This window comes from Thermaerobacter litoralis, from assembly GCF_054654595.1.
This window is the reverse complement of record NZ_BAAIES010000009.1, coordinates 1-115,343: the sequence shown is the minus strand read 5'-3', so window position 1 is coordinate 115,343 and position 115,343 is coordinate 1. Positions and strand designations below refer to the sequence as shown.

Below are 115,343 nucleotides of genomic sequence, written 5' to 3'. Positions count from 1 at the left end.
TCCAGGGCATTAAGGACGACATCCCATATGTGCGGGTTGTGTTGGCAAGCGAACCGCAACATTTTGGGCTTACAAAACTGAGTGATGCGGATAACGTAACTTTCGGCGAGGGCTTTCGCGTCCACTATGTCTCTGAGCAAGGTGTTATCGACGCATCAACGGACGTGGATGACATCATTAAGCCCTATCCAAGCCTCCATATTTTCCCAATTTACGTGAATGCAAATCCGGTTGGCATCGCATGGGCACAAAGGGTCGGTGATGAGTGGAAGATTATTGAGGTATCAAGTGACTCGCGGTTTGCGAATGACGTACGAGAGGCTCAACGGATGCTTGTGGCCAATGGTATTACTGGGCAAATGCGATTGGTCTATGACGAGGGACATAGAATAGTTGGTCTTGTGGGGGTCGACAGCCGTGGCAACAGCCGGTTTGCGCCCATGCGTGACATAAGCATGTATAATCTTCCCTCGTCGCAAGTCGTGGATATGGAGCGCTTGGTGAGTGAGGTTCGACAGAGAATACAGTCGTCTTCTGATAAGGGTGCTGTTGGTGGGCCTACCGGTGTTAGTTCAGAACCCGAGCATGCTATGCCGAATCCGGTATGGGCCGGATTTGGAGCGGGTGCGCTGGCAGTTATTGTCGGATCACTCTGGTGGGTACGACGGCGGGTGAGATGAGGAGAAACCGCCACCTGCGGGATGCTTGTCGTTCCCTAGCCACCGCTTGTCAAGGATGAGAGCCCCGGACGGGGACTGGACCCAAGGGCGTCTGCCGCGTGTCTTGCGAAAGGACGCAGGTCCCCCCGGCCTCCACGGGGACGTTCTGTCCGGGAGGGGTCCAAGAGGGCCCGAGCCGGTTCACCGGGCCATCCTGGCGAACACCCGGGACAGGATCAGGCTCCCCACCCCGGCGGCGATCAGCAAGAGGCCCACAGCCAGTTGGAACGGTCCGCTGCCCAGATGGCTAAAGGGGTAGGGTCCGCGGATGATCCACAGGTACCGCTCCGGATCGCCGTGGACGAACCAGTAGACGAGCAGCGGGCTAATGAAGAAGATGAGCGCCATCCCCAAAAACAGTGATGACAGCCCCTGAACCAGCGATTTCATCGCACGCCCCTTGACGCTCTGGCCCATGACCACGCAGACCCTCCGGAGTTGATCGCTTCTGGCATGGTACCGGAACCATCTTACGGCAGAATGTCGGTTCCATGACCCCGTGGTGACGGACCCATCCTGGTGACGGATACATCGGCCAGGCCCCACCACACGGTTGGGAAGGCGCCCCGGTGGCCAGGGCCGGCAACGGCCGCGGCGTGGTGACGCCATGCCCGACCCTTGCCCGATCCTGGCCCGGCCCTGGACCCCGGACCGGTCGGGCCTCAACGGTCGAGGACTTGCAGGTGTCAATGCCCGGCGTCAGCATCATGGACCTGCCACACGCGGTAGCTACCCATGATGCGGACGTAGGTCGCCTGCCGCCGCAGCTCCTCGATCGCCTCCCGCACCCGCGGTTCCTCCAGGCTTCCCTCCAGGTCGGCGAAGAACATGTACTGCCAAGACCCGCCAGGTTCCGGCCGGGCCGTCAGCTTCGTCAGGTTGATCTCCCGCCGGGCGAAGGCGCCCAGGCAGCGGTAGAGCGCGCCCGGACGATCCTCACCGACGAACAGCAGGGACGTCTTGATCTGGCCCGGGACCAGCCGGCTGCCCGCCGGCAGGCCAGGGGTCCCGGGCCCTGCGGGGCGGCGCTGTCCGGTACCAGGACCCTCCCCTTCCTTCGGATCCGCCGTCCCGGCCTGCATGCCGGCAGCATCCAGGCCCTGGGGGCCCTGCCAGCGGCGCAGGCCGGGCGGGTTCGCCGGTTCCGCTGGCGCCGCGACGGCCGGTTCGTCCCGTTCCAGGTGGAAGAACCGGGTCACGTTACCGGCCGAGTCCTGGATGTCTTCGGCCAGCACCTCAAGGCCGTAGTAGGCGGCGGCCTGGTGGGAGGCGATGGCCGCCAGGTCCCGGCGGCCGGCTTCCGCCACCTGCCGGGCCGCGGCGGCGGTATCGTAGACCGGTTCGGCGATGAGGCCGTGGCGGTGGAGGAACTCGCGGCACTGGGCCAGTGCCTGGGGATGGGACCGGACGGCCCGCAGGTCGCCGAGCCGGGTGCCGGGTAGCGCCAGCAGGCAGTGGCGGACGGGCAGCTGCAGCTCACCTCGGACCCGCACGGGGTACCGGCGCAGCAGGTCGTACACCTCGCCCACGTCGCCGGCGTAGGAGTTTTCCACCGGCAGCATGGCAGCCGCCACGGCCCCCGCCACCAGGCGGTCGAAGGCGTCGGCGAAGGCCGGGCAGGGCACGGGCTCGGCATCCGGCCCGAAGTAAGCACGAACCGCCACTTCGCTGAAGGCGCCCCGCTCGCCCTGAAAGGCGACGGGCAGCAACAAGGCGGAAGGATCCACAGTGCAGCCTCCCCTGGGGCGGGTAGCAGGCCCCCCCTCTCCTTCCCGCAGGCGCTGTCGCAGCCGGCACCCGGTGCTGTCCTCCGGGGTGTCCGGTGGCGGGGGTATTACCTGCAAAGGTATCACGACCGGATCCGCCGAACCATCCCTCTATCGACGCCGCAGGGCCCCAGGGACAGGGTGGCAGGGCCGGTTCTTCCAGGTCCACGGTGCCGTGCGGCAAGGAGGGGATTCCATGTCGTCTGTTCGGCCGTCCCTGGCGCTGCTGCGCGTCCAGGACCTGGACCGGTCGGTCCGTTTTTACCGGCAACTGGGCTTCCGCATCTGCACCTACGATCCCGAAGCGGGCGTGGCTGTGGTCGACCCTGTCGATGGGCATCCCTTCACCCTGGCGCTGCCCGGCGTCGACGCCACACCCTGGCTCCATGAGGTCTTTGAAGAACTGGCCGAAGGCCGGCAGCTCTATCTGGGGGCTCCTGGAGGCAACCTGGAGGCCTTTGTTCACCGGCTGCGCGATCAGGGCCTGCCGGTTCCACCGCCGGAGCAGGCGCCGGACGGGAGCCTTGTCCTCGGGCTGCAAGATCCCGACGGTCACCGGCTGTCCTTCTGGCAGGGGCCGGAATGGACCGATGAGGAGTTGCTGGTCATCTACACCAGCGCGCCCGATCGCCTCAGCCAAGCCCTTGCCGGCCTGACCGGCGACCAGCTGGACCTGGCCCGGGCCCCCGGCAAGTGGACGATCCGGCAGATCGTCCACCACATCGCCGATTCCGATGCATCAAGTCTGATCCGCATCTTGATGTGCCTGGCCGAGCCGGGCCGCCCGTACAACAACAACCCCTATGACCAGGACATCTGGGTCGAGCGCCTGGACCACGCCCACCGGCCCATCGAGCCGTCCCTCGCCCTGATCGCTTCCATCCGCCACCACGTGGCGGCCCTGGTGCGTCACCGGCCGGAAGCGCTGGACGGCGCCGTGGAGCCGACCCTGGGTGCTCCGATGACGGCTCGCGAACTGATCGCCATGCTGGCCAGCCATGCCTTGCACCACATTGCCCAGATTGCCGAAACACGGCGAGTCCACGGCCTGGGCTAAGCTTGGGCTGACTTGGCCCCGGCGGCGGACCAGCGCCCCGCCTGCCGGTTCCTCCCGCTCGAAGGGCAATGGGGCGGTAGGCCACCAGGTTGAGCCCGGCACCACCTCTTGCCCTGGCAGCCCGCTCCCGGATTAAGGTAAAGATAGCGGTAAGCGGAGGGATCGGCATGGATGGCGAGGGTTCCCGTGGGACGGAACCGGTTGCCTTACCCGAAGCGCTGCGTCGAGAGCTTTGCGACCTGGTGGGAGCCCACCACGTGAGCGTCGACCCCCACGACCTGGAATGGGCCGCCATGGACTTCGCCGGCGGCTACCGGCTCGGACGAACGGGCCGGCAGGCCCGCCGCCCGCTGGCGGTGGTGCGCCCCGGTGACACCGGGGAGGTCCGGCAACTGGTCCTCTGGGCGGAGCGCCACCGCATCCCCCTGGTGCCCCGGGGCGGCGGCACCGGGGTGATGGGGTCGGCGGTTCCGCAGCAGCCGGCGGTGGTGGTCGACCTGACGCGGCTCGACGACGTGGTGGTGCATCCCGACGACCTGCTGGCCGAGGCCGGCGCCGGTGCGACCCTGGCCGCCGTCGATGCGGCCCTGCGGCGCCACGGCCTGGCCCTGGCCCACGACCCCTGGAGCGTGGGCATCGCCACCGTGGGCGGCGCCATCGGCACCGACGGGGTCGGCTACCTGGCCGGTCGCTGGGGCAGCATGGGCCAGCAGGTGGTGGCCCTGGAGGTGGTGCTGCCCGGCGGGCAGGTGGTGCGGACCCGGCCTGTCCCCAAGCCTCCGGCGGGTCCCGACCTGCGGGCGCTCTTCGCCGGCAGCCAGGGGACCCTGGGCATCGTCACCCGGGCCTGGATCCGGGCCGTGGGCGTGCCCGAGGTCATGCTCTTCCGGAGTTACCGCTTCCGGGGCTTCGACCCCGGCTTTGAGGCCGTGCGGGCCATGTGGCGGGCCGGGGTCATCCCGGACCTGCTCGACTTCACCGACGACGTGCCTGCAGCGGTAGAACTGGAGCCGGGTTACGAGGACGACCTGGGCCGCACGGGCCTTCTGCATCTGGGGTTCTTCGGGCTGGCGGAGGAGGCCCGCGGCCGGGCCGCGGCGGCCGCCCGCATCGCCCGCCAGTTCGGCGCCCGGGACCTGGGGGACGAACCGGCCCGCCGCTTCTGGGAGCGGCGCCACGAAATCGCCGAAGAATTCGCCCTGCCCGTGGTGCAGGCCCGTGATGCGCGGCGGCGCTGGCAGCAGGGCGCCTTCGACTACATCAATCTGGCTTTGCCGGCCAGCCAGGTCATCCCCTTCCGGCGCGAGGCCCTGGCCCGCATCGCCCAGGACCCCCGCTTCCGCGCCGGAGAGACGGGCTTGTGGGGCCGCCCTGAAGTGTTCTCCTTGCTGGTCAGCGCCGCGGCCGAAGAGGCCGGCGGGGACGCCTGGGAAGCCCCCTGGACGGCCGAGGATGCGGCGGCCATGGAGTCGCTGATGCACGATCTGCTGCGCATGGCCCAGGCCCGGGGCGGCAACATGGAGTGCCTCCACGGCACGGGGCTGAAGCTGCTGCCGCTTTTGGCCGACGAGTACGGCCCGGCGCTGGACGTGATCCGCAAGATCAAGGGGGCCCTGGATCCCCTCGACCTGATGAACCCGGGCAAGTGGGGCGAGCCCATGGTGACCCGTCCGGCCGCCGGCGAGCCCCTCAGCCCGGCGGTGCACCCCGGCTGGACCAGCCGGGCGTGAGGCCCGGGCCCCCTGGGTTGCGGCCCGGGCCGACACTGCGGCCGAGGTGTTCGGGGGGCCGGGTGGCAAGCCAGGGCGCAGGGCACCACGCCCGAGCCTTTCGCGGGAGGGAACGGACTTGGACGAGATCGTGCCCCTGGTCGACCCTGACCTGCCGGGCGTCCCCGCCATCGTGGTGCTGGAGGGCGGCCACCGCCTCCACGCCCGCCTGCAGGCGGGAGCCTGGCACAACGGGGGGATCCTGCTGCCCGTCAAGGCCGTCGACAAGGTGGAAGGGGCCCAGGGAGCGAACTCCCTGGCCGAGGTCCTGGGCCTGGAATCGGGCCAGCTGCACGGTGAGGCCACCGTGTGGCTCCCCGCCTTCCGGATCCGCTGCGTGGTGGTGAGCGGCGAGGGGCGCAGGCCGCGTCCCATCGGCTTCGGCGGGCTCGAGTGACGGGACCGCGGGACAGCCTGGGAGAAGATGGCGACGGGGGCACGGCCCGGTGCGCCCGGGATAGGGCAAGGGACCGCACCCGGGCCGGGCCGGCGGTGCGTCACGGGGAGGGTTGTCGACATGGAACGGCGCCGGACCGAACCGCCGGGCCTCAAGCCCGGGGACCCGGTCGCCGAGCTGGCTCGCCTGCTGGAACAGCACCGCGGGCGGGCCGTCGCCCTGACGGGGGCGGGGGTGTCGGTGGCCAGCGGCATCCCCGCCTTCCGCGGCCGCGACGGCCTGTGGAGCCGGTTCGACCCGGAAGAGTTTGCCCACATCGATGCCTTCCGCCGGGACCCGGAGCGCGTCTGGTCCATGCTGGACGAGCTTTACGACGCCCTGGCGGAAGCCCGCCCCAACCGGGCCCATCAGGCCCTGGCGCGGCTTGAGGAAATGGGCTGCCTCCGGGCCGTGATCACCCAGAACATCGACGGCCTGCACCAGGCGGCCGGCAGCCGGAACGTCATCGAGCTGCACGGGAACTTCCGGCGCGTGGTGTGCATGGACTGTGGGAGCCGCTACGCGGCCGAGATCGTGCGGCGGCTGGCGGGACTGCCGGGCGGTGGCGGCCACCGCTGCTGGTGCGGGGGCTGGTTGAAGCCTGACATCGTCTTCTTCGGCGAGGAACTGCCCCAGTATGCCTTCCTCCAGGCGTGGGCGGAGGTTCAGACGGCCGGCCTTCTGCTGGTGGTGGGCACCTCCGCCGAGGTCGAACCGGCCGCCAGCCTGCCCCGCTGGGCGCGCAAGGCGGGGGCCGTGCTGGCCGAGGTCAACCCGCACCCGGCCCTGGATGCCGAGGTGGTGGTGGCGGCCCCGGCCGAGCAGGCGCTGCCGGCGGTGGTCCACCGGCTGGAGGCAGAGGGGGGCACCGCGGCTTGCGGGGAGCCGGTGGTGGTGCCGGGTTCGGCCGGGCGCCCGGGGGACGGGCCGCCTTCCTCCCCCCGCGAGCCTTGAGCCGCGCGGACGGTAGTCCTTAGCCCCGGACGGCAGCGCTTTGCCCCGGGTGGTCGTGCTTTGCCGTGGCCCGGGGGGCACAGCGCCTGGCAAAGCGGGCGTGCCGGTGGGGTGCCGGAAGCTTCCCTCCGGTACGGGAGCTCCGCCCCGCGCCGGGCTCATCGCCCGCCGCGGTGGTGCCCGTACCGGGGTTCCACCGGTCCGGCGCCCCCACCGGCTCCACCAGGAGTTAAAACCCGAAGCGTTAGAACTCGAAGCTTCCGCCCGGCTCCAGCACCATGACCTCGACCCCGGGCGCCTTCTGCCGGGCGAAGCGGACGAAGTCGTCGGCGCTCTGCACCAGCAGCGGGAAGGTGCCGTAGTGCTGGGGGACGGCCAGCCGGGGCTTGAGGAAGGTCAGGGCGTGGGCCGCCTGCCGCGGGTCCATGGTGAAGTGGCTGCCGATGGGCAGGATGGCCACGTCCAGGGGATACAGTTCGGCCCAGGTGGCCATGTTGCAGTGGATGCCCGTGTCACCGGCGTCGTAGACCCGCTTGCCGTCCTCCAGGGTGACGATGTACCCGGCCGGCTCACCGGTCTCGCTGGAGTGATAGGCCTCGGTCATGGTGACCACGACGCCGCCCAGCTCCACCGAGCCGCCGATGTTCATCCCGATGCACTTGTCGCCCGGCAGGCCTTCCTTCTGGTAGCGTTCGGCCGTCTCCGGCTGCAGGATCACCGTGGCGCCGGTCTGCTTCTGGACCGCCACCACGTCGCTGGCGTGGTCGAAGTGGTCGTGGGTGATCAGGATGTAGTCGGCCTTCAGGTCCTCGATGCGGGCGGCGGCCTTGGGGTTGCCGTTGATCCAGGGGTCGAACAGGATGACCTTGCCGCCGGCCGTGGTCAGCTCCCAGCCGGCATGGCCGAGCCAGCGAAGCTTGTGGGACATGACCGGCCTTCCTCCTTTCGGTTTAATCGGTTTAAGGGGTGAAGGTGCCGCCGGGGCGGGGTGAACGGGGTGAGGGCGGCGGTGCCCCGTACCGGCAAGCGAGAGTTCAACGCGGGAGATGGGGCTCCTGCCCCCGGCCGGCGGTGGGAGCGAGGGGTTCGGCGGGGGCCCGTCGACCGGCCCGTCGACCGCAGTGGCCCGCGGGGGGCCTTCCGCTTCGCATCCCGTCACCCCGGGCTCTTCCGCCCGTCGATGCTCGGCCGCGGCAGCACGAGGCGGGGAACACCTACCCACGCAAGACGTCGACGAACATCCGGGAACCCGGCAGGGGCCGCGTCAACAGAAGGCGCACCACTGCCCTGCCGCGGTGGTACGATGGGGGCAAGGCACCCGTCTTCACCGGCGGGGTCGGTGTTGACGGGTACCGCCGGTCGGTGCGGCCGCAGGGTACGGCCGGTGATCGGTGCGGCCGCCGAGAGGGGGAGGCGCCCGTGCTGCCGTCCGAGCGGGACGTCCGGTACCTGGAGTCCCTGTACCCGCCCGATCCCGACCTGGAGCGGGTACGAGCCGGCATGGAGGCCCAGGGCATGCCGGACATCGCCATCCGCCCCGCATACGGCCGCCTGCTGACTCTGCTGGTGGCGGCCAGCGGGGCCCGCCGGGTGCTGGAGATCGGCGCCCTTGCCGGTTACAGCGCCATCTGCCTCGCCCGCGGCCTGCCGCCGGGGGGCCGGCTGATTTCCCTGGAGAAGAACCCCGATTATGCCCGGGTCGCCCACGCCCACGTGGCGGCGGCCGGCCTCGCCGACCGGGTCGAGATTCGCGTCGGCGACGCCCTCACCCTCATGCCGGCCCTGGTGGCGGAGCCAGCGCATCCTTCCTTCGACCTCGTCTTCATCGATGCCGACAAACAACACTACCCCGACTACCTGGAGTGGAGCCTGCGCCTGCTTCGGCCCGGCGGCTTGCTGGTGGCCGACAACGCCCTGATGCACGGGCGGGTCGCGGACCCGGCGGACGCCGCCCCCGCCGTGGAGGCGATGCGGCGGTTCAACCGCCGGGTCGCCACGGACCCCCGGCTGGTCAGCACGATGCTGCCGGCCTACGATGGGTTGGTCTTGGCCCGCGTCCGGGAGGGCTAGGGCGCCGTCGCGGCTGGGCGGAGCGGGCCGGGCGGGCGCCCGGCTGGGAGCTGGCGCACCGTCTGAGGGCGCGAGCGGGAGGCGACGTGGCATGCGCGACGTGCTGGACCGGGTGGTGGAGTGGCTCGACGCGGGCCGGGACGTGGCCCTGGCCACGGTGGTCGAGGTGATCCGCAAGGCGCCGCGGGACGCGGGGACCACCATGGCCGTCAGCGACCGCGGCGAGATCGCCGGCTCGGTGTCGGGCGGTTGCGTCGAGCCGGCGGTCATCGAGGTGGCCCAGGAGGTGCTGGCTGCCGGCCGGCCGCGCCTGGTCACCTTCGGCATCTCCGACGACGACGCCTTCGAAGTGGGCCTGAGCTGCGGCGGCACCATCCGCGTGTGGGTGGAACCGGCCCGCGGGGCGTGGCCGGAGGTGGCGCGGCACCTGCAGCGGGCGCTGGCCGCAGGGAAGGCGGTGGCCCTGGCGCGGGTGCTCGGTGCCGCGGCGGGGGACGGCGCCGGGGCGCCGGATGCGGGTGCAGTGCCGTCCGGCGCGGTGGTGCTCTTCGAGGAGGCCGAGCCCGGCGGCCCGGCGCGGATCGTGGCCGGTTCGTCCGGCGATCCCGGCCTTGACGGGGAGCTGGCCCGGCGGGCGGGAGCGCTCCTCGCCCGGGCTGAGGCCGCCCGGGAGCAGCTGGCCGGGGCGGACGTGTTCATCCAGCCCTTCGCGCCGCCGCCGGTGCTCTACGTCATCGGTGCCGTGCACCCCGCCGCCGCCCTGGCGGAGGCGGGCCGGTTCCTGGGATACCGGGTCGTCGTCTGCGACCCGCGGTCGCCTTTTGCGACCCCCGAGCGGATCCCCGCGGCCCACGCCATCGCCCGCCAGTGGCCCGACGAGTACTTGAGCGGTGTCCGGATCACGCCGCGGGATGCGGTCTGCGTCCTCACCCACGACCTGAAGTTCGATGTTCCCGCCCTGCTGGCCGCCCTCCGCTCCCCCGCAGGCTACATCGGTGTCATGGGGAGCCGGCGAACCCACGAGCGTCGCCTGGCGGCCCTGCGGGAAGCGGGCGTCGGGGACGGCGCCCTCAAGCGGCTGCACGCGCCCATCGGCCTCGACATCGGTGCCCGCACGCCGGAGGAGATGGCGGTGGCCATCATGGCCGAGATCATCGCCTGCCGGCGGACGAACCGGCCCCAGGGCCCTGCAGCCATTCCCGCGGGGGCGGCCGGCGGCGGGGGCGCAGCCGGAGGGGCGGCCTGACGGGCGGTGGCCGGCAACGGCGTCCCAGCAGGAAAGATTCTGCCGAAAACCGAAAGCCCTTGGCACGGCAGTGACGCCAGCCGCCGGAGGGGAGCCCCATCCCCGGCGAATTCCGCCGGCGAATCTCCGCTGCAGCTCGATCAGCGCTTGGGGGTGCCAGGAATGCAGGTTGCCGGAAGCCAGAAGATCGCCGCACCCGTGGAGACCGTCTGGGCCTGCCTCAACGACCAGGACGTCCTCGCCCGGTGCACGCCCGGCTGCAAGCAGCTGACCCGGGTGGCGGAAGACCGTTACGAAGCCGAGCTGGAACTGGGCATCGCGGCCATCCGCGGCAGGTACAAGGGCCGGATCGCCATCGAGGACAAGGAACCGCCGAACCGCTACCGCCTGAACATCGAGGGGGAAGGCGGGCCCGGCTTCGTGCGGGCCTCCCTGGTGCTTGACCTGGAACCCCAGGGCGACGGGACCCTGCTGAAGTACCAGGGCGAAGCCCAGGTGGGCGGGCCGGTGGCCAGCATCGGCCAGCGGGTGCTGGGCGGCGTGGCGAAGATGATCATGGGCCAGTTCTTCGGCGGCCTGGCGCGGGAGATCGAGCAGCGCAAGGCCGGCTGACCCGGAGGCGGGGCGCGGCGCCGGGCCGGGAGGCCGGGCCGGGGGGCCGGAGGGGTCCCGGCCACCGCTAGCTCCGGTGCCGCGCCGGATGGGGGGCGAGGACCGGCCCGCCCAGGGCCGCCGGCCGCAGGGCAAGCCAGCGCCGGTACACCCAGAAGGCCGCAAGGCCGAAGGCAAACCGGGTGGTCACCATGATGAGCCCGTTGCCGCCGAAGGCGAAGATGGCCGCCGTCTCCTCGAACATGGCGTGGAAGATGCCCACGAAGACGAACAGCAACGTCACCTGGTCCCGGGGCACCGGCTGCTCCCGGGTGGTCTCCAGGACCACGCCGGATCCCAGGATCACCCCCAGCACGGCGCCCACCGTCAACGAAGGCGCCAGCTCCGGAGCCAGTCCCAGGCGGCGGCAGACGGGTTCCAGGCGATGGGTGGTCCGGTCGAGCCGGCCGGTCAGCCGTGCCCACTCCAGAAGGATCAGCACCGGGGCAACGAACAGGCCGATCCGCAGCAGGAGCAGGATCCCTTCACCGATCCCGTCGACGATGGCGTCCAGAAGCCACATCGGTCCAACCTCCCCGGATGGAGCCGGGTCCACCCCGGAACCCGTGACAGAACCCCGAACCCGTTAGAGGACCAGGTTGAGCAGGGCCCCGGCCGCCGCCGAGGCCAGCAGCCGCGCCGCCAGCACCGTCCAGGTGTTGGCCCCCGCCCGGGCGATGATGGAGGCTTCGACCGGGTGGGCGTGGCTGATGGCCAGCATGGTGCCGAGGATCGTCCACTGCTTGTAATCGAGCCCCAGCGGGATGGCGGCGGCGATGCCGCTGTAGAGCCCCACGGTGTTGCCGATGAGCAGGGCCAGGGCGGTGCCGCCCGGCAGGCCGAACCAGGCCATGGCGGGTGCTGCCAGGCCGGCGATGCGCGCCAGCCACCCGCTCCGGTCCAGGATCATCACCACGATCATGGCGGGGATCATGGTGCGGGCCAGGTCGACCAGGATCCGCAGGGTCGACCGCAGGCCCCGGCTTACGGCGGCCTGCAGGGGATGGGTGCCCTCGGGGCCGGCGCCCGGGCGCGAGGCCGCCGGAGGGGTGAGGGATCGGGCCACGGATACAGCCTTCTTTCCTGGTAGCGACTCGGCTTCAGCGGTGCCTGTTCCACCGCCCGGCTTCTACAGGCCAGCTTTTGCTGCCCTTGCGCCAAGCCGCGACGGCTGCGCAGCGGGCCTGCGGGGTGCCGCCCGGCCGCCACGGCCGGCGGCAGGGGCGGTGGCTTCTGGCGTTGAGCATAGAGCGGGTGTGGGGCGGTGTCAACGGCTGGACGGCAGGGGCTGGGTTCCTCCCCCCGGGCGGGTGCGGTAATCTACCGGTCAGAGCCGGGGCATGCCGGTAGGCCTGGATGCCGGGGCGCCTGACCTGAGCCCGGCGAACCGGGGCTGCCGGCGGCACTTTCCGGCGGGTCGGGGAGGGAGATGCCGTGGGCGAGCGGCTCGACGCCTTTCACCGTTTCCGCAGCGAGATGAACGAGAAGATCCTGGCCCACGACAACCTGGTGGTGCGCCGGTTCTTCAACCTGGACGGGCAGGCCTATAGGCCGGGGGCCCTGTCCAGCAAGGTCAAGGAGATGCTGGGGCTGGTGGCCTCACTGGTCCTGCGCTGCGACGACTGCATCACCTACCACATGATCCAGTGCCACAAGGAAGGCGTGACCCGCGACGAGTTCTTCGAGATCTTCGGCGTGGCCCTGATCGTGGGCGGGTCGATCACCATTCCCCACGTGCGGCGGGCGGTGGCGGTATTGGAGGAACTGGAAGTGGAGGCGGGCGCCGGGGCCGCCGGGGCGCAAGGCTGAAACCCGGCCGGCGGAGCGAAACCCCGGCCAGTGAAAAGAGGCGGGACCTGACCCCACGGCCAGGTCCCGGCCGGTGCCCGCCGGTCATGTACCCGCGCTCGCGTTCCATCCGGCGGTCAGGCGGTCGAGGCGGGCCCTCCCGCCCCCGGTTCCACCCGCGCCAGGATTCGATCCAGCACCTCGGGATCTTCCAGGGCCGTGGTGTCGCCGGTGACCTGCCCGGAGGTGACGGCCTCCCGCAGCAGGCGGCGCATGATCTTGCCGCTGCGCGTCTTCGGCATTGCGTCGACCACGTACACCCGTGCCGGGCGGGCGATGGGGCTGATCCGGCGGGCGATCTCCTCCCGCAGCTGTTCCTCGATGTCCGGCGGCGGCGTCACGCCGCTCCGCAGCACCGCGAAGACCACCGGCACCGTGCCCTTGACGGGGTCCGGCATGCCCACCACCGCCGCTTCGGCCACCAGCGGGTGGTTGATCAGGGCGCTCTCCATCTCCATGGTGCTCAGTCGGTGACCCGCCACGTTGATCACGTCGTCCACCCGGCCCAGCACCCAGTGGTGGCCGTCGGCGTCGTACATGGCGGCGTCGCCCGTGAAGTACCGCCCGGGGAAGCGGGCGAAGTACGTGTCCAGGTACCGCTGGTGATCGCCCCAGATGGTCCGCGCCAGGCAGGGGAAGGGGCCCGTGATCACCAGGTAGCCCGTGGTCCCGGGAGGAACCGGCCGGCCCTCGGCGTCCACCACCTGGCAGCGGTAGCCCGGCAGGGGCAGGCCGCAGGAGCCCGGCCGTGAGGCCGTGACGCCGGCGATGCCCGACATCCACGCCGTGCCCGTCTCCGTCTGGCCGTAGGTGTTGTTGATCTCCACCGCGCCGTCGCCCACGTGCCGCCGCACCCAGAGCCAGGTCTCGGGATCCAGCGGCTCGCCCACCAGCGCGATAAGCTCGAGGCTGCGCAGGTCGAACTTCTGCGGCCAGCCGGCCCCCGCCCGGCTGAGCATCCGCAGGGCCGTGGGCGCCGTGAAGACCTTGTTGACCCGGTACTGCTGGATCATCCGGTAGAACCGGCCGGGGTCGGGGTAGTCCAGGGCGCCTTCGTAGACCACGTGGGTCGCCCCGTGGGCCAGGCCGCCCACCAGGGCGAAGATGGGGAAGGTCAGCCAGCCCACGTCGGCCGTGCACCAGTAGATGTCGCCGGGTTGCAGGTTGAGGGACCACTTGACGTTGGCGTAGGTGCCGACCAGGAAGCCCACCCCGGCGTGGACCAGGCCCTTGGGCTTCGCCGTGGTGCCGCTGGTGTAGATGATGAACCCGGGTTCGTTTGCCTCCAGGGGCTCGGGCGGGAAGTCGGCCGGCATGCCGGCGATAAAGTCGTCGTAGTACACGTCGCGTCCCGGGGTCATGGGGACCTCGGCCCCCGCCCGCCGCACGACGACCACCCGCTCGACGAAGTCGAGCCCTTCCAGGGCCCGGTCCAGGGTCTCCTTCAGGGGGAGGAGCCGCCCGCGGCGGTAGCTGCCGTCGGCGGTGATCACCACCCGCGCCCGGGAATCTTCCAGGCGCGAGCGGATGGCGTCGGGCGAGAAACCCGAGAAGATCACGTTATAAACGGCGCCGATGCGGTAGCAGGCGTGGATGGAGGCGAAGGTCTCGGGCAGGTTGGGGAGGTAGATGGCCACCACGTCGCCCTTGCCGATCCCGGCCCGCCGAAGAGCATGCGCCAGCCGGCATGTCTCGTCGTGAAGCATCTGGTAGGTCCACACCCGCCGGTCGCCCGGCTCTCCCTCCCAGACGATGGCCGCCTGGTTGCGCCGGCCGTTCCTGAGGTGGCGGTCGATGCAGTTGAGGCTGACGTTGGTGAGCCCGCCCACGAAGTACCGGAAGTCAGGGAGCTCCCCGGTGCGGACCCGGGTCCAGGGTGCCAGCCACTCCAGCTCGGCGGCGATGGCCGCCCAGTAGACGTCCGGATCCGCTTCCGCCCAGGCCCGGTAGGCGGCATAGGCTGCTGCCGGGTTCGGCCCTTCGAACAGGGGCCGTCCCGACAGCTTCCGCGGCGGCACCGGCGGCTGCGCCAGCAGTGCCCCCGTGGCGGGCTCGGGCCCCGCCACCTCGACCTCGGTGTGCCCCATCGCGCATCCCCCCGTGATGGCGATCCGGCCGGCCGGTGGGGCGCGGCGGGCGCCTGCCCGGGCGTTCCCCAGGATCCACCCGCTGCGCCGGCCGCCTGGCCTGTTGCCAACCGGTTACGGCGGCCAGGGGGACGGTTCCTGCCGGTGAGGGGGTCGTTGCTGGGGAGGGGGCTTGACGAACGGGTAACCACTGGGTTACCGTTGCGCCATGGATCTCGATCGCAAGTTCGCGGCCCTGGCGGATCCGACGCGGCGCCACATCATCACGGTGCTCCGGTCGGGGCCCAAGGACGTGGTCACCCTGGCCCGGCCGCTGCCCATCAGCCGGCCGGCGGTGTCCAAGCACCTGGCCGTCCTCACGGCTGCGGGTCTGGTCGAGGTTGAAAAATCGGGGCGCCGGAGGCTGTACCGGTTGCGCCGGGAAGGGTTGGCGGAGGTCCGGGACTGGCTGGACCAGGTGGCCAGAGCATGGGACGTTGCCCTTGAGCGCTTTCGCCGCCACGTCGAGGGGGACGGTGAGGGATGATTCGACGCAGCGTCGTCGTCCGCGGGCCCGTGGAGGCCGTCTTTACCCGGTTTACGGCCGGCATCGGCCAGTGGTGGCCGCTGGACCAGTTCTCCTACGGCGGCGACCGCAGCGCCGATCTGGTCCTTGAGGGCCAGGCCGGCGGCCGCTTCTACGAGCGGTTCCGGGACGGCGAAGAGCACGAGATCGGCCGCGTTCTGGTCTACGAGCCGCCCCACCGGGTGGTGTTCACGTGGAACCAGGCCAACTGGGCGGGTCCGACCCAGGTGGAGGTCCGGTTCTTCCCCGAGGGCGACGGCACCCGGGTGGAATTGGAGCACCGGGGCTGGGACGAACTCGGCGAGACGGGTGCAGCCACCGAGCGGGCCTTTGCGGGGGGCTGGGGCGTGATCCTTGACCGGTTCGCAAGCCGGGTTGAAGCCTGAGTTCGGCGCGTCCTCGGTGGGTCTCGCCCGGTTCTACCTGATCCCGGCGCGGTGGTCCTTGCGCTGCGACCCCTTGACCCGGCCCCGGCCAGGCCCTATAATCCCGCAAAAGCGTTCCCAGAGCCGGTTCGGCTTGAGGAATGCGTCATCCCGGCGTGTGCGATGACCGGAACGAGTAGGCCCCCAAGCCGGTGTCCAGAGACGGGAGGCCCTGGCTGAAAGCCCCCGCACCGGGCCGGGCCGAAAACCCTCCGGGAGCCGCCGGCGAAACCGCCCGGCCAGGCAGGCGGGGCGGGAGTAGCTGGGCGGGGCAGCCCCCCTTACGGGCACGGAGAGGATTCGCGGTGGCGGTGGCCGGTGGGTGTCGCCCATGCCCCCGCCGGGTCAGGCAGGGCACCGGGCGAAACGCCACGGGGCGCCGCCGCGGATCAATTAGGGTGGAACCGCGCGAGCACGGCCTCGCGTCCCTAACGGGGCGCGGGGCCGTTCGATTTTCCATACAGGTTTCCACACAGGTTTTCACGCAGGCCTCCTTTCGTTTTGAGCTTCGAGGAGAGGGTGAAACGAGCGGTGTCTGGTCCCACTCGCCCTAACCGCCCCGGCCCTCCTCGTCAGGCTGGGGAGCCCGGGCCGGTCCTGCCCCGTCAGGGCATCATCGCCCGCTACCGCGACTGGCTGCCGGTACACCCGGGGGCCGAGCCGCTTACCCTGGGAGAAGGCGACACGCCGCTGATCCGGGCGGACCGGCTGCTGGAGGAACTGCCTCGCGACCGGCGGCCGCCGGCCGTGTTCCTCAAGTTCGAAGGGGCCAACCCGACGGGATCCTTCAAGGATCGGGGCATGACCATGGCCCTGACCTGCGCCCGGGCCCGGGGCGCCCAGGCGGTGATCTGCGCCTCCACGGGCAACACGGCGGCGGCTGCGGCGGCCTACGCCGCCCGGGCGGGCATGGACTGCTGGCTGGTGCTTCCGGCGGGGGGCGTGGCGGCCGGCAAGGTGGGCCAGGCCGTGGCCTGCGGGGCGCGGATCCTGCCGGTGCGGGGAAGCTTCGACGACGCCCTGGCCGCCGTGCGGCAGGTGGTGGCCGAGCGGCCCGAGCTGGTGCTGGTGAACTCCCTCAACCCCGACCGCCTGGAGGGCCAGAAGACGGCGGCCTTCGAGGTGGCCGACCAGCTGGCCGCCCTGGGCCTGGACGAACCGGCGGCCGTGTTCCTCCCCGTGGGCAACGGCGGCAACATCACCGCCTACCACATGGGCTTTCGCACCTACGCGGCGGCGGGCCGCCTGGGGCGGGTACCCCGGCTGTACGGGGTGCAGGCGGAGGGGGCGGCGCCCCTGGTCCGGGGCCGGCCGGTCGACCGGCCGCAGACGCTGGCGTCGGCCATCCGCATCGGCCGGCCCGTGTACGGGGAGAAGGCCCTGGCGGCGGTGCGGGATACCGGGGGCCGGGTGCTGGCGGTCAGCGACGAGGAGATCCTCGCCGCCCAGCGGCTCCTGGCCCGGCTGGAAGGCGTCTTCGCCGAGCCGGCCTCGGCGGCTTCGGTGGCGGGCCTTTTGAAGCTGGCCCGGGGGGACGAACCCGGCTGGGAGGTGCCCGAGGGGCCCGTGGTGTGCGTGCTGACGGGCCACGGCCTGAAGGACGTGGACACCGCCCTGCGGGCCGCCCGGGCGAGCGGGGGCGAGGGCGGCGACCTGGAAGCCTTGGAAGCCCTGGAAGCCCGGGCCCTGGATCCGGAGGCCGTCGTGCAGCACTTGCTTGCAACACCGGCGGGAGGTCGGTAGAGATGGGGAAGGGACGGCGACCGGCCCGGGAGGCGCCGGATGGGCCCATGGGCCTCTACCGCCGGAGGCCCGGTGGCAGGGGGGGTGCCAGCGAGGGCGCAAGGGGCGGTGCAAGGGGTGGCGCAAGGGGTGTCGCCCGCGCCCATAGGGAGCGGGGCACCGCCCTCACCCGGCGTCCGGATCCTGAGAAGACCCTTGGTGCGGCGACGGGCCACGAGGCCGCGGCCCACGCACCAGGCGGCGGCAGCGGGCGGGCGGTGGCCTGGAGCCGGGTGCCAGCCACCAGCGCCAACCTGGGGCCGGGGTTCGACTGCCTGGGTCTGGCCCTTCAGGGCTGGGAGCTCAGGGCGTGGCTTGAGCCCTGGCCCGCCGAGCCGCGGCACTGGATCCACCCCGCCGGGGCCGTGCACTGGCATCTGGACGGCTGGGGCCTCCCGGCGGCACCGCCCGGGGAGGCGGGGGAAAACCTGGTGGTCCGGGCCGTGGTCGCCGCCTTCCACCGGGCGAGGCAAGCCCACCCTGCCGCTTGGCGGCTGGTTGTGCGCAGCACCATTCCGCCCGCCCGGGGGCTGGGATCCAGTGCCGCCGCCATCGTCGCCGGCCTGGCCGCTGCCAACCAGTGGTTGCGGCGGGCAGGGCGACCGCTGACAGCGGCGGACCTGCTGCAACTGGCGGCCGATCTGGAAGGCCACGCGGACAACGTGGCGGCGGCTCTTTACGGCGGCCTGGTGCTGGCCTGGCGACCGGCCCCGGCGGCGGGGCAAGCCGCGGGGCGCCGGGAAGAGGCCTCCGCAGGTGCAGGCGTAGGCGGCGGCGACCCTGGTGGCGGCTGGCGGGCGGTACCGGTCCCCCTGGGCCGTCCACTGGCGGCCGTGGTGGCCATCCCGGCCGTGGCCAGCTACACCCATGAGGCAAGGCGGGCGCTACCTGCGGCGGTGGCCCACGGCGATGCGGCCTTCAACGCCGCCCGCGCGGCCCTGCTGGTCCACGCCCTGGCCGCCGGGCGCGGCGACCTCCTGGCGGAAGCCATGCAGGACCGGTTGCACCAGCCTTATCGCGCCGCCCTGTTTCCCTGGCTGGAGGATCTGATCGGCGTGGCCACCGCGGCGGGCGCCTTGGGGGCCTGCCTCAGCGGGGCGGGTCCCAGCGTGCTGGCCCTGGTGACGGACGAACAGGCCCCGGCGGTGGCCCAGGCGCTGTCGGCCCGCATGGCGGCCCTGGGGCTGGCCGGCCGGGTGGGCGTGGGCCGGGCGGGCGGGCCGGGCGCCCGTGCCGGCCTGGTGAGCCGCCCCGGGCACCGGCTCCTCCCCTCCCCCGCCGCGGCCGCCGGCGGGGGAGGCGGCCGGGGGGATTAGGGACGCCGGCCGGGATGAAGGGGGAAAGACACCGGAAGGGCTTGGAGTCCAAGGGGCGCAAGGGAATGGAACAGTGGCAAGGTACGGGACACCCGGGACGGGATAAGGGAGGAAGGGCTTGTGAGCGGCGAGGGTGACCGGCCAGCAGGGGCCGGCTCGGCTGTGGGGAAGGGGAGCCAGGACCGCCAGGACGGCCGGGACCGCCAGGACCGGGGCGGCGGGCAGGGGAGCCGCCCTGCGGCGGCCGGCTCGTCCGGCGAGGCGTTCCCTGCCCCGGCGGAACCCGTTCCCCCGCCCGGCGCCCGGACGGAGGAGGAACTGTACCCCCTTCTCAAGCGGGAGGTCGACCTCCTGGGACGGGCCCTGGGGGAGGCCATCCGCCGGCTCTCGGGGGACCGCCTGTTCGAACTGGAAGAGGACATCCGCGCCCGCACCAAGCACCTCCGCCAGCACCCGGGGGATGACGCCGCCCGGCAGGCGCTGCGGGCCGAGATCGGCGGGCTTTCGGTGGCCGCGGCCGAAGGGTTGATCCGGGCCTTTTCGACGTATTTCCATCTCGTCAACCTGGCGGAGGAGCGGCACCGGGTGCGGGTGAACCGCCGGCGCGAGCAGGCCAGCACGCCCGACCGGCCCCGGCCCGAGTCGCTGCTGGCCCTTATCACCCAGCTTCAGGCCCAAGGGATGGAATTCGACGACGTGGTGCGCCTCCTCGCCTCGGCCCGGCTGGAGCTGACCTTCACGGCCCATCCGACCGAGACGCGGCGGCGCACCCTGCGCCACCACCTGCTGCAGCTCAACCAGGCCCTGGACCGGCTGGAGCGGGGCGAGGGGGACCTGGACGAGGTGGTGGCCCGGGTCACCCTGCTCTGGACCACCCGCGAGCTGCGCCCGGCCCCGCCCCGGGTGGAGGACGAGGTCCGCGGCGGCCTCTACTACCTGCCCACCACCCTGTGGGAGGCGGTGCCCCGGCTCATGGAGGCCCTCGAGGGGGCGGTGGCCGCCCGCTACGGGCGGCGGCCGGTGCTTCCCCCGCCCCTGGCCTTCCGGAGCTGGATCGGTGGTGACCGGGACGGCAACCCCTTTGTGACCCCGGAGGTCACCGCCTGGGCCCAGGCCTACGCGCGGGCCGAGATCGCCCGAAAGTACGCCGGAGGCCTGGCCGCCCTGACGCGGGATCTGTCCGTGGCGGAAGAACGGGCTTCCCTGCCTCCCCTGCCCTCCGTGCCCGCCGAGGCCGTGGCGCCGCTGCCGCCGGCGGCCGCCGGCCGGTTCCCCGGCGAGCCCTACCGGCGGTTCGCCTACCGGCTGCAGCGGCACTGGGCGGCAAGGGCGGTGCCGGAAGAGGTGTGGAGCGAGACGCCCGCCCGGGCGGCGGCTCCAGCCGAGGCACCGGCTGTACCCCACCGGCCGGACGCTGCAGTCGAGGCAACGGCACCGCCTCCCCGGCCGGCGGCTCCGCCGGAGGGAGCGGCAATGCCTCCCCGGCCGCCCGCTTCCGCGGAGGGCATCCCTGGAGGGCCGGCCGTTCCAGCGGACCCAGCCGGCGAACGGCCTTCCCGGCCCGCCGCGGCCGCGCCACCAAAGGGGACCGCCGGGGAACCGCCGACCGGCGAGGGGCCGGAGGCCGCCGGTTCCACCGCCCTGGATCGCCTGCTCTTCCAGGTGGAAGAGGGGCTGCGGGATGCCGGGCTGGGCGAGGCGGCGGCCACCCTGGTGCGTCCCCTGCGCTGGCGGGCCCAGGTCTTTGGCGAGGCCATGGCGCCCCTCGACCTGCGGGAGCATGCCGAGGCCCACGGGCGGGCGGTGGCGGAGCTGCTGGAAGCCGGTGGGATCATGGCGGCAGGCGAGTACCTGGCCCTGGATGCCGCCGGGCGGGAGGCGGTGCTGACCCGGGAGCTGGCTTCGCCCCGGCCGCTGGCGCCGGTGGGCTACCGGCCCCGCAGCCGCGAGCTGGCCGTGGCCCTGGATGCTCTGCGGGCCTGGCAGGACCGGGGGGCTTACATCATCAGCGGCTGCCGCGGCCCCGCCGACGTGCTGGAGGTGTTCGTCCTGGCGCGGGAGGTGGGGCTGTACCGCCCCGGCCACCCCTTGCCCTTTGACGTGGTCCCCCTGTTCGAGACCCTGGCCGACCTGGAGGCGGCGCCCCGCGCCATGGAGCAGCTGCTGCAGAACCCCGTCTTCGGCGTCCACGCCCGCGGCCGCGGCGGCTGCGAGGTGATGATCGGCTACTCCGACTCCAGCAAGGACGCGGGCTACCTGGCGGCCAACTGGGCCCTCTACCGGGCCCAGGAGGGCATCGCGGCGGTGGCCCGGGCGGCGGGCGTGCCGGTGTCCTTCTTCCACGGTCGCGGCACGTCCACAGCCCGGGGCGGCGGGGGGACCGCCGGCCGCGCCATCGCCAGCCTGCCGCCGGGCACCGTGGGCCGCCGCCTGCGGCTCACCGAGCAGGGAGAGGCGCTGGCGGACCGCTACGCTCACCCCGAGCTGGCCTTGCGCAACCTGGAGCAGCTCCTCTACCACTTCCTTCTGGCGGCGGCCCGGGACACGCTGGCCCAGGCCCAAGAGGCGGTGCTTTCGCCGGAGGAACCCGGCCCGCCCGGCGGGGCCGGGACCGCGCCGAGCAGGCCGGGCGGCGGGCGCCAGGGGCTCGCCGCGGGCGGTTCCCCCGTCCCGGCGGCCTGGCGGGAGGCCATGGACCGGGCCGCCGCCCGGTCGGCGGAGGCCTACCGCCAGCTGCTGGCGGAGCCCGGGTTCTTCGAGTTCTTCGAGCACTTCACCCCGATCCGGGAGATCGCCGCCCTGAAGATCGCTTCCCGCCCGGTGGCCCGCACGGGCCGGGCCCGGCGCGTCCAGGATCTGCGGGCCATCCCCTGGGTGATGGCCTGGACCCAGGTGCGTCTTCTGCTGCCCGGCTGGTACGGGCTGGCCGAAGGTCTTGCGGCGGTGCCGCGGGACCTTCGCCAGGCGATGTTTGCCCGCTGGCCCTTCTTCCGCTCGGTGCTGGACGGCGCGGCCCTGGCCCTGGCCAAGGCCGACCTGGCGGTGGCCAGGGAGTACCTGCGGCTGGTGCCCGGGCCCCTGGCGAACCGGTTCTTCCCCCGGCTCGAGGAGGCCATGGTGCGGACCCGGGCGCTCTTGGAGGAGACCTTCGGCGGGCCGCTTCTGGCCCACCACCCCGTGCTGGCGCGGCAGACGGCCTTGCGCAACCCGTACGTCGACCCCATCAGCTACCTGCAGGTGGAGCTGCTGGCCCGGTACCGGGCCACGCTGGAAGGCGACCCCGAGCGGCCGGCCCTGGAGCGGGCGCTGCTGCTCTCCATCCTGGGCATCGCGGCCGGCCTGCGGAACGCCGGCTAGGACGGCCGCTGGCCGTCGATCTGCGCCGGTGGAGATGCCGCCGCCCCGTGCCCCGTGGTCGCCCGCCCGGGGGCCAGCCCGGGGGTCCGCCGGGGGGCCGCCCCCGCCGGGGGGTCCGCCGGGGTACGCCACCCCGTGATGCCGCCTGGGGGACGGCCTGCGGGGGCCCGCCCCAGGAGCCCACCCCGGCAGGTACCCCCTGGGGCGGCCGGCGCGTACGGCGGTGCTGGGGCCGGCACCCACCATTACCGGATGATGTCCGTGCCCGGAACCCTCCGTCCCCTCATTCCTCGCCATGCCCCGCGGGAACCCTACGCCCGAACCCATGGCGCGAAGTCCGGCAAGGGGCCTGACCGCCCGTCCGTGCCCGTCCGCACCGGACCCGGCGGGGGGCCGCCGCGGCGCCCGCAGGGGCCGGAGCAAGCAGTGCCGGGCGCGTCGCCAGGGGCCGCGACCTGCACAGGAGCCGGAACTCCCCCAGGGACCGGGTTCGTCCCCACGGGCCGCAACCGGCGCGGGAGCCGGAGCTCCCCCAGGGGCCGGAGCCCGCAGGTGCCGCTGCCCCGGGGGCCGGGTTCGTCCGATCAAGGGGGATGGCGCGCATGCTGGCCGCCTTCGCAGGGGCGCTGCTGGCGATGCTGGTGCTGCTGGGGGCCGTGGCGGGCCTGGCCGCCTGGCTCGGCCCCTCCCTGCTGCGGCGCCTGTTCAACCGCATGATGGTGGCGGCGCTGAGCGGCCCCCAGGACCGCAACCAGATGCTGCAGTGGATGGTGCTAGCCCGCAACACCGACCCCGAGCAGATGCTGGCCATCATGCGGCGCGCGGAGACGGGCAGGCCCTTCACCCGCCCCTACGGCGCCACCCGGCCGTGGATGCAGTTCGAGCAGCTGGTCTTCGTCCCGGCCCAGATCGGCCGGCTGCCCCGAGGGGAGCCCGACGTGGACACCCGGGTCACCATCGGCCCCCAGGCGGCCCGGCCCCTGCACCTGAAGATCCCCATCCTGATCACCGGTATGGCGTACGGCCTGTCCCTGACCCTGGAAGCCAAGGTGGCCCTGGCCCGGGCGTCGGCCATGGTGGGCACCGCCACCAACTCCGGGGAGAGCGGCTTCCTGGCCGACGAGCGCCGCCACGCGAAGCACTACATCGTCCAGTACAACCGCGGCGGCTGGAACATCCGCCCCGAGCAGCTGCGGCAGGCGGACGCCATCGAGATCCAGTTCGGCCAGGGCGCCGACGCCAGCGCCCAGGAGTCGACCCCCTGGGACATGCTGGACGAACCGGTCCGGCGGCACCTGGGCCTGCGCCCCGGTGAGGACGCGGTGATCCACACCCGCTTTCCCCAGGTGGCCTCGCCGGACGACCTGGCCCGGCTGGTCGAGGAGCTGCGCCGGACGACGGGCGGCGTACCCATCGGCGTCAAGCTCTGCGCTGGCGACCTGGAGGCCGACCTGCGGGCGGCGGTGGCGGCGGGAGTCGACTTCATCAGCATCGACGGGGCCAAGGGCAGCACGGGCAAGGGGTACCTCTTCACCATCAACGACTTCGGCCTGCCGATCCTCTACGCGATCCCCGAAGCGGACCGCATCCTGCGGTCGCTGGGCGCCCGGGACCGGGTGACGCTGATCGCCTCGGGGGGCCTCCGGGACGGAGCCGACTTCCTCAAGGCCCTGGCCCTGGGCGCCGATGCCTGTTACGTGGGTACGGCGATCCTGCTGGCCATGGTGCAGGCCCAGATGGTGCGGCTGATGCCCTACGCGCCGCCCTACGAGCTCTTCATCGCCAAGGGCCGCTACACCCACCTGTTCGACGGCGAGCAGGCGGCGATCCATGCCGCCAACTACCTCAAGGCCTGCGTCCAGGAGATGGTGGAAGCGGCCCGCGCCCTGGGTCATGCCCGCCTGGCCGACGTGGGCAAGGGCGACCTGCGGGCGCTTACCCGGGAGGTGGCGGAGATCACCGGCGTCCCCCTGGCATACCACCCCCGCACCGCGGGGCTCCAGCGGCTCGAGGGCGCGCCGGCGCTGGTGCAGCCGGCGGTGGACGGGGTCGCCGCGGCGCCGGTGGGAGGCGGCGTGGGCCCGGGCATGGGCCCGTCCGCAGGCGGCAGGAAACCGCTCGCAGGCGGCGCGAAACGGCCCCCAGGCGGCCTGGACGGCCCGGAACCGGCCGCAGGCGGGACGCCGTCGGACGAACCGGCGCCCACGCCGGCCCCTGTCCTCCCGCCACCATGAGGGCCGGGGCGATGAGGGGCGGGACCAGGGCCCCATCGGCAATCCACCCCCATCTTGGACCGTTGGGAGGAGGCGAGGACGGATGACGTCCCGGCGCATGACCGTGGCCGACTACGTGGCGTCCGAACTGGCCGCGTGGGATGTGGCCTGCCTGTTCGGCGTCCCCGGGGACTCCATCATCCCGCTGCTGGAGGCCGTCCGCCAGAACCGCCGGCCGCGCTTCGTCGCCGCCCGGCACGAGACGGCCGCGGCGATCATGGCCGCCGCCTACGCCAAGGTCAGTGGACAGATGGCCGCTTGCTGCAGCGACGCCGGCCCGGGGGCCGTCCAGATGCTGAGCGGCGTCTACGACGCCGCCATGGACCGGGTGCCGCTCCTGGCCCTCACCGGCGGGCTGCCGACGGGCAAGACGGCCACCCACTGGCCCCAGGACGCCAACCTGGACCTGGTCTACACCGACGCCACGGTCTTCAACCATACCCTGGCGGCAGCCGGCCAGGCGACCCGCATCCTGCCGGCGGCCTTGCGGGCGGCCTGGGAGCGGTCGGGTCCGGCGCGGGTGGGCCTGCCCGTGGATCTGCAGCGGGAGGAACTGGCCGGGGCGAAGCCCACCGGTAAGCCGGGCTACCTCCAGGCCGAACCCACCCCCGATCAGCGGGACGTGGACGCCGCCCTCCACCTGCTGCGGACGGCGATGAAACCGGTCATCCTGGCGGGCCGGGGCGCCCGTCGCGCCCGGGAGGCGGTGCTGGCCCTGGCCGAAGCGCTGGACGCGCCCATCGTCGCCACCCTGCCGGGGCTTGGCGCCGTGCCGGCGGAGCACCGCCACTACTGCGGCGTGCTGGGAGAGGCGGGGACCCAGGCGGCCGCCGACGTCATGGGGGCGGCGGACGTGGCGCTGGTGGTGGGTTCGACCTGGTGGCAGCCGGCCTTCGTGCCCCGCGGGCTCAAGGTGATCCAGGTCGACACCCGGCGCGCCCACCTGGGCATGACCTTCCCCGTGGAGGTCGCCCTGGCCGGTCCGGCCGAGACGGTCATCGCGGCCCTGCGGGACGGAATCAAGCCCCAGGCCCGGGAAGGCTGGCGCGCCTTCTGGGAGCGGGCCCGGGCCACCTGGCATGCGGAATTGCAAGAGGCCGACGCGGCGGCCCAGGGGCGGGGGCCCGGGCCGGGCGGGCGGTCCGGCGGGTGGCGACGGGGGCGCGGCACCCGGGCGGGCGACGGCGTCCACCCCGCCGCCCTGATGACCGTGCTGTCGGGGGTCCTCGACCCGGAGGCGGTGATCTGCGTCGACACCGGCCAGCACACCTACTGGTTCGGCCGCTACTTCTTCCCCGACCGGCAGACGGTGCTGGTGTCGGGGCACTGGCGGACCGTCGGTTTCGCCCTGCCGGCCGCCATCGGCGCCGCCCTGGCCGCTCCCCGGCGACCCGTCGTGGCCCTGGCCGGGGACGGCGGCCTGGGCATGTCCTTGATGGAGTTCACCACGGCGGTGCGGGAGCGCCTGCCCATCGTGGTGATCTGCTGCAACGACGGTCGCTTCGCCGAAGAGGAAGAGCTGCAGGTGCGGGCGGGGGTGGAGCCCTTCGGGACCCGGTTCGTCAATCCGGACTTCGCCGCCGTCGCCGAGGCCGCTGGGGCTGCGGGGATCCGGGTGGAACGGGCCGAGGACCTGGAAGCGGCCCTGGAGAGGGCCCTCAAGGTGAACGGTCCCGTCCTGGTGGACGTCCGCGTCGCCCAGGTCACCTACCCGCGGCCGGAGCCTGTGGCCCAGCGGGATCCCTGGGCCGCCCGCACCGAGACGGAGACGCGGGAAGCGGCCACGGGCAGCGCGTCGGACGAGATCGGCCGCTATGGCGATCCGCGCCGGGAAGGGAGCCCGACCGGCCCGGCCGCCGGCGATGGGGGCGCTGCCGGCGAAGGAGACGCCGGTGCGGCCGGCGGGCGGGAGCCGGCGCCCCGCCGCCTGTGGGGCCGCAGCCGGCCAAGGGAGCGGGCACCGGAGAAGGTGTGATTGGCCTCGACACCGTTCGTGCCACGGGCACCCTCGCCTTGTCCTAGAATCTTGACAACCTGTCCACCTGCCGGCCGGCGGGTCCGGCCCCCGGCCGGCGGGAACGGTTGGAGGGATGCCCGTGGAGAGGGGAGCAGGGCACAGGCTGGCCCAACGCCTGGTCGCCGCGGTCTTGGGGGTCACCCTGGTCGGACTGACCTGGGCGCAGGCCCTGGCCGAGGCCCGGGGGGCCGACCCGGCGGTGCAGCGGGACCCGGTGGTGGAGCGGGTCGTGACCTTCACCCTGCCGTCCACCGCGGTCCTGGAGCAGGTCCACCAGATGGGCATCGCCGTCGAGGCTCCGGTGTTCCAGGATGCAGAGGGCCGGCTGACCATCGATCTGGTGGTAACGGACGACCAGGCCCGCCAACTGGCAGCCCTTGGGCTCCGGCCCGCCGGCGCCCCGGGGACCGCGGCGCAGCCCGCCGCCGGGGCGATGGCCGCGGCGAACGGCGCCGAGGCCGGTTCGTCCCCCGTCGCAGCCGGAACTGCAACGGCCGAGGCCGAACCGGTCCGCATCCTGCGGGCCGACGGCTTCGAGAACGCCGCCGGCCCCTTTGTCTCGGTGGAAGCCCGGGCGGCGGCCGGCGCCCAGGCCGTGCTGAACGTCTATGACGCGGCGAGCGGGCAGCACCTGGGGACCATGACACCCTTCGTCGACGCAGGGGAGTACATGTACCACACGCTGCTGGTGCCGGTGGCGTCGCTGCCCGAGGCGGTTCGGGTGACCGACGCCAGTGGGGCCGAGGCCCGCGCCGCCGTCGAGCCATGGCCGTCCCAGGAGGCGCGGTTCACCTTCGACGGGGAGTACCGCACCGGCTTCGTCGACCACTACATGGACCCCACCGAGGTCTACGCCCGGCTGGAGGCGTTGGCCCGGGAGTTCCCCGACCTGACGGAGATCATCGAGCTGCCGTACAAGACCCACGGCTACCGGCGGCAGGCCATGGGGGTCACGGGGAGCACGGGCTCGCGGGCCATCGTCTGGTACTCCAAGGCGTGGGGGCACGAAGGGGGCAACGGGCTACGGGTCGTGCTGGAGGATCCCGGCGAGCCGAACCGGCCCCTGGCCGTCCGTTATGATGAGGCGACCCGTACGGTCCACGTGTCGCTGGCCACCGGGCCCGACGGGTCGGTGACGTCGACGGCAGGCGACGTGATCGCCGCCGTCAATGCCGACCCCCAGCTTCCGGTTCAGGCGTATCCGTACCGCAACGCCCAGCCCACCGGCGTGGTCGCGCCCGAGGGGCCGGTGGTGCTCAGCGACTACCTGCGGGCTCCGGCCCACGTCTCACGGGATCCCTTCACCGTCAAGGTCCTGCGCATCGGCAAGCGGCGGGATGGCTCGCGCACCGGCGTGTTCATCTATGCGCAGGAGCACGCCCGGGAGTGGGTGACGCCCCTGGTGGCGCTGGAGACGGCGGCCCGGCTGCTCTACAACTACCGGACCCACAAGCCGACGCGGGAACTGGTGGACAACCTGGACATCTTCATCCTGCCGTCAGTCAACCCCGACGGCGGCCACTACTCGTTCTACGACTACAATCTGCAGCGGAAGAACCTGGTGAACCACGGCGGACCGGCGTACGCCGACCCCGCGTTGCGCAACCAGTGGGGCGTCGACCTCAACCGCAACTTCGCCGTGGGCAGCGTGCACGACGGGTATACCGGCGGCAGCACCAACCCGCTGAGTTCCACCTACGCGGGGCCCGCGCCATTGTCCGAACCGGAGACGCGCAACGAGGTCTGGCTGGTGGAGAACTTCCCCAACATCAAGTTCGCGATGAACGTCCACAGCCACGGTGGCTATTTCATGTGGCCGCCGGGAGCGTACAAGGTGCCCGGGCGCATCCCCTTGCCCCGCCCCACCCTGGGCGAGGAGACCTTCTTCTGGCAGGCGGGCGAGCGGATCCTCGACGCCATCGAGCGGTGGCGGGACACGGTGATCCTGCCGGGCCAGACGGGGCCCGTCATCGATGTGCTGTACTCCGCGGCCGGCAACTCCGCCGACCATTTCTGGTACCGCCACCGGGTGTTCGGGTGGGATTTCGAGGTCGGAGCCTACCGCTTCGAGGACGGGCGCTGGCGGTCCCAGGGTTTCCAGCCCGCGTGGCCCGAGGCCTACGAGCAGGCGATGGAGTTCGCCCACGGCAACATGGAACTGCTGCGGGTCGCCCTGGACTACCAGAACGACCGCCAGCAGCCCCGGTCCTGGGTCGAAATCCTGCCCGAAAAGGGGACCCGCTCGGCGGCGGGCGCCCTGGGCGACGGGGAGGGCCAGGAAGTCCGTTTCGACGGCGATGGTGAGCAGACCCTCGTGTTCACCGGCCCGGTGCGGCTGCGCTTCCACACCAGCGAGCCGGCGGACGTGTACTACACCTTGGACGGGTCCCGGCCCACGTTCCAGTCCACCCGCTACGAAGCGGCGGGCGTGCGGGACCGGCCCCAGGAGATCCGCATCGACCGCACGACGGAGGTCGCCTTCTTCGCCGTCGATGTCAAGGGGCTGGTGGAGAAGAACTACAAGCCCGACGGCCACGGCCGGAACTACAACCGCCTGCGCATCGTGATCGAGGACCCGGCGGAGGGAGCGGGCACGGCGCAAGCGGGATCGCCTGCGACGGAGGCGGTGGGGGCGGGCCGCTGAGCACGGAAAGCCCGGCGGTGCCGGCCCGGGGGTGCCGAGAACCGGACAGGGCAAGCGGGGGCAGCCGGGGCGAGCCACGTCAAGGGCTCGCCCCGTGGCGTGTTTCGGTTCTCGAAGGGTACGATGGGAACAACCCAGCGGCAGCGCACCCACGCCACCCTGGGAGAGGAGGTCATACAGAATGGAGGGTTTGGACAAAACGAACCGGGAGGCCGGTGGACCCGATCAAGGCGAGCGATTGACGACGCAGTCCTCCGGCCCGGCGCCGGATCCCTCCGTTCGTGAAGGATTCTTCCGCAACCTGCCGGTGTTGGAGACGCCCCGCCTGATCCTCCGCCCGTTGACCTTGGACGATGTCGACGACGTCTACGCCTATGCGTCGGACCCGGAGGTGGCCCGGTATACCACCTGGGAGGCCCACCGGAGTCTCGAAGACAGCCGGACCTTCGTGGAAGCCGTGGTCCGGGCCTACCGGGACGACCGGAATGCCCCCTGGGCCATGGTCCTGCGGGAGACGGGGCGGGTGATCGGGACCGTGGATTTCGTCGCCTGGGCGCCCCAGCACGCCCGGGCCGAGCTCGGCTACGCCATGGGCCGAGCCTACTGGGGTCGCGGCCTGATGACGGAGGCCGTCCGCACCCTCATTGACTACGGGTTCAGCAGGATGGGGCTCAACCGCATCGAGGCGCGGTGCATCCCGGAGAACCGGGCGTCGGCCCGGGTGATGGAGAAGGCGGGCATGCGGTACGAGGGGCTGCTGCGGGAGGTGATGTTCAGCAAGGGACGGTTTGTCGATCTGTGCCTTTACGCCATCTTGCGGCGGGAGTGGGAGGCCGCGCGGGCGCGATGACCGGGTGGTTGCAGCACGGAAATGGATTCCACCTCCTTCACCCTCTCGACCACCACGCCAAGGATTTGTCATAATACCCTATCGAAATAGTAGAATTGCCATCGATGAAGAGAGCGATGGAGGAGGTACGAACATGCCCGTCTGGCGCCCCGACCCCACCTTCTACCCCTCGCCGCGGCTCGCCATGGAGGCGCCCCGGGAAGGCCTGGCCTACGTGGCCCTGCTTCGCACCGGGGGCCGGCCCGACGGCTTCGCCGTGGTCGACGTGGATCCCCGCTCCGCTACCTACGGCCGGGTCGTCCATACCCTGGACTTCCCCTACACCGGCGACGAGGTGCACCACTTCGGCTGGAACGCCTGCAGCTCCGCCCTCTGCCCCTTTGCCCCCCACCCCCACGTGGAGCGGCGCTACCTGCTGGTGCCGGGGCTGCGTTCGTCCCGGATCTACATCCTGGACACCAAGCCAGACCCCGCCGAGCCGCGGCTGGTCAAGGTGGTGGAACCAGAGGAGGTCCTGCGCCGGGCCGGGTACTCCCGCCTGCACACCGTCCACTGCGGGCCCGACGGCATCTACGTCAGCGCCCTGGGCGGGCGGGGTGACGGGGGGCAGGACGGGGACGGCCCCGGCGGCATCCTCATCCTCGACCACGACAGCTTCGAGGTGCTCGGCCGCTGGGAGGTTGAGCGCGGCCCGCAGGTCTACGCCTATGACTTCTGGTGGCACCTGGGCTACGACACCGTGGTCACCAGCGAGTGGGGCGCCCCGGCTCTGTTCGAGGGCGGCCTGAACCTGGACGACGTGGTCAACCGGCGCTACGGGCACCGGCTGCACTTCTGGGACCTGCGCCGGCGCCGCCACGTCCAGGCGATCGATCTGGGCGACCAGCACCAGATGGTCCTCGAGCTCCGGCCCGCCCACGACCCCAGCAAGGCGTACGGGTTCGTCGGCGTGGTGGTCAGCGTCGAGGACCTCTCGGGCTCCGTCTGGCTCTGGTACCGGGACGGCGACCGCTGGGCGGTGCGCAAGGTGATCGAGATCCCGGCCGAACCCGTCGAGGACAAGGATGGCCTGCCGGACATCCTCAAGCCCCTGGGCGCCGTGCCGCCCCTCATCACCGACATCAACCTCTCCCTGGACGACCGGTTCCTGTACGTCTCCTGCTGGGGGACCGGCGAGCTGCGCCAGTACGACGTATCGGACCCCTTCCACCCGAAGCTGACGGGCTCCGTTCGCCTGGGTGGCGTGGTGCGGCGGGCGGCCCACCCGGCGGCGGGGCCCCTGACCGGCGGACCCCAGATGGTCGAGGTCAGCCGCGACGGGCGGCGGGTGTACGTCACCAACTCCCTCTACAGCACCTGGGATGACCAGTTCTATCCCGGGCTGCGGGGCTGGCTGGTCAAGCTGGACGCGGATCCCGCCGGCGGGCTGGCGGTGGACCCGGCCTTCTTCGTGGACTTCGGCGAGAGCCGGCCGCACCAGGTGCGGCTGCAGGGCGGCGACAGCTCGTCGGATTCCTTCTGCTTCCCGTCGTGACCCGGCGCGCCGTATGGCGCCGGGGCGGGCGCCACGGTGATCGATTCGTCTTTCGGACGAACACGGCCCGTCGGCCGGGAGGCGCAGCCGGGGGCACCCAGCGGGCCCGGGAATGGTGTCTCGCCGCGTGGGCCAAGGCTCCCTAGGAAGATGGGGGCAAGGTCGAGGCAGCCGGAGGGCGTCGCCGATGCACGACCACCTGCACCATGTAACGAGCGCAGCCCACGGCGGGAGCCCGTGGCCCTGGCTGATCCTGGTCCTGCTGGGTGCCTACCACGGCCTCAACCCCGCCATGGGCTGGCTGTTCGCGGTGGCCCTGGGCATGCAGGCCCGGAGCGGACGGCGGGTGCTGTGGGCGCTCCTGCCCATTGGGCTCGGGCACGCCCTGTCCGTCGGGCTCGTGCTGGCGCTGCTGTGGGGTGCCCGGGCCGCGCTCCCCGCGGTGCCCCTACGCTACGGGGTGGCCGCCCTGCTGGTGGGCTACGGGCTGTTCCACCTGTTCCGGTCCCGCCATGCCGGGGGGCGGGTGGGGATGCAGGTGGGCTTTGCCGGCCTGGTGCTGTGGTCGTTCCTCATGGCCACCGCCCACGGCGCCGGGCTGATGCTGGCACCTCTGGTCTGGTGGGAGGAGCCTGGGCCGGGCGGGGTGGCCTTCTCGGGTGCGGCTCCGGGCGAGGCGGCTCCGGCCGCGGCGCCGGCGGCGGGGCCGGCCGCGACGACGGCGGCGGGGGTCGAACACGGCGCCCACCTGGCGGGTCCCCACGGGGCGGCGGTCCCGGTAGCAGCAAGCGGGGCGGGTGGGACCCGGTCCGGGTTGGAGGCCGGGCCGGGGTCTGCGGACGGGGCCGCGGTGGGTTCGGGGCTGGGGCCCTCGGCCGGGTCCGCTGTGGGGACCGGGCCCGTCTTGAAGACAGGCCTGGGGGCCGGGGCGGAGGCCGCAGTGGGTTTGGGGCTGACGGACGGGGCTGGCGTGGTCCTGGCCACGGCCGTCCATGCCGCCAGCATGCTGCTGGCGGCGGGCACTGTGGCGCTGCTGGTGTACTACCGGTTCGGCCTGTTCTTCCTGCGCAGGGCCTGGATCAATCTGGACCTGGTCTGGGCCGTGGCCATGGTGGCCGGCGGTCTGGCGGTGGCCCTGGCAGGCTGACGAACGGGTCGGGCGGGGCATGGCGGCAGGACCCAACGTCCGGCGGCGACGTGCAGCCGGGCCCCCCCGGCCGAGAGCGGCCGAACCGCGGGGCCCCCGCGTCATGCGGTGGCCATGGGAGGACCCTCAGGGCGCCCTGTGGGACAATGAGGGGAGGGCGAGGTGAGGCGGCGTGGATTTGCAAATCGGCCGCGTCTACGGGGACGAACCGGCACCGCCGCGAGCCTACCGCGTGCTGGTCGACCGGTTGTGGCCCCGCGGGGCCCGCAAGCAGGGTGCGCCCTGGGATGCCTGGTGGAAGGAACTCACCCCCAGTGACGTCCTGCGCCGCTGGTTCCACCAGGATCCGGAGGCCCGCTGGGAAGGGTTTCAGCGCCGGTACCGGGAGGAACTGGACGCCCTGGGCACCGAGGTGACGGCCCCGGCCCTCGCGGCATGCCGGGAACACGAGACGGTGGTGTTGCTGACGGCAGCCCGCAACCCGGAGCGGAGCCACGTGCGGGTGCTCCGCCAGTGGTTGCTGGAGCGGCTGGGGGGTGGGCAAGTCCCCGGCCCAGGGGCCTCCGGCCAGGGGCTCTGAGGAGAAGCTCCGCGGAGGGCCAGAACCGGTCGGGAGGGGATCGCTGAGAACCGTCGAGAAGGCAACGACTTCCCGCGACGCGGCGGGCGTACTCCGCCGGCTGGCCCCGCCGTGGGGTGATCACGGCGTCTAGCAGGTTGCGCCCCGTCCGGCCCTACTCCGTCGGCCGGCGCGGTTCGTGTGCCGGTGGTCCCGCCCTTCACGCCCCCGCCGCCTCGGTCAGCACCCGCACCCCCGCCAGCAACAGGGCCAAGGCGAGGCCCCGGAGGATCCAGCGGTCGTCCACCCGGCGGGACAGCAGGGCGCCCACCTGGGCGCCGGGGATCACACCGGCCGCCAGCAAGGTCGCCCGGTGGAGCCCGTGGTGGTAGGTTCCCGCCCAGGCGTGGACGGCCACCCCAGCCCACCCCGTCAGGGCCAGGACGAAGTGGGACGTGGCCGTCGCCACGTGGACCGGGTAGTCCAGCAGGGTGACCAGCAACGGGACGTGGATGATCCCGCCGCCGATGCCCAGCAGGCTCGACACGACGCCGACCAGGAAGCTCATGGCCATGCCGCGGCCCAGGTTGCCCCGGCGGGACTTTTCTTGTGGTAAGGCGGCCGGGTCCTCCATGGGCCCATCACCCGGGCGGGCTTTGGCCGGCGCGGCCGCCGGACTGGGTCGCCCTGACAAAGCCGTTGCACCCCGCGTCCCCGGCGCCCCCTTCGACTGCGGCGCCCCCAGCGCCCCCTTCGCCCCCGCCGCTCCCAGCGAAGGGGCCATATCCGCTGGCCCCCCGGCGGTCGTGGCCCGCGCCACCCCGGCTGCCGCTGTTCCCGGGGTGGCGGTTCCCGCCGCCCCTGCCACCGCCGCCCGGTGGGCCCGGGCCAGCAGCCAGACCGCCGCCACCACCATCAGCGTCCCCAGCAGGGCTTCGAACACCCGCCGGGACATCAGGGTCGAAAGCCACGCCCCGAGCACGGCCCCCGGGATGGCCGCCGCCGCAAACCAGGCGCCCGCCCGGAAGTCGATCCGGCCCATCCGGGCATAGGCGACGGACCCGGAGAGGGCATTGACGGCCACCACCAGCAGGGAGATGCCCGTCAGGGTACCGGGATCGTCCACCGGGTAGAGCAGGGCCAGGACGGGAACGAGGAGGAACCCGCCCCCCGCGCCAATCAGGGTGCCGATGGCACCGACGACAAAGCCAAGACCAACCAGGGCCGGAGCTGACAACGCGACCGCCTGCCTTCACCCAACGCCCCAGGTGCAGTTTGACGGACCTTCCATCATGGTGGTCCCTCACCTTGACCCTACGCCGAAGGACGGCTTCCCGTCGAGCCACCGCTCCCGGTTTGGGCGGACGCCAGCGGCCCTGCGAGCCCCGGTGCGGAAGAGAGCGAACCCAAGCTCCCGGCTGTGCTCTCCGGCCGCGCGAAGGGCCAGGGCTCGATGCCGAACAACACCGCGGGGAAGGGCGTGCCCAAGGTGGCCGTCCCGGGGACGCCGTGCTCGCGGATGCGCTCCGAGCCAAAGCGGGCCATGAGTTCCACCGAGTCCCACGATGTGGCTGCCCATGACGGGGACGGGGGCGATGGCTGCCCCCAGATGGTGTCCCGCCGGGCACATCGCACCCGTGCCATGATCTGGCATAAGGACAGATTCGTGAAGCAATGGAGCAGGCGGTTGAGAGACGCAGCCGCCACGGCCACCAGCACGCCGGTACCTGCCCCCGGTACCGCCAGCAGGATAATACGCGGATCCGAGCGAAGGGCCCCGAGGGACAACAACTCGGAGCCGGGGGGCGCGGAACCGGAAGCAGGAGCGGAATCGTCACCCCCACGGCTGCCTGCAGCAGGGACCAGGGCTGGCGGCCGGATTCAGTGGAGCAGGCGCACTGCGCAGCGCGGTGGGGGAGCGCAGGTGACGGTGCGGAGTTCCGTCCGGGAGCCGGCTCGTCAAAGGCTCGGGGCTCGGCGGGCGACGCAGACGAGATGGGTGGGCCAGGGGGGATGCATCATGGTCCAGCGGATCGACAACGTCGGCCTGGCAGTGCGCGATCTTCAGGCCGCCGAGGCCTTCTACGCGCAGCTAGCATTCCGAGTGGAGAGCCGGGACGAGACGCCGGGGGCCTTGCTGGTCGCCGGCGACGCTCGCCTCTACCTCTTTCAGACGAGCCGGCCCGCGGGCGGCGTGCGGCGCAGCCCGGACCTGGTGGGCAACCCGCCGGGCCTCGACCACATCAGCTTCTGGGTGGGCGACGTCGACGCGGCGTACCGGCGGCTTGCCGAACAGGGGCTCACCTTCGCCACCGAGCCGGCCGATCAGGACTGGGGTGCCCGGGCATGCAGCCTCCACGACCCCGATGGCAACGTGATCTTCCTGCTGGGGCCTTTGAGCGAGGGCCGGGCGGAAGGTTGAACGTCCCGCCGGCGGCCGGTGCAGGCTCGCAGTCTGGTGCCGTCGGTTCGGTGGACCGCCGCGGCCGGAACGGTCAATCCGCCTGGGACGGAAGCCGGCTTTCGAGTCTGTGGCAATGCTCCGACGCCTCGTACCGGTTCATCCACGTCCGGAGTCGCTGCCCGCCGCGGTACCAGGCCAGGGTGAAGTCGCTCTGGTAGAGCCAGGTCACGGCATCGTGGGCGAAGGTGAGCGGGTGGACGGAAACCTGCCAGCCGGGCAGTTCGTCTTGGGCGTCCGTCACGCGCCGTACCTGTTCTTCCCGCTCGCAGGCGAAGATGGCGTAGCCGCCGCGCGGGTGGATGAAGTGGTCATGGGTAAGGACCAACCCGCGGCTGGTATCGGCGATGTACCGGTTGAACGCGTCGTTGGCGGCGCGGGCGGACACCCGCGGCGGTGCGTAGGCCACCACCAGGTAGCACTTGGGCACGGGATGGGCGGAAGCGGGCATCGGGGCACCTCCTTGGTATCGCTGCTCACAAGCCTCTCCTCGGCGGTGTCGCTGCTCACAACCCTATGGGGTGCTCACCCGGCGGTTCAACACATTCGAAGAATTCGCAATCAGATGGCGTTGGGCGAGCTCGCCATGGCATGGTGGCGGACCGCGACGGCGAGACGGATGGTGTCGGACGGTGACCATCGAGATCCAGCTTCCAGCGAATCCCGAAGCGGCCGTGACCTTCCACCTGTCGCCTCTCCTCGAGGCGGTTTGTGCCCTCGAGGCGATCGTGAACCCGCGGGCTCACCCCCTGCAACTTCACTGGGTTCTAGAGACGCGCAAGCGGCTGCCCCGTTCCCTGCTCACCGAGATTCGCAAGCTGGGCTTCGCCTATCGGGACTGGCAACTGGGCTTCTTCACCCCGCGGCCGCGGGAGGGCGTTCCCGCATTTCATGAGGAACTGGCGGACATCGAACGGTTGCCCGTGAAGACCTTCGCCGAGGAATGTGCGAGGGCGTTCACGCCATGGGAGGCAGAGCGGGATCCCACCTGGGACGAGGTGATGCGGGACGGCGCGACCCAGGCGATGCTCCTTGAGCATGCCCGACGTCTCGACCCGCGGTATGTGGAGGCCTGCGAGGAGCTGATCCGGAGCCCCGACCGGTTGCGGCGGCGACTTTTGGCCATGCTCGACCAGTTCTGGGAGTGCGCCTTCAAAGGGGAGTGGGCGCGCATCCGCCCCGCCTTGCTGGCCGATGCCGAGCGGCGCGCCCGGCGCCTCCGTGAGCGCGACGTGTGGACGGTGCTGCAGGAGGTGGCACCCGACGCCCGGGTGGTTCGCGACCGCCACCTTCTCATCTTCCACCGGCTCCCGGAACACGTCGTGGTCGGCGTCACCCCAACCCGGCCCTTGCTGCTGGTCCCCAGCCTCTTCACCCGGGTCAAGACCCGCGTGGAGTGCGACCCGCCGTGGCAGCCCTGCCTGGTCTATGGGCTCGAGGGGCCCCTGCTGCGACCGCCTGCCGAGCCTCCGGTTGCCCTGCAGCGCATGTTGTTCGCTCTGGCCCACGAGGCGCGCCTGCAGATCCTGAAGCTCTGCCACGAGGGCCCCAAGAGCACGCAGGAACTGGCCCGGGCCCTCAGCCTGTCGGAAGCCGCGATCTCCCGCCACGTCAAGATCCTTCACGATGCGGGTCTGGTGAAGGCGAGGCGCGACGGCTACTATGTCCTGTACGCCAGCCGGAAGGATGCGGTGGAAAGCGTGAGCCGGCACCTTCGATCCTTCCTCGGCTAGGTCGGCCCACCCTTCGGGTCGCGTGGTTCCCCGCGGGTGGACCCGAGGCCGTGCCTCATCGGCCGGCCATCGACCCTCTACCAGCCGGCCGCGTTCGACCTACGTCCCGCCCCCGGCCAGCGCCTGAAGAAGCGCATCGAAGAGCCCCACCCCGTTCAGGTACAGGTCGACCGCCGCTGCGGCCGCCACGATGGCCACCCCTGCTACCGCCGGCCATCGAGCTCCCTCGGCGTCGAGGGCCCGTTCCACCGCCCGAGCGGTGCCGAAGAACCCCACCACCGTGGCCAGGACCACCGCCAGCCACGGGCCGGGATGCATGGCCAGCCACCGGGTTTCGACGGTCCAGACTCCGCCCGGCGCCCGGTAGAGGTCGGGGAAGGGGAAGGTGGGCACGGTGGGAAGGAAGTCCAGCACGGCCGCCCCAGCGACAGCGGCGCGTACCAACAGCCAACCAACCGCGAGGAAGGCAAGGCCCATCAGGACGTGGCGCCCCCGCCGCACGGTGCGGCCGGCACCCCATGCCGCCTGCACCAGCACGAGCCACGCCGGCAGCGCGAAGGCCAGCAGGATCGCCAGGAGGATGCCCACCGCCTCCACCAGCGTGCGCGCGAACTGGGCGGCCACGGCGGCGGACATGTCGGGCGGCAGGCCGGGGACGCCCACGCCCTGCACCATGGCCGCGATGCCGCCGAACGTCGCCCCTACGTACAGCGCCGCCTCCAGCCACACCGCCAGCAGCTTGGCCCCGGCCAGCTGCCAGCCATAGACCGGCAGGGACAGGAGCAGGTAGGCGCGGGCGGTGTCCAGGTCGTTCTTGAAGCTCTGGTACGTGTGCCACAAGGCTCCCAGGGGCAGCCACCACAGCGGCATCTGCGTCATCGCCAGGACCAGCCCCTCGTTCCAGCGGCCGACGCGGCTGGCCAGAAAGGTGTACCACGCGAGGATGGCGACCACCGAAGCCACCGTGGTGGGCAGCCCCTGGCGCACCTCCCGCCAGAGGAGCCGGAAGAACGGCGTCATGCCAGCACCTCCTCGACGATCCCGTCCAGGGACTTTCCGTGCCGGGCCCGGAGCTCGTCGGCATCGCCCGCGAGCACCAGGCGGCCGCCCGCCAGCACCATCAGCCGGTCAAACAGCGGCTCCGCGTCCTTCAAGTCGTGGGTCGAGAGCAGGATCGTCCGGCCGCCCCGGCGACAGGCCGCCAGGATGGCGTCGGCGATGCGGCGGCGGGACACCGGGTCGATGCCCGAGAAGGGTTCGTCCAGAAGAACCAGCGGCGCCGAGCGGGCCAGGCCGAGCAGCAGCCGCACGCGGGTCCGCATTCCCTTGGACAGCTCCCCCACCCGCCTGCGGCCCGACAGCTCCAGGATCTCCCGCAGCTCAGCCTCGTGCTCCGCGTCCCAGCCGGTGAAGAAGGAGCGGACGAACCGGACCGTCTGGTCCACCGTCATCCACGGGTCCAGCGGGTCGACCTCGGCGACGAAGGCGATTCGGCGGCGCAGCTCCACGCTGGGGGTCTGACCCAGGACCTGGACCTCACCCCGGGCGGGCCGCACAAACCCGGCCGCCACCTTGAGCAGGGTCGACTTGCCGCTGCCGTTGGCTCCAACCAGGCCCGTGACGGTACCGGCAGGCAGGGTGAAGGACACATCCCGCAAGGCCTCCACGGAGCCGTACCGTTTCCAGACGTGGCGGAAGCAGACGGCAGGCGGGGGTGTCCCCGTGACGGTCGACGGGTCTGGACCGCCTGCAGAGCCGGCCGCTGGCGGCGTGGCAGCCTGGACGGTGGGTTCGGCCGCCGCAGCCGATGGGGCGGCGGGTGGAGCCAGGGGATGGCGGGGCGTCACGAAGGTGTCCCTCCTTCTTGGTGTTCAACCTTGGTTTTTGACGCGCTGGTTCTCGGTGCGGGATCCGCGGTCTGGCCGAGGAGCGAGCCCGCGGGATCCTGGGAGCTGGGCTCCTTCTTGGCTTTCAACGCGGGACCCGTTGCCCGGGCTTATGGCCTGAGACCCGGTGTCGGGGCGACCTGCGGGGGACTGGCTTCCGGAGCTTCCCGCGTGGAACACCCTTCCAGGGTCGCCTGGGTGGGATCCCCCATCGAGGTCGCCCGCGCCCGGTACCGGCGTGCCGAGAGCCGCAGCCACCCGGCGGGCGATCTCGTCCCGGCTAAAGCCCAGGTCCTGCAACCGCCGGACGAACTCGGCCACCGCCTGGCGGGCCAGATCTTCCCGAAGGGCGCGGATGCGGCCGGCGTCCAGGGTGATGAAGGTTCCGGTGCCGCGGGCCGTCTCCACCAGGCCCATGATCTCCATTTCCCGGTAGGCGCGCTGCACCGTGTTGGGGTTGACGCCGATGCGCTGGGCCAGTTCCCGCTGGGCGGGAATCTGATCCCCCGGCTGGAGCACACCCCGGGCGACGGCCTCCTGGAACCGCTCGATGATCTGCAGGTAGATCGGCCGGGTTGGGTCCAGACGGAACTCGCTGCCGAAGAGTTCGGGCACCGTCGCTCCTCCCGTCGATCGAGTGCACTATTACACTAGTGCACTAGGAAGATAGGTGTCAAGGGGGGACTCGGTACGACCGGCGTTCCACCACGCGGCCGAGTACACTGCCAACCTGAAGGCGGTTTCATGGGTTGCGTCCCTGCTACGGTGAGGTTGCACACCTGCCACGACAAGCCAGTCGTGCAGAGCTGGAAGGGGAACACCAGCCGGGCCAACAAGGCCCGGGGTTGCTCGCCCATGAACGGCCTGGAGGCCGGATATCTCTGGAAGGGACATCGGTGTCTCACCGGAGTTTGACACTTGGCTCCCACACAAAGGGGCAGAAAAGCCCGTAGCAACGGGCATTTCGACCCCCTGACGTAGACATGTTCGTGTATCTACATGCTCGCCCGTGCGGGGTCGATGCGGAAGAAGCGGGGTGGTTCCTCCACGCCGATCGCCTGGAACAGCTGGGCCTGGAAGGTCGTCATCTCCGTCCGCTGGTAGACGATCCCGGCCGGGCCACGGAAATGGCCGAGGTGCATCCGGTCGAGTTCGGCCCGGATGCGATCCCAGGTATAGCGTTGCCCCAGGCGTTCCTCGACGCGCATCTCGGCCACCCGGACCAGCAGCAGGGCGAGCCAGCACAGGAGCACGTGAGCGCGGATCCGATCCTCCCGTCGGTGGTAGACGGGCCGGATCTCCAGGGTGTGCTTGAGGGTGCGAAAGGCCTCCTCGACCTCCAGGAGTTGCTTATATCCGAGGGCCACCTCCGCGGGCGCCAGGGTGTCGTCGGAGGTCCGGAGCAGGTACTTGCCGTCCAGCCGCGCCTCGGCCGCGACCTTCGACCGGTCGATGACCGGCCAGCGGCGGCTGTCGAGCTTGAGGTAGCGCCCATAGGTGGGGTGGGCGATCAGGGCGCAGACGGCCCGGGTGTGCTCCTCCTTCGGCAGGCGCTCCAAGCCCGCCAGTTCCTCCCGGAGGCGGGCCAGGATCTGCTCCCGCTGGGCCCGGTCCCGCTCGGCCTGTTCGGGGTTGCGCACCAGGATGTAGCGCTGGCGCGCCTCCCCGGTGCCCACCACGATCTCCTTGACCTCCAGGTTCGGCCGCACTTTCTGATACCGCCCGGGCCGCGATAAAGCCTGCTCCACGCCGGCCTTGCCGGATCGCATCCGCTCTCCGACGATGTAATGCCCCCCGGCTCGCTGCAGCGTACGCAGGTTCTCTTCCGAGACGAAGCCCCGGTCCACGACGGTGATGACCCGGCCGAGCTTCCACGCGATCAGGTCGCGCTTGACCTCCTCCACCCGGCTCACGTCCGTGGTCTGGCCCGGCCAAACCCAGCACCGTACGGGCAAGCCCGAGCGCGTCACCGCCAGGCCGATCACGATCTGGGGCCGATCCGGACGATGATCGGTCGAGCGCTGGCTGTAGTGGCGCAAGCCCTGCTCGTCGTCCGGTTCGTCCACCTCGAAGTACGTGGTGGTCGTGTCCAGGAACAGCAGGTCGACCTCCAGTTGCAGGATGTCCGCCACGCTCCAGTAGATGGCCTTCTGCAACGCCTCGCCGGCCGCCACCAGCAGGTCCATAGCCCGGTAGAGGTGATGGAGTTCCACCCCTTCGGTGCCCGGCAGGACCACCTCCTTCTGCAACCACTCCCCGGTCGCCAGCTTGCTCGCCGGTGCCAGCGCCCGGTTGGCCACCATGGCGAAGAGGGCTCGTTCCACCGGCAGGTGCACGCGCCGGTCGGCCACCGCCTCCTGGATGGCCTGGGCGATGCCCAACTCGTGCCACAGCCGGTCCAGCACCCAGCCGCCACCCAACGGCCGGCTCTCGACAAACCGCAGCGGGACATCGCCCTCCTGCGCCTGGCGCTGGAGGGCCTCTTCGGGGGAGAGGAAGCGTTCGATGCTGCGGATCAGCCGCTGGAGCTGTTGGCGGTCCACTTCCTCTTCGCGGCCGAAGGACCACAGCACCTTGGCTTGCGGCCGGCCCGTTTGGGGATGCCGGAAGTTGTGGGCCAGTTGGACGTAGCGGACGATGGAGCCATCTCGATTTTTGCGCTGCACGGTACGGATATACATGCCTACGTATTACGACGTCTATTCCTAGTGATCCTGCATTGGATCGCAATTCGTGTGCCTACAGGATTCCCGTGTGTGCCGCGCCTGAAGCGTCAAAAAAACCGCGCCGTGGCGCGGTTTCGGTCAAGAAATGTGTCTTCGAAGTGTCAAACTCGGGCTGCCGCGACCGTTCGGCCAACTTACGGACTTCCTCGGCGACGACCGCAAACCCCTTGCCATGTTCCCCGGCCCTGGCGGCCTCGATGGCGGCGTTCAGGGCCAACAGATTGGTCTGCTCCGCAATATCGTTGATCAATTGGATGATCTCACCAATCCTTTGCGATTCGCGCCCGAGCTGCCGCACGTTACCTGCCACTTCACTGGTGGCCCGGTGAATGTTGTTCATGGCGCGGACGGTGCGGTCAACGGCCCGCCCCCCCGTTTCCGCCAGTTCAAGGGTCCGGAGGGCCGCTTCGCCGACCTCGTCCGCGGCTCTCGCCGTCGTGTTGGCATCCACACTGGTCTTTTGCAGGGTCTCAGCGACGTGATACACATGCTCGCGTTGACGCTGGGCCCCCTCTACGATCTGATTAATCGCGGCGCGCAGTTCCTCGACAGCATTCACGGTCAACTCGGCGCTCCGCGACTGCTCACCGGCGCCCGCTGCTACTTGCTGCATGGCCACCGAGATCTGTGTCGTGGCCTCGGCGGCCTGGGTGGACGCGCCGGACAGATCCGTGCTGTTCTTGGTGAGCCGCTCACTCGCATGATGAATGCGCCCCAGCATATGCCGCAGCTGTTCGACCATTTCGTCAAAGGCTCTCCCCATTTGGGTCAACTCGTCCCGTCCCCGCAGATTCAACCGTTCGACCCGAAGATCGCCTTGGCTGATACGCTTAAGGGCTTCTCCCAAGCGGCGAAGGGGTAGAGTCAAGCACGATGAAAGGACCGCACTCCAGACAATGGCCACGACGATAGCTATGATTGCAATGACGATGGAAAGGCGTTCAATGGGCTTGAAGGCCAGTAGCAAGTCATCCTTGGTATAAGCTGAAACAAGGAGGATCCAGTTCGGATTCGACGGCAGAGGCCTGGCAACAGCGAACTTGTCCCGTTCATGCTTCTCGCCGGGGTCCTTCCATGTGTAGAAGATGGTACCGTTGAAGTTCACGGACTGCAGCTTTTCGTACTGCCTCCGGCCATACTCACCTGCTTGTTTGGTGTCGATACCGGGTTCCCACCCCGGCGCGTAGATAACGATTCCATTACGGTCAAGGATAAAGGGGTATCCTGTCATGCCCCACTTGCGGAAGTAGTTTTCCTGCATAGCCCGCATGTAAGGATCTACGTTCTGGTAGAACTCCTGCACATTCGAGCTCCGCCGGGCCACTGGATCGACGACCTGGACGAGTTGCTCTGTCATGTACGCGATATCTCGAACCGCAAGATCAATATAGGCCCGCCGAGCGAGTGTCAGGTTGGTCCACACGGTTACGACCATGACCATTAGCGCAATCCCAATGAAAGAAATCATCAAGCGACCTCGTAATGAACGAAACATGCTACGCCTCCCCCTCTTCTTTTGGTTATCGTGCATTCGCCGCCTCCGTGTAGGCATGCACCCCCATCCTCCGCTCTTGATCCGATCACCGCACCTCCTGCCTGCCGCCCCGTTTGCGCAGGGCTGCCCGCCGTGCGTTGCCCTGCTCGGCTACCTGTGCAACGCCGACTTCACAGGAGTCTGTATCGCCTTCGCGGCTTCAGTCTCAGCTTCAGTTCACTACCTCTAGCGATGGGAATGGGTGCCGTCTTGGGTTTGCCGTACTCTCTATGATCCGGGCGACTTGCGGGTAGAAGCCGGCGTTCCCGAGGAAGGTTGACGTGGTTACGACGGGGTGGGCTAGGCCGGGACGGTGCTTATTAGGCTAAAGGGCTCACGCCGGATACCCTCGCCATGAGTGGGTGGTGGGAAATACGCCCTCCGCGGTGCGGATACGATTCGGCTCGGCCCCTCCTCTACCACCCTGATGGGGGCGAGTGGTGGCTGTCCTCGCTCTTCGGCCCGCGCGTGGATCCGTTCACCGGCGAGCGGGACTTTCACCATGGCGTGGACCTGGCGGCAGAGCCGGGGACCCCCGTCCGCGCCTATCAGTCCGGGCGCGTGGTCTGGGCCGGGCCGGCCGTCGATTACGGCCTGGCCGTCGGCATCCGGCACGGCGACGGGCGCACGACGTGGTACGGACACCTGGCCTCGGTGGCTGTGCGGGCGGGAGAGCGGGTTGAGCGCGGAGAGCGGATCGGCACCGTGGGCTCGACGGGCCGGTCTACCGGGCCGCACCTGCGTTTTGAGATCCGCGAGCCGAGCGGACAGCGCGTGGACCCCTGGCCGGAGCTTGAGCGGCTGCTAGGAGAGTAACGTCACAGGCGACATGGCTCGACACATTCGGGGCATATGTTTCGACGGCTGCAAGGCGCGGGGTTCGGGGGGCAGGTCACGGGGGGCTGGAGGTCGTCCTTCGGCCCGCCGTGTATTTGACTCACCTCGCATCCCGCCGCGCCAGGGCAGGTACCATAAGGCCGGTTCTGCATTCGCAGGCCGTGCCTGCCGAGAGATTTGGGCGGCCCCGTTGACCGGCGGGCTGGAGACGACCAACTCCAGCCCGATCTTTTTCTATGCACCCGCCTGATAGACCGCCGCGTGGTGCCGGAGCGTATTCATGAGCACACTCTGCTATTTCTATGCCCGTCACGGCAATGTGGCCGTTGCCGCCGGCCTGCTTTTCCACGAAGTCACCCCCTTGACACCTCTTGCAAGAGCAATTAAGCTGGCTCCAACAAAGTTGCCATAGGGCAACTCTTTTCCGGTGACACAAAACACCGGTCTTTTTCGGCCCGAGATTTGCATCCATGCAAAATTCTTATCCGGGAACAAAATTAGGAATGAAGGAGCTGGGTCGCGGTGGCTAGCGACGGGGGAAGGGAACGAAACGACATGAAGGCCATGGCCGAAGGCCAGTGGCGCCCGCCGGCCGTAGCGGTGATGGTGGCGGGGGAAGCCGCCGGCACCAAGGTGCCCGGCGAGCGGAGCCTGCCCGAGGTCCACGGCAGTATTGCCATCCCCCGTGGGCACGCGCGATGGGCGGCGGTTCGCAAGTTCCTTGCCTACGCCGGCCCGGGCTTCCTGGTGGCGGTCGGCTACATGGACCCGGGAAACTGGGCGACGTCCCTTGCCGCCGGTTCGGCTTACGGTTACGCTCTCCTCTCCGTGGTGCTGATATCCAGCCTCATGGCCATGTTTCTCCAAGCCCTTTGCGCCCGCCTGGGCATCGCCACCGGCCTTGACCTCGCCCAGGCCTGCCGCGTGCGCTACCTGCGGCGAACCAGCTTCCTGCTCTGGGTGCTGGCCGAGCTGGCCATTGCCGCTACGGACCTGGCCGAAGTGGTCGGCACGGCCATCGCCCTCAACCTGTTGTTCGGCCTCCCCCTGCTCCTCGGCGTGATCTTGACGGCTCTCGACGTGGTCCTGATCCTCTTCCTCCAAAACCGCGGCTTCCGTTACGTGGAGGCGCTGGTCGTCTCGCTGATCGCCGTCATCATGGGCAGTTTCCTCGTCAACCTCCTCTATGCTTCCCCGGCCCTGGGGCCCATCGTGGCGGGCCTCATCCCGACGGGGCGGCTCGTGCTGGAGCCGGAGATGCTCTACCTGGCGCTGGGTATCCTCGGCGCCACGGTGATGCCGCACAACCTTTACCTGCACTCGAGCATCGTTCAGACGCGCGCTTACGGCTCCGACGAGCGGGACAAGCGGGAGGCCATTCGCTACGCTACCGCGGACTCCACCATCGCCCTCGGTATCGCCTTCTTCGTCAACGCCGCGATCCTCGTGCTGTCCGCCGCCACCTTCCACACCCGCGGCTTCACACAGGTAGCGGAGATCCAGGAAGCCTACCGGCTGCTGAGCCCTTTGCTCGGGGTCCAGGCGGCAAGCCTCCTGTTCGCCGTGGCGCTCCTGGCCGCCGGCCAGAATTCCACGCTCACCGGCACGCTGGCCGGCCAGGTCGTGATGGAGGGATTCCTCCGCCTGCGCCTGCCGGCCTGGCTGCGGCGCCTGATCACGCGGCTGGTAGCCATCGTGCCCGCGGTCCTGGTGACGGCCCTCGCCGGCCCGTCCGCAACCGCGCAGCTGCTGATCCTCTCCCAGGTGATCCTGTCCCTGCAGCTCCCCTTCGCCGTGATCCCGCTGATGCAGTTCACCGGCGACCCGCGGCTCATGGGCCCCTTCGTCAACACCGGTTGGATGAAGGTCCTGGGCTGGGCCATCGCCTTGACGATCACGGGACTGAACGCGTTCCTCCTTTACCAGACGGTGGCGGGGCTCCTGGGTGGGTCCGGGGCGCCCATGGCGGGGTGAAAGGGGCCTTCCCCGGGTACGCGCCCGGTCGCCGGTGGTCGAACCTGGAGGGCGGAACGATCGCCGGCGGTTGACATCCCCAGCGCCGGTCGCTAGTATGGAAGTCGATTAAACGATTATGGAATAATCAAATGAGGAGGGGCCGCCCGTGACAGCATCACGGCAGAGAGCCCGGAATGACGTGTGCGCGAGCTTCGACCCCAACGGCGAGCGCGTCGCCGCCCTGCGCGAGCGCCTCGTGGAAGTGGCGGGACTGTCGGAGTTGTTCCAGGCCCTGGCCGACGAGACGCGCACCAAGATCCTCTACCTTCTGGCGTCCGAGGAACTCTGCGTCTGCGACCTGGCGGCCATCCTCGACCTCTCCCTACCCGCCGTGTCCCACCACCTGCGCCTGCTCAAGACGATGCGGCTGGTCAAGTACCGGCGGGAGGGCAAGAACGTCTACTACTCCCTGGCCGACGAGCACGTCCTGCGGCTGATCCAGGTGGCCCAGGAGCACTACGAAGAAGAGCGCTAGCCCCCAAGGCGGGAAGGCGCGCCGGAGGGATTGCCGATGAGCACGGACACACGGCGGGAGCCTCTGCACAGCTATGTCTTGGAGGGCATCGACTGCGCCAGCTGCGCGCAGCGGATCGAGGATGCCCTGCGCCGCGAGCCGGGGCTGGAAGACGCCACCGTCAGCTTCGCCACGGGGTCCGTCCTGCTTCCCCCGGCCCAGGTCGAGCGCGCCCGGCAGATCATCGCCCGCGTCGAACCCGGCGTCCGGCTCGTCACGCCGCGCCAAGACACGGGGGCTGCCGCCCGGGACGGGACTCGTCAGGAGGGCGTTTTTCCCCACGGGACGAACCCGGCGCCGGATGCGGCGGTATATCCCACGGGAGAAACCGTGGGAAGGGCCGCCGGGAAGGCGGTGGCGCCGCGTTCGTCCGGCGAGGAAAGGACGGGCACGACGGGCCAGGCAGAGCGGCCGGCTGAAGAAGAGGAACATCACTCCACCTACCGCCGCCTGGCGGCCATCGGCCTGGCCACTTTGGCGTTCCTGGCAGCTACCTTCCTCCACCCACGGGTGGATGGTACGCCCCTCGCCCTGGCGGTGGACGCCGCGCTACTGGCCGTTTACTTGTGGGTCGGGCACGGCGTGATCGGGGCCGCCCTTCGCAACGCCCGGCGCGGGCAGCTTTTCGACGAGAACTTCCTGATGACCGTGGCCACCGCGGGCGCCATCGCCATCCACGAGCTGCCCGAGGCAGTGGCGGTCATGCTGTTCTACACCATCGGCGAGTTCTTCCAGGACCTGGCCGTGCAGCGCTCCCGGCGCTCCATCCGGGCACTCATGGACCTCCGGCCCGACTACGCCCACGTGCGGCGGAACGGTGAGATCCTCCGCGTATCGCCCGAGGCGGTGGCCGTGGGCGAGGAAATCGTGGTCCGGCCCGGGGAGCGCATCCCCCTGGACGGCCAAGTGGTCGAAGGATCGTCCTTCGTGGACACCTCCGCCCTCACGGGAGAATCGGTGCCCCGGCGGGTGGAACCCGGCGACGAAGTGATGGCGGGCATGGTCAACACTCGGGGCCTGCTCACCGTGCGGGTCACCCGGCCCTTCGGCGAGTCGTCGGTGGCCAAGATCCTGCGGCTGGTGGAGACGGCGGCCGCGCGCAAGGCGCCCACGGAGCGGTTCATCACCACTTTCTCTCGTTACTACACGCCGGCGGTCGTTGCGGCCGCCGCGGCGATCGCGGTCATCCCCCCGCTGGTGGTGCCCGGGGCGGAGTTCGGCGAGTGGGTCCGGCGCGCGCTGGTCCTGCTGGTGATCTCGTGTCCCTGCGCGCTGGTGGTGTCGATCCCGCTGGGCTACTTCGGCGGCCTCGGCGGCGCCTCGCGGCGGGGCGTGCTGGTCAAGGGGGCCAACTACCTGGACGCCCTGACGCGCCTGGACACCGTCGTTTGGGACAAGACGGGCACGCTGACGCGGGGCGTCTTCAAGGTGGTAGAGGTCACCCCCTACAACGGGTTCTCCCGCGGCCGGGTCCTGGAGCTGGCCGCCCACGCCGAGGCCTTCTCCAGCCACCCCATCGCCGCCTCCATCGCCGAGGCGTACGGCCAGAGCGTGGACGAAGCGCGCGTGTCGGGCTACGAAGAGGTCGCGGGCCATGGCGTGCGCGCCCGTGTGGACGGGCAACTAGTCGTTGCCGGTAACGACCGGCTCCTGCACCGCGAGGGCATCCCTCACGAGACCTGCGAGGCCGAGGGCACGGTGGTCTACGTGGGAGTGGATGGCGTGCTGGCGGGGCGCATCGTCATCGCGGACGAGATCAAGCCCGAGGCGGCGGCGGCCGTGCGCGCGCTGCGCGAAATGGGCGTCCGGCGCCAGGTCATGCTGACGGGGGACGACCGGTCCGTCGCCGAGAAGGTGGCCGCAACGCTGGACCTGGACGATGTGCACGCCAACCTGCTCCCCGAGGATAAGGTGGCGGCCGTAGAGCGGCTGGACGCCGAGCGGCGCCAAGAGGGGCGGCCCGGCGCCCTCGCCTTCGTCGGGGACGGCATTAACGACGCACCGGTGCTGACCCGGGCGGACATCGGCGTCGCCATGGGCGGCCTCGGCTCGGACGCGGCCATCGAGGCGGCCGACGTGGTGATCATGGACGACAGCCCGGCCAGGCTGGCGACGGCCGTGTCCGTGGCCCGGGCCACGCGCCGCATCGTGAAGCAGAACATCGCCTTCGCCCTCGGGGTCAAGCTGATTTTCGTGCTCCTAGGGGCCGCGGGAGTGGCCTCCATGTGGGAAGCGGTATTTGCCGACGTCGGCGTCTCCCTGCTGGCCATCCTCAACGCCACCCGCGTTGTCCGCGCGGGATAGGCAGGAGCAGTGAGACACCCGGAGCATCAGCGATGGAATGGGGCGGCAGGCGACGATCGCGACAGGCCGTCGCCTGCCGCCCCTTCCCTGACCGCCGTGGACATACCCGCCGTGTGGGCCTAGGAAAAGGAGGGCCGGATTTGCCGGTCAACACAAATTTCTGGAATCGGGTTCGCTACACTATTTACAGCCCCTTTTGAGCCTGTTTCACGAACCCAGGTATTTCCGCAGGACTGCAGCCACGGGAGGTTAAGTGAAAGCATCGGTTGGAATTCGCCATCGCCCGAGGTGTCCCTATGGCCTACAACCTCCGCCCGGTGAACCGCGACCAACTGTACCTGCTCCCACCGAGCCTTCGCGACTGGCTGCCTGAGGATCATCTGGCCTGGTTTCTGATCGACGCCGTCGAGCAGATGGACCTGCGGGCCTTTTACGAGAAGTACCGCGCCGACGGTTGGGGCGGAGAGAGTTACGACCCGACCCTGATGGTGACGCTCCTGCTGTACGCCTACTGCGTCGGCGAACGGTCGAGCCGGCGGATCGAGCGGCTGTGCCTCGAGGACGTGGCCTTCCGGGTGATCACCGCCAACCAGAAGCCGGATCACGTGACCATCGCCCGCTTCCGCCAGCGCCATGCACGGGAGCTGGCCGCGCTGTTCACCCAGGTGCTGCGGCTGTGCCGGGAGGCGGAGCTGGGGAAGGTCGGCGTGGTGGCGCTGGACGGGACGAAAGTCAAGGCCAACGCCTCGCTGGCGGCCAACCGAACGTATGATGGGATTCGCCAGGAAGTGGAGAAGATGCTCCGGGAGGCGGAGGCCACGGACCGGGAAGAAGAGGAGCGGTACGGCCCCGGGCGCCGTGGGGATGAGTTGCCGGAGGAACTGCGCTCCCGCCAGAGCCGGCTGGAGCGGCTGAAGGCATGCAAGCGGTGGCTGGAGGAAGAGGCGGCCCGGGAAGCGGCCCGGCAGCAGGCCCGCATCGAGGAGCGGAAAGCCCAGGAGCAGGCGACCGGCAAGAAGCGGCGGGGGCGGAAGCCGAAGGCGCCGGATGCCTCGGTGGATCCGGCGGCCAAGGCCAACGTGACGGATCCGGACAGCCGGATCCTCAAGACCCGGCAGGGCTTTGTGCAAGGGTACAACGCCCAGGCGGTGGTGAGCGAAGACCAGCTCATCGTGGCCGCGGCGGTGACGCAGGACGCCAACGACGTCGGCCAACTGCACCCGATGCTCCAGCAGGCGCAAGCCAACCTGCGGGCCGCGGGCGTCAACAAGCCCATCCGCGCCGTGGTGGCCGACGCGGGGTACTGGAGCGAGGCGAACGTGAAGCAGGCGCCGGCCGAGGGGCCGGAGCTGTTCCTGGCGACGAGCAAGGAGTGGAAGCATCGTCAGGCGGTGAAGGATGCACCCCCTCCGCGGGGCCGGATCCCCAAGGGGCTGAGCCTGCGGGAGCGGATGGAACGCAAGCTGCGGACCCGGCGAGGGCAGGCGATCTACGCCAAGCGCAGCCAGACCGTGGAGCCCGTGTTCGGGCAGATCAAGACCGTGCGAGGCGCCGACCGGTTCCTGCGTCGCAGTCTGGCGGCGTGTGACAGCGAGTGGAAGCTGCTCTGCCTGACCCATAACTCGCTGAAGCTCTGGCGGAAGGTAACGAAGGGGTCCGCATCCTCACCCTTTGGTTGGATGGCGGCCGCGTTGGCATAGAAGGGTAACGACCGGGCCGCCGGCCTATCCCGTCCTGACCGTCAGCCCACGGGACATAGCCGAATCGACCCGGTACGTTCCCCCAGTTCTGATCTCGTCAGGGTCAGTGAAACAGGCTCAGATAGCGGCCGAAATCGCGCAGCGGCTTATGATTCACGACAATGACGAAATCCGACGGGGTAGAGTGATACCAGAACAGTGTGCCACGCTCGATGTACTCTCTCTCGAGGGAAGGGACGCGATGGGTCCTGAAATAATCGGGGAGATTGGCCGGGTTTGTGGCGAACGCGACGCGCAGCCCGCTGAGCCAGATATGGTCTGATCCCCTTTCGATCCGCACGGGGCCGTTCAAATACCGGGCGCCCCGCTCCATCAGCTCGCGAAGGACGGCATCGTCACCGTCATGGGATTCCCAATACTGATCCTTCGGACCGAGAATGAAGTAGACCAGTGCCTGAAGCGACTGGCGCAATCCGGTAACGAGGGCAGCCACGGGTTCCGCGGAAGCTTCCTCTTCGTCGATGTAGTCGCCGCCCAGCACAATGAGGTCGGGACGTTGCTCGACGATTCGTTGAACGAGCCGGCTTTGCTGGTCGCCGAAGGTCCGCCCTTCGAGATCGCTGATGAACACGATTCGGTAACCGTCGAAGGCTGGCGGTACCTGTGGATGGGTTACCACATATCCTCGCACGACGATGCGTTCATTGTCCCAAATGGTGTAGGCGGTCAGGACGACCAGGCAGAACAGCGCCGCCCCCAGGATGCGGAGTCGAACCCTGCGCATGGGCCTTTGTCTGCGCACCGGGTGTCACCTCCCAGCCGCTAGCCCGCCTGAGCCGAAGCTCGACCGATGGCCCGACGACGGGAAAGCATCGAAGCCCCGGGTCACGACCCGTAGACACGGCCCGCGGAGCGCCCCGTTCCGTGAGGCGTCCCGCAGGTTACCGCGTGCGAGAGATCACCGCGTCCCGTAGATCACCGCGTGGACGTGCCGCGGCCCGTGGACCCCCACCACCGGGTGCAGCTCGATGTCCGACGACTTGCTGGGACCCGTGATGAACGTGACGTTCTGGGGCGCACGGGCCGGGTCGGTCACCCCGTAACGCTTCGTGAGGCCCGTGATGGCCGCGGCCAGGGTGGGTACCAGTACGGCGCCGGGGACCAGGATCACCAGGTGCTCCGGCAGCAGGCTGACGGCCCGCCCGCGGCCCGGCCCGTGGACCACGGCCACGGTGCCGCTGGCGGCGATGGCGAAGTGGGCCACGACGATGCCCAGGTCTGCGGCGGCCGCTGCCTCACGCAGCCTCAGCGGGGAAAGGCCCGGTTCCTGGTCCCGCCAGCGGGTGACCTGGCAGCCTGCCTCCTCCAGGGCGTGAAGCACGGCTTCCAGGACCGGCCCGGCTCCCTCCGGCAGGCCCGGGGCGGCGGGGTCCCAGGCCACCACCCGCCGTAAGCCGCGAGACCGGACGAACGCGGCACAGGCGGCGGCGCAGGCCGCCGCCACGGCTTCGGGCCTTCCGCCCTGGGCGCGGGTCCAGGTGCCGTGGACGGCCTCAAGCTCCCGGCCAAAGCGCTCGGGCCAGCCGGCAGGGTCGGGGCCCGGGTGGTCCGCCCGCGGCAAGCCGGCGGTCGGCCCGCTTTCCATCGTGCACACCTGGGACCGGGCCGGGGACCCTGGCCGGCACGCTGACCCAGGCCCTTGTAAAGCCCCAGGAGGCGACCCAGGTACAGACTTAGATCCAGACCCAGGTACAGACCCAGGCGGAGAGCCAAGCAGAGCCCTCGCACCGGGCTCCGGTGGCACGCCCGGCTGCCGTGGGACCGGGCCCGCTGCGGCCGGGGGGCCGGGTTCCACCTCGCGGGCGAGCTCAGGCCAGCGGGCGTGGAAGGGCCGGGAGGCCACGGCCGGAAAGTCGCGGGAGGCAGTCCAGGCACCCAGGGGGCCTGGACCTCCGCGCAGGACGGCACCGTCCATCAGGCCGGCTGAATGCCCGGGCGGAAGCCCCGCCGAAAGCCCGGCCGGAAGCCCTGCCGGCGACCGCCGATCGCCCGTGGCACCGGCGCCGGGTGCCCCCGCATGCTCCTCGGGATCCCCCTGAGGGGCGGGTACGGCCGGCGCCTTGCTCGCTCGGTCATGGGGAACCGCTCGCCCTTGGGCGACTGAACCGGTGGCTTCTTGCTGGCTATCCCGCGACCCGTAGCTCGCGGCACTTGGCGGCGCCGCGGGGGGAGCCGGTTCGTCCTGAACCAGCCAGGGCGCCTGCAGCCAGGCCGCGAGCCGGGCCACTAGGCGATAGCGCCGCGGGTCCGTAAAGGCCCAGCGCCACAGCCGGAACGCCCAGGCTTCGGCGCGGTGGCGGAGCCCATGCAAGCCCTCACCGCCTGAAGCTTCCCGCGTTGCACCTGTCCACACGGCGGCCTCCCGCTCCCCACCACCGGCCTCGGGGCCGGACGCGCCTGCCTCGCCTCCTGCGGCGGTCGCCGCTTTCCGCCCGGCCGCACCAGAGGGCCGGGCTCGGGGACCGGCGTCCCCATAGGCGGCTTCCCCGGCCGGCCGCCGGCGGTTCACCACCTCTTCCCGCAGGTCGACCAGAAGATCGTGCAGGGGGATCATCACCGGACAGGCCTCGTAGCACGCGCCGCAGAGGCTGGAGGCGTAGGGGAGGTCGTCCCAGCCGTCCAGGCCGCCCAGCAGCGGGGTGATGACGGCGCCGATGGGCCCGCTGTAGACGCCCCCGTAGGGATGGCCCCCGATCTGCCGGTACACGGGGCAGGCGTTCAGGCAGGCGCCGCAGCGGATGCAGTGCAGGGCCTCCTGGAAGCGGGTGCCCAGCAGGTTCGACCGCCCGTTGTCGACGATGACCAGGTGGAACTCCTCGGGGCCGTCGGCCTCGCCCGGGCGCCGCGGCCCCCCCACGAAGGTGGTGTAGACGGTGATCTTCTGGCCCGTGGCGCTGCGGGCCAGGACCTCCAGGAGCACGGCCAGGTCGGCCCAGGTGGGCACGACCCGCTCCATGCCCATGACGGCGATGTGGACCCGGGGCAGGGAGGTGACCATGCGCCCGTTGCCCTCGTTGGTCACCAGGACCACGGTGCCCGACTCCGCCACCAGGAAGTTGACCCCGGAGATGCCCACGTCGGCGCGGAGGAACTTCTCCCGCAGCCGCTGGCGGGCGAAGGCGGCCAGGGCGACGGGGTCGTCGGGGAGCTCGTGGCCCGCCTCGCGGCTGAAGATCTCCCGGATCTGCTGCTGGGACAGGTGCACGGCCGGCGCCACGATGTGGGACGGCCGGTGACCGGCCAGCTGGATGATGTACTCCCCGAGGTCCGTCTCCACCACCTCGACGCCCGCCGCCTCCAGGTGGGGGTTGAGGTGGATCTCCTCGGTGACCATGGACTTCGACTTGACCACCCGCCGGCCGCCGGCCCGCTGCACAATGCCCAGAATGGTCTCCACCGCCTCGGCCGCCGTCGCCGCCCGGTGGACGTGGCCGCCCCGGGCCTCCACCGCGGCGATGGCCTGGTCCAGGTACCGATCGAGCTGGGCGATGGTGCGGGCGCGGATGCTGCGGGCCCGCTCCCGCCACTTGAGGGGATCGCCCAGCAGGGCCAGGGCCTCCTGGCGGCCGTAGTGCTGGCGGTAGGTGGCGCGGGGGACGGCGACGCGGAGGAAGTCGTCCCGCAGGGCCGCGGCGGCTCGCTGGTGGAAGGGCTCGGCGGGGGGACGGTGGGAGGGATTGGCGGGGCGGGGGGTGCTGCTCACGATGCGGTTCGTGGTCGTGCTCGCCACCGCACCGGTGCCGCCGGGCGCGGTGGCGGGCGCGGCGGCCCCCGCCGTGGCCGCCGCACGGCGGGCTTCGGCGTGATCTGGGGTTGCGTTCCGCATGGCCGGTTCCTCCCCCCGGTACGTCGGTCAAGGGGTCACCCGCCGGACGAACCCGGCGGACGGCGCCCCGTCGTCGCGAGGCGGACCCGAGGCGGCCCTGAGACCGCCCTCGCAAGCGCCAGCAGGCTCCGGGTCGACCCGTGGGACCCAGGCGCCGGGCTACACGGTACCCGGCCGCCCGTCGCCGCTGCCATGGCACGGCACTCGTGGCCCAGGCCGCTCCGCCGGGCCAGAATGGTACCTGCCTGGGGGCCTACGCCGTATGCCGGGCGGGCCGGGTGGCCTCATCGAGGAGCTGCGCCAGGTGAAGAACCCGCACCGGCCGGCCCAGGCGCCGCAGCCGCCCACCGATGTGCATGAGGCAGCCCACGTCGCAACCGACCAGAAGCTGGGCGCCGGTGTCCTCGACGGCCTGGACCTTGGCGTCGACCATGGCCGTCGAGAGCTCCGCCATCTTCACGGCGAAGGTGCCGCCGAAGCCGCAGCACTCGCCGGGGTGGGGCAGGTCCACAAGCTTGAGCCCTTCGACAGCCCGCAGCAAGGCCAGGGGTTCCTCCACCAGACCGAGCCCCCGGGCCATGTGGCAGGAGCGGTGGAAGGTGGCGACGGCGGGGTAACGGCCGCCCAGGTCCGTCCGTCCCAGGACGTGGACGATGAACTCGGACAGCTCGTACACCCGCTCGGCGAAGGCCGCCGCCCGGGCGGTCCAGGCCGGGTCGCCGGCGAACAGCCGCGGGTAGTGGTGGCGGATCATGGCGGCGCAGGAGCCCGACGGGGTCACCACCGGCACATCCGGCGCCTCCCGCTCGAAGGCTTCGATCAGGTTGCGGGCCACGTCCCGGGCCTCGGTGGTGTAGCCCGTATTGTAGGCCGGCTGCCCGCAGCAGGTCTGCCCGGCGGGGAAGGTGACCTCGACGCCCAGCCGGCGCAGCAGCCGGACGGTGCTCTCGCCGACCTCGGGGAAGAACAGGTCACAGAGACAGGTAATGAACAGGGCGACGCGCACGGTTCATCGCCTCTGGCCCTTGAACACGCCCCGCCCCAGCCACTGCCCGCCGTCGATGGTCAGCACCTCGCCGGTGATGAACCCGGCGTAGTCGGACACCAGGTAGGCTGCGGCATGGGCGATCTCTTCGGGCCGGCCCATGCGGCCCAGGGGGATGGAGCGCAGCACCGCCTGGCGGGCCTCTTCCGTGGGCCAGAGCTGGGGCGCGGCGCCGGTGCCGTCGACGGGGCCGGGGGCGATGCAGTTGACCCGGATGCCCTTGGGCGCCCACTCCACGGCCAGGGTGCGGGTCATCGCCAGGACGCCGGCCTTGGCCGCCGCCGAGTGGACGGTACCGGGCCCGCCCGTCCAGGCATAGGTGGCGATGATGTTCAGGATGTTGCCGCCCCGGCCCTGGGCGATCCAGTGCCGGGCCACGGCCCGGGTGCAGTAGAAGGTTCCGTGCAGCACGATGTTGACGACGGCGTTCCACCCGTTGACGGAGAGCTCCTCGGCGGGGCAGACGAAGTTGCCGGCCGCGTTGTTGACCAGGATGTCGATCCGGCCAAAGCGGTCCAGGGCGGCCTGGACCATCCGGTCGACCTGCTCCGGGTCGCGGACGTCGGTGGGGACGGTCAGGGCCTGGCCGCCCCGCTCGGTGATCTCGGCGGCGGCCTTCTCCAGGTTCTCGGGCTTGCGGCTGGCCAGCACCACCCGGGCCCCCAGGCGGGTGAATTCCAGGGCCATGGCCTTGCCGAGGCCGGTTCCTCCCCCGGTGACGATGGCGACGCGGTCCTGCAGCGTTCCAGGCGGTAGCACGCCGGCTCCCCTCCCCTGACGCAGGTTCTTAGCAGACATTCCCTGTCGGGCGGCCGGATGCCTGCTGGGCGCCGGGCCGCAAGATCCCGTCGCCCGCGGGCGTAGTAGGAAGGTGAGGGGTGACCCGAAGGTGGGGGGCACCTCTCAAGGTGAGGGGCATCCCTGCAGGTGAGGCAGACCTCCTGGCCAACATGCAAGCCATTGCCTGCGGACGGAGGCTCCGGGGAGGAGGCTTTCGACCCATCGTTTTCCGCGAACCTGATGCACCATTGCAAGCCGTAAACGGGACGGGATCTCGCGGCCCCACCCGGGGGGATTCTCCGCCGGGCGGCGGCAGTGTACCGGCGAGCCCCGCATCCTGGCCGCCGTCGCGGGCGCCCTCACCGGCGTCCTTGCCCTCGCCCGGCCGACCGCCCGTGGAGCCGACCTGCCCCCGGCCGTGGTTGACCGCCTGCGCCAGGGCGATCCGGACGCCGTTGGCGTCATGGTCGAGCACCTGGCTGGGCCGCTGGTCTACCGGGCGCGGCTGCTCCTCGGCCCCGCAGGAACGCCGGCCGATGCCGAGGAGGTGGCCGCCGACGCCCTGGTGGCGGCGTGGGAGCGGGTGGCGGAATACGACCCGGCCCGCGGCACCTTTCGCAGCTGGGTCTCATGCTCCTGAAATACGCGGCGCTGAACCGGCGGCGGCAGCTGGAACGCGAGATGCGCCGCCGGGGTTCCATTCGCAGCTTTGCCGGCCGCCTGCCTTCTGGAGAGTTTCGCGGCGAGCTGCCGAGTGCGGTCGCATCCGCCGATGTCCCGGCGGGAGATTTCCCGGCGGGCCGGCAAGGCCCACCAGGGCCAGGAACCCCGGTCACCGCCGACCCCGCGGAAGTGCTGGTACGGGCGAGCGAGGTGCAGCGGCTGCGGGCTGCCCCTGGAGTTGCTCCCGGCTGCTGAGCGGGACCTCCTCATCCGGCGCTACTGGCTGGAAGAGTCCATCGCCGACATGGCGCGGCAGGAAGGCATCTCGCGCAATGCCATGGACAGCCGGCTGTGGCGGGCCCGGCAGACCTCACGGAGGGCCCTTGAAGACAGCGCCCAGGGGGCGGGCCAGGCGGCCGGCAAGGCGGCGGGGACGAGGCGTTTGGAACTGTTCGCCCAAATCCAATGGGGCTGCCTCCTCCCCGCCGTGCTGGTGGTTCGGGCAACCGCAGCAGCGGCCCTGGGGGTGGCCACGACATGAAACTCCGGCGCTTCCGCACACCCCCAGGCCTGGTCATCGCGTATATGCAGGTCCGCCTTCGCACAAACCGCGCCCGGCCCTTGATACTACGCCAGCGAGCGATCATCCAAGGCTTCGCGTAGGGGTTCACCGTTCTGATCCACATGTGGTATGCCAGGGTCAAGAACCGCCACCCACGGCCCACACTGGAGGAACTGATCGATGCAGGGCTGGTCTACTGCAGCGTCACGCCGACGCGAGGGACATTGGCCGTCCCGCTACGACACGGCCCACGAGCACTAGACGTGGCGCATCCTAATCGGGGAGTGCGCCGACTTCTCCTAGCACGACGAGGGCTCGCTGTTCTACCACGGCTGATAGGTGCCCGGACCCAAGCGCCAGGACTGGCGGTGGCGGTTAGGCACGCAGCGTATGGATGGAGGTGACGCCATGTCCGATTCGTCAGGGGACGGCTGGTGGAGCCGCCAATACTGGCAGGAATAGGAGTATTACCGTCGAATCATAAGACTCGAAACAATTCAACCAGGGGGAATCCTGCATTTCACATCGGCTTAGCAGTTACGTGTCGATCGCTTCCAACATATGCGACGTCAGGGAGGGTCACGCCGTCTAAGGAGATTGAGGTGTTGATCTATGCCGGAAAAGGTTACGTTTACACTTCACATTGAACCCGCCGAGGGCCATGCCGAAATGGCCTCTTTCGCACGTGTAATAGAACGGTTTAGCCAACTTCTACATGAAATCGAGAACACTCTCGACCCACGTCGTCGTAAGCACATCCCTTGGATCATTTCAGAAATATCACAAGGAAGTTATGTAGTGACAGCTGAAGCCTCCGAGGACACAGACCTTGGTCGTGAGGTTATCCGATCCGCTGTACGAGGATTACGACAATTGCAACAACTATCTGAGTTCGAATTACCCGCCACGTATTCCGGCAGGGCACTTGTGCTTATCAAGGAGATTGCCCGCGAGGCGGTACGCCAAAATGGGCAAATTACTGTCCATGCAAATGGCATGCATGCCGTAATTAGCCGATCCACGCTTGATGCAATTAGAAGGATGATGGCACCACCTCCCTTCAAGGATTATGGAAGCGTTGAAGGGAGCCTCGAAATGGTCAGCATCCGTCAGGCCTTTAGATGCAATATCTATAGAGACTTTGATGGTCGCAGAGTTGAATGCCATTTTAAGGAAGATCTTTTGCCCATAGTAAAGGAAGCCCTGGCCCCAGGGCAACGCGTTATCGTGGCCGGCAATGTCGCCTATGACGAAGACGGAGAGGTCAAGAGTATAATCGCAGACTCCATTGAAATCCTTCCGAAGGCTGAGGAGCTTCCGGATCCAATTTATTTTCTCGGCTTAGTCCCTGATTTTACGGACGGAATGCCGTCCGAGGATTTTGTAAGGAGACTGCGCGATGAGGGATAAACTCTCGGCTCCACTTGTTTATCTCGAGACGTCAATGATTATTGCATATTTTCAAAAGGAACAAGGACGTTGGCAGGACTGTAAGGCTTGCGTCGATGACTTAAGAGATGGATTGTGTCGCGGCGTAACATCGGCCCTGAGCATAGCCGAAGTTGCAAAACCGCCCAATACTGATGCGCGCAAACTCCCGGACAGCCTTTACAACGAAATGGTAAACTTTTTTAAATATGACTGGCTTCACATTGTGATGGTTGATCGCAGGGTGTCGTCTATAGCCCGGGATTTGGTGCGCCAATTTAATCTTAAGGGGGCCGACGCGGTTCATTTGGCAACGGCAATCTATATTAAGGCAGATTACCTTTTTACATACGACAAACACTTATTGCGTCTTGCCGTCCATTTTAATAATCAAAACATTAGACCCGAAATCAGAGAACCGTTCGGACAATTTCGATTGGCAATATAGCTGATCTGTATCTCCACTTCGAGGGGCATTTCCTTGAACATCGACGACCTTTTGGCGATGGTCCGGCTCTGTGTGGGACGAGTCACCGTCACGCCGTCCAAAGGGTTCTAGGTCGAATTCACCCCTTCGCGGCCGCCGAATGAGAATCGCGTGGGGCACATCCGTGGTCTTGAGGGCGGCTTCCTCGCCTAGGAGCAGGTGGCGGCTTTGCGTGGGCAGAACCATACAGCGTTGCCAGAGGACGGGCCGCAATCGTGTCATCGAGGCCGAGTCGGTGCATTACATCGACCGGACCCGACAAATGTCGGCCAAGATCAGGCGTAGCGTCGACCCGCCACAACCCTTATTGCGTCGCACTGATGGTGATCCGGTGTACCCGCGTGACGTACCGGAACAAACGCGTGGAACTCCCCTGAGGGCGGCCTGAACGGAGGCGGTTGTAGGCAGGGCCTGGGCTCAGGAGTTTTCCACGCTTGTTTCACTCCCCCTGCGAGCGTGTTCCGCTTATTGTTGTCGATTGGTGCAAGAGAGTGAAGACACGGTGGGTTAAGTCTCGGGAATGTGCTGTGAACACGTTGTGATGTAAGTCCGTGTGTTGACCGGCATGCATCTGATTCATACTGTTTGACGTACAGGCAAAAGGGGGGAAAGTCAGCGCGTGAAGCCTACTCGCGTTGCGGAAGGAGTTGCGGAAGGAGTGTGAACCCATTGGCGGTTGTGTGGATCCGCAAGACAGAGGGTGCCAACAAAGAGACTCGGCGTGAAATCCTGGCGGTGACCGTGGATTGGAAGGCTGCCGTTCTCTCTATTGCATTGCGACGTGAACTTCTGGGGGGGGGGGGATGGGCAGGATCAGGTTGCTGCGCATCCCCTTGGGGGTTCGTGGAGTCAAGATTGCCCTGCCAAAGGCCGCGGCTGGCCTCGACGCCTGACTAGTGAATAACAGGACGGGGCGCACGAGCAGAACGCTGCGCCTGGCCCTTCTCGCAGAAAAGGGTGTAGGTAAGGGGCGGTATGTCATGCGCTGGAACCCTCGTTCTCGCTGTTATATGTCCCTCGAGCGCCAGGGGATCCACCGCCGGCGAGAGAAGCGGACGGCCACCACGCCGGCGGCCGGGACGCAAGGCGCGTAGTGGAACGTTCCCCGGGTGAAGCGCGGCCCGGGCCGGGGTTGCGACCCGGGCTTTTGCAAGGGCGTGAAGTGCGTCACCACGGCCTTGGCGGCCGAGGAAGCCTGGGCAGAGCCTCCCTCAAACAACTCCTGAAGGTGCATCCTTCTCAGCGATGACACAAACCGCCGGCGCGATGGTGAGAACTTTGGTTTCTCGCCGAATTCGCACAAACCCGGCCTGTTGCAAGTCCCGGGCTAACTGATCGGCGAATTCGTTCAACCCGGGTGCGTCTTTCCCGACGGGCTGGTAGGTGATGGCGATGCGGCCGCCCGGATCGAGCCAATTGTGAAGTTTTCGGCACACATGGGGCCTATCGGCCCAAAATTGCGCGGAATTGATGGAAAATACCTTAGAGAACGTATGCGGAAAACCCGGCCACTCCTCGATGGTTCCCGTAAACAGACGTACCTTGCCCTGGCGCACCGCCTTCAGATTACGCCGTGTCGCCTGTACGCGCATCGCCTCGGAGTGATCGATCCCCGTGACGGTACCCCCGTCGACCAACCCGCTCGCCAAGGTAATACCGACCCCTGGCCCGTACCCGATTTCCAGGACCCGATCATCGGGACGGATCTCCAACAGCGACAGCGTCCACTCATTGCGACGACGGGTGGTTGCGGCCATGACCATTCCGGCCACATGGCCCCAAAAGAGCCTGTTGCACCGACCCTGAGAGATCGGACCTAGTGGGAACGTACCGGGTCGATTCGGCCATGTCCCGTGGGCTGACGGTCAGGACGGGGTAGGCCGGCGGCCCGATCGTTCCCCTGCTATGCCAAGCCCGCCACCGTACATTCAAAGGGCAAGGTGGCGGATCGCTCCCTGACCCTCCGCCAGAGCTTCAGCAAGTTGTGGGTCAAGCAAAGCAGCTTCCACTCGCTATCACACGCCGCCAGACCCCGACGGAGGAACCGGTCGGCGCCTCGCACGGTCTTGATCTGCCCGAACACGGGCTCCACGGTCTGGCTGCGCTTGGCGTAGATCGCCTGCCCTCGCCGGGTCCGCAGCTTGCGTTCCATCCGCTCCCGCAGGCTCAGCCCCTTCGGGATCCGGCCTCGCGGAGGGGGTGCATCCTTCACCGCCTGACGATGCTTCCACTCCTTGCTCGTCGCCAGGAACAGCTCCGGCCCCTCGGCCGGCGCCTGCTTCACGTTCGCCTCGCTCCAGTACCCCGCGTCGGCCACCACGGCGCGGATGGGCTTGTTGACGCCCGCGGCCCGCAGGTTGGCTTGCGCCTGCTGGAGCATCGGGTGGAGTTGGCCCACGTCGTTGGCGTCCTGCGTCACCGCCGCGGCCACGATGAGTTGGTCCTCCGTGACCACCGCCTGGGCGTTGTACCCTTGCACAAAGCCCTGCCGGGTCTTGAGGATCCGGCTGTCCGGATCCGTCACGTTGGCTTTGGCCGCCGGATCCACCGAGGCATCCGGCGCCTTCGGCTTCCGCCCCCGCCGCTTCTTGCCAGTCGCCTGCTCCTGGGCTTTCCGCTCCTCGATGCGGGCCTGCTGCCGAGCCGCTTCCCGGGCCGCCTCTTCCTCCAGCCGCCGCTTGCATGCCTTCAGCCGCTCCAGCCGGCTCTGGCGGGAGCGCAGTTCCTCCGGCAACTCATCCCCACGGCGCCCGGGGCCGTACCGCTCATCTTCTTCCCGGTCCGTGGCCTCCGCCTCCCGCAGCATCTTCTCCACTTCCTGGCGAATCACATCATACGTTCGGTTGGCCGCCAGCGAGGCGTTGGCCTTGACTTTCGTCCCGTCCAGTGCCACCACGCCGACCTTCCCCAGCCCCGCTTCACGGCACAGCCGCAGCACCTGGGTGAACAGCGCGGCCAGCTCCCGTGCATGGCGCTGGCGGAAGCGGGCGATGGTCACGTGATCCGGCTTCTGATTGGCGGTGATCACCCGGAAGGCCACGTCCTCGAGGCACAACCGCTCGATCCGCCGGCTCGACCGTTCGCCGACGCAGTAGGCGTACAGCAGGATCGTCACCATCAGGGTCGGGTCGTAACTCTCTCCGCCCCAACCGTCGGCGCGGTACTTCTCGTAAAAGGCCCGCAGGTCCATCTGCTCGACGGCGTCGATCAGAAACCCGGCCAGATGATCCTCAGGCAGCCAGTCGCGAAGGCTCGGTGGGAGCAGGTACAGTTGGTCACGGTTCACCGGGCGGAAGTTGTAGGCCATAGGAACACCTCAGGCCATGGCGAATTCCAACCGATGCTTTCACTTAACCTCCCGTGGCTGCAATCCTGCGGAAATACCTGGGTTCGTGAAACAGGCTCAAAAGCCCCTCGGCTTTCGGAACTGTTCGGCAAAGCGATGGCGAAGCCCCATGGAAGGATCCTCCTTGACCAGAGCCCGGACGTCCGTACACCGCGGCCGCTGGACAAATCGCTGTTACAGCGAGAAAGATGCGGTGGCGCGTTTCTGTTTTCGGCGGCATGACTGCTCCTCCCTGTATCTTGCCACGGTAGACGCTCATGGCTCGGGTTTCTTTAAGACGTGACAAGAGGACGTCGCCTGCATATGCGGCCCTCTGAACGACCAGGCATCCACGCCGGAAGCGTAGGGCGGACCCCGCACGCGGGGCGCTCCCTAGTTGCCTAGAATCGCCTTGCAGACCCGCCAGCAGCCATACGGGGTACCCCTACGTGCCGCCATCGGTGCGGCCCGGAGGCGCCGGCCCCGAAGGCACCGCGTCCCGGGTGCCAAAGCGCGTCTGGATGACCGCGCCGATGGACAGGCTGGCAACCACCAGGCCCGCCAGCCAGCCGATCACCGGTACGTACCGAAGAAAGGCGAGCGCGAACACGCCCACCCCAAGCGTTAACAACGGATCGCGTCCGGCGGAGATCCTCCGGCCAAGAAGCATGGCCACGGCCATGTAGCCGCCTAGGCGGGCCAGGGCGTAGACGAAGACCATCGCGAGGGCAACGGGGATGCCGACGATCGTGATCGCTACCAGGAAGATGGCGGGATAAAAGAGGCCCATCGCCACCAGGCCGACCAACCCGGTGCGCCACGGGTCGGCTTCAAGAACCTGCATCCAACGTCCGACCTGCTTGGGGAAAAGTACGTGGACCAGAACGGCCAGGGCGAAGAGCCCGGCTGCACGACGATGGCGAGCGGGTCTTTGAGGTGATCCGCGGCCCACACGACGTAGATGGAATCCACCGCCCTGGACCTGACCGTCACGGTTCGCGCCCCGCGCTCGGCCAGACCAGGCAGCAATTCATTGCCCGTCGCATGGCTCCGCCTAGACCCCCGTCACGGCGATCGGTTTCGGTGGTGCTACGGCCGGGAGGATAGCTGCGGAAAGAACAAGGCCCGGGCCTGTCGCACAGCCGCCTGCATCCTCTCCCGATTCCCCGCGGAGTAGACCGACGCGAACTGCTCGGGGGTCAGAAATAGCCGCAGCCGGTGATCGGGTGTGGGTTCGAAGGGCAGGACCTGCTCTACCATGGCGGCCATCAGCACGATGTAGGTCGGTTCGGAGTAGTAGTTCGAGCAAAGGGCGCCCAGATACTCCACCTTGCCCAGGGTCACCCTGGCTTCCTCCAGGGCTTCCCGTCGGGCCGTTTCCTCCAGGCTGCGGTCGCCCCGCTGGACGTGGCCGCCGGGGATGTCAAAGCCCCGGGATTGAAGGGTGACCGCGACCTTCCCCTCCGGGGTGATAGCGATAACCCCCACGCTGGTGACCTGTTCGAAAGGAGGTATGAAGTCTTTCGGCACAGGAGTCAAGGTGACCCGGTGGCGGCTGGCCGGCAGCAGGTCCGTGCGCCGCCGGTCCTGAGCCGAACGGGCCCGGTCACCGGCGTTCCCGGCACCGGCTGGGTGGGCGGAGTCCCGCAGGGTGCTTTCCTTACCGTGGATCCCCCCGAGTTTCGCCGGAATATGTACCGGACGCTCAGGGCGAAGCACCAGGAGGACACCCTGTCGCCCGTCGGCGATCACCCGTACGGTCTGGCCCACCAGAGCCGGGGCGGGCAACCAGGCGACGGACATGTAGCCGAAGCGGTCCCTGGGGACCTCCGGTGGAGGCAGGCGGTCATGCCGCGGGGCGAGATGAAAGCCGTCCTCTGCATCGAGCACCACGACCTGCCGGCCTTGGCGCAAAAGGGAAGCCAGTTGCCCGTTTTCCCAAAGGGGCCGGCGCCCGGTGAGCAGGATCACGGCGGGATGGCCGCCCGGATCGGGGTTCTGTCCGCCGGTGGCCGGTTTGTCCGGGTGGCCATGCCAATCATCGACGCAGGCCACGACGCCCTCGCAGTCGAAGGCACCCCACACGAACCGGGTCTCGCTCCACTTCTCATACAGTCCCGTTTCCCGGGGCCACCGTTCTTCAACCGTCCAGGGGACCGGGCGCGACGCGGCCCTCTCGGTGCAGCGTCTGACGGTCACCTGGTGGTTGTCGAACTCCAGCTCGACGAGAACGGACCGGGGTCCCAGGGACGGGTACATACTCCGGTACCTTCTCCGAAGATCCTCGACCAGCTTGTCCATGTCCAGCAGGTTCTCGATGTAGCAGGCATTGCGATCCCAGCGCGTGGTCTCCCGGTAGCGCACGACACCGTCCGAGACCTCCAGGTAGTAAACCTCCCGGCCCCAGTGCACCTCGAGGGCGATGGTCTCGGCGGTCACCTCGGCGACCAGGGTTGGCCTGCCCGTGGAGTGGTCCATTGATTGGCGTGCTCCTCTCCCGCCGCGGCAGGTCACCGGTCCGGACCCACCGGCAGGCCCACCGGCGCCTGCGGATCCCTTCCGTTGGGGGTGGCGGGTGCCGGGCGGGGCGCCGGGCGTCTCTGCAAGAGATTCCCTGCCGCGGCGCTGCCGCCTGCCGCCCTCCCCCGGGACTGCCCCTCGGCGGCCGTTACGCTGCCGTTACGGTTACGCAACCCGAGGGACCAGTGCCTCCAAGCCGCCCATGTAGGGCCGGAGTGCCTCCGGGATGCGGACGCTTCCGTCTTGCCGCTGGTGGATCTCCAGGAGCGGGATCAGGATCCGGGGCGAGGCGACGGCGGTGTTGTTCAGCGTGTAGGCGTACCGGACCCGCCCGTTCCTGTCCCGGTAGCGGATGCGAGCGCGGCGCGCCTGGAAGTCGTGGAAGCTGGAACACGAATGGGTTTCTCCGTACCGGCCGCGGCTGGGCATCCAGGTCTCGACGTCGTGTTTCAAAACCTGTCCCTGTCCCATGTCGCCCGTACAGGCTTGCACGACCCGGTAGGGCAGTTCGAGGGCCTGCAGGATGTCCTCGGCGTTCTTGAGGAGTTCCTCGTGGTAGCGGCGGGAGGCGTCGGGATCGGCCTCGCAGATGATCACCTGCTCCACCTTCCAGAACTGGTGGACTCGGTAAAGGCCGTGGACGTCGCGGCCCGCGCTGCCGACCTCGCGTCGAAAGCACGGGGAGAGTGCGCAGTAGCGCCGGGGCAACTCGTTCTCCTCGAGGGTCTCATCCATGTGGTAAGCCACCAGCGGGACTTCGGCGGTGCCGACCAGGTTCAGCTCGTCCCGCTCGAGCCGGTACACTTCCTCGCGTCCCAGCGGGAAGTACCCCGTGGCCGTCATGGCCTCGTCCCGGACCAGCACCGGTGGTGCCAGCAACGTATAGCCCCGCCGAAGCAACAGGTCGACGGCGAACCGGAGGACGGCCCATTCGAGGAGGGCCCCCTCGTTCTTCAGGAAATAGGCGCGGGAACCCGCCATTTTCACCGCCCGCTCCGTCTCGATGATCCCCAGCAGCTGCCCGAGTTCCATGTGGTCGCGTGGAGGGAAGGGAAACGAGGGCGGCTGGCCCCACCGGCGGATCTCGACGTTGTCTTCGTCGGATGAACCTACCGGGGACGAGGGCGCAGGCGGGTTGGGCAGGCACAGCAGGAGGTGCTGGAGCCGGTTCTGGACGTCCCGCAGCTCGGGTTCCAGCTGTGCCAACCGCTCCTTGAGCACGGTCGCGCGGGTGAGGGCCGCGTGACGCTCCTCCGGGGGCAGGCTACCGATCCTCTTGGATAGGGCATTGCGCTCCGCCCGCAGGCGCTCGACGACGGCGAGGAGCTCGCGCCGGCGCCGGTCCAGGGTGACCGCCAGGTCTACCGTTTCGGGGTCGAAGCCCTTGAGTCGGGCCGCTTCCCGGATGCGCTCGGGCTCCTTGCGAAGCAGTTCCGGATCGATCACGATCGTCTCCTCCTTCGGCACTGCAAAAAAGAAACTCCCGCCCTTCCGGGCGGGAGTCGTCCCGCGGTGCCACCGGACTTGGCGCCGTGACGGCGCCCGCTCGTGCCGCGTATCGGGCGGCAGCCGGCCGCCTTCCCACCAGGCCTGTGCACGCGACGGCGCGCGAACTGCATCCGTGGCTCGGCGGCGGGCTCCCGGGCGGATTCCCCAGGCGCGACCTACCGGCTTCCACCGTCCCGGCTCGCTGGGAGGCGCGCTTCCCGGGTACTCTTCCCGTTCATCGCCTTCGGAAATCGGAGATGGCCAGACCCCGTTGTCTGTCACGACGCTATCACGGATCCAGCGAGCGGGTCAACGGACCGAGGGATCTAACAATAGGAACCAAGAAGAAGGGGGGCCGGGAGGCGCAGGAACCGCCCGGCACGATGTGCAACGAACTCTCTACGCGCGCCCTCGTTCGGAGCCCGGCGCCACGCCGCCGGCCGGGAGGCGAGGTGCATGATTCCCAGCCCAGGGAGGGAAGGCCCGTGCACGACCTGGTGGACGGCCCACGGTTGGCGGAGGTCTACCTTGAGGCGGTCAAGAGCCGGTTCCGCTACATCAAGGACCTCGCCGAGCGGGCGCTGGCGCAGGTGGACGACGACGCCCTCGCCTGGTCTCCCGGCGGGGAGTCCAATAGCATCACGGTCCTCATCAAGCACTTGAGCGGCAACATGGTCTCCCGGTGGACCGACTTTTTGACCTCGGACGGCGAGAAGCCCGATCGCGACCGGGATGCCGAGTTCGTCGAAGAGCGGCTGCCCCGGCAGGAGCTGATGGCGCGCTGGGAGAGGGGGTGGCGGGCGCTCTTTGCGGCGCTGGATGCCCTGAGGCCGGGCGACCTGCTGCGGACCGTGTCCATCCGCGGCGAGCCGCACACCGTGATCGACGCCATCGAGCGCCAGCTGTTCCACATCTCCTATCACGTGGGCCAGATCGTCTACCTGGCCAAGGCCAGGGCTGGCGAGCGGTGGCAGAGTCTCACCATCCCTCGCAAGCGATGATCGGGCCCGGGGGCCCCTGCGGTGACCGCAGGTGTCCGGTGACTCAGGGGACTCAGGCGGCCCATCGAGGAAGGGCGAGCGACCGGCGCGGGGAGATTGCGGCCGTCGCCAGGGTCGCCAGGGCGAGGAGTGCCCGATTCCACGGCGTTACGACCGTGGTCGTCCCAGCCGGGAAGACCCGTTCCTCGGAACGGGGCATCACACCGGGCGGATTGTACGGTCACGGCCCGGCTCCACCGCGCAAGGCGATGGTGGGGTCCGGGGCCGAACCGCCGCGTCCCGCTGCCGGTCCGGCTGTGCCCGCCGCGGGCTGGCCCGCCACCACCGCGTCCACACCGCGCGCGAACCGGTGCCACTCGTCTACCCAGCGGTGGAGAACCTGCTGGCCGTGGGGCAGGATGCGGTAGTACTTGCGAGGCGGACCCTGTGGCGAGGGCTCGAAGTATCCCTGGACATACCCGGCCCGCTCCAGGCGGGCGAGCACAGGGTAGATGCTTCCCTCGCTGACGAGGTGAAGCCCGCGCCGCCCGAGTTCTTCCACCATCTGGTATCCGTAACGGGGCTGCTCGGCAATCAGGGCCAGAAGCAGCATGTCAAGTACGCCTTTGAGCAACTGGCTGCCGCGGGTTTCGTCCCGACTACGGGCGGGCACGGCTTGGGCCACCTCCTCCAGCAACGGTGATTTGAGATTGTTCGTATACCCAAGACCTATACCCAAGACCTACCGAAAGCCCAGAGGGCGCCCCCTCATCCTCGCGACCGTGGTACCCTGGTTGGTAACCGTGGCATCCTGACCTGGAATGCTAGAGTCTTCTGCCTACTGAACGGAGGCCGGTGCCCGCGGCCGACCAGGGTCCCGGAGGATCGCCAGCCCGCTGATCGCCATGCAAGCTGCCATGACGAGCAGTGCCTGCCACCGTGGGACCGCGAAGAGAGTCCATTGGGGTACCCAGGGCATGACCGGGCTGAGGAGCAGCATGCCGGTGAATGTGCCGATCACCACCGCGACCCACAGGCGCCCGTAACGCTCGTTCGCGCTATTCGCCAGCCATCGCCCGCCCAGCCGAGGCGCAAACAAGATCCAGATGCCCGTTGCCATCCACAGCACCTGAACGAGATGAGCCGCCTCCACCGCGACCACTGGCTGGAACAGGACGGCCGGCAGCAGGGTGAAGAAGACTGCCAGCGCAATGGGGTGTGCCGCAAACAGCAACTGTTCCCATCTAGACGGGTGGCTACCCACGGCGCGCCGCCACTCCTCGGCGAACCGGGCGACGTCTCCGCCGATCACGGTCTCGACGGATTTGCCGGCCGCCACGGCTTGCTCAAGGTGGGCCCGCAGCTCCGCCGCCATCTGATCGATCTGCGGCCGGGGGAGTCCTGCCGTGGCCCAGTACACGATGCACGAGTCAACGGCCTCGGTGACGGGGTTGTCTGGACCGCGCACCATCACGCAACCCTCCTGGTCCTGATGTGTCTTGTAACGCAAGGTACCGCCTCGAGCATAGTTGATGGTATCGTGTTTTGCAACATAGTCTATGCGAGCCCAATATACAGGGCCGCCAGGCGGCTGGCGGCACAAGCTAAATCCAGGGCCGCCGCTGGCCGGCCGCGTAGCCTCACAGGGCGTGGCCCTTGACGGTGCCCGCACCCGCGGCAAACAAGTAACGTTGGTATGGTGCAGTACCTGTGACGGGGAACCCGGCGCGGTGCCATCGTCACCGGGAGCAGAGCCAGGCCAGATCCCGCGATCCCGCACGCCAAGGACCTGGGGAGGAGTGGGCAAGCGATGGAGACCCTGGCGGTGCGCGAACCTGCAAGCACCGGTGTGCCGGCGCGGGGCCGTCCCAGCAGGGCTATTCTCCGGGCAGTTCTGCTGACCGTGCTGGTTCTCGCCTTCGCCGCCAGCCTGGCGGGGTGTGGCACTGCAACCCACCAGCCTGCACCGGCGGAGACTGGCACGCCGGAGGTGGCGCCGTCCGGTAGGGAATCGGGCGGGACCGATGGGAGCCAGTCCCTGGGAGCGGCGACCGGTGCCGCAAGCGAAAACGCCGAAGCCTCCACCGGTACCGGCGACGGCAAGGATCTTTCGGCGGCGGGCCGGGTGCAGTCTGCCGCGGAGCAACCGCGGGCAGGGATCACCCTGGCCCGGGTGGTCCAGGTGGTCGACGGCGACACTATCGAAGTCCAGCCCCTGGCCGGGGCGCCGCTCCCCGCCACCCGCATCCGGCTGATCGGTGTCAACACCCCGGAGATCCACGGCCGGGTGGAACCCTATGGCTTTGAAGCCGCTCGCTTTACCGAGCGCCAGCTGGCCGGCCGGCAGGTGTGGCTGGAGAAGGACGTCTCCGAAACGGACCGGTACGGGCGTGCCCTGCGATACGTGTGGCTGGTGGAGCCGCCCGCCGACCCCGCTCCGGCGGACGTCCGCCAGAGCATGTTCAACGCCGTCCTGGTGCGGGAGGGTTATGCCCAGGTGGCCACCTACCCGCCCGACGTGCGCTACGCGGATCTGTTGGTCGAGCTCCAGCGAGAGGCGCGGCAGGCGGGCCGGGGCCTCTGGGGCGAAACCGGCGGCGCTTCCGCCGGTGGCGGCGGGTCCCGGTCAGGCGGTAGCGGCGGGTCCCGGTCAGGCCGTGCGGTCGCCGGGGCCGGTTCGTCCGGCGGGGGCGGCCGGGCCGGCTGCGACCCGGCCTATCCCGACGTGTGCATTCCGCCGCCGCCGCCCGATCTGGACTGCGGCGACCTCTCCTACCGCAACTTTCGCGTCCTGCCCCCCGACCCGCACCGGCTGGACGGCCGCGACCGCGACGGCATCGGCTGCGAGTCGTGACCACGAGTCGTGACCCAGCGTGCCCCACCCGCCGGCCCTTGCTCGGGGCATGGGCGCGGGACCCTGCTGGGGGCACCGCTCGCGAGACCCCGCTCGCAGCAAGGTTCGAGGGGCGCGGCACCGGCCGGGTTGCCTGTCTCTGGGGCGCGGGCCTGCCCGTGGCCGGGCTTCCCCGCGGCGGCCGTCACAGCGGGGTGGCGGGGACCTCGGCCGAACCGGCTGCGCCGGACCCGGTCGAACCGGGCGAGCGGCGCCGCAAGGCCTCGGCCGTTTCGGCCAGCCGGAAGATGGCCAGGCCGCCGAGGCTGGTAGCCACCGTGAGGGACCAGAGGGCCACCATGCCCAGCCGGTCGGCGATCAGCCCGCCCCCCAGGGGCCCGGCCATCCAGGCCACCCCGGCGATGGTCCCGGCCAGCCCCTGGTAGGAGCCCCGGCGATCGGCAGGAGCAACCCGCGCCACGGCGGCACTGTACGACAGCGCGTGGAACACCTCGCCCACCGTGATGATCACCATCGCCGAGGCAAAGACGGCGTAGGCCGTCCACTCCGCCGTGAAGGTCAGCAGGCCGAAGCCCGCGGCGTGCAGGGCGGCGGAGGCCTTCAGCATCCCGTCCAGGGTCCAGCCCCGCCGTTCGGCCCAGGCGGAGGCCACCGGAGTCAGGGCGACGACCAGCACCGCGTTGAGGCTCCAGAGCAGGCCGTAGGCCGCTTCGCTGAACCCCCGGCGCGTCATGTCGACCGGCAGGGCCGTATGCAGTTGGGCATACGGGAAGAACAGGCCGACGCTGCCCACGGCCAGCAGCACCACCGTGACGAGTCCCTGGGCATGCCAGGCGGCCAGTCGCGTGTGCCAGGCCGGCCGGGCCGGAACCGGGTTGGCGACCGGCCGCCGCGGCCCCGGCGAGATCTGTGGCAGCGGGCCCGCCGCAACGCCTGCACCACCGGAATTCCGCGCGGGGTGCGCCTCCGCGGTTGCCGCGGCCGGGCGGGCGGGCTCATCCCCTGGGGTGGGGACCCGGACCGAGGTGGCCCCTGCGGCGTCCGCGGGCCTGCCGGAGGGATCGCTGGCGGCTTCCGCAGGGCTTGCAAATCCGGCCTCCGCAAGCTTGCCGGAGGCCGCCCCGGCCCCGTGGCAAGGGCCGGCAGGCTCCCCGGCAGCGGTTCCGGCCGTCCCCGGGGCGGGCGTTTCCGGGGCGAGGCCGGTGAAGGGGCGGGTGCCCCGCCGGCGCCGCCGGCGGAGCGCCTCCCCGTAGGAATCGGGAACGGCCCTGAGGAGAAGCAGCGCGAAAGCGGCATAGGTCAGGGCGTCCGCCCAGAAGACCGCCCGGAAGGACCAGCTGGCCAGGAGGCCGCCCAGGGCCGCGCCTGCGGCCACGCCCAGGTTGTTGGCCATGTAGAGAAGCCCAAAGACCTGCCGCTCCCGCCCGGGGACCAGGTCGCTGACCAGGGCCTGGGAGGCAGGCCGGAACAGGCTGATCACCAGGCCGAAGACGACGGTGACGGCTGCGTAGGTGGCGGCCTCCTGCCGCCAGCCCAGCATGAAGGAGCAGGCCGCGGAGCCGAGCAGGCTCCAGAGCAGGACGGGCTTTCGTCCTGCGCTGTCGGCCAGCCGGCCGCCCAGGGCGGCGCCCAGGGTGGCAGCCAGCGAGTGGAAGAAGGCCACCGTGCCCGCCCAGGTCAGATCCCGACCCAGCACCTGCACCACGAAAAGGGTTGTCAAGGGGAAGACCAGGCCGCTTCCCAGGGAGTCGACCACCTGACCGGCGGTGAGCCAATACACGGAAGGTGGGAGTCCCGAAGGCACCACGGTCCTGACCAGGCGGGCCATCCAGGCCGCGGGCGGGCAGGCTCCGCCTGGGCGGTTGGGTCGCCTGGCCCCGCCGGTGCGGCCCGGCTGCCCGGCGATGCGTTTCATGGGATGGCACTCTCCTTCTTCAGGTCAACGGGTCACCCTGCGGATCCTTGCTGGGGATCCCACAGGGAACGCCGCGCTGGACACGGCGCGGGCGCTGCGCCGTGCCTAGCGCACCTCTTGAACCGGCACTTCCCCGGCGCCGCGCCACCGCAGCGCGTCTCCTGCACCGGCACTTTGCCGGCACGACACCGCTGCAGCGTACCCCCTGCGCCTGCTGCTGCGCGGATACTACGCCGTCGCCGACCCTGTGCCGGCGTGCGTGGGTGCTACGCCGCCAGTGCGCCTCTTCGGGGCCGGCGCTCGATGGGCACGGCGCGGTAGCGGCGCCGGCCCAGGGACGGGACCGCGCCGGTCCAGCGCCGGCGGTGCACCGGGTTGCCTTGGATTGCGCGGATTGCGGGGACCGGCCGGCGAGGGTGGCGAGCTTCGCTTCGCGGTCGCGAGCCTGGAGGGATCAATGGAGGCCGGGGGGCAGCGTAAGGCAGCCGGCACCGCCCGCTCCAGCCGGTGTCCCCATCCGAGGCGCGGTTGTCCCCGCCCCAGGCTCGACGGTGCGCATGGCTGCCTCCCTCCCCTCGTCTTCCAGAAAGTGGTATCATGAAAGAAAGACATCTGCTTTCTAGCATGCGGCGGGCCTGCCCGTCAACGGGGGCTCCGGGCCGGCTCCAGGTCGCGGCTGGCGGGTGTCGCCCGGCCCGAGCCCTCACCCCGGGTACCGGGGTGTACGGCCTGGCTCGCCCGTACGCGGCAGCAGGATGCTCGCGTTGATGCCTTGCAGGTTCACCGGCCCGCCGGCCTGCCGTTTTACAGGTCTTTTACATTCTCCATAAACGACCGCAACACGGGCCGGGTACCGTAGTCATTGCCATCCCGCACCGGTGCGGGTGGAGAAAGGGGGCGCATCATGAACAACCGCAGGTGGTTGGGCGGCCTGCTGGGCGCCGGGATCGTGGCCGCCGCCGTGGCGGGGATGGTGACCGCCCGGGCCGGCGCGGCCCAGCCGGCGTCCGGCTCTTTGGACGCCTCGTTGGGTGGTCGCGTCGTGGTGTTCCCGGCGGCGGATCGCGATACCGCAGCCGGGGGTTCCTCCGCCACCGGCACGATCGCACAGGATGCTGCCGGCACGGCGGGTGCAGCCCAGGATCCGCCGGCCGATCCGTCGTCCCTGACGGGTACCTTCGTTCGGCGTCTGGCCCAGGCGCTTGACCTGCCCCGGGAGCGGGTGGACGCCGCCATCCGCGAGGTGCTCAGCGGGATGGTGGACGAGGCTGCCCGGAACGGGCGGCTCTCATCCGAGCAGGCCGCGGCCCTGCGCCAGCGGATCGCCCAGGGGCAGTACCGGCTGGTGCCGCCCATGGGGGTGCCGGGCCACGGATGGGGCGGCAAGCACCGGCCCGGCGGGCCGTTCCTCCGGGAAGGCCAGCCGGCGCGCCTCGGCGGCTTGCTGCAGGCGCTGAGCGACACGCTGGACTTGACTCCGGGCCAGATCCTGGACCGGCTCTGGCAGGGCAAGACCCTGGCTCAGATTGCCGAGGAGCAGGGCGTCTCCCGCCAGCAGGTCACGGACGCTATCATCGGCCCGGCGAAGCGGCGCCTGGACGCAGCGGTGGCCGCCGGGCGGCTGACCCCGCAGCAGGCCAGCCAGCGGCTCGAGCGGCTGAAGGAACGAGGCAACGCCCTGCTGGACCGGAAGTTCACCCCACCCGGCGCCGCCCGTAACGATGAAGCCGGCGCCTCCCGTTCGGCCGCAAGCGGCGATGCCGGCTCTGCCCGTGGTGAACCCGCAGCTTCAGTCAGGGGCACCACCGGGACGGCGCCCGTCGTGCCGCCAGACGGTGGGGAAGGCTTCGGCGCCGGTGCGATGTGAATCGGGCGTGGCGAGAAGCTCGCCACGGTGACGGGAAGGAGAAGCACGGAAAGCAGCAGCTTCGTGGGCAGTGGCACCTGCAGCGGCAGCAAGGCCGACGGCGAGCGGGCCCCAAGGGGGCCCGTCTTGTTGAACCTGGGAGCCAGTGGGCGAGTTGGGTGAGCTGGCGGGGCGGAGCCAGCCCACGCGGGGCGCGGCTAGCCCACCCGTTGGGCGAAGCACTGCCGCCGGCCCAGGGTGAGTGTCGAACCAGGCGGCGAGACCAGCAAAGTGGCAGGGCGCCCCAAGGGCTGTGGCGGGTACGCCATCCCTGGGGTGGCGCCTTGTCCCGGCTCGGATGCCTGTGCTAACCTAACGCCAACCCGTGCCAAATCCCGGCGAATCCCACCCCGGACCGTCTGCACCTCGCCGGCCCGGGACCGTCCGTGACTGCCGGGCTTGCCGGGAGCGGTGCGTGCTTTGGTTGGTGCCTTTGGTTGCGTGTCTTTGCTTGAGCACAAGCCGGACACCCGGAGTACCGCCGGCATCAGCAGGAGGAGAGCGCCTTGCCGCAGCCGGAGCTGCAGTCCCGTACCACCTGGCCTCCGCTGGTCACCAGCCCCCGGGGGCATCTGGTGATCGGCGGCGCCGACGCCGTCGAGCTGGTCGAACGCTTCGGAACGCCCCTGTACGTCCTGGACGAGGCCGTGATCCGACAGCGCTGCCGCGCCTACCGCGAGGCCATGGGCGGCGCCGGCGTCATCGCTTACGCGGCCAAAGCCCTCTGCACCACCGCCATCCTCCGCATCATGGACCAGGAGGGGCTCTGGGTCGACGCCGTCTCCGCCGGCGAGCTCCACACCGCCCTGGCCGCCGGCTTCCCGGCCGGCCGGATCCTCCTGCACGGGAACAACAAGAGCGACGAGGAACTGCGCCTGGCCATCGAGACGGGAGTGGGCCGGGTCGTCGTCGACAACTTCCACGAGCTCGACCGCCTGGCCGCCATGGCCCGGGCCGCGGGCCGGTCCGTACCCGTGCTGCTGCGGGTGGCGCCGGGGGTCGAGGCGCACACCCACGAGTTCATCCGCACCGGCCAGCAGGAGTCCAAGTTCGGCTTCGACCTGGCCACCGGCCAGGTCCTTGACGCCCTGGACCGCGTGCTGGACGAACCGGCCCTGGACTGGCACGGCTTCCACTGCCACATCGGCTCGCAGATCCTGGCCGTCGAGCCCTGGGAGCAGGCGGCCCGGATCATGATGGACCTGGCCGCCGAGGCGCACCGGCGCACGGGCCGGTTCGTCCGGGAACTGGACCTGGGGGGCGGCCTGGGCATCCGCTATGTCCCGGGCGATGAGCCGCCCTCCATCGCGGAGACGGTGACCCGCATCCGGACCGCCGTGGAGCGGGCGGCGGGTGAGCGCGGCCTGCCGGTGCCGCGGCTCATCCTGGAGCCCGGCCGCTCCATCGTGGGCGAGGCCGGGGTCACGCTGTACACGGTGGGGTCCGTCAAGCGGGTTCCGGGCCTGATGCCCTACGTGGCCGTCGACGGCGGCATGGCCGACAACCCCCGCTACGCCCTCTACCGCGCCCTCTACACGGCCGTGCTGGCCAACCGGCCCCTGGACGAACCGGCCGAGAGGGTCTGCCTGGTAGGCCGCTACTGCGAGTCGGGCGACATCCTGATCCCCGAGCTCGACTTGCCGCGGGTTGAACCTGGCGACGTGGTGGCCGTCTTCAGCACGGGCGCCTACAACTACAGCATGTCCAGCCAGTACAACCGCTTCCCGCGGCCTGCCATGGTCCTGGTGCGGGACGGGGCGGCGGAGGTCATCGTGGAGCGGGAGACCTACGACGATCTCCTGCGCCACGATCGCATCCCGCCGTCCCTGGCGAAGAAGGGTTAGGGTACCGCCGCCCCAGGTTGGGCGATGGCGGTCTTCCGCGGTGGCCTTCGGCGGTCCCCCTTCCGCGGCCCGCTCTTAAGGGGGCTCGTCGTCAGCGGCTCGCCTTCAGCGGCTTGCCTTCGGCGGCGCGTCGCCGGTGGCCCCTCGTCGGTTGGGGTGAATCACCCGCCGCGGCGCGGCTGGGGGCTGCGGCCGCCTGCGACGATGGCGTGGGGGCAGCGTTGCTCCAGGACGGCGATGAAGCCGTCCCGGTCCGCGGGGGACACCAGGACGGTCTCCCCACGGTCGGTTTCGATGGCCACCCGGCGCAGGGACGGCGCGGGCCCAGCCACCGGGTTCCACGTCGGCCGGACCCGCCGGATGCGGTGGAGCGGCACGTCGAAGTCCATCAGCCCCACCCGGATCTCCAGGTGGGTCGGCGTGACGCGGTAGTAGGACGGGCGCCAGAAGGTCAAACCCACGACGACCAGGTACGGCCCGAGGGCGATGAGCCCGACGATGGCCGTCTCGTCGCCCCGGAGCGCCATGTACACGGGAAGGAGCGGCGGGATCGCCGTCAGCAGGATGAGGATCTTGCTGCGGGCGGCGGGGAAGTCGATGACGTCCGGCCCGGCCTCGTCCCGCCGCGTCCCGGCCGGCGGCCTCCGCCCCCGTCCCAGGAGCCCCACCCGGTAGACCGCGGCGCACCCGCCGAGCACCAGCGCCAGCAGGGCCACGATCCACAGGAAGAACCAGGGCGTCAGCCCCACCCACCAGCCCATGCCGACGGCGATGACCCCGGCCGTCAGGTGGAGCCAAGCGCCCATGATGAGCACCTTCACCCCGCGCAGCAGGTAGCGGCTGGTCCGGGCCATGGCCGCGGCCGTCTCCGGTCGCGGCTCGATGGGCCAGTTGAGCAGCGACGCCGGCCATCGCATCATCGCGGTGAGCAGCCCGTAGACGAACACCCCTGCCCCCAGCAGGCCCCAGAGACTGGCCTTGGCACCGAAGCCGTCGGCGTCGCCCCGCAAGTTGAAGTGGATGGGGATCCGGTCCGGCAAATCGGGCCACGCCACCAGTCCCACAGCGAGCGTTGTGAGAAGGAGCAGGAGGGCCAGGCCCTCCAGGACCCACTCCACCGGCTCCAGCGGGCGGCGCCAGGCCGCATCCAGCTCACGGGGCATGGCCAAACCGTGCCTCCTTGACCGCGTCCCCCGGCGACCCTGTTGGGCGCCGGAGGGCACCCGGGGGCATCGAGGCCCACCGGCCTGTTTCTGAAAATTTTACCATAGGCCGGAGCGTCGTGCCGGTCCGGCTTGTTCCACCGCACCTTGGACTGGACGCCGGACGGGACGCTGGCGAGCCGGAGGAGCCGGTTCGTCCCCGGGTTCAAGCCCCTGGTTCGCCCCGAGTCCGCCCCTGGCCCGCTCCCGGTGTGCCGCGGGTCCGTCCCTGGTTGGTTCTAGGTTCCGGGCGCGCCGCATAGGGACAGCGGTGGGGCCGGGACCCGGCGGCCGTCGATCGGGGCCGGACAAGCAGGAAGTGGCCCTTTCGACTAAGAAATACCCGAGGTGTCGCAAGATGGGGAGACCGGTGACGGCGCCGGCCGGATCCCCGGCCCCGAATGGGGGAGCGACGATCGACATCATCCCCCGGATGGGGGCGGGAGGGGTAGCTGCGGTGCAACACGGTGGCGGTAAGCGCACCGTTTTCAGCCGTCTTCGCCGCCGCGGCGGCGCGATCCTGTCGGTGCTGGTGCTGGTCGCCCTGGTGCTTGGCGGCTGCGGGGGGCCGGGTTCGTCCGGTGAAGGCGGCTCGGGCGGCGACGAGCAGGTGCTGAACGACAACATCGGCTCCGAGCCCCCGACGCTGGATCCGGCGCTGATGACGGACCTCACCAGCTTCCAGATCGTCAACTCGGTGATGGAGGGCCTGACGCGGATCGGACCCAACGGGGTCGAACCCGGCATGGCCGCGGAGTGGGAGGTCAGCGACGACCAGCTGACCTACACCTTCCACCTGCGGGATGCCGTCTGGCAGAACGGCGATCCCGTCACCGCGGAGGACTTCGTCTACGCCTGGTTGCGGGTGCTCAATCCGGAGACGGGCGCGCCCTACGCCTACCAGCTCTACTACATCAAGAACGCCGAGGCCTACAACAGCGGCGAGATCACCGATCCCTCCCAGGTCGGGGTCAAGGCGCTGGACGAGAAGACCCTCCAGGTGACCCTGGAAGCGCCGACGCCCTACTTCCTCAGCCTGACCGCCTTCCCGACCCTGATGCCGGTCCACAAGGCGACCGTCGAGTCCAACCCCGACTGGGCCGGCGAGGCGGCGACCTACGTGGGCAACGGGCCCTTCAAGATCGCCGAGTGGGTCCACGACAGCCATATCGACCTGGTGAAGAGCGACACCTACTGGGACAAGGACACCGTGCGGCTCGAAAAGATGCACATCGTGATGGTCAACGAGGGCAGCACGGCTGAGACCATGTTCGCCAATGGCGATCTGGACTCCAACGGCAGCCTCAACCCCCAGGACATCCCCCAGCTGCTGGCCAGCGGCGAGGCGAAGACGTCGCCCATCATCAGCGTGACCTCCATCTACTTCAACACCACGAAGAAGCCCTTTGACGACCCGCGGGTGCGCAAGGCCTTCACCCTGGCGCTGGATCGCAAGGCGATCGTCGAGCAGGTGCTGCAGGGTGGCCAGAAGCCGGCCCTGGCCTTCGTTCCCTTCGGCATCCCCAACCCGGTGACCGGCAAGGACTTCCGGGAAGAGGGCGGGGACTACTTCCAGGACGCCGACGTGGAGACGGCGCGGCAGCTTCTGGCCGAGGCCGGATACCCCAACGGCGAGGGCTTCCCCAAGGTGACCTACCTCTACAACGACAACGACACCAACCGGGCGCTGGCCGAGGCCTACCAGCAGATGTGGAAGCAGAACCTGGGGGTCGAGGTCGAGCTGCAGTCCATGGAGTGGAAGGTGTACCTGGAAACCACGAAACAGGGCAATTATGACCTGAGCCGTGGCAACTGGGTCGGCGACTACCTGGATCCGATGACCTTCCTCGACTTGTGGGTCACGGGTGGCGGCAACAACCGGGTCGGCTGGTCCAACGCGGACTACGACCGGCTGATCGACGAGGCCAAGTCCACGGCCGACCAGCAGGTCCGCTTCCAGAACATGCACGAGGCCGAGAAGATCCTGATGGACGAGATGCCCATCGGTCCCATCTACTTCGGCGTCAACGTCTACCAGGAGAAGCCCTACGTGAAGGGCGTGTTCCGCACGGCCCTGGGCACCACCGACTACAAGTGGGCTTACATCGAGGGCAAGGGCCAGTGAGGGAGAGGGCCGCGGAGGGCCCTGGCGACATGGCTGCAGACCCTCGCGAATCCAGAGGCGCGGGCGGGTGGGGCCGTCCAGGACAGCCTGGATCGCCTCGGCCCTGGGCCACGGGGCGAGGGTGCGGGGTGGCGCAGGGGCTCCCACGCCGGCTGTGACGGCGGCCGGGACGGCGGGCAACGGACACGGCGGACGTCCCGGGGCGGGCCCGGCAGGAGCTGGCCCCGCCCCGGGGACATGCCCGCTGGGGGCGTTCCCGGGCCCGCGGCGCTGGGGGGCCGCGGGCCCGGGACCCGTCCTGGCAACGGCCACCCGACGGCGGGGGATCGTCCTGGCAGGGGCCAAGCCGACGACGGAGGAGGCGTGACGGTGCAGTATGCCGGCCAGCGGCTGGTGGTGACGGTCATCACCCTGTGGGCCATCGCCACCCTGACCTTCTTCATGATGCGGGCCGTCCCCGGGGGGCCCTTCGACGCCGAGAAGGACCTGCCGCCTGCCGTCAAGGCGAACCTGGAGGCCCGTTACCACCTGGACTGGCCGGTCTGGCGGCAGTACCTGGACTACCTGCGCCGGACGGCGGTCTGGGATCTGGGGCCTTCGTTCACCTACCCGAACCGCACGGTGAACGACATCGTCGCCGACGGGTTTCGGGTCTCGGCCGCCCTGGGCGCCCTGGCCATCGGCGTGGCGCTCCTGGCAGGCATCGGCGTCGGCGTGGTGGCCGCCCTCTACCACGGCCGGTGGCTGGACCGGACGGCGATGTTCGCGGCCACCCTGGGCATCTCGGTCCCCAACTTCATCCTGAGCGGCCTTTTGATCTACGTCTTCGCCTTTCACCTGCGCTGGCTGCCGGCCGGGTTGTGGGGCAAGCCCGCCCAGGCCGTCATGCCGACCCTGGCGCTGGCTGCCCTGCCGACGGCGGTGATCGCCCGGCTGGTGCGGGCCAACATGCTGGAGGTCCTCCGCCAGGACTTCATCACCGTCTGCCATGCCAAGGGGCTCAGCCCGGCCCGGGTGGTGTTCGTCCACGCCCTGCGCAGTGCGGTGCTGCCGGTGGTGACGTACCTGGGCCCCCTGGCGGCGGGCGTCCTGACGGGCAGTTTCGTGGTGGAGAACATCTTCGCCATCCCGGGCCTGGGCAAATACTTCGTCCAGAGCGTGACGAACCGCGATTACTCGGTCATCATGGGCGTCACCATGTTCTACTCCGCCCTGTTAGTGGTGGCCAACGTCCTGGTCGATGTGGCCTACCGGCTGATCGACCCGCGGATCCGGCTCTAGGCCCCAGCGCCGTCGAGGGAGGATGACCGCATGGCAAGCCGATCCCTTCATCCCATGCCGGGGCTTGGGCCCGCCGCCGGGACCGGTGCCGCGGCGGAGCCGGCACCCCGGGCGGGTGGGACCGGTGAAGCAGGCCGCGGCGCAGGCCCGGGCCGCCATCCTGCACCGGTCTGGGCCGGACCGGGTGGCGAAGGGCCGCCCGAGACGCTGGCGGCGCCGGCGCCCGGCTACTGGCAAGAGGCCTGGCGGCGGCTGCGGAAGAACCCGCTGGCCATGGCGGGCCTGGTCGTCATCGCCCTCATGGTGGTGGCGGCGGTGGTCGGACCGATCCTCTCGCCCTACGGGTACGAGGAGCAGGTCCTGGCGGAGGCCAACCAGCCGCCCAGCGCCGCCCACTGGTTCGGCACCGACCACCTGGGCCGGGACATCTTCACCCGCGTCCTCTACGGCGCCCGGATCTCCCTGGCCGTCGGCATCATGGCCAGCCTGATCGGTCTGACCATCGGCGTCACCTACGGGGCCATCGCCGGCTTCTACGGCGGCATGGTCGACAACGTGATGATGCGGATCATCGACGTGATCTACGGGTTGCCCTTCATCCTGTACGTGGTGCTGCTGATGGTCGTCCTGGGGCCGGGCCTTGACAACGTCTTCATCGCCCTGGGGGCGGTGTACTGGACGGGGATGGCCCGTATCGTCCGCGGCGAGGTCCTGAGCCTCAAGCAGCGCGAGTTCGTCCTGGCCGCCCGGGTCATGGGGGTGCCGCCCTGGCGGGTGGTCTGGCGGCACCTGGTTCCCAACGCCGTCGGCCCCATCCTGGTCACCATGACCCTGCTGGTCCCCGAGGCCATCTTCAGCGAGGCCTTCCTGAGCTATCTCGGGCTCGGGGTACAGGCGCCCATCGCGTCGTGGGGCGTGCTGGCCGCCGAGGGCAACCGGGCCCTGCGGGCGGCGCCGTGGGCCCTGTTCTTCCCCGCCGGGTTCATCTGCCTGACCATGCTGGCCTTCAACTTCCTGGGGGACGGGTTGCGGGACACCCTGGACCCGCGGCTGCGCTGACGCCCGCCGTGGGCGCCGGACCCGGGCGGAATCCCCGGGTTCGGCGGGGCGGCAGGCCAGGGCGACCAGGGCCACGGCCCGGCGCAACCCGGACCCTGCGAACGCACGGTGCGCGACTGAGGAGGCAATGCGGTGCGCGGAATGGGCGAGGCGACTGACGGCACCCGGGCCGCGGTGGGGGTCGAACCGGCCCCGGCCGGCGGGTCCGGCCCTGCCGGTCGGGCCACGGCCGGGGCCGACCCGGTGCTGGCCATCGAGGACCTGAAGGTCACCTTTTTCACCGATGAGGGCGAGGTGCCCGCGGTCCGGGGGGTCACCCTCTCGGTGGGCGCGGGCGAAGTGGTCGCCCTGGTGGGGGAGTCGGGCTCTGGGAAGTCCGTCACCGCCCGGGCGGTGACGGGGCTCGTGCCGCCGCCGGGCCGGGTCGTGGGGGGCCGGATCCGGCTGGCGGGCCGGGAGCTGACCGGCCTCACCCCCGCCCAGTGGCGGACCATCCGCGGGCGGGAGGTGGGCCTGGTCTTCCAGGACCCCATGACCTCCCTCGATCCCCTGTTCACCGTGGGGGATCAGCTGGTGGAGGCGATCACCGCCCACCGGCGCATGAGCCGGGCCCAGGCCCTGTCCCGGGCGACAGAGCTCTTGGCGCTGGCCGGGCTGCCGCGGCCGGCGGACCGGTTGCGCCAGTACCCCCATGAGCTTTCGGGGGGCATGCGCCAGCGGGTGCTGATCGCCATGGCCCTGGCCACCCCGCCCCGCCTGATCATCGCCGACGAGCCGACCACGGCCCTGGACGTGACGATCCAGGCCCAGATCCTCGCCCTGCTGGACGACCTCCGCCGCCGCACGGGCGCGTCCCTGCTGCTCATCACCCACAACCTGGGCGTCGTCGCCGAGCTGGCGGACCGGGTGTACGTGATGTACGGCGGGCGCATCGCCGAGGCCGCGCCGGTGGACCGGCTCTTCCAGGACCCGGCCCACCCCTACACCCGGGCCCTTCTGGCCGCCGTGCCCGACCCCATGGCCGCCGAGGCCCGGCCGCCCGATCCCATCCCGGGCGACCCGCCGGACCCCCGGCGCCTGCCGGCCGGGTGCCCCTTCGCCACCCGGTGCCCGCTGGCGGAAGCCCGGTGCTTTGAGGAGGTTCCGCCCTTGCGGCAGCTGGCGCCCGGCCACGTGGCGGCCTGCTGGCTCGTGGAGGGCGCCGAAGCCGGAGGGGAAAGCCTGGCGCCGTCGCCCTCCGGCCCGCACCCGGCCGCCGGCCTGGCCGGGCCCCAAGGGCCGGCGGCGGTGGCGGAAGGCGTGCCCGCCCCGGCCGGTGCCGCCCACCCGCAGCCCAAGATCCGGGTGACCTTCGGCAGCGGCAGCGGGTGGGAACGGGATGCAGGCCTGGAAAACCAACAGGGCCCGGACGCGACCCGCGGCGGCCGCAAAGGAGCCCGCCCCGACCGGGGCACGGACCGGGCCCTCTGGGGCGGTGCGCCGCAGGCCCGGGGCCCTGACGGGCCGTCGCGGCCGGCCGCCGCATCCCGGGATCCGGCCCGGTCCCCGGCGTCGCCCGAACCCCTGCTGCGCCTGGAGGATGTGGCCACCACCTTCCCCGTCCGCCGCGGCTGGCGCCACATTCGGTGGCTGCGGGCCGTCGACGGCGTGTCCCTGGAGGTCCGCCCCGGCGAGACCCTGGGCCTGGTGGGCGAGAGCGGCTGTGGCAAGACGACCCTGGGCCGGACCATCGCCCGCCTCTATCGCCCCAGCCGGGGCCGCATCCTCTTCCGCGGCCGGGACCTGGCCACCCTGGACGAACCGGCCCTGCGGCCGCTGCGGCGGCACCTGCAAGTGGTGTTCCAGGACCCCTACGCGTCCCTGGACCCGCGCATGCGGGTGGAGGATCTGATCGCCGAACCCCTGCACCTGATCCCGGGGCTGAGCCGCAAGGAGCAGCGGGAGCGGGTGCGCGCCATGCTGGCGCGGGTCGGCCTGCGGCCCGACCACGCCCTGCGCTATCCCCACGAGTTCTCGGGCGGCCAGCGCCAGCGCATCGGCATCGCCCGGGCCCTGGTCGTCGAGCCGGACCTGGTCATCGCCGATGAGCCCCTGTCGGCCCTGGACGTGTCGGTGCAGGCCCAGATCCTCCACCTGCTGGGCTCCCTGCAGGACGAACTCGGCCTCTCCTACCTGCTGATCACCCACGACCTGGCCGTGGTCCGCCACGTCTGCCAGCGGGTCGTGGTGATGTACCTGGGCCGGGTCGTGGAGGAGGCACCGGTGGAGGAACTTTACCGCCGGCCCCTGCATCCCTATACCCAGGCCCTTTTGGCCGCCATCCCGGTGCCCGACCCGGCCCGGGCCCGGCGGCGGGAGCGGGTGCTGATCCAGGGTGAGCCGCCCGACCCGGTCAATCCCCCGTCGGGCTGTCCCTTCCGGACCCGCTGTCCGCTGGCCCAGGCCCGCTGCGCCGAAGAGGTGCCGGTGCTGCGGGAACTGGCGCCGGGTCACCGGGTCGCCTGCCATCTGGCCGGATGAACAGGCCGGGCCGCGGGGCCGGGGGGCCGGTGGGAGGAAAAGCCGGCCCTCCCGCTTCAGCAACCGGCCGCAGAAGCCGCCCACACGCAGGCCACAGGGAGCCCAGGATCGAGGAGGGACGGCCATGGTTGTGACCGGGGCCGGCGCCGCGCCCGAGCCCGCAGGGACGGGCGCGCCTGCCGGTTCGACCCGCTGGGTGGCCGTGGCGGTGGCCACCGTCTGGCGCGACCCCGGCCGGCCGCGGGACATCGACCTGCCCGCGCTGGCCCAGCCGGCCGCCTTGCGCGAATGGCTGGCGGCGCTGGACGTGGAAGCGCGCAAAGACCTGGTCGGGCGGATCGAGACCCAGGTCTTGCTGGGACAGCCCGTTGTCGTGCTGGAGGACCACGGCCCCTGGGTGCGGGTGGCCGTGCCCGAGCAGGAGGAACCCGGTGCGCCGGCCGGGTACCCCGGCTGGATCCCGGCCTGGCAACTGACCGGCGACCCCGCCTGGGCCGCGGTGGCGCCGGGGCCCGGGACCGGACCGGCCCCCGGCGGCCGGCCCGCCGTCACGGTCGCGGCCCTGACTGCCTGGCTCTATCACCGGCCCCACCCCCAGGCCCGGTGGATGGAGGTGAGCTTCGGCACCCGGTTGCCGGTGGTGGCGGAGCCGGGCGCCGACGGCGACAGGGACGGCGCCTGGGGCGATGGCACGGGGCAGGCCGGCGACGGCTGGATCGCCGTGGCCGTGCCAAGGCCCCCCTTGGGTGCAGCCGCTGCCGGCGGCGGTTGGCAGGAGCCTCCTTCCGGCGGTGAACCCGGCCGGGCCGCGGGCACCGGGGCGGTCGCCGGCTCGGCCCCCGCGGCGGGAGCGCCGGCCCCCACGGCGGGGGTCCTGGCCCCCGGGGCGGGAGCGCCGGACCCCGCGGCGGCTGGCGCCGGCCCCAGCCGCCCGGCAGAAGACGTCGCTGGATCGGCCCGATCCGCCGGGTTCCTCCGCCCGGTCGTGGCCTGGATCCGCCGTGAGGACGTGCGGTTCGATGCCCCTCAAGGGGCCGGCCTGACCCCAAGCGGAGCGGCTCCGGTCGCCGGGACGGCCCCGGTGGCGGGGGCGGCCCCTGTGGACGGGGCGGCTCCGGCGGCGGGAACGGCGCCGGCGGCAGCGGCCCCGGTGTCCGGGCTCGCCCTGCTGGAGACGGCCCGCCGGTTCCTCGGCCTGCCCTACCTCTGGGGCGGCACCTCGGGTTTCGGGGTCGACTGCTCCGGCTTCGTGTACCTGGTCCACCGGTTCCACGGCATCCTGATTCCCCGGGACGCGGCGCCCCAGCGGGACCACGGCGGCGGCCTGCCGGTCGAGCGGGCGGACCTCCAGCCCGGCGACCTGGTGTTCTTCGCCCATGACGGCGGCAAGGGGGCCGTGCATCACGTGGGCATGTACGCCGGCGCGGGCCGGATGATCCACGCCCCCAGTTCCGGGCGGGTCGTCGAGGAGATCCCCCTGGACACGCCGCCCTACGGGGAGAAGTACGCCGGCGCCCGGCGCTACCACGGCCGCGTCCCGTGATCCCTCACCGGGTCCCGGCGCCAAGATGGATTCCCGCCCGCTGCAGCAGGCGGACCAGGAGCACCGTGAGGGTGGCGTCGATCAGGTGGTGGACCGTCGTGCCGGCGGCGGTGATCCACCCCTGCCAGGGCGTGCCGGAGACCAGCCACACGATCAGGCCCTCGCCCGCGGCGTGAACGGGCAGGGCCAGGAGCAGGGCCGCCCACAAGGGCCAGCCCCGGCGCAGGACCCAGGCGCCCAGGACGGCGAAGGGCACGTGCACGAAGGCCCGGGCGGCCACCACCGGCCCCAGGGTCAGGAAGAACCCGGCCGTGGCGCCGAGGCCGACCATGACGGCCACCGCCGGGCCCAGCGTCATGGCGAGCATGGGCGGTACGTGGGAGGCCAGGGTCGCGGTGTAATAGGGACCCAGGGTCAGCTGCAGCGTTCCCCGGAAGAAGATCGGTATCATCAGGGCGAGGGCCGTCAACAGGCCGCCCAGGACCACCTGGCGGGCGGCCTGGGCCGGGGCCGGCCGGGAACCCGGGACCGGCGCCGGGGTGGTTCCGGAGCGCATCGAGCATTCCCCCGTAGGGTGGCATCCCGCGGGCGGCGCCGGCGGGTCCCCTGGCGGTCCCGGGGCGGGCCGGCGTGCCGGGGCGAACCACAAGGCAACGGCCAGGGACGAGCCAGGGGAACGATCCAGGGCCGCCGACGGTTCCTGTATACATCGGTGTATATACACCGTGATGAGCTTAACCTGTATATACACCCGCGACCCCGGGGCCTGTCAACGGTGGTCGGCTCTAGGCTGAGGGGTGTGGGTAGGGGGACGGCTCATGCCCAAGCGGCGCCGTTGGGAAGCAAACCAGGACGGGGATGGGAGGGGACACGCCGCCACAGATCCGTCCCAGGGCGTGCCCGGCGACCCGCCGGGGGGCATCCAGGCTCCTCCCCGGGAGCCACAGCGGACTGAGCCCGGCGACGTGGCCAGGGGCACCGGCGGCGGAGGAACCCGGCTGCCCCGGCCCATGGCGCGGGACCTGGCGGGCGGCGACGCGACGAGGGACGCCGGCGGCGGAGGAACCGGCGAGGCGGCGGCCCGGCGCCGGGCGATCCTGCAACGCCTGGCCGCGAGCCCCGGCCCCGTGTCCGGCCAGCAGCTGGCGGCCGCCTTCGGCGTCACCCGGACGGTGATCGTCCACGACATCGCCCTGCTGCGCGCCCAGGGGGAGCCGATCCTGGCCACCCCGGCCGGGTACGTGCTCAACCGCCCCGCGGCCCGCCACACCTGGCAGGTGGCGGTGCTCCACGGCCCGGAGCTGGAGACGATCCGCCGGGAGCTGTACGCCATCGTCGACCAGGGGGTGACGGTGCGGGACGTCATCGTCGAGCATCCCGTCTACGGGGAGCTGCGGGGCCTTTTGGACCTGCGCTCCCGGCACGACGTGGACCGGTTCTGCCGGCAAATGGAAGCCACTCGCGCCGAGCCCCTCTTGACCCTGACCGGCGGCCCCCACCTGCACACCCTGGAGGCCGACGACCCCACGGCCCGCGAGCGGGTGGCCGCCGCCCTGCGCGACCTGGGCTTCCTCCTGGAAGATGCGCCAGGTCCCCTGTGCACAAAGCTTATCCCGCCGCCGAATCCCTAAGTGAATCCCCAGGGGATGTAAAGAATCGGCACCCGCCGGGGCCGTGTCCCGGGCCGGCCCGGGCGGGGGAGGAGGGTGCGTCCATGCCCAAGCGGCGTCGGCTGGCCGCCACGGCCAGCCTGGTGGCGGCCGCTCTCATCGCCCTCTCGTTCCTCACGGCACCCGCCCAGGCCTTCCAGGGCCTCGACGCCCGGGCCCAGGGGGACGAACCGGCCGCCGCTCTGGCTCCGGCCCTCGACATCCGGGCCGATCTGGAGGCGCTGGACCTGCCGGCCCTGACCCGGGAGGCGGCGGAGGCGCTGGCCACCGAGGTGGGCAGCGGCCTGCGCATTCGCTGGAACGCCTTCTACAAGACACCGTCGATGATCACCCGCAGTCAGGGCTACCTGACGGGGCCGGCCGAGGGCCCGGCGGTCGACATCGCCCGGCGGTGGCTGCGGGAGCACAAGGACCTCTTCGGCTGGACCGACCAGGTGGTCGACGGGCTCAAGGTGGTCCGGGACTACGCCCTGCCTGGCACGGGCCTACACCCGGTCACCTTCCAGCAGACCTTCGGCGGGATCGAGACGGCCGCCGGCGGCCGCATCATCGTGGCCGTCAACCGGGAAGGCCGCATCCTGTCGGTGGCGGCCAGCGCCCAGCCGGCGGCACCGGTCAAGGGCGGGTTCGACCTTAGCGTGACCGAGGCCCTGGGGAAGGTCGTGGGCGCCCTGGCGCCGGCCGTGGACTACCTGCCCAAGGTCACCGGCACCCGTGCCGGCTGGACCGTCCTCGCCCAGGGGCCCTTCGCCACCGAGCAGTACGCCCGCAAGGCCCTCTTCCCCATGGGCCGGGAACTGCGGCCCGTATGGCGGGTCCTGTTCATCCCCAAGCTTACGGAAGGCTATGAGGTGCTGGTCGACGCCACCAGCGGCGAGATCCTCTACCGCCGGGCGCTGGTCAACTTCAGCGGGCCCGAGGGCCTGGTCTTCGAGAACTACCCCGGCGCCCCGGCGGGCGGTCAACAGGTGGTCAAGTCCTTCGCCGGCGACCCCGCAGCCTCGCCCAAGGGATGGGTGGGGGTCCTGCCGGGCGTCAACGGCCCGACGACCTTCGGCAACAACGCGGATACCTATGCCAACTGGAGCAACTTCCTGGTCCCGGAGGCGCCCGGGCTGGTTCGTCCGGTGAACCTGCTGTCCCACTTCAACTACGCCTTCACCGACCAGTGGGGTCGCACCCAGTGCCAGGCGACGCCGCCCTCCTACGCGGAAGACGTGGAGGCGGCGGTGACGAACCTCTTCTACCACCACAACCTGTTCCATGATCACCTCTACAAGCTGGGGTGGACCGAGCCCGCCGGCAACCTGCAGCTGGACAACTTCGGCAAGGGCGGCCAGGGCGGCGACCCCATCCTGGGGCTGGCCCAGGCGGGCGCCCTGACGGGCGGCGCGCCCCTCTACACCGGCCGGGACAACGCCTACATGTTGACCCTGCCCGACGGGCTGCCCTCCTGGAGCGGCATGTTCCTCTGGGAACCGATCCCCGGCTCCTTTGAGGGCAAGTGCGCCGACGGCGACTTCGACGCGGGCGTGATCTACCACGAGTACAGCCATGCCCTGTCGAACCGGCTGGTGGCGGGCGGCGAGGCCCTGAACAGCCACCAGGCGGGGTCCATGGGGGAGGCCTGGGGCGACTGGTACGGCATGTCCTACCTGATCGCCCGGGGCCTGCAGGACCGGCCCATCGTCGGCCGCTACGTGACGGGCAACGCCAAGACGGGGATCCGCAACTACGCCCTGGACCAGAGCCCCCTGGGCTTCGGCGACATCGGCTATGACATCACGGGCCCGGAGGTCCACGCCGACGGGGAGATCTGGGCGGCCATCCTCTGGGATGTGTGGAAGGCCCTGGTGGCCAAGTATGGGAAGGTCAAGGGGGCCCAGATCGCCGAGCAGCTGGTGACCGACGCCATGCCGATCTCGGCGCCCGATCCCAGCATGATCGACATGCGGGACGCCATCCTGACGGCCGATGTGGATCGCTACCACGGCGACCACTTCGACCTGCTGTGGACGGCCTTCGCCCGGCGGGGCCTGGGCGCGGGCGCCGTCAGCAACACCGGCGACGACACCGACCCGCACCCGGCCTTCGACCACCTGGCCCGGGCCCGCAACGGCCGGCTGGTGGGGACCGTGGTCAACGCCACCACGGGCAAGCCCATCGCTGGGGCGCGGGTGATCGTCGGCGAGTACGAGGCCCGGGTGAGCCCGGCGGCGGTCACGGGGGCCAAGGGCGGCTTCGCCCTGGACATGGTCGACGGCACCTACACGGTGACCATCCAGGCCCGGGGCTTCGGCGCCCGCACCTTCCGGGGCATCAAGGTGACGGCCGGCCGGACCACCTCCCTGCAGTTCAGCCTGCAGCCCAATTACGCCTCCATCGCCAACGGCGCGAAGGTGGTGCAGGTGAGCCGGCTGGGTGAGGATGCCACCCTGCCCGCCAAAAACGCCCTGGACGACACCGAGGCCACCGTCTGGGCGACGGCCGTCAACGACCAGGGGTTCGACGGCGAGTGGATCGTGGTCGACCTGGCGGGCGACCGGCCGGTGCCCATCACGGCCGTCCAGGTCAGCGCCTTCAAGGACATCGCCAAGGCGCGCTTCGCGGCCCTGAAGGACTTCACCCTCCAGGTCTCCACTGACGGGGTGGTGTGGAAGACGATCCTGCAGGGCAGCTTCCCGACGGAGAAGCCGCGGCCCGTGGCGCCGGCCCTGCACTACAAGCTGTGGACCCTGAGCACGCCGGTGCAGGCCGCTTACATCCGGTTCTTCGCCGACAGCGCCCAGGACAACAGCCTGGGTTATGCCCAGGTGGCGGAGATCCAGGTCTTCGGCGGCGACCGGACCACGGCGGTGGAACCGGCTCCCCTGCCGAAGGAGGATCCCATCATCGAAGAGGGGACGGTCCAGGTGGGCAACCCCACCTCGGACACCGCGGGCGGCGTCACCCAGAACGAGTTCGTCGCCACCTGCAACCCCAACCCGTCCACCGAGGGCCTGGACGGCTGGGTAATGGAACTGCCGGAGTCCTTCGGCGACGGAACCCACCGCATCACCGCGGCGGGACCGGGCACCGGGACCTATGACTTCGACCTCTACTTCTACGCCGCCAACTGCCAGATGCTCGGCAGCAAGGCCTCGGCGGCCGCCGACGAGTCGGCGGTGATCCCGGGTGGAACCCGCTACGTGGTGGCGGACCTGTGGCTGGGGGCCAACGTCCCGCTGCGGCTGATCGCCGAACCGTCCCAGTAGGATGACGAGCCGTCCCGGCCCGCGGCGCAGGCCCGGCGGGGCCCCGGTTGACGGGCCGGGAGGAACCGGTCCCCTCGGGGGATGGACGGACCGGAAGGGCGGTCCGGAAGGACGCTCCGGGTTCCGGAAGGACGGCGAAAAGCCCGGTGGAAACAGGACGGCCCGGTTGAGAAGGACGGTGGCGGGCGGGGTGCCTTGGCGCACCCCGCCCGTCTGTTCCGCTGCACTTTGGCGCGGCCCTTTCCGCTTTTCCGCGGCTCGATTCATCGATTTCCTCTGCTCGATTCCCCGATTCCGCTGCGCCTTTCCGCTGCTCCGCTATTCCGCTGCACCTTTCCGCTGCGGGCTGGCCCGGCGGGCTGGCCCGACTTCGGCCCGCCACGCCCCTTTGGCCCCCGGAAGGTTCGCCTGCCGAACGGAGTGCTGGCCCGACTTACGCCCGCCATGCCGACAGGGCCATGCGGCGGTAGGTGTGCCGCCGGCCGCGGATGGCCAGGCCGTAGGCCAGCAGGTTCTCGGGCACGGCGACACCGGGGTAGCCGGCGTCGCCCAGGTGGTGCAGGTCGAACCCGCAGGCCTTGGCCATCAGGGCGATCTGCCGGATGGTCTCCTGGTCGGCCCCTTCCTGGGAGGTGCCCACCGTGCTCATGGCCAGGGCGCCGGCGGCGTGGACGGCCTCGACCCAGCGCCGGGCCTGTTCCACCGTCACCCCCGGTACGGTGGCCGGCGCCGGCAGGGCCACCACGTCGACACCCGCCGCCACCAGCTCCCCCAGGGCTGCCTCGTCCAGGAAGGGCTCTTGGCCGTACCAGGCGCCGGCGCCGTGCATGCGCCCCGCGGCCAGCAGCAGCCGGTCGCGGTCCAGCACCCGGCGGATGGCCCGGGCCGCCTCCAGGATGCCCCAGACCGTGACGCCGGTGTGGGGATTGCCGGTGAGGAGGATCCACCGGGCGCCCTGTTCCACCGCCTGCAAGGCGTTCTCCGGCGTGGCCCGCCGCCCCGGAGGCACCCGCTCGCTGGGCTCCAGGTTGATCCCGACGACCCGGCCCGCCAGGCGGGCCAGGGCGGCCAGCGGCGCGGCGCCGTTCTCGTCCCAGCCCGGAAGTCCCGTGATCCGCGGCCGGGTGACATCGTAGACGTTGACCAGCAGCAGGTCGGCGCCGAAGGCGGCGGCCAGCTCGCCGTTGGTCACCCCGTCCACCAGGGGCGGGGCCTCGGCCACCATCTCGGCGACCAGGACCCGGCCTTCGCTGGCTGCGATGGCCTGCCGCAAGGCCATCCCCCGCAGCTCGACAAGCCGGGCGGGCGGCAGTTCCAGCAGGCGGGGAGCCTCGCCGGTTCCACCGCCTCCGCCGGCTCGGGCGGCCGCCTCGCCGCCGGGCGTCGCGGTGGCCGGTGCGGTGGCCAGCGCGGTCGCCGGTGCCGTCGCCGCTGCGGATCCCGGGGCGGGTGAGGGAGCGGGGCCGGGCGAGGCTGCCCCAGCGGCGCTCGAGGAAGCGGCTCGGGTGGGTCCGGCGGTGGCGGCCGACACGGTTGCGGGGGTGGGGGCCGCCTCCGCGGCGGAGGCCGGCACCGGGCCGGTGAAGGCCGGCCCGGTGGGATCTGGCTGCGATCGGTTGGCACCGTCCATGGCCGGCAGCCCCTCCTCACGGAATCGTTTCTTAATTAAGGGATGAGGGCACTTTCCACGAAGGGCGCTTTCCAGGGGCCCGTTCGGACCGGGGCTCTCCCGGATCCAGAGCGTCTTCCGGCCCGGTATCGCCTGCTTAACCCTGGCCTGCCGTGTCGGAAGGGCCGGCGGGTTGGCCAGGGGCGCCGCCGGGTGCGGCCACCCGGAACAGCACGTCCCGGCCGGCCATCACCGTGTCCCGGGCCACCGCCTCGATGCGGCCGCCCCGCTCGTCCAGGTTGGTCACCAGGATGGGGGAGACCGGCGAGCGGGCGGCGGCCTCGAGCCGCCTCAGGTCGATCCGGATCAGGAGCTGGCCGGCCTCGACCCAATCCCCCACCTGGACCAGGGGTTCGAAGGCCCCCTCGGCGTGGGCGGAGTCGATCCCCAGGTGGATCAAGATCTCGATCCCATCGGGCGTGCGGAGGCCCACCGCATGGCCGGTGGGGAAGAGGGCCGTCACGGTGCCGGGGAGGGGGGCCAGCACCTCGCCCGCCTCAGGCCGCACGGCGACGCCGTCCCCCACCATGCGCTCGGCGAAGACGGGATCCGGCACCTGGTCCAGGGGGACGACCCGGCCCGTCAGGGGGGAGGGCACCGCAACACCGCCCTCCACCCCGCCGGGCTCGGGCTGGCGGCCGTTGCCGCCGGCGGGCGCGGCCGCCCCACCGCCGGCCCTGACCGTCCCGTTCGCACCGGGCCCGGCCGGCCCGTGGCCGGTTCCTCCGCCCATGGCCGCCGGACCGGGTCCCTCACCCCTGCCGGCTCGCTCAGCCACGTCCCAGCAGCTCCTTGATCTCGGCTTCCAGGTGCTCCGCGCTGGTGCCGAAGACCACCTGCACGGCGCCCCCGCCCAGCCGGACCACGCCCATGGCCCCCTGGCGCCGCAGGGCCGCCTCGTCGACCTTCTTCGGGTCCGCCAGCACCAGGCGCAGGCGGGTGATGCAGCTGTCAAGCTCTCGGATGTTGTCCGGCCCACCCAGGGCCTCCACCACAGCCTTGGCCTTATCGGACATGGGTCTCTGCCTCCCAACCCAAGGATCCCGCGGACCATCCCGCCGCGGATCGCCGTCCGCCCGCGGGCGGGGCCGGTAGGGGGGCGGCTCGCCAGCGGGGGCGGCGGGAGGGCCACCCGCGGCGCGGGGACGGCAGGAGGGCGGCCCACCGGCACGGGCAGCGGGCGGCCCGCCGGCGCGGGCAGCGGGGGGCTCGCCAGCGGGGGCAGCGGGAGCCGCCGGTTTCAACGTACCATACCCGCCCGTGGCCTACCGGACCGGCGGACACCGGTCCGAATGGCCCCCGCGCCCCGGTTCCTGCCATACCGCCCGTTCCCCCGCCGCCCCGCCGGTTCCTACCGTACCGCTCTTCCCGCCGCGCTGCCGGTTCCTCCCGTTCGCCCGGTCCCCTTGCAGCGCTGCCGGTTCCTCCCGGGCCGCCCGTTCCCCCGACGTCGCCGGGTCCTCCCCCCGGTCGGGCCGTCACCCGTTGGGCGGCGATGGCGGTGGCGGGCTGGTTCCTCCGGCCCCGGCGTCCGGGGCCGGCCTCACCCTTCGGGGTTCGCCCGCGCCTCCGCCGGTTCACGGCCGGGGGTCGGCAGGTCGAGCCGCCGGATCAGGAACCGGAACAGCCCATAGTACACCACCAGGAACACCAGCCCGATGGGGATCAGCAGGGCGGGTTTGGTCGCGATGCCCCAGTTCAGCACGTAGTCGATCAGGCCGGCCGAGAAGGTGAACCCGTGGCGGATCCCCAGCTCGTAGACCAGGGCCATGGAGATCCCCGCCAGCAGGGCGTGGGCCACGTAGAGCACCGGTGTCAGGAACATGAAGGCGAACTCCAGGGGCTCGGTGATTCCCGTGACGAAGGAGGTCAGCGCGGCCGAGAGCAGGATGCCCCGGGCCGCCGCCCGGTTCTCCGGCTTCGCCTCGTGGATCATGGCCAGGGCGACGCCGATGAGGCCGAACATCATGATGGGATACCAGCCGGCCATGAAGATGCCGGCCGTCGGGTCGCCGGCGAAGAACCGGTGCAGGTCGCCGTGGACCACCTCACCGGTCTGGGGGTTGGTGAAGTCGCCAAAGATGAACCACACCAGGCTGTTGAGGATGTGGTGCAGGCCGAAGGGAAGCAAGAGCCGGTTCAGCACCCCGAAGACGAACACGCCCACGGCCCCCGCGCCCACGATCCAGTTGCCCAGGGCGTCGATCAGCTGCTGGACGGGACCCCACACGAAACCGAACACCACGCCCAGGACCAGCGCCCAGAAGGCGGTCACCAGCGGGACGAACCGGCGGCCGCCGAAGAAGCCCAGCCACTCGGGCAGGCGGATGTTGTGGTAGCGGTTGTACAGGGCCGCCGCCAGGGCGCCCATGAGGATGCCCGCCAGCACGCCCATATTGAGGTCCTCGTTGATGGTGGTGAGGGTCTTCTGAAAGACCACGTACCCGACCAGGGCGGCCAGCCCGGCCACGCCCGCCTGGTTCGCCAGGCCGATGCCGACGCCGATGGCGAACAGCAGCGGGAGGTTGGAGAAGATGGCGTCCCCCGCCTGGGCCATCACCGGGATGTCCAGCAGGTCCGGCTGGCCGAGGCGGAGCAGGATGCCCGCCGCCGGCAGCACCGCCACCGGAGCCATCAGGGCCCGGCCGACCCGCTGCAATCCCCCCATGAGATTCATCGCCGACACCCCTCCTCTGAATATGTCCACCTTTCCAGCAAAAAACCGGAGGATGCGCAGCCTTCCGGCGCCTGCCGGCCGCGCACGCCTCCGGTTCATGCCGGGTCGAACCCGTGACACACCGGTTCGGTTGGTGGAGCGAGCACGCCCCGGACCGGGACAGATTGCCATCCCGAACCGGCGAACGTCTATGGGGTCAAGACCCGATGGGCGCGGGGAAGAGGGAGGCCGGCCAGCCCAGGGTGGGTTTGCCGGCGACACCGTCGAGATTTGTCGGACGAATCCCGTTGATTTCGCCGATTTTCGGTAGCATTCGTGCCAGGAACTGGACAGGCCCGGTCGAACTTGGCCCAGTACACGCTGCCGGGGCCGGCCCGCCAGGGGCCGGAGGCCGGAGCCAATCCCGTAGGCATCCGCTGGCACCTGACCATCCGCTGGCATCCGGGGGAATCCGTTGGGGGGAGTCGGAATGGGGATTCGAGGGATGCCAAAGGGGGCGGGCACGGGGGCGGGCACGCCGGCCAGCCCCAAGACCCCGAAGATTCCGACGCGATGGACAAGCCGTGCCCGAACGGGGCCCGCCTGGCGGGACCGGGCCCAGGAACCGGCCGCAAAAACAGGCGCCGCCTGGCGATGGCGGCAGGCCTTCGCCGTCTTCGTCACCGCGTCGGGCACGGTCGCCGTGGTGGAACTGGCCCGCCGGGCCGGGGCGCCGCCGTGGCTGCTGGTGCTGGCGGGAGCCGGCACCGTGGCCGGCGGGATGCGCTGGCTCGACCGGCAATGGGGCCGGTGGCGGAGCCGGGAGGAGCACCGGCACTGGCTGGTGGAGACGGTGCTGGACGAATTCCGCTCCCGGGCCACGGCGGTCACCCTGGCGGCCGGGATGCTGCGCCGGCACCCGGACGGGCGGCCGGACCCCCTGGCGCCCGAGCCGCCGGCGGGCCTGCCCCCGGGCGCCGGCCCGACCGGCTCCGGCGCCTCCGCCGGCGGGGATGGCTTGGCCACCCGTCCCGGCCGGGTGATCCCACTGCCCCTGGCCGAGGCCGGCGGCCGCGAGGCCCAGGTGCTGGTTCACCTGGAGGCCGAGGCGGAGCTGTTACGGGTCAGCGCCCTGCAACTGGCCTGCTGGCTACGGCTGCAGACCCGCCGGGTGCGGCCGGAACGGGAGCGGGTCGACCTGGCCGTCATTGCCGAACGGGCCGCTCGCCGCCTGGCACCGGTGGCCCTGTCCCGCCGCGTGCAGCTGGCCGTGGCGGGCCGGCCCGGACCGGCCGCGGTCGTCCACGGCGACCGGGCCCTGTTGGAGCTGCTGTGCACCAGCCTCGCCGCCGCGGCCCTGGACCGGAGCCTCCCCGGCAGCCGCCTGATCCTGGCGGTCGACGGCGACGGCGCCGCCGTCCGCGTGCGGGTCGAGGCGCCCGTGCCCGCAGCATCGCCCCAGGGGACCGCCGCCCCCCGGCCCGCCGTCTGGAACCCGGCGACCAATGCCGCCGGGGTGGACCGCCCGGTGATCGGTCCCGCGGCGCCGAGCGCCGGCCCTGGTTCCAACGGCTGGCCCGGCCGGACCGGACGAACCGGCACCACCGCCGGAACGCCCGTCGGCAACCGCTGGCGGCGCGGCGCGTCATCCCCCCTGGCCCTGGAGCTGGTGCAGGCCATCACCGCCCTGCACGGCGGCCGCTGGCGCCTGGAGGGAGGCGTTCAGGCCGGGGACCGGGGAGGGATTGCCACCGGCGGTGGCTGGCCCTGGGTGGTGGAGCTTCCGGCGGCCAACGGCCCCTTCGGGATCTTGCGGCCCTTCATCGCGCGCCCCCTTGCCCCACGCCGCCCGGCGCTGCCCGCATCGCCCGTTCGACCGCTTCGGACCCCTAGCGGCCCCAGGGCGGCGGGAGTGCAAGGAGCTCACGGTTCTCAGGATGCTCACGGTTCTGACGGGGCTCACGGATCTCACGGCGCTCGAAGTGGCCGGGCGTCATCCCCTGGCCGGCCGTCATCTCCGGTGATCCCGATGGAACGAAACCGCGGGAACCCCCATCTCCTCGGGCCTTCCAAGCCCTGACGGGCCGTCCACCGGCCATCCCTGGGGTTCGAGAGGCCCTCGGCCGCCACCCGGCAAGCCACCGCAGCGGCCCATCCCGGCGGCCCAACCCTGCGCAAGGAGCCCGGCCGCCGGAGGCAGACTGGAGCCGGGCGGGGGTGCAGGCGGGAACGCCCCGGCGCGGCCCCCGCCTGGTGAGGGACATGGCGCACCTGGCGGCCCTGGGGGTCAAGTTCATCGCCACCGCCAGCGTCCTGCTGTGGATCCTGGCCGCCGCGGGCAGCCCGGCGGGGCCCGGCGGCGCCCTCTTGCTGGCCGGCGCCGTCACCCTGGTGGGGTATGCCGTGGGCGACCGGATCGTCCTGCCCACCGGCGGCCCCGCCGTGGCCATGCTGGTCGACGTGCTGCTGGCGGCCTTCGTCCTGGCCGTCGCCACCTTCCTGTGGCCCTCACTGGCCCTGCGCCCGGGCCTGATTGGGTTGGCCGCCCTGGCCCTTGGCATCGCCGAGTTCTTCTTCCACCGGTATCTGAAGGCGCAGGGGCTGGCCGGCGGCCTGCCGCCCGACTGATTTCCTGCGGATTTCTCGCGGACGGCTGGCAGCGGGCGGAAAGCGGGGTGGCGGCGGGGCTGCGGACCGGGGACCGGGGCCGGCCGGCCGCCACGGCAGTGCTGCCGAAGGCCGCGAGGCCCGACCCCTCCCCGCCGGCCGTGCACTGGCTCCGGCGAGGCTCCGGCGAAAAATAGGCTGGCAAAAGTGGTATCATCGGGCGGTGGAGGATGGACGGGCCGCCGGTGCGGACGAGGCCGCACCGGCGCATCCGTTCAGGGCGCCCCCCGGCCTGGGAGGCCGGTTCGTCCCCCGGGACGGCGGGCGGGAGGAGGGTTGCCGGTTGGATGCGGCCGAGGTGCTGGCTCGCCTGGCCGCCATCGCCGGGCCACCGGGCCACGAGGCGCCGGTGGCGGCGGCGGTGGAGGAGCTCTGGCGGCCCCTGGCGACGGAGGTGCGGCGGGACGCCCTGGGCAACGTGATCGCCGTCGTCCGCGGCGAGGGACTGCCCCTGCCCGGCGGCGGGCGGGCCGGTGTCATGTGGGCGGCCCACATGGACGAGATCGCCCTCCTGGTGGCCGCCATCGAAGAAGAGGGGTTCCTGCGGGTCGACGCCGCCGGCGGCGCCGACGCCCGGAACCTGCTGGGCCAGGAGGTGACCGTCCACACCCGGGGCGGGCCCCTGGCCGGCGTGGTGGGGACCAAGCCGCCCCACCTGACCAGCCCGGAGGAGGCCCGGCAGGTGCCGCGGCTGCGGGACCTGTTCGTCGACGTGGGGTTGCCGGCCGGCGAGGTGCGGCGCCGGGTCCGGGTGGGTGACCCCATCACCGTCCGCCAGGCGCCGGCCCGCCTGCACGGCCGGCGGATGACGGGCAAGAGCCTGGACAACCGGGTGGGGGTGACCGTCCTCACCCTGGCGCTGGCGGAACTGGGCCGGCGCCGCCACGCCGTGGACGTCTACGCCGTGGCCACCGTCCAGGAAGAGGTCGGCTTGCGGGGCGCCACCACCAGCGCCTACGGCATCGCCCCGACCCTGGCCGTCGCCGTGGACGTCACCTTCGGGGACCAGCCGGGCATCCCCGACGGCAAGACCCTGGAGCTGGGAAAGGGGGCGGCCGTCGCCCAGGGGGCCAACATCCACCCCCGGGTGCTGGAGGCCCTGCGCGAGACCGGCCGGGCCGAAGGGATTGCGACCCAGCCCGAGCCCATTCCGGGGGCGTCGGGCACGGACGCCTGGGCGATCCAGATCGCCCGGGAGGGCATCCCGACGGGGCTGGTGTCCGTACCCCTGCGCCACATGCACAGCCCGGCGGAGGTGGTCGACCTGGACGACATCCACGCGGCGGCCCGCCTGCTGGCGGCCATGGCGGCGCGGCTCGACGCCGAGGCGGTCACCCGGCTGGTGGGGCCGGGCTGGCAGGAGGTGAGGCCCGGTGCTGCTGGCGCGGCTCAGTGAGGCCCGGGGCGTCTCCGGCGACGAGGCCGCGGTCCGGGAGATCATCCTGGAGGCGGTCCGGCCCCACATCGACGCCTACCGGATCGACGCCATGGGCAACCTGCTGGTCGTCAAGGGGAAGAACAAGCCCGGCCCCCGGGTCATGGTGGCCGCCCACATGGACGAGGTCGGCCTGATGATCACCCGCATCGAGAAGAACGGCCTCCTGCGCTTCGCCAAGGTGGGCGGTCTGGACGACCGGCTCCTGCCCGGCAAGCGGCTGCGGGTGGGGCCCGAGGGGGTGCCCGGGGTCATCGGCAGCAAGCCCATCCACCTGGATCGCAAGGCGGGCAGCGTCCCCTCCGCCGACGAGCTGTACATCGACATCGGCGCCACGTCCCGGGAGGAGGCGGAGAAGCTGGTTCGTCCGGGGCACTACGCCACCTTCGACACCGCTTTCGGCGAGTTCGGCCAGGGGTGCTGGAAGGGCAAGGCCTTCGACGATCGGGTGGGCTGCGCGCTGCTGATCGAGCTCCTGGAGGCGGACTACGACGTCCCCATCTACGGCGCCTTCACCGTTCAGGAGGAGATCGGGCTCCGCGGGGCGGCGGTGGCCGCCTACACCATCGCCCCGGACCTGGCCCTGGTGCTGGAGGGGACCACCTGCGCCGACATCCCCGGTGCGGACGAACACGGCCAGTCCACCCGCCTGGGCCACGGGCCGGCCATCACCGCCATGGACCGCACGGTGATCCCGCCCCGCTGGTTGACGGACCGGCTGGTGGCAGCGGCTGAGCGGCGCGGCATCCCGTACCAGTGGAAGCGGACCACCTTCGGCGGCACCGACGCCGGCCGGATCCACCAGGCCCGGGCGGGTGTCCCTTCGGCGGTGGTATCGGTGCCCTGCCGGTACATCCACTCGCCCTGCGCCGTGATGAGCCAGCAGGACTTCCGCGACGCGGCCCGGCTGGTGCGCGGGTTTCTGGAAGACTTGAGCGAAGGAGGCGTGCCCCGCCATGGCGACCTCAGCTGAGCCGACGGCCGGCGCGGCGGGCGAGGAGTCCCGCCTGATCCGGTTCCTCCGCGACCTGACCGAGACCTACGGCCCCTCGGGCCGGGAGGACGCCGTCCGCGACTACATCCGCCGCCAGATCGAGGCCTGGGCCGATGAGGTGCGCGTCGACGCCCTGGGCAACCTGATCGCGCGGCGGGCGCCGCGGAGCGCCGCATCCCGGGATACGGGCGGAGGGGCCGCTGCGGGCGGGACCCCCGGCCGGCCGCGCCGGGTCATGGTGGCGGCCCACATGGACGAGATCGCCCTGATCGCCACCCACATCGACGACAAGGGCTTCATCCGGGTGGAGCCCGTGGGCGGCCAGGATCCGCTGGTGCTGCTGGGCCAGCGGGTGGAGTTCGCCGGCGGGGTGATCGGCGTCGTCGCCAGCGAGAAGCTGGAGGATGCGCGCGATCTCAAGATGGGCAAGCTCTTCGTGGACATCGGCGCCAGCTCCGGGGACGAGGCGCGCCGCCGGGTGCGGGTCGGCGACATGGCCGTGTTCCACCGGCCGCTGGAGCGCGCCGGGAACCGGCTGGTCGCCAAGGCGATGGACGACCGCTCGGGTTGCGCTGTGGTCATGGAGGCCATGGCACGGCTGGACGATTCGCCCCACGAGGTGTTCTTCGTCTTCACCGTCCAGGAGGAGGTGGGCTTGCGCGGCGCGCGCACCGCGGCCTACGGCATCGAGCCCGACGTGGCGGTGGCCGTGGACATCACCCTGGCCGGCGACACGCCCGAACCCCGTTACCGGGTGGCGGTGGAACTCGGCAAGGGGCCGGCCATTAAGGTGAAGGACAACAGCCAGATCGCCCATCCCCTGGTGCGGCGGTGGATGGAGACGGCGGCTGAGGAGCACGGGATCCCGTACCAGTGGGAGGTCCTGCCCTTCGGCGGGACCGACGCCGGGGCGATGCAGCTGGCCCGGGCGGGTGTGCCGGCGGGGACCCTTTCGATCCCCACCCGCTATGCCCATACGCCGGGGGAGATGGTGGACGCCGGCGACCTGGAGCAGGCGGCGCGCCTCCTGGTGGCCATGTTGCAGCGGCCGCTGCCGGCGGCGGAAGCCTGAAGCGAAGGCCCTGGGCGCTGTGAAAATGAATATCAGTTGTTATCTGCCGAAATCGCGTGATTTTGCGAGTTCCCGGCAGGATTCCTGGGCCGGCCTGCGGTACAGTAAAAGAGGCAGCCGCCCGTTCCCAAGGCGGGGTTCCCGGCGGTGGCGGGACGGCGGTTGGCGGCAAGCCCAGCCACCGTTGCCAGCGAACTTGCGTGGGTGGACGGGGTTGCCATAGACTTAGAGGGGTAATCAGGCGAGGAAAGGAGCACCGGCCGATGATCTACGTCATCTGCGAGCCGTGCGTCGGCACGAAGGACCAGTCCTGCGTCGAGGTCTGCCCGGTGGACTGCATCTACGAGGGCGAGGACCAGTTCTTCATCCATCCCGAGGAGTGCATCGGCTGCAGCGCTTGCGCGGCCGTGTGCCCCGTCGAGGCGATCTACGACGAGGACGAGGTCCCCGAGCAGTGGGAGTCGTACAAGGAGAAGGCCCGCAAGTTCTTCGAGGAACGCGGCCAGCTCTGATCCTCGACGCGCGAACCGTGTTTCGCGAACCGTGCACCCGGTCGTGCACCCGGTAGCGAACGTGACCGTTGCTTGCGCCCCGGAGGCGTTCTCCGGGGCGCATTTCGTGTGGGGAGGGATCCCGTCCTTCGTGCGGGCCAGTCAGGCACGGCCCACGGCCTGGCGCACGATGGCGACGATGGCCTCCACCGTCGGCTCGTCGAGCACCGCGAAGAACCACGCGCTGGGCATGAGCTGGGTGGGCTGGCCGGGATCCAGCGCGAAGTGGGCCTTGTCGGTCAGGCCGAAGGTCATGAAGCGGTCGTCGGCTCGGAAGAAGCACAGCACGGGACCGCTCCCCCTGGCGTATCCGGGCATGCCGTACCACAGCCGCGGGGTCAATTGGGGCACGGCATCGACGATGGCCTGGTGAAGCCGCAGCCCGTAGGACCGGAACGGCTCGGGCCACGTCTCGATCTTCGCGACGACAGCGCTGTCCCCGGTTCCGTTCTTGCCTTTCATGCGTGCACCCCCGGTCAGTACGGGCCCCGGTCACGGAAACGGCCCGGACGAAGTGACGGGGGCGACCCCACCGGTGCCGGTGGGGTCGCCCCCGTCGTACTCGCCTCCGTCGTACGCAAGTCCAACGCCTTCACGCCGCCTGCATGATCTGCCGCAGCACCTTCTGCAGGATGCCGCCGTGCCGGTAGTACTCCACCTCGATGGGCGTGTCCAGCCGGCACAGCACCTCGAACCGGACCTCGCTGCCGTCCTCGCGCCGGGCCGTGACCTGCAGCCGCTTGCGCGGCGTCAGGCCCTCCCCGATGCCGGTGATGGCGTATTCCTCGGTGCCGGTGAGGCCCAGGGTGGCCGCATTCTGCCCGTCGACGAACTGCAGCGGCAGCACCCCCATGCCCACCAGGTTGCTGCGGTGGATGCGCTCGAAGCTCTCGGCGATCACCGCCTTGACGCCCAGCAGGTAGGTGCCCTTGGCCGCCCAGTCACGGGAGCTGCCGGTGCCGTACTCCTTGCCGCCGATGACGATCAGCGGCGTGCCCTCCTGCTGGTAGCGCATGGCGGCATCGTAGATGGTCATCTTCTCGCCGCTGGGGATGTGCAGGGTCCAGCCACCCTCGGTGCCGGGCACCAGCTGGTTGCGCAGCCGGATGTTGGCGAAGGTGCCCCGCATCATCACCTCGTGGTTGCCGCGGCGGGACCCGTAGGTGTTGAACTCCTCCCACTTGACGCCCCGATCCAGCAGGTACTGGCCAGCCGGGCTGTTCTTCGGGATGGCGCCGGCGGGGGAGATGTGGTCGGTGGTGATGGAGTCGCCCAAGAGGGCCAGGACCCGCGCCCGGACGATGTCCTCCGGCCGGCCGGGTTCGTCCCCCATGTCCTTGAAGAAGGGCGGCTCCTGGATGTAGGTGGAACCGGGGTCCCACTCGTACAGCTCGCCGGTGGGCGCGGGCAGCTTCCGCCACTGCTCGGGCCCCTCGAAGACCCGCGCGTACTCCTTCTTGAACAGCTCAGGCCGCACCACCTGGCGGATGGTCTCCTGGATCTCCTCCTGGGTCGGCCAGATGTCCCGCAGGTACACGGGCCGGCCGTTGGGGTCGTAGCCCAGGGGGTCTTCCAGCAGGTTGATGTCCACGGTGCCGGCCAGGGCGTAGGCCACCACCAGCGGCGGCGAGGCCAGGTAGTTGGCCTTGACCAGCGGGTTGATGCGGCCCTCGAAGTTGCGGTTGCCGCTCAGGACCGCCGCCGCCACCAGGTCGTTCTCGGTGATGGCCTGGGCCACGTCTTCGGGCAGGGCGCCGCTGTTGCCGATGCAGGTGGTGCAGCCGTAGCCGACCACGTGGAACCGCAGCGCCTCCAGGTACGGCAGGAGCCCCGCCTCCCGCAGGTAGTCGGTGACCACCCGCGAGCCGGGCGCCAGGCTGGTCTTGACGTAGGGCTTGACGGTCAGGCCCCGCTCCACGGCCTTCTTGGCCAAAAGGCCCGCCGCCAGCATCACCGAGGGGTTGGAGGTGTTGGTGCAGCTGGTGATGGCGGCGATGACCACGGAGCCGTGGGTCAGCTCGGTGGTGGTCTTGGGCCGGGTCAGCACGGCCACGCCGCCGCCCTCGCCGGACGAACCGGCCTCGCCGGTCCCGGCTCCCGCGCCGTCACCGGCCGCGGCCGCCCCCGCCCGGGCCGCCTCGCGCCCCGGCTCGGCGCCCGTGCGGAAGGGCACCGAGGTGTCGCCGGGCTTCTTGCCGAAGGTGGCCAGGGCCTCCCGGAAGGCGCGTCCCGCCTCCCGCAGGGGCACCCGGTCCTGGGGCCGCCGGGGCCCCGCCAGGCTGGGCTCCACGTCGCCCAGGTCCAGCTCCAGCACGTCGCTGTAGACGGGGTCGGGCGTCTGGTCGGTGCGGTAGAGGCCCTGCTCCTTGCAGTACCGCTCCACCAGGGCGATGTGGTCCTCGTCCCGGCCGGTCAGCCGCAGGTAGCCCAGGGTCTCGCCGTCCACGGGGAAGAACCCGCAGGTGGCGCCGTACTCGGGGGCCATGTTGCCGATGGTGGCCCGGTCGGCCAGGGGCAGGTTCGACAACCCGGGGCCGAAGAACTCGACGAACTTGCCCACCACGCCCTTCTTGCGCAGCATCTGGGTCACCGTGAGCACCAGGTCCGTGGCCGTGGCGCCCTCGGGCAGATGGCCCGTCAGGCGGAAGCCCACCACCTCGGGGACCTGCATGAAGTAGGGCTGGCCCAGCATCACCGCCTCGGCCTCGATGCCGCCCACGCCCCAGCCCAGCACCCCCAAGCCGTTGACCATGGTGGTGTGGGAGTCGGTGCCCACCAGGGTGTCGGGGTAGGCCCGCACCTCGCCCTGTTCTTCCCGGCGGTGGACCACCTTGGCCAGGTACTCCAGGTTGACCTGGTGGACGATGCCGGTGCCCGGCGGCACCACGCGGAAGTTGTCGAAGGCGTTCTGCGCCCAGCGGAGCAGGGTGTAACGCTCCCGGTTGCGCTCGAACTCCTTCTCCACGTTATAGAAGAAGGCATACTGGGTGCCGAAGGCGTCGACGATCACCGAGTGGTCGATGACCAGGTCCGCCGGCACCAACGGGTTGATCCGCTTGGGGTCGCCGCCCATGCGGGCGACGGCGCTGCGCATGGCGGCCAGGTCGACCACCGCCGGCACGCCGGTGAAGTCCTGCAGCAGCACCCGGGAGGGCATCCAGCCGATCTCCCGCCCGTCGGGCTTCGGCTGCCAGCGGGCCAGAGCCAGCACGTCGTCCTCGGTGACGGTCTCGCCGTCCAGGTTGCGCAGCAGGTTCTCCAACAGGATGCGGATGGTGAAAGGCAGGCGATCCAGGTCGACGCCGGCGGCCTCGGCCAGCTTCGGGAGGCTGTAGATCACCACGGGGCCGCCGGGCGTCTCCAGGGTCGTGCGCACGCCAAACGGGTCGCGTCGCTCGGCCATCCGTCGTCCCCCTCTCTGCGGCCATTGTAACGCTTTTTGGCTGCCATTTCTGCCAGGGCATCGGCCGCGGTGGCGGCCGACGGTCGTTCCACCGGGACGAACCCGCCCCCCACAAAGGGCGCGGGGAGCCGGTTTCCCTGCCCGGGAAACCGGCTCCCCGCCACGGCATCCCATCGGCCTGCTCCGGGAGGCCCGCCGCCGGCTGCCCGCCGGCGCAGCGCCCGGCGGGGTCCGGTACCGGACCCCGCCGGGGCCGGTGCCGGGTCCGGCACCAGGGCCGGCGCCCAGGGACCGCCTCAGTCTTCGCCCTGGGCCTTGGTGAAGCCCGGCTCGCCGTCGAACTCCTGCAGCATCTCGATCTGCATCCAGCGGAAGCGGCTGCCCACCCGCTGGACCAGGTCGACGACGTCCTCCTGGCGCGCTTCGCCCTCGCCCTTGTAGAGGAAGCGGCAGCGGTAGTGGTCGACCAGGTCGGTCAGGCCGCCCGTGGGCGGATAGACCTGGGTCCCGCGGTTGGAGATCATCTTCAGCCGGAAGGGGCTGCCCGCCGCCAGCTCCTCCAGGGCGGGGCCCAGTTCCTCCGGACGCAGGTCGCTCTCGACGAAGACGTCGGCGCCCACGATCCGGCGGCTCTGGGGCTTGATGTACGCGATGTCGCTGCGGACCTGGGGCAGGCGCACGGGCCGGTACTCGCGCACCGCGGTCTGGCGCGGCTTCTGACCCAGGTTGGCGATGATGGCCTCGGTGTACTCGGTGGTCTTGGCGCCCCGGTCGTAACCGACGATGTCGCCGGTCAGGACCTTGCCCTCCTCCAGCGTGTAGAGGACGGCGTTCTCGATCAGCTCCGCCACGGCGAACTCCTCGATGTAGCGGAGCATCATCACCGCCGACAGGAGCACGGCGGTGGGGTTGATCACGTTCTTGCCGGCGTACTTGGGCGCCGAGCCGTGCACCGCCTCGAAGATCGCCACCTCGTTGCCGATGTTGGCCGACGGCGCGAAGCCGAGGCCGCCCACCAGCCCGGACGCCAGATCCGAGAGGATGTCCCCGTTCATGTTGCTGGTGACGAGGACGTCGAACTGCTCGGGGCGCTTGACCAGCTGGTGCGCCGCGTTGTCGACGATGATGTGGTGGGCCTCGATGTCCGGATACTCCTGGGCCACCTGCTCGAAGGTCCGCTTGAGGGTCCCCTCGCTGAGCTTCATGATGTTCGACTTGGTGGCGCAGTGGACCCGCTTGCGGCCTTCGGCCCGGGCCAGCTCGAAGGCGAACCGGACGATCTTCTCCGACCCCTTGTTGGAGATCAGCTTCAGGGTCTGGGCCACGCTGGGCGTCTGCTGGTGCTCGATGCCCGCGTACAGGTCCTCCACGTTCTCCCGCACGACCACCAGGTCGATGCCCCGACCGGAATAGGGGGTGGGGACGTTGGGGAGTTCCCGCACGGGCCGCACGTTGGCGTACGTCTCGAAGAGCTTGCGCAGGGTGACGTTGGCGCTCTTCTCGCCGTAGCCGACCGGGGTCTCAAGGGGCCCCTTGAGGACAATCCGCGACTTGCGGATCGACTCGATGGTCTCCGGCGGCACGCCGGACGCAAGACCCTTCTTGAAAACGCTGGCCCCCGCTTCGCGGATTTCGAAGACCAGGGGAGCCTTGGCCGCCTCGAGGATCTTGAGGGTGGCCTCCACGCACTCCGGACCGATCCCGTCGCCGGGGATCACGGTCACCAGCTTGCGGCCATCCTCCGTGACGTAGAGCTTCTTACCGCTCTCTGTGGTAATGAGTCCCATATCGTCCTCCCAAGGGGCTCCTGTGCCCCTCCGCGGTGAGTATAGCACTACCGTTGGCAAACGGGTCAACGTTTGCCGGCTTCGCTCGCGGGCGGCCTGGTTCGGAACCGTTCCCCGAGATCTCCCCGATTCCCCCCTGAGGCCATGGGGGACCGCCAGGCGCCTCTTGGCATGGCGATCCATCTTGCGATTTGAGCTCAACAAGGCCTCATTCCCTCCGATTAAGGTAGTAACATCCCGCATTGCATACCCGATTTCGCCACTGGCTGTGATCCAGATCACACGGCCTGCCGCCGGTCCCTCCATAGCGTGGATCCTGGAAGCCCCGGAAAGGGGCGGAAAGGAGGGGGACCATGGCGGGGAGACGTGGGCCGCGTTCGATCCGGCAGGCGGCCGCGGCGCCGTGGCCGGGCAGTCCGGGCCGCAACCCGGCGAGACCAGGGGCGGGTGCGGCCCTGGTCGCCCAGGATCTCGCCGAGCCGATCCAGGGCGGCCCGGCTGGGCTGGCGGGGGCGCTGGGGCGGGGCCTGGCCCGGGCGGCGGACCTCTGGGTCCTGACCAAGCCGCGCATCGTCCTCATGCTCGTCGTCTCCGGCGTGCTGGCCGCCTGGGTGGCGGCGGGCGGGCGTCCCGACCCGGCCCGGCTGGTCGGGTTCATCCTGACGGGCGGCCTGGCCGCGGCCGGCGCGGCCGCGTTCAACCACTTCACGGACCGCGACCTGGACGGCCGGATGGCCCGGACGGCGGGGCGGCCCTTGCCGGCGGGGCGTCTTGAACCCCTACAGGCGCTGGAACTGGCGGTCGTTCTCTCGCTGGCCGGCGTGTCGGCGGCGGCGGTGCTTCTGGGCGGCCCGGTGGCCCTGGTCTTGCTGGCAGGCATCCTGGTCTACGCAGGCCTCTACAGCCTGTGGCTCAAGCGCCGCACGGCATGGAACATCGTCCTGGGCGGCAGCGCCGGCAGCCTGATGGTCCTGGCCGGCTGGCTCTCCCAGACGGGACGAACGGGCCCCCTGGCCTGGCTGCTGTTCGCCTGGCTCTTCCTCTGGACACCCACCCACTTCTGGCCCCTGGCGGTGGCGGTGCGGGACGACTACGCCCGTGCCGGCGTCCCCATGCTGCCCGTGACCGCCGGGACCCGCCGGGCGGCGTGGATCACCCTGGCCAACACCGTGGCGCTGGTCCTCCTTTCCCTGGTGCCGGCCCTGTGGGGGATCTATGGACCCGTCCACACCCTGCTGGTGGCGGTGGCCGGGGCCGGGCTCACCGGCCTCAACCTGGCCATGGCCCTGGCGCCCGGGGGCCGGCGGGAGCGGCTGGCCTGGCGGCTCTACAAGCTGTCGGGCCCGTACCTCGGGTGGATCTTGACGATCCTGGCCGTGGCGACGGCCGCAGGGAGGGGGTGAGGTGGATGGCGCGCGAGCCGGGACGCCGCGGGACGCCGCCCGTGCCGTGGATCCAGCGGCTGCTGGACGACGAGTTCTTCCTGCTGGTCGTGGGCCTGATGGTCCCGGTGCTCCTGTACATCGTCTGGGGGCTCATGGAGCTGGCCCAGGTGCCGCTCTTCCCGCAGTGACCGCCGCGCAGGCGGAGGCGACGAGGGGGGTTGCGAAATGTCGAGCCTTCAACCCGGCGTGACGGGTGGCGTTCCCGGTGCCGGCCATTCGGCCTTGCTGCCGCCGCCCCGGGTCTGGTGGGGACCGCTGGGGCGGATCGAGCGGGGCTGGCTCACGGCGTCCCTGGTGTGGGCGCTGGTGATGTTCGCCATGATGTGGATCTGGCCCCATGTAGGCCACCAGAACACGCCGATCGAGACCTACCGGATGGCGCCCGCCGATTTCAAGGCGGCCGCAGCGGCCTTCATCGAGAAGTACCAGGTCGGCGAGGAGTTCGGGGTGCCGGTGGTCGAACCGCCGGCGGGCGGTGACGTCTACCTGGAGGCCATGGCCTTCCAGTGGCGGCCGATCCTGAAGCTGAAGCGGGGAGAGACCTACCGCTTCTACATCTCGTCGACGGACCTGCAGCACGGCTTCTCCATCCAGCCGCTGAACCTGAACTTCCAGGTGCTGCCCGGTTACGTCTATGTCATCGAGATCACGCCCGAACAGACCGGCGAGTACGCCGTGGTGTGCAACGAGTACTGCGGCATCGGCCACCACCTGATGAGCGGCAAGCTCGTGGTGGTCGATTGAGGCGGGAGGGATCGGGATGGGTGCGGCAGTCGCAACGACCGCGGGGCGGCCGGGCCGGGATCCCGCCGAGGCGGGCGCCTTCCGGACGTGTCCGGTGACGGGCCTGGCGGTCCACCGGCCGGCGGAGCGGTTGATCATCGTCAATGCCGTCACCGCGGTGGCGTTCCTGGCGCTGGGCGGCATCCTGGCGCTGCTCATCGCGCTGACCCGGTGGCCGGCCGTCCACCTGCTGCCGGCGGAGCTATTCTACCGGTTCACCACGGCCCACGGGACCACGATGCTGGTCTTCTGGATCCTGTTCTTCGAAGTGGCCGGGCTCTACTTCGGCGGGGCGGTGCTGCTCAATGCGCGGCTGGTCTCCCCGCGCTGGGCCTGGTGGGCCTACGCCCTGATGCTGGGCGGCGCCCTGGTGACGGAAGCGGCGATGCTCACCGGCGAGGCCAACGTCATGGTGACCGCCTACCCGCCGCTGAAGGGGCACCCGGCCTTCTACCTGGGGCTGATCGTCTTTGCCGTGGGCGCCCTGCTGGCGGTGGGGGTGTTCTTCGCCACCATCCTGCGGGCGCGGGCGGAGGGCAAGGTGGAGACCTCCCTGCCCCTGGTGACCTATGCCTTCGTGGCGGCCGCCGTCCTGGCGGTGTTCACGCTGGTGTCGGGGGCGCTGGCCCTGATCCCCACCTTCCTGTGGAGCGTGGGTGTCTTGCCGTCGGTGGACCCGGCCGTCTACCGGCTGCTCTTCTGGGGCTTCGGCCACGGTTCCCAGCAGATCAACCTGGCCGCCATGGTCGGCGTCTGGTACGCCCTGGCCAGCCTGACCGTCGGTGCCCGGCCGCTCCATGAGGGGCTGAGCCGGCTCGCCTTCTTCCTCTACGTGGCCTTCATCCAGCTGGGGTCCATCCACCACCTGCTGGTCGATCCCGGCCTCGGCACCAGCAACCGGATCATGAACACCAGCTACTTCATGTACCTGGCGACGGTGGGCAGCATGATCCACGCCTTCTCTATACCCAGCGCGGTGGAGGTGGCCCAGCGCGAGCGGGGCTACTCCCGCGGCCTGTTCACCTGGCTGCGCAAGGCGCCCTGGGGCGAGCCGGGCTTCGCGGCGCTGGTGCTGTCCCTGGTGTGGTTCGGGTTCGTCGGCGGCGTGACGGGCGTCCTCATGGGCCAGATGCAGCTCAACATGCTGGTGCACAACACCCTGTTCGTCCCCGGTCACTTCCACTCCACGGTGGTGGCGGGCACCACGGTGGCCTTCATGGGCATCGCCTATTACCTGCTGCCGCTGATCAGCCAGCGGCCCCTGGCGTTTCCGAGGCTCGCCCGGCTGCAGCCCTACGTCTACTCCCTGGGCCTGGCCATCCTGACGGGCAGCATGATGGCCGCGGGCAAGCACGGGGTGCCGCGCCGGTTGTGGGACATCACCTACCAGGGCGCTGCGATCCCGGTGACGGTCTTCGAGGATCCCCAGGTGCACCTGCTGCTGGCGGGGGTGGGCATCGGCGCCATCATCGCGGTCCTCGGCGGCGCGATGTTCGTGACGGTCATGCTGGGCACCATCCTGTCGCGGCGGACCACGGACCAGGTCGGGGCCGGGCTGCGCATCGCCCTGCCCACCGGAACGGGCAGCGCCTTGACGGCCCCCGGGCCGGCCCCCATCACGGGCGGTTCGGGACGGGTGGAGGCGCCGGGCACCACCGTGCTCGTGTATGCCTTCCTCGCCTGGTTCGTCGTCATGTACGTGCTGGCGTGGTCGAACCTGAGCCGGCTCTGGCCCGTGGGGTGACGAGCCGGGGGGTTCAGGCCGGCAAGCGGGCCTCTGGGCAAGGGGAAGGGCGGGGTCGGGAGGCCCCGTCTGAAGGGAGCGGGGCCGGCGGCCACAGGGCCGCCGGCCCCAGCGTGAGGGGGGCGCGGGGACGACGTCAAGACGACATCCTTCCGCTTGCGCCAGCGACCATCATCCATGGGCATCCATGCGCCGGCTGCCATCCTTCTTGCGCCGGCGGACATCCGTACGCCAGCCCGCGCCAGCCGGCCGGCCCGGCCGCGGCGCGGGAGGGGTTACTTCGCCACCCCGCGGCCCACGGTGCGGTCGGCCATCTTGATCAGGGCCGAGGCGATCTGCGCCTGCTCCTGGTTGGAGGCGCTCTGCCACATCTCCTTCAACAGCCGCTGCTCGGCACTGCGCGGCTCGGCCTCCCGGGCGAGCCAGTCGCCCACCTCGGTGACCACGCCGGTGATCCCCTCGTTGGACATGCCCAGGTTCTCCATGGTACGGACCTTGTCGGCCAGCACGGTCAGTTGCTGGCGGAAGACCTCGCTGAATTCCGGCACCGGTGATTCCTCCCTTCGCCGATGTCTAAGTTGTCACCGGTCGCAGGCCCCTATTCCGGCTCCTCGCGGGGTCCCCGGCGCCCGTGGCCGGTCGCATGGCCTTCCCTCCGGGGGGCAGGCTTAACAGGGCCGGCTCCGCAGCCGGGCGAAGGCCAGGAGCCGGTGGGACGGGAGGCGACCGTCGCCGCAGGACCGCAACGGCGGAGGTGAGAGGGTGGCGGACGACCGGATGTTCTGGGGATGGCCTGTCCAGGTTCCCGCCGAGGCCCCTCCATGGATGCCCGGGCCGGTACCGGCGGAGGCGCCCCCGGCCCCGGCGGACCAGACCGGCGGCCCGCCGAGCCGGGAGCAGATGCAGGCCCAGATGGCCCGCCAGTTCGGCTTCGACAGTTGGGAAGAATTCCGCACCGCCGCCGAACGCCGCCTGGGCAAGACGGTGGTCCGGCGCCTCGAGAAGGAACTGGAGCGATACCCGCCGGCAGGTAGGGGGCCTGGCGGGCGCGGGGCCGGGGGTGCCGGCGCGCCCGGCGGCACCCCGCCGCAGGGGGGACGGTAGGCCCGCGAACCGGCGGCACGGCGGGGCCGGTTCCCTGGACGAACCGGCCCCCGCGCCGCCCATCGCCTTCGATTCGGCTCCGCCCCGCCGGGGGCCGGCCGGTTTCGGCCGGTTCCACCCGACGGTCCCCGGCACCGGCACGAGCCCACGGTCACCGGCGCCGGCGCGACAAGGCTTGAGGCATTGGGCTACCGCGGCACCACCGGCAGGACCACGTGGGAGGGGTGGGCCGCGTCGTGCAGGATCGTCACGATGCCGCCCGCCTGGCCGAGGAGCTGGGGCACCGGCGAGGCGGCGTGGGGGAAGTCGCTGGGCCCGACGGCGATGCGCAGGCGGTGGCCCGGCCGGATCACCGCGCTGGTGGGGAAGATCTCCACCTGCAGGAGCATCGGCTCCCCCGGCGTCACCGGTTCCACCGAGGCCCGGGTGAAGGGGTGCCAGGGCTGCAGGACCGCGCCGCCGATGATGCGGCTGCGGCTGCGGTCCACCGCCCGGAAGGAGGCGGCCAGCAGCCCGGCGGTCAGTTCCGTCGACGTGCCGTCGGGCGCCACCTCGGTCACCCGCACCGACACCACCGCCTCCCGGGCCGTGGTTTGGACCCAGAGGTGGGCGGCGATGGGCCCGTTGATCACCATTTCCCGGGTCATGGGCGCCGTGGTGTAGGTGATCTCGCCCAGTTCCGTCAACCGGTTGTCCCGGGCGCAGGGCGTCGAGCCCAGGGCGCCGATCAGCCACTGGTTCGTGCTGCCGGAGCAGGCACCGTTGAGCGGGTGCTGGAGCATACGGTCGGCCGGTTCGTCCGGCGCCGGTCGCTGGGGGGTGAGGGCGCCGGCCGCCCGCAGGTAGAGGCGCTGCACCGTCAGGCGGGGGTGGGGCCAGTCGGGCTGGACCTCGTACCGCTCCCGGCCCAGCAGGTACTGGGTGACGTCGGGGATGGCGTCGACCCGGGTGTCCATGCCCTTCAGGTAGTGGTCGAACCAGCGCAGGGCGATCTGGTCCAGGGCCGGCACCCCGTCGGCCGGCAGGCCGCTGCCGAAGTCGCCGTGGGTCCAGGGCCCGATCAGCAGCTTGGCCGTCACCCCGCGCCGGCGCAGGGCTTCGTAGAGCAGCGGCTCGCCCCGCTGGAAGATGTCGTGCAGCCCGCCGACGATGAAGGCCGGCACCCGCACGCGGTCGATCACCTCGATGGGCGAGCGCAGCCGGTGGAAGGGGCCGTCGTAGGCCTCGTCGCCCCCCAGGGTGGTGGCCGCCAGGGTCCGTCCCTCGAAGGCCAGGGCGCCGCCCAGGTGGCCCATCAGCACGCCGGACGCCCGGACGGGGTCGGCGGCGGTATCGGAGGGCGGGACGAGGCCGGCGCCCGTGACCAGGCCGAGCCACATGGGAATGAAGGCGGTGTTGACCTGGCCACCCGTCATCACGATGTCCCGGTAGGAGTCGGCCATGGGCACGATGGGGAAGAGGGCCCGCAGGTGGGGCGGCTGCTGGGCGGCGGTGAAGAACTGGTTGATCGCCATGTAGCTGGCGCCCCAGAGGCCCACCTTCCCGCTGGACCAGGGCTGGCGCGCCGCCCACTCGACGATCTCGTACCCGTCCCGCTGCTCGGCCTCGCCGAAGGACTCCCACACCCCGCCGGAGCCCCCGGTGCCCCGCACGTCGACCACCACGTGGACGTAGCCGCGCTCGACGAAGTAGCGGTTGCCCGCGCCCAGGGAACCGTTCTTGTTGTACGGCGTCTGGGTCACCAGCACGGGGAAGCGGCCCGGCGCGTCGGGCCGGTAGACGTCGGCGACCAGTACGACGCCGTCCCGCATGGGGATGCGGACGTCCTTCTCCACCAGGACCCCGTACTGGGCGGGCCGGTCGTAGGGGGTCCACCCTTTGCCCGCCCGGGAAGGCGAGGCGGCCAGGGCGGCCTGGGTGAAGACGCCCTCGCCCGGCATCGCCAGACCCACCAGCACCACCGGCAGCATCACCACCGCGACCACGGCGGCCAGCGCGGCCCAAGCGGCCAAAGCGGCCCAAGGGGCGGCCCGCCGGGCCGTGCGACCCCGGACGAACCGGCCGGCGGCCCTCCACCCTCGTCCCCATCCTCGCGTCCACCTGCGCCTCAACCCTCGCCGTCCCCGTCTCCCAACCGTGTCGCCGTTCACGGGCACCCCTCCCGCGCCCCACGTGGGGCCGTTGTGCATGGGCTGCGCATTTATGGAAGAGATGCGCAAGACGGGCAGGGGTTCTGGGGGGAGCAGGGGGTCTGGGGGAAGCAGGGGGGCTGGGGGAAGCAGGGGTTCTGGGGGACAGCGCCGCGACGAAGGCGAAGGCCAGAACCCAGCGACCACCAGGCCGGGGGTGGGGGGCGCCCCGGTGCCGGGACCGCGGTGGGCCCCCGGTCCAGCGGCCCCTCCCAAGGGGAGCGGGGAATCCGGGCGGGTTCGTCAGATGCCCCGGGCCCGGTGGGCCGGGATCCGGCGGATGAACACCAACAGGCCCGCCGCGGCCACCAGCAGCACCAGGGCCAGCTGGCGCAGCATGGCACCCCCCACCGGCCCCGCGAGGATGAGGCCGAGCAAGCTGCTGGAGAGGATGCTGCCGATGTAGCGGCAGGTCATGTAAAGCCCCGAGGCGGCCCCCGTCTCCTCCCGCGGGACGAACCGGTACAGGGCGGCCTGCAGCGCCAGGTTGTTCACCCCGTTGCTGGCCCCCAGAAAGGCGAGGACCACGAAGAGCAGGGCCAGGGGGGCGCCGGGGCCGGCGGCCCAGAGGGCCGCGGCGCCGGCCAGCAGGGAAAGGCCGGCCGCCCACAGGGCCGGCCGGTGGCCCGCCCGGTCGACCCACCGGCCCACCAGGGGCGAGGCCACGCTGCTGAACCCGGCGACGGAGAGCATCATCAGCCCGCTGGCCTGGGGGTCCAGGAGA

General features: G+C 70.8%; 91 protein-coding genes (1 of these 91 running past the window's edge). 54 read left to right on the top strand and 37 right to left on the bottom strand.

Annotated elements, in window-relative coordinates; translation table 11 throughout:
• A protein-coding gene (locus ACYQ02_RS07675; RefSeq protein ID WP_460039865.1) for a hypothetical protein crosses the window boundary here: on the top strand, positions 1–680 show its 3' portion. Its footprint begins 166 nt before the window's first position; the window shows 680 of its 846 coding nt (coding positions 167–846); its start codon lies beyond the left edge, outside the window; its stop codon occupies positions 678–680.
• A gap of 180 nt (positions 681–860) precedes the next feature.
• On the opposite strand, the gene ACYQ02_RS07670 is transcribed toward ACYQ02_RS07675, so the two are convergent.
• Together ACYQ02_RS07670 and ACYQ02_RS07665 are read right to left on the bottom strand one after the other, a co-directional pair.
• Positions 861–1,109 (bottom strand): hypothetical protein, encoded by a 249-nt coding sequence (locus tag ACYQ02_RS07670; protein ID WP_460039864.1) that lies wholly within the window; start codon positions 1,107–1,109, stop codon positions 861–863.
• A 296-nt stretch (positions 1,110–1,405) separates the two neighbouring features.
• Positions 1,406–2,446, bottom strand: coding sequence for a prephenate dehydratase (locus ACYQ02_RS07665; RefSeq protein ID WP_460039863.1), 1,041 nt, complete (start codon positions 2,444–2,446; stop codon positions 1,406–1,408).
• 235 nt (positions 2,447–2,681) lie between these two features.
• Between ACYQ02_RS07665 and ACYQ02_RS07660 the strand changes: the two genes are divergently transcribed.
• The 4 genes from ACYQ02_RS07660 (at position 2,682) to ACYQ02_RS07645 (ending at position 6,701) form a co-directional block, all read left to right on the top strand.
• Positions 2,682–3,542 (top strand): DinB family protein, encoded by an 861-nt coding sequence (locus tag ACYQ02_RS07660; RefSeq protein WP_460039862.1) that lies wholly within the window; start codon positions 2,682–2,684, stop codon positions 3,540–3,542.
• A 167-nt stretch (positions 3,543–3,709) separates the two neighbouring features.
• On the top strand, positions 3,710–5,272 hold the full coding sequence (locus ACYQ02_RS07655; protein ID WP_460039861.1) for an FAD-binding oxidoreductase: 1,563 nt from the start codon (positions 3,710–3,712) through the stop codon (positions 5,270–5,272).
• Between the two features lie 118 nt (positions 5,273–5,390).
• Positions 5,391–5,708: a hypothetical protein gene (locus tag ACYQ02_RS07650; RefSeq protein ID WP_116900165.1), complete on the top strand. Its 318-nt coding sequence runs from the start codon at positions 5,391–5,393 to the stop codon at positions 5,706–5,708.
• A 120-nt stretch (positions 5,709–5,828) separates the two neighbouring features.
• Positions 5,829–6,701, top strand: coding sequence for an SIR2 family NAD-dependent protein deacylase (locus ACYQ02_RS07645; protein WP_460039860.1), 873 nt, complete (start codon positions 5,829–5,831; stop codon positions 6,699–6,701).
• Positions 6,702–6,945: 244 nt separating this feature from the next.
• On the opposite strand, the gene ACYQ02_RS07640 is transcribed toward ACYQ02_RS07645, so the two are convergent.
• On the bottom strand, positions 6,946–7,629 hold the full coding sequence (locus tag ACYQ02_RS07640; protein WP_006903361.1) for a metal-dependent hydrolase: 684 nt from the start codon (positions 7,627–7,629) through the stop codon (positions 6,946–6,948).
• Between the two features lie 491 nt (positions 7,630–8,120).
• Here ACYQ02_RS07640 and ACYQ02_RS07635 point away from each other — a divergent pair, with 491 nt between their 5' ends.
• From ACYQ02_RS07635 to ACYQ02_RS07625, 3 genes are all read left to right on the top strand, one after another.
• The gene (locus ACYQ02_RS07635) at positions 8,121–8,771 is read left to right on the top strand and encodes an O-methyltransferase (RefSeq protein ID WP_460039859.1); all 651 of its coding nucleotides are present in this window, start codon (positions 8,121–8,123) and stop codon (positions 8,769–8,771) included.
• Positions 8,772–8,862: 91 nt separating this feature from the next.
• Entirely contained in the window at positions 8,863–10,017 is a 1,155-nt protein-coding gene (locus tag ACYQ02_RS07630; protein WP_460039858.1) for an XdhC family protein, read from the top strand.
• A 162-nt stretch (positions 10,018–10,179) separates the two neighbouring features.
• Positions 10,180–10,629, top strand: a complete 450-nt coding sequence (locus tag ACYQ02_RS07625) for an SRPBCC family protein (RefSeq protein WP_460039857.1) — start codon at positions 10,180–10,182, stop codon at positions 10,627–10,629.
• A 67-nt stretch (positions 10,630–10,696) separates the two neighbouring features.
• Here the strand turns inward: ACYQ02_RS07625 and ACYQ02_RS07620 are convergent, their stop codons facing one another.
• Together ACYQ02_RS07620 and ACYQ02_RS07615 are read right to left on the bottom strand one after the other, a co-directional pair.
• Positions 10,697–11,191, bottom strand: a complete 495-nt coding sequence (locus tag ACYQ02_RS07620; RefSeq protein WP_040826234.1) for a hypothetical protein — start codon at positions 11,189–11,191, stop codon at positions 10,697–10,699.
• Positions 11,192–11,254: 63 nt separating this feature from the next.
• On the bottom strand, positions 11,255–11,734 hold the full coding sequence (locus tag ACYQ02_RS07615; RefSeq protein ID WP_040826236.1) for a nucleoside recognition domain-containing protein: 480 nt from the start codon (positions 11,732–11,734) through the stop codon (positions 11,255–11,257).
• A 368-nt stretch (positions 11,735–12,102) separates the two neighbouring features.
• On the opposite strand from ACYQ02_RS07615, the gene ACYQ02_RS07610 reads away from it, so the two are divergent.
• Positions 12,103–12,477, top strand: coding sequence for a carboxymuconolactone decarboxylase family protein (locus ACYQ02_RS07610; protein WP_460039856.1), 375 nt, complete (start codon positions 12,103–12,105; stop codon positions 12,475–12,477).
• Between the two features lie 116 nt (positions 12,478–12,593).
• Here the strand turns inward: ACYQ02_RS07610 and acs are convergent, their stop codons facing one another.
• Complete coding sequence (gene acs, locus ACYQ02_RS07605; protein ID WP_460039855.1) at positions 12,594–14,603, bottom strand: acetate--CoA ligase; 2,010 nt, start codon at positions 14,601–14,603, stop codon at positions 12,594–12,596.
• A gap of 208 nt (positions 14,604–14,811) precedes the next feature.
• On the opposite strand from acs, the gene ACYQ02_RS07600 reads away from it, so the two are divergent.
• From ACYQ02_RS07600 to ACYQ02_RS07545, 12 genes are all read left to right on the top strand, one after another.
• Positions 14,812–15,129, top strand: coding sequence for an ArsR/SmtB family transcription factor (locus tag ACYQ02_RS07600; protein ID WP_116900173.1), 318 nt, complete (start codon positions 14,812–14,814; stop codon positions 15,127–15,129).
• Positions 15,126–15,554: an SRPBCC domain-containing protein gene (locus ACYQ02_RS07595; protein WP_460039854.1), complete on the top strand. Its 429-nt coding sequence runs from the start codon at positions 15,126–15,128 to the stop codon at positions 15,552–15,554. Before ACYQ02_RS07600 ends, ACYQ02_RS07595 begins: the two co-directional genes overlap by 4 nt.
• A gap of 558 nt (positions 15,555–16,112) precedes the next feature.
• A complete protein-coding gene (thrC, locus tag ACYQ02_RS07590) occupies positions 16,113–17,336 on the top strand; it encodes a threonine synthase (RefSeq protein ID WP_460039853.1) in 1,224 nt (407 codons plus the stop codon).
• Between the two features lie 2 nt (positions 17,337–17,338).
• On the top strand, positions 17,339–18,691 hold the full coding sequence (thrB, locus tag ACYQ02_RS07585; protein WP_460039852.1) for a homoserine kinase: 1,353 nt from the start codon (positions 17,339–17,341) through the stop codon (positions 18,689–18,691).
• 120 nt (positions 18,692–18,811) lie between these two features.
• On the top strand, positions 18,812–22,048 hold the full coding sequence (locus tag ACYQ02_RS07580; RefSeq protein ID WP_460039851.1) for a phosphoenolpyruvate carboxylase: 3,237 nt from the start codon (positions 18,812–18,814) through the stop codon (positions 22,046–22,048).
• 602 nt (positions 22,049–22,650) lie between these two features.
• Positions 22,651–24,282, top strand: a complete 1,632-nt coding sequence (locus ACYQ02_RS07575; protein WP_460039850.1) for an FMN-binding glutamate synthase family protein — start codon at positions 22,651–22,653, stop codon at positions 24,280–24,282.
• A gap of 82 nt (positions 24,283–24,364) precedes the next feature.
• Positions 24,365–26,296 (top strand): thiamine pyrophosphate-binding protein, encoded by a 1,932-nt coding sequence (locus ACYQ02_RS07570; RefSeq protein WP_460039849.1) that lies wholly within the window; start codon positions 24,365–24,367, stop codon positions 26,294–26,296.
• A 121-nt stretch (positions 26,297–26,417) separates the two neighbouring features.
• Complete coding sequence (locus ACYQ02_RS07565) at positions 26,418–28,982, top strand: M14 family zinc carboxypeptidase (protein WP_460039848.1); 2,565 nt, start codon at positions 26,418–26,420, stop codon at positions 28,980–28,982.
• 181 nt (positions 28,983–29,163) lie between these two features.
• Positions 29,164–29,832: a GNAT family N-acetyltransferase gene (locus ACYQ02_RS07560; RefSeq protein ID WP_460039847.1), complete on the top strand. Its 669-nt coding sequence runs from the start codon at positions 29,164–29,166 to the stop codon at positions 29,830–29,832.
• Between the two features lie 133 nt (positions 29,833–29,965).
• Positions 29,966–31,366, top strand: coding sequence for a selenium-binding protein SBP56-related protein (locus ACYQ02_RS07555; protein WP_460039846.1), 1,401 nt, complete (start codon positions 29,966–29,968; stop codon positions 31,364–31,366).
• A gap of 187 nt (positions 31,367–31,553) precedes the next feature.
• Positions 31,554–32,513, top strand: a complete 960-nt coding sequence (locus tag ACYQ02_RS07550; RefSeq protein WP_460039845.1) for a hypothetical protein — start codon at positions 31,554–31,556, stop codon at positions 32,511–32,513.
• A 172-nt stretch (positions 32,514–32,685) separates the two neighbouring features.
• Positions 32,686–33,093 (top strand): DUF488 domain-containing protein, encoded by a 408-nt coding sequence (locus ACYQ02_RS07545; protein WP_460039844.1) that lies wholly within the window; start codon positions 32,686–32,688, stop codon positions 33,091–33,093.
• A 199-nt stretch (positions 33,094–33,292) separates the two neighbouring features.
• On the opposite strand, the gene ACYQ02_RS07540 is transcribed toward ACYQ02_RS07545, so the two are convergent.
• A complete protein-coding gene (locus ACYQ02_RS07540) occupies positions 33,293–34,309 on the bottom strand; it encodes a sulfite exporter TauE/SafE family protein (RefSeq protein ID WP_460039843.1) in 1,017 nt (338 codons plus the stop codon).
• Between the two features lie 783 nt (positions 34,310–35,092).
• Between ACYQ02_RS07540 and ACYQ02_RS07535 the strand changes: the two genes are divergently transcribed.
• Positions 35,093–35,494, top strand: coding sequence for a VOC family protein (locus tag ACYQ02_RS07535; RefSeq protein ID WP_460039842.1), 402 nt, complete (start codon positions 35,093–35,095; stop codon positions 35,492–35,494).
• 73 nt (positions 35,495–35,567) lie between these two features.
• Here ACYQ02_RS07535 and ACYQ02_RS07530 read toward each other — a convergent pair whose 3' ends face one another.
• Entirely contained in the window at positions 35,568–35,984 is a 417-nt protein-coding gene (locus tag ACYQ02_RS07530; protein ID WP_460039841.1) for a hypothetical protein, read from the bottom strand.
• Positions 35,985–36,165: 181 nt separating this feature from the next.
• On the opposite strand from ACYQ02_RS07530, the gene ACYQ02_RS07525 reads away from it, so the two are divergent.
• A complete protein-coding gene (locus ACYQ02_RS07525) occupies positions 36,166–37,266 on the top strand; it encodes an ArsR/SmtB family transcription factor (protein ID WP_460039840.1) in 1,101 nt (366 codons plus the stop codon).
• 99 nt (positions 37,267–37,365) lie between these two features.
• Here the strand turns inward: ACYQ02_RS07525 and ACYQ02_RS07520 are convergent, their stop codons facing one another.
• The 5 genes from ACYQ02_RS07520 to ACYQ02_RS07500 form a co-directional block, all read right to left on the bottom strand.
• Positions 37,366–38,286 carry a hypothetical protein gene (locus tag ACYQ02_RS07520; RefSeq protein ID WP_460039839.1) on the bottom strand — a complete coding sequence of 307 codons (921 nt, stop codon included), beginning with the start codon at positions 38,284–38,286 and terminating at the stop codon, positions 37,366–37,368.
• Entirely contained in the window at positions 38,283–39,113 is an 831-nt protein-coding gene (locus tag ACYQ02_RS07515) for an ABC transporter ATP-binding protein (protein ID WP_460039838.1), read from the bottom strand. The genes ACYQ02_RS07520 and ACYQ02_RS07515 overlap by 4 nt, the downstream gene beginning before the upstream one ends.
• 24 nt (positions 39,114–39,137) lie before the next feature.
• On the bottom strand, positions 39,138–39,767 hold the full coding sequence (locus ACYQ02_RS07510) for a GntR family transcriptional regulator (protein ID WP_460039837.1): 630 nt from the start codon (positions 39,765–39,767) through the stop codon (positions 39,138–39,140).
• Positions 39,768–40,147: 380 nt separating this feature from the next.
• Entirely contained in the window at positions 40,148–41,833 is a 1,686-nt protein-coding gene (locus ACYQ02_RS07505) for an IS1634 family transposase (RefSeq protein WP_460039836.1), read from the bottom strand.
• Positions 41,834–41,891: 58 nt separating this feature from the next.
• Entirely contained in the window at positions 41,892–43,346 is a 1,455-nt protein-coding gene (locus ACYQ02_RS07500; RefSeq protein WP_460039835.1) for a methyl-accepting chemotaxis protein, read from the bottom strand.
• Positions 43,347–43,880: 534 nt separating this feature from the next.
• Between ACYQ02_RS07500 and ACYQ02_RS07495 the strand changes: the two genes are divergently transcribed.
• The 5 genes from ACYQ02_RS07495 (at position 43,881) to ACYQ02_RS07475 (ending at position 50,783) form a co-directional block, all read left to right on the top strand.
• Positions 43,881–44,228 (top strand): M23 family metallopeptidase, encoded by a 348-nt coding sequence (locus tag ACYQ02_RS07495; RefSeq protein WP_460039834.1) that lies wholly within the window; start codon positions 43,881–43,883, stop codon positions 44,226–44,228.
• A gap of 543 nt (positions 44,229–44,771) precedes the next feature.
• Entirely contained in the window at positions 44,772–46,223 is a 1,452-nt protein-coding gene (locus ACYQ02_RS07490) for an Nramp family divalent metal transporter (RefSeq protein ID WP_460039833.1), read from the top strand.
• A 148-nt stretch (positions 46,224–46,371) separates the two neighbouring features.
• A complete protein-coding gene (locus tag ACYQ02_RS07485) occupies positions 46,372–46,740 on the top strand; it encodes an ArsR/SmtB family transcription factor (RefSeq protein ID WP_006903667.1) in 369 nt (122 codons plus the stop codon).
• 36 nt (positions 46,741–46,776) lie between these two features.
• On the top strand, positions 46,777–49,083 hold the full coding sequence (locus ACYQ02_RS07480; protein ID WP_460039832.1) for a heavy metal translocating P-type ATPase: 2,307 nt from the start codon (positions 46,777–46,779) through the stop codon (positions 49,081–49,083).
• Between the two features lie 296 nt (positions 49,084–49,379).
• Positions 49,380–50,783 carry a transposase gene (locus ACYQ02_RS07475; protein WP_460039831.1) on the top strand — a complete coding sequence of 468 codons (1,404 nt, stop codon included), beginning with the start codon at positions 49,380–49,382 and terminating at the stop codon, positions 50,781–50,783.
• A 103-nt stretch (positions 50,784–50,886) separates the two neighbouring features.
• On the opposite strand, the gene ACYQ02_RS07470 is transcribed toward ACYQ02_RS07475, so the two are convergent.
• From ACYQ02_RS07470 to fadH, 4 genes are all read right to left on the bottom strand, one after another.
• On the bottom strand, positions 50,887–51,585 hold the full coding sequence (locus tag ACYQ02_RS07470) for a metallophosphoesterase (RefSeq protein ID WP_460039830.1): 699 nt from the start codon (positions 51,583–51,585) through the stop codon (positions 50,887–50,889).
• A 156-nt stretch (positions 51,586–51,741) separates the two neighbouring features.
• Entirely contained in the window at positions 51,742–54,669 is a 2,928-nt protein-coding gene (locus tag ACYQ02_RS07465) for a LutB/LldF family L-lactate oxidation iron-sulfur protein (RefSeq protein WP_460039829.1), read from the bottom strand.
• Between the two features lie 253 nt (positions 54,670–54,922).
• Positions 54,923–55,675, bottom strand: a complete 753-nt coding sequence (locus ACYQ02_RS07460) for a (Fe-S)-binding protein (RefSeq protein WP_460039828.1) — start codon at positions 55,673–55,675, stop codon at positions 54,923–54,925.
• Between the two features lie 3 nt (positions 55,676–55,678).
• The gene (gene fadH / locus ACYQ02_RS07455) at positions 55,679–56,473 is read right to left on the bottom strand and encodes a 2,4-dienoyl-CoA reductase (RefSeq protein ID WP_460039827.1); all 795 of its coding nucleotides are present in this window, start codon (positions 56,471–56,473) and stop codon (positions 55,679–55,681) included.
• A gap of 484 nt (positions 56,474–56,957) precedes the next feature.
• Between fadH and ACYQ02_RS07450 the strand changes: the two genes are divergently transcribed.
• From ACYQ02_RS07450 to ACYQ02_RS07435, 4 genes are all read left to right on the top strand, one after another.
• Entirely contained in the window at positions 56,958–57,134 is a 177-nt protein-coding gene (locus ACYQ02_RS07450) for a sigma factor (protein ID WP_460039826.1), read from the top strand.
• Between the two features lie 261 nt (positions 57,135–57,395).
• Positions 57,396–57,698 carry a sigma factor-like helix-turn-helix DNA-binding protein gene (locus tag ACYQ02_RS07445; RefSeq protein WP_460039825.1) on the top strand — a complete coding sequence of 101 codons (303 nt, stop codon included), beginning with the start codon at positions 57,396–57,398 and terminating at the stop codon, positions 57,696–57,698.
• A 633-nt stretch (positions 57,699–58,331) separates the two neighbouring features.
• Positions 58,332–59,129: a hypothetical protein gene (locus ACYQ02_RS07440; protein ID WP_460039824.1), complete on the top strand. Its 798-nt coding sequence runs from the start codon at positions 58,332–58,334 to the stop codon at positions 59,127–59,129.
• Positions 59,119–59,595, top strand: coding sequence for a type II toxin-antitoxin system VapC family toxin (locus ACYQ02_RS07435; protein WP_460039823.1), 477 nt, complete (start codon positions 59,119–59,121; stop codon positions 59,593–59,595). Before ACYQ02_RS07440 ends, ACYQ02_RS07435 begins: the two co-directional genes overlap by 11 nt.
• A gap of 1,250 nt (positions 59,596–60,845) precedes the next feature.
• On the opposite strand, the gene ACYQ02_RS07430 is transcribed toward ACYQ02_RS07435, so the two are convergent.
• The 5 genes from ACYQ02_RS07430 to serS all read right to left on the bottom strand — a co-directional run bounded on the left by ACYQ02_RS07430 (position 60,846) and on the right by serS (position 66,925).
• Complete coding sequence (locus ACYQ02_RS07430; protein WP_460039822.1) at positions 60,846–61,391, bottom strand: class I SAM-dependent methyltransferase; 546 nt, start codon at positions 61,389–61,391, stop codon at positions 60,846–60,848.
• Between the two features lie 146 nt (positions 61,392–61,537).
• Complete coding sequence (locus ACYQ02_RS07425) at positions 61,538–62,941, bottom strand: transposase (RefSeq protein ID WP_460039821.1); 1,404 nt, start codon at positions 62,939–62,941, stop codon at positions 61,538–61,540.
• Positions 62,942–63,404: 463 nt separating this feature from the next.
• Positions 63,405–63,911, bottom strand: coding sequence for a DUF8173 domain-containing protein (locus tag ACYQ02_RS07420; RefSeq protein WP_487248084.1), 507 nt, complete (start codon positions 63,909–63,911; stop codon positions 63,405–63,407).
• Positions 63,912–64,048: 137 nt separating this feature from the next.
• Positions 64,049–65,437, bottom strand: coding sequence for an NUDIX hydrolase (locus ACYQ02_RS07415; protein WP_460039819.1), 1,389 nt, complete (start codon positions 65,435–65,437; stop codon positions 64,049–64,051).
• 207 nt (positions 65,438–65,644) lie between these two features.
• Positions 65,645–66,925, bottom strand: a complete 1,281-nt coding sequence (gene serS, locus ACYQ02_RS07410) for a serine--tRNA ligase (protein WP_460039818.1) — start codon at positions 66,923–66,925, stop codon at positions 65,645–65,647.
• Between the two features lie 527 nt (positions 66,926–67,452).
• On the opposite strand from serS, the gene ACYQ02_RS07405 reads away from it, so the two are divergent.
• The gene (locus tag ACYQ02_RS07405; RefSeq protein WP_460039817.1) at positions 67,453–67,968 is read left to right on the top strand and encodes a DUF1572 family protein; all 516 of its coding nucleotides are present in this window, start codon (positions 67,453–67,455) and stop codon (positions 67,966–67,968) included.
• A 220-nt stretch (positions 67,969–68,188) separates the two neighbouring features.
• On the opposite strand, the gene ACYQ02_RS07400 is transcribed toward ACYQ02_RS07405, so the two are convergent.
• A complete protein-coding gene (locus tag ACYQ02_RS07400) occupies positions 68,189–68,620 on the bottom strand; it encodes a PadR family transcriptional regulator (RefSeq protein ID WP_460039816.1) in 432 nt (143 codons plus the stop codon).
• Between the two features lie 165 nt (positions 68,621–68,785).
• Positions 68,786–69,418 carry a DUF1700 domain-containing protein gene (locus ACYQ02_RS07395; protein WP_460039815.1) on the bottom strand — a complete coding sequence of 211 codons (633 nt, stop codon included), beginning with the start codon at positions 69,416–69,418 and terminating at the stop codon, positions 68,786–68,788.
• Between the two features lie 339 nt (positions 69,419–69,757).
• Between ACYQ02_RS07395 and ACYQ02_RS07390 the strand changes: the two genes are divergently transcribed.
• The gene (locus ACYQ02_RS07390) at positions 69,758–70,801 is read left to right on the top strand and encodes a thermonuclease family protein (protein WP_460039814.1); all 1,044 of its coding nucleotides are present in this window, start codon (positions 69,758–69,760) and stop codon (positions 70,799–70,801) included.
• A gap of 184 nt (positions 70,802–70,985) precedes the next feature.
• Here ACYQ02_RS07390 and ACYQ02_RS07385 read toward each other — a convergent pair whose 3' ends face one another.
• Positions 70,986–72,581, bottom strand: a complete 1,596-nt coding sequence (locus ACYQ02_RS07385) for an MFS transporter (protein ID WP_460039813.1) — start codon at positions 72,579–72,581, stop codon at positions 70,986–70,988.
• 1,039 nt (positions 72,582–73,620) lie between these two features.
• On the opposite strand from ACYQ02_RS07385, the gene ACYQ02_RS07380 reads away from it, so the two are divergent.
• Entirely contained in the window at positions 73,621–74,583 is a 963-nt protein-coding gene (locus ACYQ02_RS07380; RefSeq protein WP_460039812.1) for a hypothetical protein, read from the top strand.
• 545 nt (positions 74,584–75,128) lie between these two features.
• Positions 75,129–76,466: a diaminopimelate decarboxylase gene (gene lysA / locus ACYQ02_RS07375; protein WP_460039811.1), complete on the top strand. Its 1,338-nt coding sequence runs from the start codon at positions 75,129–75,131 to the stop codon at positions 76,464–76,466.
• A gap of 161 nt (positions 76,467–76,627) precedes the next feature.
• On the opposite strand, the gene ACYQ02_RS07370 is transcribed toward lysA, so the two are convergent.
• Entirely contained in the window at positions 76,628–77,629 is a 1,002-nt protein-coding gene (locus ACYQ02_RS07370) for a PH domain-containing protein (protein ID WP_460039810.1), read from the bottom strand.
• Between the two features lie 496 nt (positions 77,630–78,125).
• On the opposite strand from ACYQ02_RS07370, the gene ACYQ02_RS07365 reads away from it, so the two are divergent.
• The 5 genes from ACYQ02_RS07365 to ACYQ02_RS07345 all read left to right on the top strand — a co-directional run bounded on the left by ACYQ02_RS07365 (position 78,126) and on the right by ACYQ02_RS07345 (position 86,196).
• Complete coding sequence (locus tag ACYQ02_RS07365; protein WP_460039809.1) at positions 78,126–79,793, top strand: peptide ABC transporter substrate-binding protein; 1,668 nt, start codon at positions 78,126–78,128, stop codon at positions 79,791–79,793.
• A gap of 369 nt (positions 79,794–80,162) precedes the next feature.
• A complete protein-coding gene (locus tag ACYQ02_RS07360) occupies positions 80,163–81,074 on the top strand; it encodes an ABC transporter permease (RefSeq protein ID WP_460039808.1) in 912 nt (303 codons plus the stop codon).
• A 30-nt stretch (positions 81,075–81,104) separates the two neighbouring features.
• The gene (locus ACYQ02_RS07355) at positions 81,105–82,133 is read left to right on the top strand and encodes an ABC transporter permease (protein ID WP_460039807.1); all 1,029 of its coding nucleotides are present in this window, start codon (positions 81,105–81,107) and stop codon (positions 82,131–82,133) included.
• Between the two features lie 141 nt (positions 82,134–82,274).
• Complete coding sequence (locus ACYQ02_RS07350) at positions 82,275–84,653, top strand: ABC transporter ATP-binding protein (RefSeq protein ID WP_460040326.1); 2,379 nt, start codon at positions 82,275–82,277, stop codon at positions 84,651–84,653.
• A gap of 124 nt (positions 84,654–84,777) precedes the next feature.
• Positions 84,778–86,196, top strand: coding sequence for a C40 family peptidase (locus ACYQ02_RS07345; protein WP_460039806.1), 1,419 nt, complete (start codon positions 84,778–84,780; stop codon positions 86,194–86,196).
• Between the two features lie 4 nt (positions 86,197–86,200).
• Here ACYQ02_RS07345 and ACYQ02_RS07340 read toward each other — a convergent pair whose 3' ends face one another.
• Entirely contained in the window at positions 86,201–86,752 is a 552-nt protein-coding gene (locus ACYQ02_RS07340; protein WP_460039805.1) for a hypothetical protein, read from the bottom strand.
• A 262-nt stretch (positions 86,753–87,014) separates the two neighbouring features.
• On the opposite strand from ACYQ02_RS07340, the gene ACYQ02_RS07335 reads away from it, so the two are divergent.
• A complete protein-coding gene (locus ACYQ02_RS07335) occupies positions 87,015–87,827 on the top strand; it encodes a transcription repressor NadR (protein ID WP_460039804.1) in 813 nt (270 codons plus the stop codon).
• Positions 87,828–87,910: 83 nt separating this feature from the next.
• Entirely contained in the window at positions 87,911–91,120 is a 3,210-nt protein-coding gene (locus tag ACYQ02_RS07330) for a M36 family metallopeptidase (protein ID WP_460039803.1), read from the top strand.
• A gap of 433 nt (positions 91,121–91,553) precedes the next feature.
• Here ACYQ02_RS07330 and ACYQ02_RS07325 read toward each other — a convergent pair whose 3' ends face one another.
• The 4 genes from ACYQ02_RS07325 to ACYQ02_RS07310 all read right to left on the bottom strand — a co-directional run bounded on the left by ACYQ02_RS07325 (position 91,554) and on the right by ACYQ02_RS07310 (position 95,466).
• A complete protein-coding gene (locus ACYQ02_RS07325; RefSeq protein WP_460039802.1) occupies positions 91,554–92,750 on the bottom strand; it encodes a DUF7916 family protein in 1,197 nt (398 codons plus the stop codon).
• Positions 92,751–92,886: 136 nt separating this feature from the next.
• Positions 92,887–93,567, bottom strand: a complete 681-nt coding sequence (locus ACYQ02_RS07320; protein ID WP_460039801.1) for a PTS sugar transporter subunit IIA — start codon at positions 93,565–93,567, stop codon at positions 92,887–92,889.
• Positions 93,560–93,805 carry a PTS sugar transporter subunit IIB gene (locus ACYQ02_RS07315; RefSeq protein ID WP_460039800.1) on the bottom strand — a complete coding sequence of 82 codons (246 nt, stop codon included), beginning with the start codon at positions 93,803–93,805 and terminating at the stop codon, positions 93,560–93,562. The genes ACYQ02_RS07320 and ACYQ02_RS07315 overlap by 8 nt, the downstream gene beginning before the upstream one ends.
• Before the next feature lie 527 nt (positions 93,806–94,332).
• Positions 94,333–95,466, bottom strand: a complete 1,134-nt coding sequence (locus tag ACYQ02_RS07310) for a PTS transporter subunit EIIC (protein ID WP_460039799.1) — start codon at positions 95,464–95,466, stop codon at positions 94,333–94,335.
• 484 nt (positions 95,467–95,950) lie between these two features.
• Between ACYQ02_RS07310 and ACYQ02_RS07305 the strand changes: the two genes are divergently transcribed.
• The 6 genes from ACYQ02_RS07305 (at position 95,951) to ACYQ02_RS07280 (ending at position 102,125) form a co-directional block, all read left to right on the top strand.
• Positions 95,951–97,525: a hypothetical protein gene (locus tag ACYQ02_RS07305; protein ID WP_460039798.1), complete on the top strand. Its 1,575-nt coding sequence runs from the start codon at positions 95,951–95,953 to the stop codon at positions 97,523–97,525.
• Positions 97,526–97,662: 137 nt separating this feature from the next.
• Positions 97,663–98,073, top strand: a complete 411-nt coding sequence (locus ACYQ02_RS07300; protein WP_460039797.1) for a DUF2512 family protein — start codon at positions 97,663–97,665, stop codon at positions 98,071–98,073.
• Between the two features lie 322 nt (positions 98,074–98,395).
• Positions 98,396–99,508 carry a M20/M25/M40 family metallo-hydrolase gene (locus ACYQ02_RS07295; protein WP_460039796.1) on the top strand — a complete coding sequence of 371 codons (1,113 nt, stop codon included), beginning with the start codon at positions 98,396–98,398 and terminating at the stop codon, positions 99,506–99,508.
• On the top strand, positions 99,486–100,520 hold the full coding sequence (locus ACYQ02_RS07290; protein ID WP_460039795.1) for a M42 family metallopeptidase: 1,035 nt from the start codon (positions 99,486–99,488) through the stop codon (positions 100,518–100,520). Before ACYQ02_RS07295 ends, ACYQ02_RS07290 begins: the two co-directional genes overlap by 23 nt.
• Positions 100,504–101,613 carry a M42 family metallopeptidase gene (locus tag ACYQ02_RS07285; RefSeq protein WP_460039794.1) on the top strand — a complete coding sequence of 370 codons (1,110 nt, stop codon included), beginning with the start codon at positions 100,504–100,506 and terminating at the stop codon, positions 101,611–101,613. The genes ACYQ02_RS07290 and ACYQ02_RS07285 overlap by 17 nt, the downstream gene beginning before the upstream one ends.
• 263 nt (positions 101,614–101,876) lie before the next feature.
• Positions 101,877–102,125, top strand: a complete 249-nt coding sequence (locus ACYQ02_RS07280) for a ferredoxin (RefSeq protein ID WP_460039793.1) — start codon at positions 101,877–101,879, stop codon at positions 102,123–102,125.
• A gap of 141 nt (positions 102,126–102,266) precedes the next feature.
• Here ACYQ02_RS07280 and ACYQ02_RS07275 read toward each other — a convergent pair whose 3' ends face one another.
• The 3 genes from ACYQ02_RS07275 to ACYQ02_RS07265 all read right to left on the bottom strand — a co-directional run bounded on the left by ACYQ02_RS07275 (position 102,267) and on the right by ACYQ02_RS07265 (position 107,354).
• On the bottom strand, positions 102,267–102,626 hold the full coding sequence (locus ACYQ02_RS07275; protein WP_460039792.1) for a DUF1801 domain-containing protein: 360 nt from the start codon (positions 102,624–102,626) through the stop codon (positions 102,267–102,269).
• A 130-nt stretch (positions 102,627–102,756) separates the two neighbouring features.
• A complete protein-coding gene (acnA, locus tag ACYQ02_RS07270) occupies positions 102,757–105,567 on the bottom strand; it encodes an aconitate hydratase (RefSeq protein ID WP_460039791.1) in 2,811 nt (936 codons plus the stop codon).
• 296 nt (positions 105,568–105,863) lie between these two features.
• Complete coding sequence (locus tag ACYQ02_RS07265) at positions 105,864–107,354, bottom strand: NADP-dependent isocitrate dehydrogenase (protein WP_460039790.1); 1,491 nt, start codon at positions 107,352–107,354, stop codon at positions 105,864–105,866.
• Between the two features lie 353 nt (positions 107,355–107,707).
• Here ACYQ02_RS07265 and cyoE point away from each other — a divergent pair, with 353 nt between their 5' ends.
• Genes cyoE through ACYQ02_RS07245 form a run of 4 tightly spaced genes read left to right on the top strand, consistent with a single transcriptional unit; the run spans position 107,708 to position 111,326 of the window.
• The gene (gene cyoE / locus ACYQ02_RS07260; protein ID WP_460039789.1) at positions 107,708–108,757 is read left to right on the top strand and encodes a heme o synthase; all 1,050 of its coding nucleotides are present in this window, start codon (positions 107,708–107,710) and stop codon (positions 108,755–108,757) included.
• Positions 108,758–108,762: 5 nt separating this feature from the next.
• Complete coding sequence (locus ACYQ02_RS07255; protein WP_460039788.1) at positions 108,763–108,927, top strand: hypothetical protein; 165 nt, start codon at positions 108,763–108,765, stop codon at positions 108,925–108,927.
• A gap of 37 nt (positions 108,928–108,964) precedes the next feature.
• Positions 108,965–109,543: a cupredoxin domain-containing protein gene (locus ACYQ02_RS07250; protein WP_460039787.1), complete on the top strand. Its 579-nt coding sequence runs from the start codon at positions 108,965–108,967 to the stop codon at positions 109,541–109,543.
• Between the two features lie 16 nt (positions 109,544–109,559).
• Entirely contained in the window at positions 109,560–111,326 is a 1,767-nt protein-coding gene (locus ACYQ02_RS07245) for a cbb3-type cytochrome c oxidase subunit I (RefSeq protein WP_460039786.1), read from the top strand.
• A 275-nt stretch (positions 111,327–111,601) separates the two neighbouring features.
• Here ACYQ02_RS07245 and ACYQ02_RS07240 read toward each other — a convergent pair whose 3' ends face one another.
• Positions 111,602–111,874, bottom strand: a complete 273-nt coding sequence (locus ACYQ02_RS07240; protein ID WP_460039785.1) for a DUF3243 family protein — start codon at positions 111,872–111,874, stop codon at positions 111,602–111,604.
• 214 nt (positions 111,875–112,088) lie between these two features.
• Between ACYQ02_RS07240 and ACYQ02_RS07235 the strand changes: the two genes are divergently transcribed.
• Positions 112,089–112,430 carry a hypothetical protein gene (locus ACYQ02_RS07235; RefSeq protein WP_460039784.1) on the top strand — a complete coding sequence of 114 codons (342 nt, stop codon included), beginning with the start codon at positions 112,089–112,091 and terminating at the stop codon, positions 112,428–112,430.
• A 188-nt stretch (positions 112,431–112,618) separates the two neighbouring features.
• On the opposite strand, the gene ACYQ02_RS07230 is transcribed toward ACYQ02_RS07235, so the two are convergent.
• Both ACYQ02_RS07230 and ACYQ02_RS07225 read right to left on the bottom strand, forming a co-directional pair.
• Positions 112,619–114,541: a CocE/NonD family hydrolase gene (locus tag ACYQ02_RS07230; protein WP_460039783.1), complete on the bottom strand. Its 1,923-nt coding sequence runs from the start codon at positions 114,539–114,541 to the stop codon at positions 112,619–112,621.
• Between the two features lie 321 nt (positions 114,542–114,862).
• Positions 114,863–115,343: MFS transporter (locus tag ACYQ02_RS07225; protein WP_460039782.1), on the bottom strand; the 481-nt coding region annotated here is incomplete at its 5' end.

Excerpts from the sequence above, each read along its gene's own strand:
- ACYQ02_RS07600 (WP_116900173.1), top strand. The coding sequence starts at position 14,812 with ATGGATCTCGATCGCAAGTTCGCGGCCCTGGCGGATCCGACGCGGCGC.
- ACYQ02_RS07645 (WP_460039860.1), top strand. The coding sequence starts at position 5,829 with ATGGAACGGCGCCGGACCGAACCGCCGGGCCTCAAGCCCGGGGACCCG.
- ACYQ02_RS07370 (WP_460039810.1), bottom strand. The coding sequence starts at position 77,629 with ATGCCCCGTGAGCTGGATGCGGCCTGGCGCCGCCCGCTGGAGCCGGTG.
- ACYQ02_RS07380 (WP_460039812.1), top strand. The coding sequence starts at position 73,621 with ATGAACAACCGCAGGTGGTTGGGCGGCCTGCTGGGCGCCGGGATCGTG.
- ACYQ02_RS07395 (WP_460039815.1), bottom strand. The coding sequence starts at position 69,418 with ATGGTGCGCGGTCCAGACAACCCCGTCACCGAGGCCGTTGACTCGTGC.
- acnA (WP_460039791.1), bottom strand. The coding sequence starts at position 105,567 with ATGGCCGAGCGACGCGACCCGTTTGGCGTGCGCACGACCCTGGAGACG.
- ACYQ02_RS07435 (WP_460039823.1), top strand. The coding sequence starts at position 59,119 with ATGAGGGATAAACTCTCGGCTCCACTTGTTTATCTCGAGACGTCAATG.
- ACYQ02_RS07330 (WP_460039803.1), top strand. The coding sequence starts at position 87,911 with ATGCCCAAGCGGCGTCGGCTGGCCGCCACGGCCAGCCTGGTGGCGGCC.
- ACYQ02_RS07530 (WP_460039841.1), bottom strand. The coding sequence starts at position 35,984 with ATGCCCGCTTCCGCCCATCCCGTGCCCAAGTGCTACCTGGTGGTGGCC.
- ACYQ02_RS07620 (WP_040826234.1), bottom strand. The coding sequence starts at position 11,191 with ATGTGGCTTCTGGACGCCATCGTCGACGGGATCGGTGAAGGGATCCTG.
- ACYQ02_RS07310 (WP_460039799.1), bottom strand. The coding sequence starts at position 95,466 with ATGAATCTCATGGGGGGATTGCAGCGGGTCGGCCGGGCCCTGATGGCT.
- ACYQ02_RS07315 (WP_460039800.1), bottom strand. The coding sequence starts at position 93,805 with ATGTCCGATAAGGCCAAGGCTGTGGTGGAGGCCCTGGGTGGGCCGGAC.
- ACYQ02_RS07625 (WP_460039857.1), top strand. The coding sequence starts at position 10,180 with ATGCAGGTTGCCGGAAGCCAGAAGATCGCCGCACCCGTGGAGACCGTC.
- ACYQ02_RS07560 (WP_460039847.1), top strand. The coding sequence starts at position 29,164 with ATGGAGGGTTTGGACAAAACGAACCGGGAGGCCGGTGGACCCGATCAA.
- ACYQ02_RS07440 (WP_460039824.1), top strand. The coding sequence starts at position 58,332 with ATGCCGGAAAAGGTTACGTTTACACTTCACATTGAACCCGCCGAGGGC.
- ACYQ02_RS07275 (WP_460039792.1), bottom strand. The coding sequence starts at position 102,626 with ATGAAAGGCAAGAACGGAACCGGGGACAGCGCTGTCGTCGCGAAGATC.
- ACYQ02_RS07390 (WP_460039814.1), top strand. The coding sequence starts at position 69,758 with ATGGAGACCCTGGCGGTGCGCGAACCTGCAAGCACCGGTGTGCCGGCG.
- ACYQ02_RS07265 (WP_460039790.1), bottom strand. The coding sequence starts at position 107,354 with ATGGGACTCATTACCACAGAGAGCGGTAAGAAGCTCTACGTCACGGAG.
- ACYQ02_RS07595 (WP_460039854.1), top strand. The coding sequence starts at position 15,126 with ATGATTCGACGCAGCGTCGTCGTCCGCGGGCCCGTGGAGGCCGTCTTT.
- ACYQ02_RS07670 (WP_460039864.1), bottom strand. The coding sequence starts at position 1,109 with ATGAAATCGCTGGTTCAGGGGCTGTCATCACTGTTTTTGGGGATGGCG.
- ACYQ02_RS07350 (WP_460040326.1), top strand. The coding sequence starts at position 82,275 with ATGGGCGAGGCGACTGACGGCACCCGGGCCGCGGTGGGGGTCGAACCG.
- ACYQ02_RS07630 (WP_460039858.1), top strand. The coding sequence starts at position 8,863 with ATGCGCGACGTGCTGGACCGGGTGGTGGAGTGGCTCGACGCGGGCCGG.
- ACYQ02_RS07655 (WP_460039861.1), top strand. The coding sequence starts at position 3,710 with ATGGATGGCGAGGGTTCCCGTGGGACGGAACCGGTTGCCTTACCCGAA.
- ACYQ02_RS07555 (WP_460039846.1), top strand. The coding sequence starts at position 29,966 with ATGCCCGTCTGGCGCCCCGACCCCACCTTCTACCCCTCGCCGCGGCTC.
- ACYQ02_RS07340 (WP_460039805.1), bottom strand. The coding sequence starts at position 86,752 with ATGCGCTCCGGAACCACCCCGGCGCCGGTCCCGGGTTCCCGGCCGGCC.
- ACYQ02_RS07245 (WP_460039786.1), top strand. The coding sequence starts at position 109,560 with ATGGGTGCGGCAGTCGCAACGACCGCGGGGCGGCCGGGCCGGGATCCC.
- ACYQ02_RS07335 (WP_460039804.1), top strand. The coding sequence starts at position 87,015 with ATGCCCAAGCGGCGCCGTTGGGAAGCAAACCAGGACGGGGATGGGAGG.
- ACYQ02_RS07285 (WP_460039794.1), top strand. The coding sequence starts at position 100,504 with ATGGCGACCTCAGCTGAGCCGACGGCCGGCGCGGCGGGCGAGGAGTCC.
- ACYQ02_RS07660 (WP_460039862.1), top strand. The coding sequence starts at position 2,682 with ATGTCGTCTGTTCGGCCGTCCCTGGCGCTGCTGCGCGTCCAGGACCTG.
- ACYQ02_RS07465 (WP_460039829.1), bottom strand. The coding sequence starts at position 54,669 with ATGCGGAACGCAACCCCAGATCACGCCGAAGCCCGCCGTGCGGCGGCC.
- ACYQ02_RS07505 (WP_460039836.1), bottom strand. The coding sequence starts at position 41,833 with ATGTATATCCGTACCGTGCAGCGCAAAAATCGAGATGGCTCCATCGTC.
- ACYQ02_RS07345 (WP_460039806.1), top strand. The coding sequence starts at position 84,778 with ATGGTTGTGACCGGGGCCGGCGCCGCGCCCGAGCCCGCAGGGACGGGC.
- ACYQ02_RS07640 (WP_006903361.1), bottom strand. The coding sequence starts at position 7,629 with ATGTCCCACAAGCTTCGCTGGCTCGGCCATGCCGGCTGGGAGCTGACC.
- ACYQ02_RS07535 (WP_460039842.1), top strand. The coding sequence starts at position 35,093 with ATGGTCCAGCGGATCGACAACGTCGGCCTGGCAGTGCGCGATCTTCAG.
- ACYQ02_RS07280 (WP_460039793.1), top strand. The coding sequence starts at position 101,877 with ATGATCTACGTCATCTGCGAGCCGTGCGTCGGCACGAAGGACCAGTCC.
- thrB (WP_460039852.1), top strand. The coding sequence starts at position 17,339 with ATGGGGAAGGGACGGCGACCGGCCCGGGAGGCGCCGGATGGGCCCATG.
- ACYQ02_RS07475 (WP_460039831.1), top strand. The coding sequence starts at position 49,380 with ATGGCCTACAACCTCCGCCCGGTGAACCGCGACCAACTGTACCTGCTC.
- ACYQ02_RS07255 (WP_460039788.1), top strand. The coding sequence starts at position 108,763 with ATGGCGCGCGAGCCGGGACGCCGCGGGACGCCGCCCGTGCCGTGGATC.
- ACYQ02_RS07415 (WP_460039819.1), bottom strand. The coding sequence starts at position 65,437 with ATGGACCACTCCACGGGCAGGCCAACCCTGGTCGCCGAGGTGACCGCC.
- cyoE (WP_460039789.1), top strand. The coding sequence starts at position 107,708 with ATGGCGGGGAGACGTGGGCCGCGTTCGATCCGGCAGGCGGCCGCGGCG.
- ACYQ02_RS07430 (WP_460039822.1), bottom strand. The coding sequence starts at position 61,391 with ATGGCCGCAACCACCCGTCGTCGCAATGAGTGGACGCTGTCGCTGTTG.
- ACYQ02_RS07355 (WP_460039807.1), top strand. The coding sequence starts at position 81,105 with ATGGCAAGCCGATCCCTTCATCCCATGCCGGGGCTTGGGCCCGCCGCC.
- ACYQ02_RS07550 (WP_460039845.1), top strand. The coding sequence starts at position 31,554 with ATGCACGACCACCTGCACCATGTAACGAGCGCAGCCCACGGCGGGAGC.
- ACYQ02_RS07250 (WP_460039787.1), top strand. The coding sequence starts at position 108,965 with ATGTCGAGCCTTCAACCCGGCGTGACGGGTGGCGTTCCCGGTGCCGGC.
- ACYQ02_RS07325 (WP_460039802.1), bottom strand. The coding sequence starts at position 92,750 with ATGGACGGTGCCAACCGATCGCAGCCAGATCCCACCGGGCCGGCCTTC.
- ACYQ02_RS07305 (WP_460039798.1), top strand. The coding sequence starts at position 95,951 with ATGCCAAAGGGGGCGGGCACGGGGGCGGGCACGCCGGCCAGCCCCAAG.
- ACYQ02_RS07480 (WP_460039832.1), top strand. The coding sequence starts at position 46,777 with ATGAGCACGGACACACGGCGGGAGCCTCTGCACAGCTATGTCTTGGAG.
- ACYQ02_RS07450 (WP_460039826.1), top strand. The coding sequence starts at position 56,958 with ATGGTCGAGCACCTGGCTGGGCCGCTGGTCTACCGGGCGCGGCTGCTC.
- ACYQ02_RS07575 (WP_460039850.1), top strand. The coding sequence starts at position 22,651 with ATGCTGGCCGCCTTCGCAGGGGCGCTGCTGGCGATGCTGGTGCTGCTG.
- ACYQ02_RS07570 (WP_460039849.1), top strand. The coding sequence starts at position 24,365 with ATGACGTCCCGGCGCATGACCGTGGCCGACTACGTGGCGTCCGAACTG.
- ACYQ02_RS07520 (WP_460039839.1), bottom strand. The coding sequence starts at position 38,286 with ATGACGCCGTTCTTCCGGCTCCTCTGGCGGGAGGTGCGCCAGGGGCTG.
- ACYQ02_RS07425 (WP_460039821.1), bottom strand. The coding sequence starts at position 62,941 with ATGGCCTACAACTTCCGCCCGGTGAACCGTGACCAACTGTACCTGCTC.
- acs (WP_460039855.1), bottom strand. The coding sequence starts at position 14,603 with ATGGGGCACACCGAGGTCGAGGTGGCGGGGCCCGAGCCCGCCACGGGG.
- ACYQ02_RS07500 (WP_460039835.1), bottom strand. The coding sequence starts at position 43,346 with ATGATTTCTTTCATTGGGATTGCGCTAATGGTCATGGTCGTAACCGTG.